The sequence below is a fragment of the Nonomuraea sp. NPDC005501 genome, from assembly GCF_040605905.1.
Lineage (GTDB): Bacteria > Actinomycetota > Actinomycetes > Streptosporangiales > Streptosporangiaceae > Nonomuraea.
Window position 1 is genome coordinate 1 of record NZ_JBEXDT010000003.1, and the last position, 114481, is coordinate 114481.

At 72.6% G+C, this 114481-nt stretch carries 97 protein-coding genes and 1 pseudogene (1 of these 98 cut by a window edge); 44 read left to right on the forward strand and 54 right to left on the reverse strand.

The annotated features are described in order from the left end of the window. Positions 1-1011, forward strand: a 1011-nt coding sequence (locus ABZS51_RS03005) for an FAD-dependent monooxygenase (RefSeq protein WP_355435402.1), incomplete at its 5' end; no start/stop codon positions are given. A gap of 27 nt (positions 1012-1038) precedes the next feature. On the opposite strand, the gene ABZS51_RS03010 is transcribed toward ABZS51_RS03005, so the two are convergent. From ABZS51_RS03010 to ABZS51_RS03045, 8 genes are all read right to left on the reverse strand, one after another. Beyond that, complete coding sequence (locus ABZS51_RS03010; RefSeq protein ID WP_355435405.1) at positions 1039-1623, reverse strand: hypothetical protein; 585 nt, start codon at positions 1621-1623, stop codon at positions 1039-1041. 26 nt (positions 1624-1649) lie between these two features. After that, the gene (locus ABZS51_RS03015) at positions 1650-3101 is read right to left on the reverse strand and encodes an alpha/beta fold hydrolase (RefSeq protein ID WP_355435408.1); all 1452 of its coding nucleotides are present in this window, start codon (positions 3099-3101) and stop codon (positions 1650-1652) included. 11 nt (positions 3102-3112) lie between these two features. Beyond that, positions 3113-4546: an alpha/beta fold hydrolase gene (locus tag ABZS51_RS03020; RefSeq protein ID WP_355435411.1), complete on the reverse strand. Its 1434-nt coding sequence runs from the start codon at positions 4544-4546 to the stop codon at positions 3113-3115. Beyond that, complete coding sequence (locus ABZS51_RS03025) at positions 4543-5634, reverse strand: class I SAM-dependent methyltransferase (protein WP_355435414.1); 1092 nt, start codon at positions 5632-5634, stop codon at positions 4543-4545. Before ABZS51_RS03025 ends, ABZS51_RS03020 begins: the two co-directional genes overlap by 4 nt. 162 nt (positions 5635-5796) lie before the next feature. Continuing rightward, entirely contained in the window at positions 5797-7065 is a 1269-nt protein-coding gene (locus ABZS51_RS03030) for a cytochrome P450 (RefSeq protein WP_355435416.1), read from the reverse strand. A 51-nt stretch (positions 7066-7116) separates the two neighbouring features. Continuing rightward, positions 7117-8130 (reverse strand): SRPBCC domain-containing protein, encoded by a 1014-nt coding sequence (locus tag ABZS51_RS03035; RefSeq protein ID WP_355435419.1) that lies wholly within the window; start codon positions 8128-8130, stop codon positions 7117-7119. A 47-nt stretch (positions 8131-8177) separates the two neighbouring features. After that, complete coding sequence (locus ABZS51_RS03040) at positions 8178-8819, reverse strand: DUF6073 family protein (RefSeq protein WP_310713562.1); 642 nt, start codon at positions 8817-8819, stop codon at positions 8178-8180. Positions 8820-8869: 50 nt separating this feature from the next. Then, complete coding sequence (locus ABZS51_RS03045; protein WP_355435423.1) at positions 8870-10141, reverse strand: HEAT repeat domain-containing protein; 1272 nt, start codon at positions 10139-10141, stop codon at positions 8870-8872. 352 nt (positions 10142-10493) lie between these two features. Between ABZS51_RS03045 and ABZS51_RS03050 the strand changes: the two genes are divergently transcribed. Both ABZS51_RS03050 and ABZS51_RS03055 read left to right on the forward strand, forming a co-directional pair. Beyond that, positions 10494-11657 (forward strand): KR domain-containing protein, encoded by a 1164-nt coding sequence (locus tag ABZS51_RS03050; RefSeq protein WP_355435426.1) that lies wholly within the window; start codon positions 10494-10496, stop codon positions 11655-11657. Beyond that, entirely contained in the window at positions 11654-12487 is an 834-nt protein-coding gene (locus ABZS51_RS03055) for a hypothetical protein (RefSeq protein WP_355435429.1), read from the forward strand. Before ABZS51_RS03050 ends, ABZS51_RS03055 begins: the two co-directional genes overlap by 4 nt. Before the next feature lie 6 nt (positions 12488-12493). Here ABZS51_RS03055 and ABZS51_RS03060 read toward each other — a convergent pair whose 3' ends face one another. Next, complete coding sequence (locus ABZS51_RS03060) at positions 12494-14896, reverse strand: AarF/UbiB family protein (RefSeq protein WP_355435432.1); 2403 nt, start codon at positions 14894-14896, stop codon at positions 12494-12496. Positions 14897-15042: 146 nt separating this feature from the next. Between ABZS51_RS03060 and ABZS51_RS03065 the strand changes: the two genes are divergently transcribed. From ABZS51_RS03065 to ABZS51_RS03075, 3 genes are read left to right on the forward strand one after another with little or no spacing between them, the layout of a single operon-like run. Next, positions 15043-15528: a hypothetical protein gene (locus tag ABZS51_RS03065; protein WP_355435434.1), complete on the forward strand. Its 486-nt coding sequence runs from the start codon at positions 15043-15045 to the stop codon at positions 15526-15528. Further along, on the forward strand, positions 15525-16751 hold the full coding sequence (locus ABZS51_RS03070) for an AarF/UbiB family protein (RefSeq protein ID WP_355435437.1): 1227 nt from the start codon (positions 15525-15527) through the stop codon (positions 16749-16751). Before ABZS51_RS03065 ends, ABZS51_RS03070 begins: the two co-directional genes overlap by 4 nt. Before the next feature lie 58 nt (positions 16752-16809). Further along, the gene (locus tag ABZS51_RS03075; protein ID WP_355435441.1) at positions 16810-17532 is read left to right on the forward strand and encodes a winged helix-turn-helix transcriptional regulator; all 723 of its coding nucleotides are present in this window, start codon (positions 16810-16812) and stop codon (positions 17530-17532) included. Here ABZS51_RS03075 and ABZS51_RS03080 read toward each other — a convergent pair. Together ABZS51_RS03080 and ABZS51_RS03085 are read right to left on the reverse strand one after the other, a co-directional pair. Next, positions 17501-18433: a hypothetical protein gene (locus tag ABZS51_RS03080; protein ID WP_355435443.1), complete on the reverse strand. Its 933-nt coding sequence runs from the start codon at positions 18431-18433 to the stop codon at positions 17501-17503. The two genes, ABZS51_RS03075 and ABZS51_RS03080, sit on opposite strands and share 32 nt — an antisense overlap. A gap of 542 nt (positions 18434-18975) precedes the next feature. Beyond that, a complete protein-coding gene (locus tag ABZS51_RS03085; RefSeq protein ID WP_310713544.1) occupies positions 18976-19386 on the reverse strand; it encodes an SRPBCC domain-containing protein in 411 nt (136 codons plus the stop codon). 570 nt (positions 19387-19956) lie between these two features. Between ABZS51_RS03085 and ABZS51_RS03090 the strand changes: the two genes are divergently transcribed. The 9 genes from ABZS51_RS03090 (at position 19957) to ABZS51_RS03130 (ending at position 31641) form a co-directional block, all read left to right on the forward strand. Next, positions 19957-20859: a DUF1702 family protein gene (locus ABZS51_RS03090; protein WP_355435850.1), complete on the forward strand. Its 903-nt coding sequence runs from the start codon at positions 19957-19959 to the stop codon at positions 20857-20859. After that, on the forward strand, positions 20856-22760 hold the full coding sequence (locus tag ABZS51_RS03095) for a VCBS repeat-containing protein (RefSeq protein WP_355435446.1): 1905 nt from the start codon (positions 20856-20858) through the stop codon (positions 22758-22760). The genes ABZS51_RS03090 and ABZS51_RS03095 overlap by 4 nt, the downstream gene beginning before the upstream one ends. Further along, on the forward strand, positions 22757-23677 hold the full coding sequence (locus ABZS51_RS03100; protein WP_355435449.1) for an enediyne biosynthesis protein UnbU: 921 nt from the start codon (positions 22757-22759) through the stop codon (positions 23675-23677). Before ABZS51_RS03095 ends, ABZS51_RS03100 begins: the two co-directional genes overlap by 4 nt. Before the next feature lie 5 nt (positions 23678-23682). Continuing rightward, the gene (locus ABZS51_RS03105; RefSeq protein ID WP_355435452.1) at positions 23683-28944 is read left to right on the forward strand and encodes an SDR family NAD(P)-dependent oxidoreductase; all 5262 of its coding nucleotides are present in this window, start codon (positions 23683-23685) and stop codon (positions 28942-28944) included. Continuing rightward, entirely contained in the window at positions 28941-29381 is a 441-nt protein-coding gene (locus ABZS51_RS03110; protein WP_355435454.1) for an acyl-CoA thioesterase, read from the forward strand. The genes ABZS51_RS03105 and ABZS51_RS03110 overlap by 4 nt, the downstream gene beginning before the upstream one ends. Before the next feature lie 39 nt (positions 29382-29420). Beyond that, positions 29421-29963 (forward strand): hypothetical protein, encoded by a 543-nt coding sequence (locus tag ABZS51_RS03115; protein ID WP_355435457.1) that lies wholly within the window; start codon positions 29421-29423, stop codon positions 29961-29963. Beyond that, complete coding sequence (locus ABZS51_RS03120; protein WP_355435460.1) at positions 29960-30445, forward strand: hypothetical protein; 486 nt, start codon at positions 29960-29962, stop codon at positions 30443-30445. The genes ABZS51_RS03115 and ABZS51_RS03120 overlap by 4 nt, the downstream gene beginning before the upstream one ends. Then, positions 30442-31296, forward strand: coding sequence for a hypothetical protein (locus tag ABZS51_RS03125; RefSeq protein ID WP_355435463.1), 855 nt, complete (start codon positions 30442-30444; stop codon positions 31294-31296). The genes ABZS51_RS03120 and ABZS51_RS03125 overlap by 4 nt, the downstream gene beginning before the upstream one ends. Before the next feature lie 96 nt (positions 31297-31392). Continuing rightward, positions 31393-31641, forward strand: a complete 249-nt coding sequence (locus tag ABZS51_RS03130) for a type II toxin-antitoxin system CcdA family antitoxin (protein ID WP_355435465.1) — start codon at positions 31393-31395, stop codon at positions 31639-31641. Positions 31642-32370: 729 nt separating this feature from the next. On the opposite strand, the gene ABZS51_RS03135 is transcribed toward ABZS51_RS03130, so the two are convergent. After that, a complete protein-coding gene (locus ABZS51_RS03135; protein ID WP_355435468.1) occupies positions 32371-32955 on the reverse strand; it encodes a TetR/AcrR family transcriptional regulator in 585 nt (194 codons plus the stop codon). Positions 32956-33030: 75 nt separating this feature from the next. Between ABZS51_RS03135 and ABZS51_RS03140 the strand changes: the two genes are divergently transcribed. Next, positions 33031-33447 (forward strand): VOC family protein, encoded by a 417-nt coding sequence (locus ABZS51_RS03140; protein ID WP_355435471.1) that lies wholly within the window; start codon positions 33031-33033, stop codon positions 33445-33447. Here ABZS51_RS03140 and ABZS51_RS03145 read toward each other — a convergent pair. From ABZS51_RS03145 to ABZS51_RS03185, 9 genes are all read right to left on the reverse strand, one after another. Continuing rightward, positions 33444-35399 (reverse strand): ABC transporter ATP-binding protein, encoded by a 1956-nt coding sequence (locus ABZS51_RS03145; RefSeq protein ID WP_355435474.1) that lies wholly within the window; start codon positions 35397-35399, stop codon positions 33444-33446. The two genes, ABZS51_RS03140 and ABZS51_RS03145, sit on opposite strands and share 4 nt — an antisense overlap. Continuing rightward, positions 35396-37132 (reverse strand): ABC transporter ATP-binding protein, encoded by a 1737-nt coding sequence (locus ABZS51_RS03150; RefSeq protein ID WP_355435852.1) that lies wholly within the window; start codon positions 37130-37132, stop codon positions 35396-35398. Before ABZS51_RS03150 ends, ABZS51_RS03145 begins: the two co-directional genes overlap by 4 nt. After that, a complete protein-coding gene (locus tag ABZS51_RS03155) occupies positions 37132-37728 on the reverse strand; it encodes a helix-turn-helix domain-containing protein (protein ID WP_355435477.1) in 597 nt (198 codons plus the stop codon). Before ABZS51_RS03155 ends, ABZS51_RS03150 begins: the two co-directional genes overlap by 1 nt. A gap of 143 nt (positions 37729-37871) precedes the next feature. Further along, positions 37872-38036, reverse strand: coding sequence for a hypothetical protein (locus tag ABZS51_RS03160; protein WP_355435480.1), 165 nt, complete (start codon positions 38034-38036; stop codon positions 37872-37874). 48 nt (positions 38037-38084) lie between these two features. Continuing rightward, positions 38085-38276 carry a hypothetical protein gene (locus tag ABZS51_RS03165; protein ID WP_355435483.1) on the reverse strand — a complete coding sequence of 64 codons (192 nt, stop codon included), beginning with the start codon at positions 38274-38276 and terminating at the stop codon, positions 38085-38087. A 125-nt stretch (positions 38277-38401) separates the two neighbouring features. Then, on the reverse strand, positions 38402-39601 hold the full coding sequence (locus tag ABZS51_RS03170; RefSeq protein ID WP_355435855.1) for a transposase: 1200 nt from the start codon (positions 39599-39601) through the stop codon (positions 38402-38404). 109 nt (positions 39602-39710) lie between these two features. Beyond that, complete coding sequence (locus ABZS51_RS03175; RefSeq protein ID WP_355435486.1) at positions 39711-40592, reverse strand: hypothetical protein; 882 nt, start codon at positions 40590-40592, stop codon at positions 39711-39713. A 118-nt stretch (positions 40593-40710) separates the two neighbouring features. Beyond that, positions 40711-41475, reverse strand: coding sequence for an SDR family NAD(P)-dependent oxidoreductase (locus ABZS51_RS03180; RefSeq protein ID WP_355435489.1), 765 nt, complete (start codon positions 41473-41475; stop codon positions 40711-40713). Positions 41476-41499: 24 nt separating this feature from the next. Then, positions 41500-42582, reverse strand: coding sequence for an alanine racemase (locus ABZS51_RS03185; protein WP_355435493.1), 1083 nt, complete (start codon positions 42580-42582; stop codon positions 41500-41502). 269 nt (positions 42583-42851) lie between these two features. On the opposite strand from ABZS51_RS03185, the gene ABZS51_RS03190 reads away from it, so the two are divergent. After that, on the forward strand, positions 42852-43793 hold the full coding sequence (locus ABZS51_RS03190; protein WP_355435496.1) for an alcohol dehydrogenase catalytic domain-containing protein: 942 nt from the start codon (positions 42852-42854) through the stop codon (positions 43791-43793). Positions 43794-43856: 63 nt separating this feature from the next. On the opposite strand, the gene ABZS51_RS03195 is transcribed toward ABZS51_RS03190, so the two are convergent. The 7 genes from ABZS51_RS03195 to ABZS51_RS03225 all read right to left on the reverse strand — a co-directional run bounded on the left by ABZS51_RS03195 (position 43857) and on the right by ABZS51_RS03225 (position 52620). Next, positions 43857-44696 carry an SMP-30/gluconolactonase/LRE family protein gene (locus tag ABZS51_RS03195; RefSeq protein WP_355435499.1) on the reverse strand — a complete coding sequence of 280 codons (840 nt, stop codon included), beginning with the start codon at positions 44694-44696 and terminating at the stop codon, positions 43857-43859. Positions 44697-44736: 40 nt separating this feature from the next. After that, positions 44737-45495, reverse strand: coding sequence for an IclR family transcriptional regulator (locus tag ABZS51_RS03200; RefSeq protein WP_355435501.1), 759 nt, complete (start codon positions 45493-45495; stop codon positions 44737-44739). A 115-nt stretch (positions 45496-45610) separates the two neighbouring features. After that, positions 45611-47188 carry a glycoside hydrolase family 43 protein gene (locus ABZS51_RS03205; protein ID WP_355435504.1) on the reverse strand — a complete coding sequence of 526 codons (1578 nt, stop codon included), beginning with the start codon at positions 47186-47188 and terminating at the stop codon, positions 45611-45613. Then, entirely contained in the window at positions 47185-49512 is a 2328-nt protein-coding gene (locus tag ABZS51_RS03210) for a glycoside hydrolase family 3 N-terminal domain-containing protein (protein ID WP_355435506.1), read from the reverse strand. Before ABZS51_RS03210 ends, ABZS51_RS03205 begins: the two co-directional genes overlap by 4 nt. 21 nt (positions 49513-49533) lie before the next feature. Next, complete coding sequence (locus ABZS51_RS03215) at positions 49534-50376, reverse strand: carbohydrate ABC transporter permease (RefSeq protein WP_355435509.1); 843 nt, start codon at positions 50374-50376, stop codon at positions 49534-49536. After that, positions 50376-51338, reverse strand: coding sequence for a sugar ABC transporter permease (locus ABZS51_RS03220; protein ID WP_355435512.1), 963 nt, complete (start codon positions 51336-51338; stop codon positions 50376-50378). Before ABZS51_RS03220 ends, ABZS51_RS03215 begins: the two co-directional genes overlap by 1 nt. Positions 51339-51345: 7 nt before the next feature. Continuing rightward, on the reverse strand, positions 51346-52620 hold the full coding sequence (locus ABZS51_RS03225; protein WP_355435515.1) for an extracellular solute-binding protein: 1275 nt from the start codon (positions 52618-52620) through the stop codon (positions 51346-51348). 269 nt (positions 52621-52889) lie between these two features. Between ABZS51_RS03225 and ABZS51_RS03230 the strand changes: the two genes are divergently transcribed. Together ABZS51_RS03230 and ABZS51_RS03235 are read left to right on the forward strand one after the other, a co-directional pair. Beyond that, a complete protein-coding gene (locus ABZS51_RS03230) occupies positions 52890-53927 on the forward strand; it encodes a LacI family DNA-binding transcriptional regulator (RefSeq protein ID WP_355435517.1) in 1038 nt (345 codons plus the stop codon). A gap of 201 nt (positions 53928-54128) precedes the next feature. After that, on the forward strand, positions 54129-55403 hold the full coding sequence (locus ABZS51_RS03235; RefSeq protein WP_355435520.1) for a hypothetical protein: 1275 nt from the start codon (positions 54129-54131) through the stop codon (positions 55401-55403). 114 nt (positions 55404-55517) lie between these two features. On the opposite strand, the gene ABZS51_RS03240 is transcribed toward ABZS51_RS03235, so the two are convergent. After that, the gene (locus tag ABZS51_RS03240; protein ID WP_355435523.1) at positions 55518-56792 is read right to left on the reverse strand and encodes a phytase; all 1275 of its coding nucleotides are present in this window, start codon (positions 56790-56792) and stop codon (positions 55518-55520) included. A 123-nt stretch (positions 56793-56915) separates the two neighbouring features. Beyond that, positions 56916-58082, reverse strand: coding sequence for an ABC transporter substrate-binding protein (locus ABZS51_RS03245; protein ID WP_355435526.1), 1167 nt, complete (start codon positions 58080-58082; stop codon positions 56916-56918). A gap of 305 nt (positions 58083-58387) precedes the next feature. On the opposite strand from ABZS51_RS03245, the gene ABZS51_RS03250 reads away from it, so the two are divergent. From ABZS51_RS03250 to ABZS51_RS03280, 7 genes are read left to right on the forward strand one after another with little or no spacing between them, the layout of a single operon-like run. Beyond that, on the forward strand, positions 58388-59368 hold the full coding sequence (locus ABZS51_RS03250) for an inorganic phosphate transporter (RefSeq protein ID WP_355435529.1): 981 nt from the start codon (positions 58388-58390) through the stop codon (positions 59366-59368). Continuing rightward, complete coding sequence (locus ABZS51_RS03255; protein WP_355435532.1) at positions 59365-60024, forward strand: DUF47 family protein; 660 nt, start codon at positions 59365-59367, stop codon at positions 60022-60024. Before ABZS51_RS03250 ends, ABZS51_RS03255 begins: the two co-directional genes overlap by 4 nt. Positions 60025-60053: 29 nt before the next feature. Next, entirely contained in the window at positions 60054-61880 is a 1827-nt protein-coding gene (locus ABZS51_RS03260) for an iron ABC transporter permease (protein WP_355435535.1), read from the forward strand. Next, entirely contained in the window at positions 61881-62981 is a 1101-nt protein-coding gene (locus tag ABZS51_RS03265) for an ABC transporter ATP-binding protein (protein WP_310713470.1), read from the forward strand. Further along, positions 62978-63742, forward strand: coding sequence for an HAD-IA family hydrolase (locus tag ABZS51_RS03270; protein WP_355435538.1), 765 nt, complete (start codon positions 62978-62980; stop codon positions 63740-63742). Before ABZS51_RS03265 ends, ABZS51_RS03270 begins: the two co-directional genes overlap by 4 nt. Further along, positions 63733-64536: an inositol monophosphatase family protein gene (locus ABZS51_RS03275; protein ID WP_310713467.1), complete on the forward strand. Its 804-nt coding sequence runs from the start codon at positions 63733-63735 to the stop codon at positions 64534-64536. The genes ABZS51_RS03270 and ABZS51_RS03275 overlap by 10 nt, the downstream gene beginning before the upstream one ends. Further along, positions 64533-65309, forward strand: coding sequence for a Cof-type HAD-IIB family hydrolase (locus ABZS51_RS03280; protein ID WP_355435541.1), 777 nt, complete (start codon positions 64533-64535; stop codon positions 65307-65309). Before ABZS51_RS03275 ends, ABZS51_RS03280 begins: the two co-directional genes overlap by 4 nt. 23 nt (positions 65310-65332) lie before the next feature. Here the strand turns inward: ABZS51_RS03280 and ABZS51_RS03285 are convergent, their stop codons facing one another. From ABZS51_RS03285 to ABZS51_RS03295, 3 genes are all read right to left on the reverse strand, one after another. Beyond that, a complete protein-coding gene (locus ABZS51_RS03285; protein WP_355435544.1) occupies positions 65333-67165 on the reverse strand; it encodes a sigma-70 family RNA polymerase sigma factor in 1833 nt (610 codons plus the stop codon). A 139-nt stretch (positions 67166-67304) separates the two neighbouring features. Beyond that, positions 67305-68468 (reverse strand): FAD-binding oxidoreductase, encoded by a 1164-nt coding sequence (locus ABZS51_RS03290; protein ID WP_355435547.1) that lies wholly within the window; start codon positions 68466-68468, stop codon positions 67305-67307. Between the two features lie 109 nt (positions 68469-68577). Next, positions 68578-69540: a LysR family transcriptional regulator gene (locus ABZS51_RS03295; RefSeq protein ID WP_355435550.1), complete on the reverse strand. Its 963-nt coding sequence runs from the start codon at positions 69538-69540 to the stop codon at positions 68578-68580. Between the two features lie 135 nt (positions 69541-69675). Between ABZS51_RS03295 and ABZS51_RS03300 the strand changes: the two genes are divergently transcribed. After that, complete coding sequence (locus ABZS51_RS03300) at positions 69676-71043, forward strand: SWIM zinc finger family protein (protein ID WP_355435552.1); 1368 nt, start codon at positions 69676-69678, stop codon at positions 71041-71043. Between the two features lie 66 nt (positions 71044-71109). Continuing rightward, the gene (locus tag ABZS51_RS03305) at positions 71110-72798 is read left to right on the forward strand and encodes an acyltransferase (RefSeq protein WP_355435555.1); all 1689 of its coding nucleotides are present in this window, start codon (positions 71110-71112) and stop codon (positions 72796-72798) included. Between the two features lie 7 nt (positions 72799-72805). On the opposite strand, the gene ABZS51_RS03310 is transcribed toward ABZS51_RS03305, so the two are convergent. The 5 genes from ABZS51_RS03310 to ABZS51_RS03330 form a co-directional block, all read right to left on the reverse strand. Continuing rightward, positions 72806-73723, reverse strand: coding sequence for a DUF72 domain-containing protein (locus ABZS51_RS03310; protein ID WP_355435558.1), 918 nt, complete (start codon positions 73721-73723; stop codon positions 72806-72808). 809 nt (positions 73724-74532) lie between these two features. Further along, positions 74533-75582, reverse strand: coding sequence for a LacI family DNA-binding transcriptional regulator (locus ABZS51_RS03315; RefSeq protein ID WP_355435561.1), 1050 nt, complete (start codon positions 75580-75582; stop codon positions 74533-74535). Between the two features lie 22 nt (positions 75583-75604). Continuing rightward, complete coding sequence (locus ABZS51_RS03320; RefSeq protein ID WP_355435564.1) at positions 75605-79627, reverse strand: carboxypeptidase regulatory-like domain-containing protein; 4023 nt, start codon at positions 79625-79627, stop codon at positions 75605-75607. A 66-nt stretch (positions 79628-79693) separates the two neighbouring features. Beyond that, positions 79694-80437: a cupin domain-containing protein gene (locus tag ABZS51_RS03325; protein WP_355435567.1), complete on the reverse strand. Its 744-nt coding sequence runs from the start codon at positions 80435-80437 to the stop codon at positions 79694-79696. Further along, entirely contained in the window at positions 80425-81435 is a 1011-nt protein-coding gene (locus ABZS51_RS03330; RefSeq protein WP_355435569.1) for a LacI family DNA-binding transcriptional regulator, read from the reverse strand. The genes ABZS51_RS03325 and ABZS51_RS03330 overlap by 13 nt, the downstream gene beginning before the upstream one ends. A gap of 329 nt (positions 81436-81764) precedes the next feature. Between ABZS51_RS03330 and ABZS51_RS03335 the strand changes: the two are divergent. From ABZS51_RS03335 to ABZS51_RS03355, 5 genes and pseudogenes are all read left to right on the forward strand, one after another. Continuing rightward, positions 81765-82703, forward strand: a pseudogene (locus ABZS51_RS03335) (glycoside hydrolase family 3 N-terminal domain-containing protein); the annotation flags it as partial. Positions 82704-83089: 386 nt separating this feature from the next. Beyond that, the gene (locus ABZS51_RS03340; RefSeq protein WP_355435858.1) at positions 83090-84049 is read left to right on the forward strand and encodes a glycoside hydrolase family 3 C-terminal domain-containing protein; all 960 of its coding nucleotides are present in this window, start codon (positions 83090-83092) and stop codon (positions 84047-84049) included. Continuing rightward, positions 84046-85167 (forward strand): Gfo/Idh/MocA family oxidoreductase, encoded by a 1122-nt coding sequence (locus ABZS51_RS03345; protein ID WP_355435572.1) that lies wholly within the window; start codon positions 84046-84048, stop codon positions 85165-85167. Before ABZS51_RS03340 ends, ABZS51_RS03345 begins: the two co-directional genes overlap by 4 nt. After that, the gene (locus tag ABZS51_RS03350) at positions 85164-86123 is read left to right on the forward strand and encodes a PmoA family protein (RefSeq protein ID WP_355435575.1); all 960 of its coding nucleotides are present in this window, start codon (positions 85164-85166) and stop codon (positions 86121-86123) included. The genes ABZS51_RS03345 and ABZS51_RS03350 overlap by 4 nt, the downstream gene beginning before the upstream one ends. A 125-nt stretch (positions 86124-86248) precedes the next feature. Further along, positions 86249-88258, forward strand: a complete 2010-nt coding sequence (locus tag ABZS51_RS03355; protein ID WP_355435578.1) for a beta-galactosidase — start codon at positions 86249-86251, stop codon at positions 88256-88258. Between the two features lie 11 nt (positions 88259-88269). On the opposite strand, the gene ABZS51_RS03360 is transcribed toward ABZS51_RS03355, so the two are convergent. Continuing rightward, entirely contained in the window at positions 88270-89268 is a 999-nt protein-coding gene (locus tag ABZS51_RS03360) for a zinc-dependent alcohol dehydrogenase family protein (protein WP_355435581.1), read from the reverse strand. A 93-nt stretch (positions 89269-89361) separates the two neighbouring features. Here ABZS51_RS03360 and ABZS51_RS03365 point away from each other — a divergent pair, with 93 nt between their 5' ends. After that, positions 89362-89679 carry a helix-turn-helix transcriptional regulator gene (locus ABZS51_RS03365; RefSeq protein ID WP_355435584.1) on the forward strand — a complete coding sequence of 106 codons (318 nt, stop codon included), beginning with the start codon at positions 89362-89364 and terminating at the stop codon, positions 89677-89679. Positions 89680-89783: 104 nt separating this feature from the next. Beyond that, positions 89784-90608: a PIG-L family deacetylase gene (locus ABZS51_RS03370; RefSeq protein ID WP_310712120.1), complete on the forward strand. Its 825-nt coding sequence runs from the start codon at positions 89784-89786 to the stop codon at positions 90606-90608. Positions 90609-90673: 65 nt separating this feature from the next. Here ABZS51_RS03370 and ABZS51_RS03375 read toward each other — a convergent pair whose 3' ends face one another. From ABZS51_RS03375 to ABZS51_RS03395, 5 genes are read right to left on the reverse strand one after another with little or no spacing between them, the layout of a single operon-like run. Continuing rightward, positions 90674-91189, reverse strand: a complete 516-nt coding sequence (locus ABZS51_RS03375; RefSeq protein ID WP_310712116.1) for a hypothetical protein — start codon at positions 91187-91189, stop codon at positions 90674-90676. A gap of 1 nt (position 91190) precedes the next feature. Further along, on the reverse strand, positions 91191-92204 hold the full coding sequence (locus ABZS51_RS03380) for a LacI family DNA-binding transcriptional regulator (protein WP_355435589.1): 1014 nt from the start codon (positions 92202-92204) through the stop codon (positions 91191-91193). Positions 92205-92223: 19 nt separating this feature from the next. Beyond that, on the reverse strand, positions 92224-93033 hold the full coding sequence (locus tag ABZS51_RS03385; protein WP_355435592.1) for an ATP-binding cassette domain-containing protein: 810 nt from the start codon (positions 93031-93033) through the stop codon (positions 92224-92226). Next, complete coding sequence (locus tag ABZS51_RS03390) at positions 93030-93992, reverse strand: ABC transporter permease (protein ID WP_355435595.1); 963 nt, start codon at positions 93990-93992, stop codon at positions 93030-93032. Before ABZS51_RS03390 ends, ABZS51_RS03385 begins: the two co-directional genes overlap by 4 nt. Positions 93993-94002: 10 nt before the next feature. Next, positions 94003-94992, reverse strand: coding sequence for a sugar ABC transporter substrate-binding protein (locus ABZS51_RS03395; RefSeq protein ID WP_355435598.1), 990 nt, complete (start codon positions 94990-94992; stop codon positions 94003-94005). Between the two features lie 203 nt (positions 94993-95195). Between ABZS51_RS03395 and ABZS51_RS03400 the strand changes: the two genes are divergently transcribed. Next, on the forward strand, positions 95196-96176 hold the full coding sequence (locus ABZS51_RS03400) for a carbohydrate kinase (protein WP_355435602.1): 981 nt from the start codon (positions 95196-95198) through the stop codon (positions 96174-96176). Between the two features lie 68 nt (positions 96177-96244). Continuing rightward, on the forward strand, positions 96245-96661 hold the full coding sequence (locus ABZS51_RS03405) for an SRPBCC family protein (RefSeq protein ID WP_310712110.1): 417 nt from the start codon (positions 96245-96247) through the stop codon (positions 96659-96661). A gap of 65 nt (positions 96662-96726) precedes the next feature. Here ABZS51_RS03405 and ABZS51_RS03410 read toward each other — a convergent pair whose 3' ends face one another. From ABZS51_RS03410 to ABZS51_RS03430, 5 genes are all read right to left on the reverse strand, one after another. Beyond that, positions 96727-97095: a hypothetical protein gene (locus ABZS51_RS03410; RefSeq protein ID WP_310712109.1), complete on the reverse strand. Its 369-nt coding sequence runs from the start codon at positions 97093-97095 to the stop codon at positions 96727-96729. Between the two features lie 251 nt (positions 97096-97346). Beyond that, complete coding sequence (locus ABZS51_RS03415; RefSeq protein WP_355435605.1) at positions 97347-97868, reverse strand: DUF6328 family protein; 522 nt, start codon at positions 97866-97868, stop codon at positions 97347-97349. 151 nt (positions 97869-98019) lie between these two features. Continuing rightward, positions 98020-98625: a hypothetical protein gene (locus ABZS51_RS03420; RefSeq protein ID WP_310712107.1), complete on the reverse strand. Its 606-nt coding sequence runs from the start codon at positions 98623-98625 to the stop codon at positions 98020-98022. A gap of 44 nt (positions 98626-98669) precedes the next feature. Next, positions 98670-99104, reverse strand: a complete 435-nt coding sequence (locus ABZS51_RS03425) for a hypothetical protein (RefSeq protein ID WP_355435609.1) — start codon at positions 99102-99104, stop codon at positions 98670-98672. Between the two features lie 45 nt (positions 99105-99149). Further along, entirely contained in the window at positions 99150-99974 is an 825-nt protein-coding gene (locus ABZS51_RS03430) for an oxidoreductase (protein WP_355435612.1), read from the reverse strand. Positions 99975-100073: 99 nt separating this feature from the next. Between ABZS51_RS03430 and ABZS51_RS03435 the strand changes: the two genes are divergently transcribed. The 5 genes from ABZS51_RS03435 to ABZS51_RS03455 all read left to right on the forward strand — a co-directional run bounded on the left by ABZS51_RS03435 (position 100074) and on the right by ABZS51_RS03455 (position 106154). Beyond that, positions 100074-100973, forward strand: a complete 900-nt coding sequence (locus tag ABZS51_RS03435) for a LysR family transcriptional regulator (protein WP_355435615.1) — start codon at positions 100074-100076, stop codon at positions 100971-100973. Between the two features lie 139 nt (positions 100974-101112). After that, the gene (locus ABZS51_RS03440) at positions 101113-102309 is read left to right on the forward strand and encodes a sialidase family protein (RefSeq protein WP_355435618.1); all 1197 of its coding nucleotides are present in this window, start codon (positions 101113-101115) and stop codon (positions 102307-102309) included. Positions 102310-102346: 37 nt separating this feature from the next. Beyond that, positions 102347-103480: a mandelate racemase/muconate lactonizing enzyme family protein gene (locus tag ABZS51_RS03445; protein ID WP_355435621.1), complete on the forward strand. Its 1134-nt coding sequence runs from the start codon at positions 102347-102349 to the stop codon at positions 103478-103480. Between the two features lie 4 nt (positions 103481-103484). After that, positions 103485-104174: a FadR/GntR family transcriptional regulator gene (locus ABZS51_RS03450; protein ID WP_355435624.1), complete on the forward strand. Its 690-nt coding sequence runs from the start codon at positions 103485-103487 to the stop codon at positions 104172-104174. 171 nt (positions 104175-104345) lie between these two features. Further along, on the forward strand, positions 104346-106154 hold the full coding sequence (locus ABZS51_RS03455) for a hypothetical protein (RefSeq protein WP_355435627.1): 1809 nt from the start codon (positions 104346-104348) through the stop codon (positions 106152-106154). 63 nt (positions 106155-106217) lie between these two features. Here the strand turns inward: ABZS51_RS03455 and ABZS51_RS03460 are convergent, their stop codons facing one another. After that, entirely contained in the window at positions 106218-109097 is a 2880-nt protein-coding gene (locus tag ABZS51_RS03460; RefSeq protein ID WP_355435630.1) for an AAA family ATPase, read from the reverse strand. Between the two features lie 119 nt (positions 109098-109216). Then, entirely contained in the window at positions 109217-109591 is a 375-nt protein-coding gene (locus ABZS51_RS03465) for a VOC family protein (RefSeq protein ID WP_310712098.1), read from the reverse strand. Positions 109592-109685: 94 nt separating this feature from the next. On the opposite strand from ABZS51_RS03465, the gene ABZS51_RS03470 reads away from it, so the two are divergent. After that, positions 109686-110675: a YafY family protein gene (locus ABZS51_RS03470; protein WP_355435634.1), complete on the forward strand. Its 990-nt coding sequence runs from the start codon at positions 109686-109688 to the stop codon at positions 110673-110675. A 365-nt stretch (positions 110676-111040) separates the two neighbouring features. Here ABZS51_RS03470 and ABZS51_RS03475 read toward each other — a convergent pair whose 3' ends face one another. After that, positions 111041-111826: a DUF6461 domain-containing protein gene (locus ABZS51_RS03475; RefSeq protein ID WP_355435637.1), complete on the reverse strand. Its 786-nt coding sequence runs from the start codon at positions 111824-111826 to the stop codon at positions 111041-111043. 98 nt (positions 111827-111924) lie between these two features. On the opposite strand from ABZS51_RS03475, the gene ABZS51_RS03480 reads away from it, so the two are divergent. Beyond that, the gene (locus ABZS51_RS03480; RefSeq protein ID WP_355435640.1) at positions 111925-112458 is read left to right on the forward strand and encodes a DUF3224 domain-containing protein; all 534 of its coding nucleotides are present in this window, start codon (positions 111925-111927) and stop codon (positions 112456-112458) included. Between the two features lie 72 nt (positions 112459-112530). On the opposite strand, the gene ABZS51_RS03485 is transcribed toward ABZS51_RS03480, so the two are convergent. Both ABZS51_RS03485 and ABZS51_RS03490 read right to left on the reverse strand, forming a co-directional pair. Further along, the gene (locus ABZS51_RS03485; protein WP_355435643.1) at positions 112531-113631 is read right to left on the reverse strand and encodes a Gfo/Idh/MocA family oxidoreductase; all 1101 of its coding nucleotides are present in this window, start codon (positions 113629-113631) and stop codon (positions 112531-112533) included. After that, positions 113628-114481 carry the 3' portion of an MFS transporter gene (locus ABZS51_RS03490; RefSeq protein WP_355435646.1) on the reverse strand. The gene runs 583 nt beyond the window's last position, so 854 of the gene's 1437 nt are visible here — the last part of the coding sequence; its start codon lies off the right edge, out of view; the stop codon is at positions 113628-113630. Before ABZS51_RS03490 ends, ABZS51_RS03485 begins: the two co-directional genes overlap by 4 nt.

Genomic DNA, 114481 nt, shown 5'->3' on the forward strand with positions numbered 1-114481 from the left:
GGCCGCGGCGCGCCGCCGCATCGCAGCGCGTTCCTGGACGAGCGCGGCCGGCTGCTCGGGTCGGTGTCGTTCGACGGGTACGAGGACCGCTACGGCATGCCGGCGGTCACCATCCTGCGCGCCGGCCTCCACGCGCTGCTCTGGGAGGCGGCGGCCGACGCCGGGGTGGAGCTGGCCGGCGGACGCGCCGCCGCCCGGTACCTCGACCACGGCTCGCACGTCGAGCTGGTCACCGACGCCGGCGAGGTGCTGCGCGGCGACCTGCTGGTCGGGGCCGACGGCGTCAACTCGGCCGTACGCGCGCGACTGCTGGGCGACGGCGAGCCGCGCTACCGGGGATTCACCGCGGTGCGCGGGATCGGGCCCGCCCCCGCGGCCCACCCCGACGGGTTCATCGCCTACGGGCGGGGCCTGGTGCTCTTCGCCGCCGCGCTCGGCGGAGGGGACCTGTACTGGGTGGCGTCGATGACCGCGCCGCGCGGCGTCTGGCCGCGCCGGCCGGTCGCCGAGGCGCTGGCCCACGTGATCGAGCGCACCAGCTCCTGGCATCCGGACCTGCGCAAGGTGCCGGCCTCGGCCGATCCGGCCGGCTGTGTCGTCCACGACGTCTTCGACCGGCCGCCGCCGCGCACGTGGAGCCGGGGCCGCGTCGTGCTCGCCGGCGACGCCGCGCACCCGATGGTGTACACCCTCGGGCAGGGGGCCGGGATGGCCCTGGAGGACGCGGCCGTCCTCGCCGCCGCGCTCACCGCGACCGGCACCGCCACGCCGGACGGGACCGACGGCGCCGGGGTGGAGCGGGCGTTGCGGCGTTACGCGGCCGAGCGGGGCCCGCGCGTGCGCCGGATCGTCCGCCAGTCGCGGCTGCTGGGCCGGGTCGGTCACGTGCGCTCGCCGTTGCTGGTCGCGATCCGCAGGGCGATTCTGATCGCCACGACCCGTGGGGACGGCGCCGGCGAGCAGAGCGCGGACGTGTTCGGCTGGACTCCCCCCGAGGAGGCCCCGCGCTGAGCGGCCGCCGGCCGCGGGGCCTCACCGCTAGCGTGCCCGGCCCGCCAGGTAGGCCGCGCCCCGCGCGGAGATCCGGTAGCCGGTGCCGAGGCTGACGGTCAGCCCGAGGTTCTTGAGCTTGCGCACGTCCAGCTTGAACTGCGCGGCGTCACGTCCCAGCTCGTCGGCCAGGTCGCCGGCCCGGACCTCCGGCCGGCGGCTGATGATCTCCAGCGTCGCCTCGGTCCACGGGCCGGTCCTGCTCCCCCGGTCCAGCCGGGCGAGCCTGGCCGCGATGGTCTCCCGCTCCTCCGCCGACAGGTCGCCGGAGGCCGCCGCCTCGTCGCGCGGGTCGGGCTCGTCGACGAACCGGACGCGGAGCCGGTAGACGGGGTCGCCGGGATGCCCGCGAAGATCCTCGACCACGGCGGCGGCCGACGGATAGCCGGCGGCCTCCGCGTCGGCGTCGGTGATCCGCCCGGCCTCCACGACGTCGATCGCGTCGACCGCCACCCGGCCCAGCGCGGTGCGGTACACGTTGCCCGCGGTCGCCTGCCGCTGCCGCCAGCGGCGGAACAACACGGTGATGGCGCCGCTGCGAATGCCGTCATGCCGTTCTTTCTCGATCAGCATGAGGGGAGGCTACCGCCCGCGGCCCGTCATTCCCGGCCGGACGCGGGCGGCTCCAGCATCCTGTCGGGGTTGGGGCAGACGTGGTCGGGGCCCGGCGTCCTGCCGGTCAGCAGGAAGTCGCTGACCAGCTCGTTCAGGCCGGCGTTCCCGTAGAAGGGGAAGACGCGATGATGCGCCGTGTCCGCGACGGTCACGAAGCTCGACCGGTCCCCCAGCACCTCGTGCATGCGGCGGGCGGCCACCCACGGGGTGGACATGTCCTCGTCGGCGGCCACCAGCAGGTACCGTCCGCCCCCTGCCTCCGTGCCGAGCCGGGTGGCGGGCTCCGCCGGCGGGACGGGCCAGAACGCCGGCGCCTTGATCCCGTTGAGCGCCGCGCCGGTCCAGGGGAACTCCTCGGCCGCCTTGAGCATGTCCTGCTCGTAGAGGGCGGGGCTGCGGGGCCATGACGCGTCGCCGGCCAGGATCGCGAGCTGGGCGACCGTGCCGCTCTCCTCCTTCGGCTGCCCGAACATCCGGGTGAGGAAGTCGACGCTGTCCGCGTCGAGGTCCGCTCCGGTGAGCAGGTGCCGGACGATGCCGGCGAGGACCGGGTACGCCTTCTCGCTGTTGAGCATCCCCACGGGGATCAGCCTGGCCAGGGTGCGATCGAGGGGGAACCCCATCAGCGTGACCTGGTCCCCCCGGTCGACCGCGGCGAGCACGCCGTCGTAGGCGGCCCGCACGTCGGGGCCGGTGGAGCCGAGCCGGTACGTGGCGTGCCGGGTGGCGGCCCAGCGGCACCACCGGTTCAGCGCGCGCTCCCCGTTCTCGGGGAAGTCGGTGAACAGCCCGCGCCACACCCAGTCCGGGCTGCAGATCGCGTCCAGCACCGCGCGGTTCAGGCGGTCGCCGAACATCTCGCCGTAGACGGCGCCCAGATAGGTCCCGTACGAGTACCCCAGGTAGTCGATCCGGTCGGCGGCGAGCACGCCGCGGATCACGTCCATGTCCCGGCAGATGTTGCGGGAGTTGGCGTGGGCGAGCAGGTCGAGCGAGCCGGCCGAGCACTTGGCGGCCACCGTGGCCTGGTAGCGGATCTCGGCGTCGAACGACTCGGGGTAGTGGAAGACCCAGAAGCGCTCGGACGGTTCGAGGTCGCAGTAGATCGGTGTGCTCGCCCCCATGAACCGGTGGTCGAAGCCGACGACGTCGAACGCCTCGATCAGCGCATCGGGCAGGCTGCCGAGCAGCGCGGCCAGCAGGTTCAGGCCGCTGTTGCCCAGGTCGTCGCCCGGGCCGATCATCAGCACGCCCCGGCGGCGGCCGGTCGCCTCGTGCCTGGCGACGCCGATCTCGATGTCGCGGTCACCCGGGCGCCGGTAGTCGAGGGGAACCCGCAGCGCCGCGCGGCGGGCGCCGCCCAGCGCGGGGTCCGGGGCGCTCCATTCGACCTGCTGGTCGTAGTAGGCGGCCAGGTCGGTGTTCGGCTGGTTCATCGTCGGCCCCCTCAGAGCTCTCGCGTCCGGTCGCCGTCCAGGACGACGTCGGCGTCCGGCAGCCGTCCCGTCGTCAGGAACTCCCCGGCCAGCGCGTCGACCCGGGCGTCGCCGGCGAAGGGGAAGACGCGGTGCTCCGTCATGCCGCGCACCATGACCAGCCGGGCCCGCTCGCCCAGCAGGCCCCGCAGCTGCGTCGCGCCGACGGAGGAGGTGAACATGTCCTGCTCGGCCTGGACGAGCAGCACCCCGTCCGCGGCGGCGGGGCCGAACTCCGTCGGCGGTTCGAGCGGCTGGACCGGCCAGAACGCGCCCGCCTTGACCCCGAGCAGCGCCCGGTCCATGAACCCCTGCCCCTCCTCGCTCGCCGCCTCGTACTCCTCCAGCTCCCGCGGCCAGGCCGCGTCCCCGCACAGGATCGCCATCTGCGCGGCGGAGGTGGCGGCGTCGCGCGGGACGGCGAACATCGAGCCGATGAGCTGCTGCGTCTCCGCCCGCAGGGCCGCGCCGGTCCTGGCCGACCGCACCACGTCCGCCAGGGCGGGGTGCGAGCGTTGCGAGCTCAGCATCATCATCGCCAGCACCCGCAGGAACTGGTCGTCCAACGGCACCGGCACGCCGGGGAGCATGATCCCGCCGGCGCCCGCCTTGCGCAGCACCTCGTCGAAGGCGTCGCGCACCCGCTGCGGGGTGTCGCCGAGCGGTCCTCCGGGTCGGGCGGTCCGCGCGCACCACTGCCGCAGGGTGGCCTCGCAGTTGCGCGCGAAGTTGCCGAACAGGCCGCGCCACACCCAGTCGGGGCTGAGCACGCTGTCGAGGATCACCCGGTCGGCGCGGTCGCCGAACAGCCGGCAGTACACGGCGGCGACGTAGGAGCCGTAGTTGTGCCCGATCAGGCAGATGCGCTCCTCACCGAGGCCGCGCCGGATGACGTCGATGTCCCGGGCGATGTTGCGGGTGGTGATGTGCGGCAGGACGGCCAGGGAGCGGTCGGCCGCCTTGGCCGCGATCTCGGCCTGGAAGCGCACCTCGGCGGCGAACGACTCGGACTGGTGGAACACCCAGAAGATCTCCCGCTGGTCCAGCCCCCACTGCAGCGGCGCGCTCTCACCGCTGAAGCGATGGTCGAACCCGATCACGTCGAAGACGTCGGTGACTGACGGGGGCAGCGCCTTCCTCAGCTCGCCGGCCAGCGCGATGCCGGAGCTGCCGGGATCGTCGGGCGTGACGACCAGCACGCCCTGCCGGGTGCCGCGCCCGCCCGCCGGGTGACGGACCACGGCGAGGTCGATCGCCGGCCCGTCCGGGTCGCGGTGGTCCACGGGTACGGGCACCCGCGCCCGCTGCGAGCCGTCGCCGGCCTGGGGCGCCGCCTCCGTCCAGCGGATCGGCGCGGCCGGTGACGGGGCGCCGGTGACCGGACGGGCACTGGGGGCGGGGCTCATGACGCCCTCCTGATCTGGTAGAGGACGTTGAAGGGGGTGGGGGCGGCGACCTGCTGGGGAGCCGTCAACCCGGCGTCGGCGCACATGGCCGCGAGCACCGGGTGAGGGAGCCCCATCATGCCCGCCACCGTCTCTCCCGTCCGGGACAGCGGAACCGAGTACAGGGTGCTGGTGCCGTAGAGGAAGGCGGGGACCTCCCCCACGTTCTCGTGCGGGTCGGTCGAGCAGTGGGTCTCCAGCAGGAGGAGGACGCCGGTCGTCGTCAGCGCCCCGGCGACCCTGCGCAGGACCTCGCCGGGGTCCGTGGCCAGGTGCAGCGCGTCGAACGTCATGATCAGGTCGAAGGAGCCGGACAGGCCGTCCGCGAACTCCGCCACCCTGGTGAGCGTCACGCGGTCGGTGACGCCGAGCTCGGCGATCTCCCGGCGGGCCCGCTCGACGTTGAGGTCGTGCCGGTCGACCCCGACGAACCGCGACGCCGGGAACCGCTGGGCGAGCAGGGCGAGGGCGGTGCCCGAGCCGCAGGCCAGATGGGCGACCCGCGCGCCGGCCGTCAGCTTCTCCTCCAGGCCGGGGACGAGCGGCAGCCACTGGTCGAGCAGCATCGCCCTGAGCCACTTGGCGCTCATCCGCCAGGTGGCCTCGTACATCGCGGGCGGATAGTCGGCCGGGGTCAGGCCGGCGCCGCTGCGGAAGCAGCCCGCCACCTGCTCGACCATCGCGGCCAGCGGCGGGACCAGCCGGGCGATGCCGCCGACGTAGAAGGGCGATTCGGGGTCGGCCAGCAGGGCGGCGTGGGCCGGCGACAGCCGGAACTCCTGCCCGGAGGGGTCCATCTCCAGGTAGCCGCCCGCGACCATCGTCCGCGCCCATTCACTCACGTAGCGGGCGTCGACGCCGGCCTTGCCGGCGATGGCGTCGGCGCCGCGGGGGGCGCCGTCGGCCAGCACCTGGAACAGCCCGAGCTGGTCCCCGAGGGCGCACGACAGGGTCACCATGGCGCGGCTCAGGTCCGCCATGAACTGTGCCCCGGCCGCGAGCGTCTGCTCGATGTCGGCTCCACGGTCGGAAACGATGGGGTTGCCCATGTGCGCCGCCTGTCATCGGTTGCCTGTCCGGTTCCGCCAGCGTAGGCATCGCCTCGGCCGGGCGGCTTCTTCGAGATTGCGCCCGCGCACGATCGCGGGCAGAGCGAAACCGGCACGCCGGACCGCGTCGCTGCGCGGGGGTCGGCGTGCCGGTCCCGGCCGCTAACGCGCGGCGCCGTCGCCCGTCCGGGTGAACCAGACCGGCAGCTCGCCGAGTCCGCGGAGGACGCCCGTCTCGCGATACTCCAGCTTCTCGACCGGCAGGGCCAGCGTCATCTCGGAGAACTCGTTGAGCAGCGAGGTGAACGCGATCTCCGTCTCCAGGCGGGACAGGGGCGCCCCGATGCAGTAGTGGATGCCGTAGCCGAACGCCAGGTGGTTGCGGTCGCCGCGGCTCACGTCGAGCCGCTCGCCCTCGTCGAACCTGCGCTCGTCGCGGTTGGCCGACGCGTTGGCGATCGTCACCAGCGCTCCGGCCGGGATCGTCACCTCGCCGATCGTGATGGGCTCGGTGGCCACCCGCAGCATCGCCCGCTCCACGGGGCCGTCGTAACGGGCCAGCTCCTCCACGGCCGACGGCATCAGCGACATGTCGGCGCGCAGCCGGTCGATCTCGCCGGGGTTCTGCAGCAGCGCCAGCATGCCGTTGCCGATGAGGTTCACGGTCGTCTTGTAGCCCGCGATGAGCAGCAGGTTGGCCGTGGAGACGACCTCCTTCTCGGTGAACGTGCTGCCCGAGTCGGACGCCACGATCAGGGCGCTGAGCAGGTCGGGCTGCTCCTCCTCGTGCCCGGAGCCGGGCTTGAGCTCGGCGCGCTTACGGGCGACCAGGTCGACGAAGTAGTCCCGCAGCAGCCGGTTGGCCTCGTACGGGCGGATCCGCTCGCCCTTGACGTAGGTCGGGGTCAGGGCCGCCAGCACCCAGTTGGTGAAGCTCACGGCGTCCTGGAACGGGACGCCCAGCAGCTCGCAGATGACTTTGATCGGCATCGGCGCGGCGAACGAGCTCATGAAGTCGAACTGCCTGGAGGTGTCGATCTCGGCGAGCAGCTCGTCGGTGATCTGCTGGATGCGCGGGCGGAGCCGCTGCACCCGCTCGGCGCTGAACGCCTTGTTCGCCAGCTGCCGGAGCCGGGTGTGCTCGGGCGGGTCGGCGTTGAGCATGTGCGGCTCGGAGTCCTCCTCGCCCTCGTCGTACAGCTCGGTCTGCCGCATGACGTCCCACATGTTCCGGGGGTCGCGGGAGAGCCGGCGGTCAGCGAGCGCGGCCCGCGCCTCGTCGTACCGGGTGATCACCCAGTGTTCGATGCCGCGCGGCTCCTTGACGAGCTGGACCGGTCCCTCCTCCCGCATCTGCGCGTAGACGGGGAAGGGGTCGTGGCGGAGGTGCGGTTGATACAGCGGGTGAAGCTCGTCCTCGGCGTGTGCCATATCGCCGGTCCTTCCGTGGTGGATGGGTGGGGAACTTGCGCGAGGTGACCGTCATCCGGGCATGCCGTCCGGCATGTCCGGCGGGGACATCCGCCGGACGAGATTGCCGAGACGGTCGAAGGCGGCGGCCCAGAACTGGGTGAGCAGGGTGCGGTCGTGCGGGGCGGTCTCCGTCGAGCCGAACATCTCCCACCCGTAGTGGAAGACCTGGAGCAGGCTGCCGCCGAGGTGCGTGGGCTCGATCCACAGGTGGCCGGACAGCTGGTCCGGCCATCCGCCCCGGTCGAGCCGGAAGTGCAGGCTCGGCAGGTACGACGGGAACCGCTGGCCGGCCTCGATGTGCTCGGTGACCGTCAGGACGCAGCTTCCGCTGGCGTCGCCGATCACGAACGTCATCGGGTCGTCGACGTTCAGCGAGCCCGACGTGCGGCCCGTCCAGTACTGCAACGCCGGGACGGCGGTCAGCGCCGCCCACGCCTCGTAGGCCGGGACGGGCAGCTCGGTCTGCACGTAGGGCCCCATGCGCCGCCAGGTCCAGCGCACGTCACGTCCGGTCTGGACGTGGTCGGACAGCTGGTCGAGGATGCCCGGCCAGCCCGTGCCGTTCCAGCTCCGCCAGTCCGACGGCCCGTTCGAGCTGATCTCCGTGACGGTCACCGTGGTGGCGGCGCCCATGGCGGTGAGCTGCCACGTCACGCGCGTGGCCGGGCCCACGCCCACCCACCGCCATCGATAGCCCAGCCTGGCCGAGTGACCGTCCGCGCCGGGCGGCTCGACGACGTCGGTGTGACACCAGAAGAACTCGCCGTCACGGAAGTCGAGCATGCTCCGCTCGCCCTCGCGGGCCCAGGTCGCCCCGGTCCTCGCGAGCCACTTTCCGACCCGGTCGGGGTCGGTCAGCGCCGTCCACGCGGCGTCCAGGTCGGCCGGGACGGTCACCGACGCGACCACCCGTTCCCACCGGTCGTGCGCGACCGGCTGGGCCGACGACCGGAAGGGCGGGAAGGGCGACGGCTCCATGAGCGGGACGGTGAGATCGTCGGGCAGTGATTCGACAGCGGTCATGGCTCCTCGGCTCGATCAGCAGGGGCTGGGGACTGGTCTCGCCCTGGTCAGGCGAACCGCTCCGGGGCCAGGTAGCCGCCCATGTTGAACCGCAGGCTGGTCAGGTAGCCGACCGGCATGCCGTCGGGGTCCGTGAGGTCCATCAGCGGCAGCATCCGGTAGATCTGCCCCTTGCCGGGGGCCCCCGCCGGCGGGATCGAGCGGACGTCGTCGATGGTGAGGATGACCGGCTCCTTGTTGAAGAGCGTCTTGCCCAGCTTGGGCATGTCGAACAGGCAGCCGACCGCCATCCGGCACGCCTTGGCCGCGGGACCCTCACCGGCGTACGGGTCGAAGGGGGTGCGGATCTGGCCGGCGGACAGGCAGGTCGGGTTGAGGCTGACGGTGATGGTCCCCAGCTCTTCCGACTCCCCGGTCATCTTCATCTCGATGAGGTTGGTGTAGACCTCGGCGTCGGCCCATTCGTTGTCGGTGGGCTGGGACCGGACCACCCGGACGTAACCATCGAACTCGACGTCGAACTCGCCGACCCCGGGAATGGCGAACGTGTCCCAGCTGTGGAGCCCGAGATTGTCGATCCCGGCCTCGGGCGTCGCCCACCTGACGACCGGCGTGCCCTCGTACAGGTTGGGCACCCCGTCGGTCGTGACCGGCCGGCCGAAGACGGTGGTCTTTGCGGGAGTGGTCATTATGGTTGTTCCTTTCGGGGAGTGTGAGATCGGCCTGTGGTGACGGCGGGCTAGAGGCCCACGGCGCGGTGGTCGCAGCAGGTACGCCCCGGCTCGTCGGCGATGCCGTCCTGGTCGCTGTCGACCTCGCCGTCGACCGTGCTGTAGACGTCGCGGGAGTTGAGGTCGATCCGGCCGTCGCCGTCCCAGTCGTTCAGCTTCCCCTTGAAGGTGCCAAGGATGAAGACGTTGGTCAGGTCCCTGACCTCGGGGTCGTGCATGGTCGACAGGATCCCGTTGCCGGGCTGCAGGATCTCCTCGAGGGACTTGCCGGCGACGCCGGCGACGTTGGTGTAGCCCCAGCCCTGGAAGCGGCCGCGCACGTACCTGATGGCGTCCTCGCCGCGGACCTTCAGCGTCGGGTCCAGGTGCCAGGTGCCGTAGCGGGCGAAGCCGATCCGCGTGTCGTGGGTGCCCATCGAGTCGTCGTCGGCCCGGCCGGACTTGAAGAACGTCCGCGGGACCTGCGACTCGAAGAAGAAGTTGCCGCGGTCGCGCCTGGACCGGTCGGTGAAGCCGCGGAACAGGTAGTTGTCCATGTGCGGCGAGCCGTCGGCGTGCAGGCCCCTGATGGTCTTGGCCATGAGCAGCTGCTTCTCGCGGGTGGCCACGTTCGGGCACGCGTGCGCCTGCCCGTAGATCCGGGCCAGGCCGAGGGGGCCGAGCGAGACCTTGCCCCAGTGCCGGTTGGTGTCGTCCAGCCGGACGTACAGGTCGCAGTGGATGAGCAGGTAGATGGTCTCGTCGAAGGTCCGGCCCTCGGTGAAGACGCCGCTGCGGCCGTCGAAGGCGGGGTCACCGGTGGTGAGCTCGCTGGCGAACAGCTTGGACCACTCGGCGATCTCGGGGTCGGAGTCCGAGGCGAAGCGGCGCAGCGCCGCGATCGCGTGCGGGCCGCCGAGCTTCTCCATGGCCCAGAGCGTGTCCCAGCGGACCTCGCGGTGCTTCTCGTGCCTGATGACCTCGGTGAGCAGCTCGAACGCGTCGGGCAGGTCGCGGTCGGCGTACTCGAAGACGGCCTGCTCGCGCATGACCGGGTCGGGGTGGTGCAGCGCGTCGTGCTGCAGCTCCTCGTCGGTGCGGTTGTCGACGCGGACGGCGGCCCGGTTCAGGGCGTAGCCGAAGTCGCTGCACCAGGCGGCGGGGTCGCCGGCCACGAAGCGCGGGTCCATGCTGAGCGTCGTGCGGTACGCGAAGTTGAGCGCGTCGCGCTGCTCGTCGCGCAGCGACTCAAGCGGCGGAGCCTCGACCGGAAGCGATGACTGAGGATCGGGATTGCCCACCGATTCCGGGGACTTATTGCATAGATCAATTGCCATCTGTTGCCTCCGAAGGGCGAAGTTGTGGCTACGGAATTCACGTTAGGAGCGGCCGGGTGACAAAACTTCTCCCACCTTGCCCACCCCTGTGATCGGCGGTATCGGAGCTGGCGGACGCTCTGGTGATCGGATACCGTCGGCATGACTCGGGAAAGCCGATTCGCCGATCATGGGAGTCCACGGAAGGGCCGCGATGGGCAACCTAATCGCACCGAGCACGGATTTGACATTCGTTCCCAGACCCTGCCCGCCGCTCCGTTGCGCCCCGGTGGCGACGGCGAATTCTGATTCAAGAATTCACTCGGGTGACGACGGGGTGGTCGTCGAGCTGGGGAGCCGCTGGCGTCCCGGCGACGCCACGCTCCTCCTCGACGGGATCAGGCGGGCGGTGGCCCGCGACGTCCCGCTCACCCTCGCCCACCGCGGCGCCGGCGGCGGCAGCCTGCTCCAGGCGGCGTCGGGCGAATGGCCCCGGCTGCGCTGCCGCGAGGTCGTGCAGGGCCGCCACGCGTCCTTCCGTCCGCGCCCGCCGCGCTGGATGCAGTACCGGCTCCCCGGCGCCGCCCCGGACCGCGAGCCGGCCGGGGTGGCGATCAGCGGCGGGCTCGGCGGGATCGGCCTGGTGCTGGCCTCGCGGCTGGCCGCCGCCGGGCACCCGCTGTGGCTGCTGGACAGGCGCCCCGCCGAAAGCCTGCCGCCGGCGGCCCGGCGACGGCTGGCCGCCCTCGTCACGCGCACCCGCGTGATCGTCGACCGGACGGATGTCACCGCGGACGTTCCGGCGGCCCCGTTCCCGATCACGCGGCTCGTGCACGCCGCGGGCGAGCTGCACCTGAGCCCGCTGGCCGAGCTGGCCGGCGACGAGCTGGAACGGCTGGCCGACGGCAAGGCGAGAGCGCTGCGGAGCCTGGTGGGCGCGCTGGCCCCGGCCGGACTGCGCTCGGTGGTGGCGTTCGGCTCGACCGAGTCCCGCCGGCCGCACCGGCTGTTCGGCGCGTACGCGCTGGCCAACGAGCTCCTGCGGCGCGAGGCGGCCCGGCTGCGCCAGGAGCATCCCGGGATGCGCGTCGTCACCGCCGAGTGGTCCCTCTGGGCGGCGGTCGGGATGGGCGCGGCCGCCGCGGCCATGGCGGGCCGGGCCGGGTTCGCGATCGTGCCGCCGGCCTGGGGCGTCCAGATCACCGAGCACCTCCTGGACGAACGGTGCCCGGCTCCCGACGAGATAGCGCTCGGCGGGCCCCAGCCGATGCCCGATCGCCCGGTGGCGGCGATCGGCGGGATCGGCGGCAGCTCCCTGGCCCTGGACGACGCGTCCGTGCGGCGTCTGGTGGAGCTCTGCCGGCCTGGCCGGGCCGCGCGGCATCAGCCGGTCGGCCGGCGGGACCGCGTCGTCCGCGCCCAGGTGGCCGACCACACCGTCTACACCTGGGGTTCCGGCTGTCAGGACTGGACCACACGGACACCGCGGAGGCAGGGGTGAGGGGTTTCACCGTCGAGCACTCGGTAGAGCTGCCGTCCGACGCCGCGACCGTCTGGCGGATGCTGGTGGACGCCGGGCGCGCCCAGGCGTGGTGGGGGCGGCTGGAGAGGGACATCACCCACATCGCCCAGGAGCTGACCGTCTCCACGGGCTCGTCGTCGGTGTACCGCGTCTGGATCGAGTCGATCGTCCCGGGCCGGGCCCTCGAGTTCACCTCCGCGTACCTCGGGGTGAGTCCCCTCAGCGCCGTCCGGCTGGAGGTGCTCGGCTCCGGGCCGGTGCGGCTGCGCGTCACCGAGGCCCTGGACGCGGCGGACCCGGCGACCGTCTACCAGGTCAGGCTGCTGTGGCAGCATCGGTTCGACCGCCTGGCGGCGGCCCTGCCGGTCGCGCCGGCGGGGCCGGGGGCCGAGGTCGCGGGAGCCGCGGGCGGCGGCCCGATCCCCGACATCAGCGTGCGCTGCACGCTCGACAGGCCGGGATGGCGGCCGCTGCACCGGGCCGTGCTGGGCGAGTGGCTGCCGCTGTCCGGTCCCGCATGGCCGCCGCGCTGGTTCTACGTCGTCGACTCCGAGGGGCCGCGGCCGTTCCCCATCCTCCGCTGGCGCGTGCACTTCGACGACCTGATCGCCCTCGGCATCGAGGCCGTCCGCGGGTCCCCGCCCACCGAGGCCGAGGTCGCCGTCACGGCGAACGCGTCGTCGCTGGAGCTTCGGGTGCGGCACACGGGGTGGTCGGCGCTGGACCTGGACACGGAGACGCGCGAGGTGCTCCGCGACCGGTTCCTGGCCACCTGGCAGCACACGCTCCAGCGGGCCGCCCACGTCTGACGGCGCTCACCCCACTCCCGCGGCGGCGGGGATCTGCAGGTCGGGCCACCATCGCCGGAGCGTCCCCTCCACGATCATCAAGGACATCAGCGGGAAGGCGAAGTCGGCCGGCGGGTGCACGCCGAACCTGTTCTGCGACTCGAAGACGCGGGGGCCGAAGTCCGTCATGTCGAACCGTCCGCCCGGCTCCGTCGCCGTCCGGACCAGCTCGGCGATCTCGCCCGCGAACGCGCGCCGATCGGCCGCGGTGTGCCGGGCGGGAGGCCCGCCGGGGAACGCCGAGTCGTACATGATCTCTCCGCACCGGACGCCGTTGCGCAGGGCCAGGTTGATGAAGAAGTCCCGCAGGGCGTGCTGGACCGCCTCGGGCATCTCCACGCAGTAGCCGGCGTCCAGGATGACGACCGTGCCGTCGGAGCGGATGTAGATGTTGCCCGGGTGCAGGTCGCAGTGGACGAAACCGTCCTTGAAGATCATCGAGCCGACGGCGTCGAGCACCCGCGCGGCGACCCGGTCGCCCGTCGCGGGGTCCACACCGGCCGGGACGCCGTCGGACAGGCCCGGGACCAGGTCGGTCACCAGGGCCGTGGCGCAGGTGTACTCCTCGTGCAGCCGCGGCACGATGATCTCGTCGTACCGGGCGAGGTTGGTGGCCAGGCGGCGCAGGTACGCCGCCTCGCGGAAGAAGTCGATCTGCCCGTAGAGGGCCCGCGACATGTAGCCGACGAGGTCGGCCATGGGCGCGCCGCCCGCGGCGGGCAGGCGCTCGGCGACCCGGGTGAGCGCGGTCAGCAGCGTGAGGTCGATCGACATCGACTCGGCCACGCCTTCGCGCTGCAGCTTCACGGCCAGCGGACGGCCGTCCGCGTCCAGGGCCTCGTACACGCAGGCGATGCTGCCGCTGCCGATGCAGCGATCCATCACCTTGAGCCGGCTCAGGCGCGGCTCCTGCCGCACCGCGCGGGCGAGCTGCCGGGCGAACTCCCCGGCGCCCATCGGGGTGACGTCGTCGTGCAGGGCGGCCAGCCGCGCGGTGACGTGGGCGGGGAACAGGTCGGCGCGGCTGGCCAGCATCTGACCGAACTTCACGTAGGTCGGCCCCATGCGTTCCAGGTGCAGGACGAGACGCCGGGTCCCGCGCGCCTGCGCCTTCACCTTCCCCGAGACGAGCCGGTCGAGGACCCACATCGAGACGATGTGCAGTGACGCGGCGGCCACCCGCGCGGCGAGCCCGGCGGCCCGGCCGGCCAGGCGGAGCCGGCCGACGCGCGGGAGGTGGTCCGGGACGGCCTGCTCCTCCCGCGCCGCCTCCCCCGGCTCCGCGTCGCCCGGCGGCCGCGCTCCCGCCTTGCCGAACGCGTACGCCGACACGAGCGGGTGCACGGCGGGAAGGGTCGTGACCGGCGCCAGACCCGCGTCGGCGGCCATGGGCACCAGCACGTCGGGGGTGAGCCCCATGGTGCCCAGCGCCTGGCCGCCCCGGGCGGCGGTGGCGGGGACGCAGTACAGCACGCTGGTCGCCAGCAGCATCGCCGCCGCCGGGCCCGTCAGCGGCGGGGACTCCACCACCAGCAGGGTGCCGCCGGGGCGCAGCGCGGACGCCGCCGCGCGCAGCAGCCGCGGCAGGTCGCTCACGTCGTGCAGCACGCTGAGGGCGACGATCAGGTCGTACTCGCCGTTCAGGGCCGTCGTCGCGTCCAGGGGGCTGAGCGTGACCCGGCCGGCCAGGCCCCTGTCGGCCAGCCGGGCGTTGCCGGCGCTGGTCAGCCGCTCGTCGAGGTCGAATCCGTCCGCCGTGATCCGGGGGAACGCCGCCGCCAGCGTCTCCAGCGTCTCCCCGGACGCGCAGCCGATCTCGGCCACCCGTCCGCCGCCCCGCAGGGTGTCGGTAAGCCCCGGAACGGCGGGCAGCCAGACGTCCGGCAGGATGACCTTGGTCCACTGGGCGCTCATCCGCTGCATGGCGTCGGCGAGCTCGCGCGGGTACCACACGTCCGCGAAGGCTCCCCCGGCGCGGTACGCCTCCGCGACCTGGGGGACGGATCGGGTCAGGGCGCCGAACAGCGCCACCCCCGGCCCGACGTCCATCATGCCGCCGATGTACGGCCGGACCTCCGGCAGCCAGGTGTAGTGGGAGCCGTCATGGGCGGCCAGTCCGGCGGCGACCATGCCGCGCAGCCACTCCTCCGCCAGCCGCGCGTCGCCGCCGGTGGCCTCGGCGAGCTCGGCCGCCTGTGACGGGCCCTCGGCCAGTGCCGCGCTCAGTCCCGTTCGCGAGCCGAATTCCAGCATGGCGGCGACCATCGCGGTGGCCACGACGGCCATCGGCCGCGGCAATTCGAGGCCGCCGTCGCGGCCGTCGCCGTCGTCGCGGGCCGTCCCGGCGGATGGCGCGGATTTCCTGCTCATTCGGACGCCCCCGTATTCCGGCAGCAAATGACCAGATTCTAGCCGCGCCCGTCCCGCCGCACTTCTCCGAAATTGCTGCCCTGTACGCTTTATATGCCGGGGCCGACGCCGTTCCGTCGCCGATATCGCCGTGTTACCGTGACCCCATGCCCGCGGACAGAGATTCGGGAGCCGATTCCGCCACCGTATCCCTCCGTCGCCATTTCGACTGCGATTTCGCCGATCTGTGGGAGGCCGTGTCCTCACCCGGGTCCGTCTCCGTCTGGTTCACGCCGTGTCGTCTGGAACCGGACCGGCGCTATTCCCTGCGATTCACCGAGGATTCCGGGGAGACGCATGTGAAATACGCGACGGTGCTCGATTGCCGCCGGCGCGGGAGCGTCGGCGAATACCGTCTTCTTCTGCAGGACGAGGGATATTCGGACAGCACGGTCGAGGTGCGGGTCGGCGCGGCCGCGCGGACAGGGTCCACTCTGGAGCTGCGGCACCTGCATCCACCGCCGGAGCTGGCCGACGGGTACGCGCGCGGCTGGGCCGACTACCTGGACTGTCTGCGGCGGCACCTGGCCGCCTCTCTCCCGGTCCCCGCGGACGCCGCTGCCGCGACCCGGCGGGCGGGGGGCCCGAAGTGAGTGCGGCGGACCGGCACCCGCTGCGCGACCTCGCCTGGCCGGTGGTCCGGACCGCTCAGATCGCCGTCGTTCTGTGCGGGGTGGCGGCGTCGATGGCCGGGTCCCTGGTGCGGCACGCCGGGCGTGGCCGCCGTGAGCGGATCCTCCGGGACGCGGGCGCCGTCGTGAGCGCGGCCCTGTGGCGGCTGGGCCCGGCGTTCATCAAGGTCGGTCAGATGCTGTCCAGCCGCAGGGACCTCTTCGCGGCCGCGTTCTGCGAGGAGCTGGAGTCGGGCCTGGCCCGCGGCCGGGCCGGCGGCGCCGAGGAGGGCGTGGAGATCGGGTCGGTCGCCTCGGTGGAGCGACGCCTCGTCGGCGGCGTCGACGCCGCCGTGAAGACGATCCACCCCACCGCCGCCGAGCGGCTGCGGGTCGACCTCGGCCTCATCACGGCGATGACCGGGATCGCCGGCGCGCTGCTTCGGCGCTCGGGGCCGACGCTGCGGCATGTGGTGCACGAGATGTGCGCGTCGGTGCGCCGGCAGACCGACCTGGTCGCCGAGGCCGCGGCCCTGCGCCGGCTCGAGGACCTCGAACTGGTCCTGCCCGTCGTCTTCCCCCGGGTCCTGGACGACGCGAGCGGGCCCGACGTGCTGACGATGACCTGGCTCCCCGGGCAGGCCGGCGGCCGGCGGTTCGCCGATCCCCGGCGGACCGCCAAGCGGCTGGTCCTGACCCTGTACGAGATGCTCTTCGTCAACGGCGTCGTCCACTGCGACCTCCACCCGGGCAACTGGTGGGAGCTGCCCGACGGGCGGCTGGCGATCGTCGACGCCGGGTTCACCTATGAGCTGGACGACGAGATGCGGACGCACTTCGCCGAGTTCTTCCTCGGGATGTCCAGCGGCAACGCCGAGGTCTGCGCCACCCACGCCCTGGCCGCGGCCGCCCAGCCTGTTTCGCCGGAGCACGAGAAGGCGTTCCGCCGCGACATGGAGCACCTGATCGGCTCCATCACGGGGCTGACCGCGGGGAGCTTCTCCCTGACCGGGTTCGCCGCCCGCTTCTTCGCCGTCCAGCGGCGGCACCGGGCCTTCTCCCGCGCCGAGTTCATCTTCCCGCTCATGGCGCTGCTGGCCATCGAAGGGCAGGTCAAGCAGCTCGACCCGGGGATCAACTTCCAGTCGCTGGCGGGCCCTGTGGTCCTTCGCTCCATCGTCGCCCGCGCCCGCGCCGGGCGCTGAGCCCTTCCGTCACATCCGTCACCGGGAGAACCGGCTCGTCGCTATAGAGTTTATTAGTATGGCAAACGAGCCGGCGGTCCGCGCCGGCGAACGCAGACGCTACGGCCAGTACTGCGGCCTCGCCGCGGGCCTGGACGTGATCGGCGAGCGATGGACACTCCTGATCGTCCGGGAGCTGCTCATCGGCCCGCAGCGCTACAACGAGCTGCTGCACAATCTTCCCGGCATCGGCACCAACCTGCTCGCCGAACGGCTCCGCTGGCTCACCCGTCAGGGCGTGATCCGGCAGCATCCCCGCTCCAACGGCAAGGGCCACTCCTACGAGCTGACCCGTTTCGGCGAAGGACTGCGTGAGCCGATTCTCGGCCTGGCCCGCTGGGGCCTGAACGTCCCGCACCCGTTCGACGCCGAGGACGAGGTGCGGCCCCAGTGGGGGGTGCTGGCCGTCGAAGCGCTGATCAGGAGGGACCAGATCCCCGAGGTGGACGAGTCCTACGAGTTCCTCGTCGACGACCAGGTCTTCCACATCGCCGTGAAGGACCGGCGGATCTCGGTCCACCAGGAGGGCGCCGAACGGGCGGCCCTGCGGGTGTCCACCGACGCCAAGACGTTCGTGGACATCGGCTCGGGCCGGATCTCGCCGTTCGAGGCGGTGGCGACCAGGCGGCTGACCCTGGAGGGGGAGCAGGAGGCCCTGACCCGCTGCTCCCGCCTGCTGGGGTTGCTGCCCGGCGACGGCCCCGCCGGGGCTACCAGGGAATCATCGGGTACCAGGGGATGATCTCGCGCCGGGCGAGCACCCGGACGTCCCAGTAGAGGAAGGTGAAGACGCCGACGACGATGAGGGCCGCTCCGGTGATCAGGGCCAGGCGGCCGGGGCGGGCGGCGAGCCAGCGCTGCACCCGGCTGCCCATGACCACGGCCAGCAGCACGAAGAGCACCGCGAGGATCACGATGTTGCCGACGGACTGCAGCATGAAGGCCAGCGCCCCGTACACCGGGTTGTGGCTCTCGGCCGCGTCCCGGAAGAGCTGCCGGAACAGCCCGTACGGCCGGCCGATGAGGAAGCCGCCGATCAGCGCCCCCATGACGACCAGCGGCGCGTTGGGGAAGCGCCGGGTGAGCCGGGCGAGCGGGTCGGGCACGACGCCGAGCGAGGCGAGCCCGAGCCAGAGGAAGGCCAGCCCGATCAGCCCGAAGGCCACCATGGACTGCACGCTCCTGGCCGACAGCTCCCCGGGGGCGGAGGGCTCGGTGGAGAACTGCGGCATGGCGGTCCCGACGAGTCCGACGACGATCCCGTACAGGCCGGAGACGGTGAGCATGCCCGCCGCCAGCCAGCCGAGCGGTTTGAAGACGGCCCCGACCCGGGTGGCGAGCGAGCGAGGCTGCCCGACGACCGGGCAGAGCGCGCCGAGGACGGCGATGTTGCAGGCGGTGAAGGTGCCGCCCAGCCCGGTGGCGAAGGCGTAGACGATGCCGGGCAGGACGCCGCCGATGACCGTGCCCTCGGCCTCGCGGCCGAGCAGGGCGCTGGCGACGTTCTCCCCGATGACCTGGTCGACGAACTCGGCCGACCAGACGACGGTGAGCAGGAACCCGATCAGCACGCTGACGACGACGGCCGGCCAGGGGCGGCTGACCCCGGTCCGTTCAGCGGACTGTTGCTGGGTGAGCGTCACGTGAGTCTCCCTTGCGCGCGAGCTGAACGGACAGGGCGGAGCGGGTGAGATCAGGGGCGGGCCCGGAGGCCCAGGTGGTCGCCTTCCGGATCGCGGTGGATCGCGCATCGGCCGTGGCCGATGTTCACTCTCGGCCGGTCCACCTTGCCGCCGGCTCCGGGGGCGGCGTCGGGGGTCTGCTACTTGAAACACCTATATCAATCGTCCCGGTACAGGTCTAGGTCTCCCTATTTTCGGGCGCGCTGACTATGGGTTAGTGAAGTGGATGCGGAAGCGAGGTGGCGTGCGACGTCCATCGACGCCCGGCTGCCCGCGATCGAGCACGCCGACCCGGGGCATGGGCGTGGACCGGCCGGCGTGGGGCTGCGAGCGGAAGGCCGGGGCGGTGCGGCGGCGGTTGCGGCGGTTGCGGGACATTCTTCGCGACCAGCCGGCCGTGCGGGTTCCGGGCGCGCTGGAGGAGTTCAGCCGGCCGGACGTGCCGGTGATGGAGTACAGGCCGGGCCTGAAAGGCTCAGGTCAGGGACCGGGCCGGCGCCCGTTCAGGACGGCTCGGCGACGAGCTCCACGAGCCGGGGCAGGACCGAGCTCTCCCAGCCGCGGCCCATGCGCTCGAAGGCGGCGCGGTCGCGCTTGTCGTCCAGGTCGAAGCCCGAGTGTTCGAGCAGCAGCCGGGTGCCCTTGCCCTCGGCGACCAGCCGCCAGGTCAGGACCCAGGTGGTGTTGAAGGTGTAGACGAGCCGCTCGTACGGCTCGACCTCCAGCACCTCGCACGGCACCGAGTCGCGGCCGGGCATCTGCAGATGGAACCGGTGACCGACGACCGCGCTGATGTCACCGGGAACCCACCAGCGGGCGAGCAGTTCGGGTTCGGTCAGGGAGCTCCACACCTTCGCCGGCGGCGCGGGGATGTACTGGTCGACCGAGATGGCGGCGGGACTGGCGTCGTGCACGGTGCTCCTTGTTCAGCGGAGAGCGACCCACCAGATCCTAGGACATCGACCGGGCCGGCCAGGGGAGGCGGGCGTGACGGCGCGGACGAATTTACGATCATGGCGCCGGATGGTCTCCACATGACCTACCGCCATGAATATGCCGTCAAGATCTGCCATTGCGGCGCCTCCCGACGATCGCGCCCGCCCCGACGGCCCGCGCCCAGGCGTGCTAACGCATGGGAGACAATCCTCGACCCTTTCTGTCGGACGAATGTAAACCCCGGGTCACTTGAGGTGGCCGGCGATATTCGAAGGGCGTCGGCGATCGTCTCCGCTCCGTAACCATTGCGGATGTCTGATTATCCCGCCGAAAAGTGCTCTTATTCGGATCGGGCCCGTGCGCACTCCGTCACGGCGCCGCGGAAAACAGCCGCCGACCTCGCTGGTCAAACATTCAAATTCCGCCCGGCCGGGGTCGCCGAATTCGCATTCGCCGCTCCGGTCCGGCCGATCCGAGCCGCCTTGACCCTTGCTTGAAAAATGCTTAGTTTCACCGTGAAGGTCGCCCAGATCAGAACGGGAACAGCCATGGAGCCTACCCGGCTATTTCGCCTGCCCGAAAATCGGCTGACAGGCTTCGTGCCAAAATCAAGCCCGGTCGGAGAAAAACTGCTGGAGGTTGTCGCCGCATTTGGAAAAGGTTATAACAGCGCCCTGACCGGGGATCCGGACGTCGGCGACCTGCCGCACCGCCTGCATGGCTTCGCCTTCGAGGGCGCCGCCATGAGCTGCACCCTGCTGGACACGATCACCCTGAGCGGGAACCGGCGGCTGCGTGCCCTGGAGGAGGGCACGGGAGGGGCGTACACCCACCTGATCCACGTCGGCGCCGGCTGGACGCTGGCCCGGCTGCGCCGTACCCGCTGGCGCGGCATCGGCCATCCCATGCTCACCTGGCTGGCCTGGGACGGCTGGGGATTCCACCAGGCGTACTTCAACGCCCGCAAGGTCTTCCACGATCACTGGGTCGAGCGCGGCGCCCGCGGCGCCACCCGGTCCATCAGGGACCAGGGAACCGGCCGTGCCCTGTGGTTCTACACCGGCGCCGACCCGGCCCTGATCGCCCGGCTCATCGGCGCGTACCCGCGGCACCGCCAAGGCGATCTGTGGGCCGGCATCGGCCTGGCCGCGGCCTACACCGGAGTGGTCCACGAGCTGGACGACCTGCTCGCCGCCGGCGCCGGCCACCGCGCGGACCTCGCCCAGGGCGCCGCCTTCGCGGCCAAGGCGCACGTGCTCGGCGGCCATGTCCCGTCAGGGTCGGCCCGCGCCGTCGGCCTGCTGACCGGGGTCAGCCCGCACCAGGCCGCCGAGTGGACCGACCAGGCCCTCGCCCGGATCCCCCGGCCGGCCTCACCCCGCGACTACGAACGCTGGCGTGCCGAGATCCGAGGAGCCTACGAACGACACGCGGAGGACGTTCTCCGATGAGCAGATGGCCGGCCCCCGCGGTCAAGTTCGGCGCCCTCCTCACGATCCTCGTCACCGGCTGGGCGGCCGCCCTGCCCGCCATCCCCCCTGCCGAGGCACAACGGGTCGCCGCGTCGTTCTCCTTCACCCAGCAGCCGCTCAACGCGCCGACCGGCGGGCGCACCGTCCGCCAGGTCGCCCCCGCCTACCAGGGCATCCGGCACTGGATCTCCTCGGTCGGGGCCGCGGTCGGGCTCGCCGACCTGGACGGCAACTCCCGTCCGGACGACGTGTGCCTGGTCGATCCGCGAGCCGACACCGTGACCCTCCAGCCGGCCCCCCAGACGCAGAACCGGTACCAGCCGATCCCGCTGACCCCCGCCGGGCTGCCGTACGACACGACGATGGCGCCGATGGGCTGCGTGCCCGGCGACTACGACGACAACGGCTCCATCGACGTCCTGGTCTACTACTGGGGACGCTCACCCGTGCTGTTCCTCCGCGGCACCGGGCCGCTCTCCGGCCCGGCGGCCTTCACCGCGCGGGAGCTGGTCCAGCCCTACCAGCTGTGGAACACCGAGGCGCTGGCGCTGGCCGACGTGGACGGCGACGGCCGCACCGATGTGGTCGTCGGCAACTACTTCCCGGACGGCGCCCGGGTCCTGGACCCGAAGGCCCCGGCGCGGCCCGAGCTGCGGATGCAGGCGTCCATGTCGAACGCCGCCAACGGCGGCACGAACCGCGTCCTGCTGTCCCGGGGCGGCGGGACGTTCGCCGAGGCCGCCGGCGCCTTCGGCAAGGAGGTCGCGGACGGCTGGACCCTGGCCATCGGCGCCCAGGACCTCGACGGCGACGGGCTTCCCGAGCTGTACCTGGCCAACGACTTCGCCCCGGACCACCTGCTGCGCAACCGGTCCCGTCCCGGCAAGGTCGCCTTCGAGGAGGTGCTCGGCCCGCGCCACCTCACCACCCCCAAGTCCAAGGTGCTGGGCAAGGACTCCTTCAAGGGCATGGGCGTCGCGTTCACCGATCTGAACGGCGACGACGTCTCCGACATCGTGGTCAGCAACATCACCCAGCAGTACGGGCTGCTGGAGAGCAACTTCGCGTGGATCAGCGGCCAGAAGCGGATCTTCGACGGCGACGGCACCGCCCTCTACACCGACGAGAGCGAGAGCCTCGGCCTGTCGCGCAGCGGATGGGGCTGGGACATCAAGGCCGGTGACTTCAACGGCGACGGCGTCTCGGAGATCATCCAGGCGACCGGGTTCCTGCGCGGCGACGTCAACCGGTGGGCCGACCTGCAGGAGCTCGCCATGACCAACGACGATCTCCTCGACGACCCCGCGATGTGGCCGCGCTTCCAGCCGGACGCCGACATCTCCGGGGAGAACACCAACGCGTTCTTCGCCCGCGTCCCCGACGGCCGGTTCGCCGACATCGCCGGCGACCTCGGCGTGGCCGATCCGGGGCCGTCCCGCGGCATCGCCACGGCCGACGTCGACCACGACGGCCGGCTGGACTTCGCGGTCGCCAACCAGTGGCGGCAGAGCTACTTCTACCGCAACACCGCGCCGGCACGCGCGCCGTTCCTGGGGTTGCAGCTGATGCGCCCGGCGGGTGGCTGCTCCGCCGGCGCCGGCGCCCTCTCCCCCGCCATCGGCGCGACCGTACGGCTGAAGGCCGGCGCCCAGGGCCTGCGGACCGGTCAGCTCTACCCCGCCAACGGGCACGCCGGCGTCACCGCCGCGGAGCTGATGTTCGCCCTTCGCCCGAACACGCCGTCCGTGCCCGTCGAGGTGAGCTGGCGTGACACCTGCGGCCGGCCGCGCACCGCCGCCGCCGACCTCGCGCCCGGCTGGCAACGCCTCCGCCTCGGAGACGACGGTTCGATCACATCCCTCACGGAGGAGACGCCATGACCTCTGCTCAGCGCAACCCGAGAACGGCCGCGCTCCGCAGATTCGCTCTCTCGATCACCGTGTTCACGGTGCTCGGACACGCCTGGCTCGGGTTCGAGCAGGCGTTCGTCACCCCCGTCGCCGCCGTGGCGTTCGCCTACCTGCTCGACCTCGCGCTGGAGACGGCGGAGGCGTGGGCCGAGCGGCGAGAGCCGAAGTACCGGACCGAGAAGATGTTCGACTTCCTCCTGCCCGCCCACATCACGGGCCTGGCCTGCGCGATGCTCCTGTACGCCAACGACCGCCTCCTGCCGGTGCTGTTCGCCGTCGCGGTCGCGATCGGCACCAAGTACCTCATCCGCGTGCGGGTCGCCGGCAGAAGGCGTCACGTCCTCAACCCGTCCAACGCCGGCATCGCGATCACGCTGCTGGTGTTCCCGTGGGTCGGCATCGCGCCGCCCTACCACTTCACCGAGTGGGTCACCAGCCCGATCGACTGGCTGATCCCCGGCTTCATCCTCGTCGCCGGCACCCTGCTCAACGCCGGGCTCACCAAGAAGATGCCACTCATCCTCGGCTGGGTCGGCGCGTTCTTCGCCCAGGCCCTCATCCGTACCTGGATCGACGGCACGGCGACGACGAGCGCGCTGGTGGTCATGACGGGCGTCGCCTTCGTCCTGTTCACCAACTACATGATCACCGATCCAGGCACGACGCCGACGCGGCCCCGCAACCAGGTCGTGTTCGGAGTCGCCACCGCGGCGGTCTACAGCCTGCTCGTCCACCTGCACATCGTGTACGGCCTGTTCTTCGCGCTGGTCATCGTGTGCGCCGCCCGCGGAGTGCTGCTCGCGGCGCTGGCCGCCCGCGCGGCCGCCGCGCAGCACGGCGACGTGTCGGCCCCCGCCACCTCGGTGGCCGTCCCCACCTCCAGGTGATCGCCATGGCAGACGGCATCGCCATCGTCGGCATGGGCTGCCGCTATCCCGACGCCTCCGGTCCGGACCGGCTGTGGGAGCTGGTCATGGCCCGCAGGCGGGCGTTCCGGCCGCTCCCCGCGGCTCGGCTGAACCCCGCCGACTACGACACCGACGACCTGGACTCGACCTACGTCCGCTACGCGGCGGTCCTGGAGGGCTGGTCGTTCGACCGGACCCGCCACCGCGTCCCCGGCGCCACCTACCGCGTCACCGACCCGGCACACTGGCTGGCCCTGGACGTGGCCGCGGACACCCTGGCCATGGCGGGCTTCGCCGACGCCGGCGGGATGAACCGCGACAAGGCCGGGGTCATCATGGGCAACACGCTGACCGGCGACTACACCAGGGCCACCGCGATGCGGCTGCGGTGGCCGTACGTCCGTCGCGTCCTGCAGGAGACCCTGGCCCGCGAGGACCTCCCCGAGGACGTCCGCGACCGGCTGCTCCAGCGGTCCGAGGAGCTCTACAAGGCGCCGTTCCCGGAGCCCACCGACGAGACCCTCGCCGGAGCGCTGGCCAACACCATCGCCGGGCGGATCTGCAACCACTTCGACCTGCACGGCGGCGGTTTCACCGTCGACGGCGCGTGCGCCTCGTCGCTGCTCGCGGTCGCGCACGCCTGCGCGGCGCTGACCGCCGGGGACCTGGACTTCGCCCTCGCCGGAGGCGTCGACCTCAGCCTCGACCCCTTCGAGCTGGTCGGGTTCGCCCGGACCGGCGCGCTCGCCCGCGGCGACATGCGGATCTACGACGCCTCCCCCACCGGCTTCTGGCCGGGCGAGGGATGCGGCATGGTCGCGCTGATGCGCCTCGGCGACGCGCTGGCCACGGGACGGCGGCCCATCGCGGTCATCCGCGGCTGGGGGGTCTCGTCCGACGGCCGCGGCGGCATCAGCAGGCCCGAGGCCGGCGGGCAGCTGCTGGCCCTGCGGCGCGCGTACGAGCGAGCCGGGTTCGGCCCGGAGACGGTCGGCTACTTCGAGGGGCACGGCACCGGGACCGCGGTGGGCGACCACGCCGAGCTGGAGGCCATGCGGGCCGTCCGGGGGCCGCACCGGAGCCCCGCGTTCGTGGGGTCCGTCAAGGCCAACATCGGGCACACCAAGGCGGCGGCCGGCGCGGCCGGCCTGATCAAGGCGGCGCTGGCCGTGCACCACCAGATCATCCCGCCCACCACCGGCTCGCACACGCCGCACGAACTTCTCGGAGACGGCCTGGCGACCGCGGAGCGGCCCGTCCCCTGGCCTGCCGCCCCGGTGCGGGCCGCGGTCAGCGCGATGGGCTTCGGCGGCATCAACACCCATCTGGTGATCGAGGCCGCCGGACCGGCGCGGCGCAGCCGGTTGTCCGCCGTACAGGAGCGGATGGCGCGGGCGCCGCTGGAGGCGGAGGTGTTCGCCGTGACGGCCGGCACCCCCGACGAGCTCACCGGGAAGCTGCGGCGGATCGCCCGCCGCGCGGAGTCCATCTCCTTCGCCGAGCTCACCGACCTGGCCGCCCGGCTGGCCGACGAGCCGCCCGGCGCCTGCCGGGTGGCCTTCACCGCTCACGACCCGGCCCAGCTGGCCCGCCGGGCCGGACAGGCCGTGGCCATGTCCGGCCGCGACGCCGCCGAGTCCGGGATCTACAGCGGGACCGGACCGGCCCGCAGGATCGGCCTGATGTTCACCGGCCAGGGCGTCCCGGCGCGCGGCGGCGCCGGCGCTCTGGGCCGGCTGTTCGAGGAGGCACGGCCCTACTTCACCGGGCAGGAAGGCGTCGACACCGGCATCGTCCAGCCGGCCGTCTTCCGGGCCTCGATGGCCGCCCTGAAGTGGCTGGACAGCCTCGGCGTGACGGCCGTCGCGGCACTGGGCCACAGCGTCGGCGAGATCGCCGCGCTCACCTGGGCCGGAGCCGTGGACGAGGAGGACGCGCTCGACCTGGTCGCCGAGCGCGGCCGGATCATGAGCGAGGTGGGAGCCGCCGGCACCGGCATGGCGTCCATCGCCGCCCCGGCGGACCGCGCCGCCGCCCTGATCGAGGGCCTGGACCTGGTCGTCGCCGCCGACAACGGCGCCTCCACGGTCGTCGCCGGACCGCTGACCGCGATCGCGGCCGCGCTGGGCCGGGCCGGCTCGGCGGGCCTCACGGCCAAGGAGCTGGAGGTCAGTCACGCCTTCCACTCACCCGCCGTGGGTGAGGCCACCTCGCCGTTCGCCGCCTGCCTGGACAAGGTGCCGTTCACCGCGCCGGTGGGACGGGTCTTCTCGACGGTGACCGGTGCGGAGCTGGGCGCGGCCACCGACCTGCGGCAGCACCTGGCCGCGCAGATCACCGACCCGGTGCGGTTCCGCCAGGCCCTGGAGCTGCTGGCCGCCGAGTGCGACCTGCTCGTCGAGGTGGGACCCGGCCGGACGCTGACGGCCCTGGCCACCGCCCACCTCGGCGCCTCGCCGTCCGCCGTGTCCGTCGACGCCGGCGAGCGCAGCGGACAGGGCCTGCTGGAGAGCGCCGCCGCCCTGTTCGCGGCGGGTGCGACGGACTCGTTGCTGCCCCTGTTCAGCCATCGCTTCCATCGGCCGTACGACCTGGACCGGGAGCCGGTGTTCCTCACCAACCCGTGCGAGCTGGCGCCGTCCCACGAACCGGCGCGGCGGGAGACGCCGGAACCGGCGCGGGCGGGCACCCCCGAGCCGGCCCGGCCGAGCGGCGGGAGCGTGGCCGGGACCGTCCGCGCCCTGGTCGCGGCCGCCCTGGAGCTGGAGCCGGACGCGATCGGCGACGACGACCACCTCCTGGCCGACCTGCACCTGAACTCCCTGCGCGTCATACAGCTCGCCGTCGAGTGCGCATCGGCGTGCGGGAGGGCGCTTCCGGCCGAGCTGCCCCGGATCGCCGAGGCCACGGTCGGCGACCTGATCGCCGCCGTCGAGACGTTCCCCCCGGCCGGCGAGCGCCGGCCCGACGCGCCGGAATGGTTCCGGCTGTTCGCCGAGCACCCCGTGCCGGTCCAGCCTCCAGAACCGGACGGCGCGCTGCGGGTGCGCGTCCCCGCCGGACCCGCCGACGCGGACGTGGGCCGCCTGCTCGCCGCGGCCCGGCAGGCGATCGCCGAAGGGCGGCCCCTGGTCGTCGCCGACGAGGCCGACTGCGCGTCCGGGTTCGTCGCCGCGCTGCGTCAGGAGCACCCGGAGCTCGACGCCCACTGGCACGGCGTGGACCCCGCCGGGCAGGCGTACGCCGTCCGGCACCTGCCGTTGCCCCCAGGGGACGGCGCGGCTCCCCTCCACCGGGACGAGGTGGTCCTCGTCACCGGAGGGGGCAAGGGGATCGGGCTGCACGCCGGGCTCACCCTGGCCGGGGCGTACGGGGTGCGGCTGGCGTTGATCGGCCGGTCCGATCCCGCGGCCGACCCCGAGCTGGCCGAAGGGCTGGAGCGGCTGCGCGCCGCCGGGGTCGTCGCGGCCTACCGCAGCGCCGACGTCACCGACGCGAGCGCCGTCGGGCGGGCCGTGGCCGAGCTGTCCGGGCTCGGCCCGATCACCGGCGTCGTGCACGCCGGCGGGGTCAACCGGCCGGCCCGCTTCGGCGAGCTCACCGAGGAGGACTTCGCCGAGCACGCCCGTACCAAGTGCGAGGGCCTGGCCAACGTGCTGGCGGCCCTGGACACCGACCGGCTGCGTCTCGTGCTGGCCTACGGCTCGGTCATCGGGCGGTTCGGGCTGGCCGGCGAGACCCACTACGCGCTGGCCAACGGGCGGCTGCAGGCCATGGTCCGCGCCCTGACCGGCGAGCTGCCCCCCGGCTGCGTCACCGCGACGCTCGCCTGGACCGCCTGGGCCGGGGCCGGGATGGCCGAACGGCTCGGCGTGGTCCAGCAGCTCACCGGCGCCGGCATCGGCACGCTGCCCGTGGAGCGGGGGGCGGAGCTGCTGCTGGAGGCGATCGCGGCGCGCCCGGCCGGCGAGACCATCGTCATCAGCGGCCGGCTGCCCCAGCTCGACCGCGCGGAGGACACCCCGTCACGGCATTCGCTGCTGCACCGGGTCCGCAGCTTCGTCCCCGGGGTCGAGCTGGCGGCCGAGTGCGAGCTCGACCCGGCGAGCAGGTACCTCGCCGACCACCGGCTCGACGGGGTGCGGCTGCTGCCCGCGGTCTGCGCCCTGGAGGCCATGGCCCAGGCCGCGGAGCTGCTCGGCACCCCCGCTCGTACGATCACGGACGCGCGGTTCGAGCGGCCTGTCATCGTGCCCGACGACGGCACCCGTACACTGCGGATCCACGCCCTCCGCCACCCCGGCGGCGACGTGGAGGTCACCATCCGCAGCGCGGAGACCGACTTCTCCGCCGTGCACTTCGCCGGCCGGATCGCCGCCACGTCCGCCGACCCTCCGGACGTCGCCGTCCCGGCCGATGATCCCCCCGCCCACGATCCGGCCGACCTGTACGGGCCGCTGTTCTTCCACGGGCCCGCGTTCCGGCGGCTGGCCCGCTTCGAGTCCCTCTTCCCCACCGGCTGCCGCGCCGTCCTGTCGGCCACCGGCGACGACCTCGACATGGGGTCACCGGTCCTGGGGGAGGCGGCCCTGCACGACGCGGCCATCCACGTGCTCCAGGCGTGCGTGCCGCACCGGCGGCTCCTGCCGGTCGGCTGCGACCGGTTCCAGGCGCACGGCCGCGCGGCCCCGCCCGCGGAGGTGGTCGTCGAGGCGGTCGAACGGTCGCATCACGGCGCCGACTACGTCTACGACGTCGTGGCGCGGTCGGCGGACGGGCGGCCGGTGTTCAGCTGGACGGGGCTGCGGCTCCTCGACACCGGGCCGCTGCGCATGGACGCCATGCCTGCGCTGCTGACCGGCCCGTACCTGGAGCGGATGGTCGGAGACCTGTGCCCGGGGGCGTCGGCCGTGACCGACGAGTGGCTGGAGCTCGGCGAGCCGCCGCTCCGGCCCGAGCCGCCGTTCCAGCCCGAGCCGGGGTGGACCCGGCAGGCCGAGCAGCTCGCGCGGTTGACGGGCGAGTCCCGGCTCACCCTCGACTCCCGGCTGAGAACGGCTCACAAGTGCCTGCCCGAGGCCGGCCAGGCGGAGGCGCTGCAGGTCGAGGCGGCCTACGAGCACGGCTGGATCAAGCTGACCGGCCCGTCCGGGCTGGCGGTCCTGTCCGGACTGCTCACGTTGGACAGCTCCGACGGCCCACCGCGATCCATGGTCGTCGCCGTGCTCACCCAGGAGACGCGATGACTCCCTTCTACGAACACCGCCAGGTCGTCACCTTCGCCGACACCAACGTCGTCGGGAACGTGTACTTCTCCCACTATTTCGAGTGGCAGGGCCGCTGCCGGGAACGCTTCCTCGCCGACCAGGCGCCGGAGGTACTCCAGGCGCTCGCCGGCGACCTCGTCCTGGTCACAGCCGACTGCTCGTGCGAGTTCTTCGCCGAGCTGTACGCCCTCGACGAGGTGTCGATCCGCATGTCCCTGGGCGGCATCGAGGCGAACCGGGTGACCATGGACTTCCGCTACTACCGGCTGGGCGCCGGCCCGGCCCGGCTCGTCGCCGGCGGACGGCAGACGATCGCGTGCATGCGCCGCGACCCCGCAGGCGCCCTCACCCCGGCCGAGATCCCCGCCTCGCTCAGACGAGCCCTCGACCGCTACTCCCCCGTCACGACGCCCTGAGCATCCACCACCGGAAAGTCCGACGTCAGGAGCTCGACCATGTCCACCCCCGTCACCACTCGGCGGCAGCTCAACGAGCGACACCACAAGGCCGCCCTCGGCGTCTTCCTGGTGATCGTCCTCGCCCACTGGGCGGAACACATCGTGCAGGCGATCCAGATCTACGCGCTCGGATGGCCGGTCCCGGAGGCGCGCGGAGTGCTCGGACTGCCGTTCCCCTGGCTCGTCACCTCCGAATGGATGCACTACGGCTACGCCCTGGTCATGCTCGTCGGGCTGATCCTGCTGCGGCCCGGCTTCACCGGCCGCTCCCGGACGTGGTGGACAATCGCGCTCGCCATCCAGTTCTGGCACCACATCGAGCACCTGCTCCTGCTGCTCCAGGCGATCACCGGCACGCACCTGGCCGGACGGCCCGTTCCGACCAGCATCATCCAGCTCGTGATCCCCCGCGTGGAGCTGCACCTGTTCTACAACGCCGTGGTCTTCGTCCCGATGGTGGTCGCGATGCTGCTGCACCGCCGGCCGCGCGAGGCCGAGCGCAGCGTCATGCGCTGTGGCTGCGCGCTCGGAGCGGCATGAGACGAAGGCGCCCGTCCCCGCCGCTGACCGTGGCCCTCCTGCTCGTCACCGCCCTCCTGCTGTCCTGGACGGTCCCCGGGATCGGCCCGGCGCTGCGGCTCGCCGCCGGGGCCGGCCGGTCCGGGACCTTCACCGCGCAACGCCTGGACTGCGTGCGGCACCCCGGCCACGAGAGCTGCGCGTGGACCGGCGACTTCCGCTCCCACGACGGCGTCGTCCGCCGCACGGGAGTCACCCTCGCCGGCAGCGACCGGGACACCGACCAGGCGGGCCGGCAGAGCGAGGCGGTCGACGTCGGGCTGCCCAACCGGGTCTACGATCCGCACGGGTCCAACGAATGGATCTTCACCGTCTTCCTGTTCCTGGCCGAGCTCGCTCTGCTGGCCTTCGCCCTCGCGCCGGTCGTGGGAGCGGTACGCCGGGCACTGGCCTCCCGCCGGGGCTCCGGCCGGAGCGTGGAGCTGGAGAGTGAACGAACATGATCGTCGCGATCACGGACGACGCGTGGCGGACGACGCGCGCCGCACTGGCGACAACAGGTGATCGTTTCGCCGACCTGCTCTCGGCGGCCGCCACCGCCGCCCGCTCCGCTCCGGCGACCCGGCACTGGTCGGTGGCCGACACCGCCGCGCACGTGGCCACCCTCACCCAGGCGTGCGCCTCCATGCTCGGAGTCGCCCCGCCACCGGTCCACGGCCTCGGCGAGCTGATGAGGGAGACCACCATCGACACCGTCGCCGACCTCAACGAGGTCGTCCTGGGACGGTTCACGGAGCGGGACCCGGAGGCGCTGGCCGGTCAGATCCGCTCGGACATCAAGCTGCTCCTCGACGCGACGGACGGCGAGGACCCGGCCGCCGCCGTGCCGTGGCTCGGCGGCTCCGCGGTCCCCCTGGCCGGGCTGCTCGCCCACCTGCTCAACGAGCTGCAGATCCACGGCCGGGACATCGCCCGGCCGGTGGGCGCGCGGTGGTGGGTGCCCCGGCAGGAGGCCGCCCTGTTCTTCGAGCTGTTCCTCGTCGGCGTCATCCACCACGGCTACGGCCGGCTGCTCGACGGTCACGGCCCCTGGCCGAGACGGCGGGTCGCGGTGGAGTTCGCCTCCCCGTACACGACCACCCGGTCCATCGTGATCGACGACGGCCGGGTGACCGTCGAACCGCCGGGCGGGCCGACGGATGTCCGCCTCGCCTTCGACCCGGTGGCGCTCAACCTGATGCTGTTCGGTCGGGTCAGCAGGGCACGGACGGTGCTCGCCGGCGACGTCGTCGTCCGGGGCAGGCGGCCGTGGCTCCTGCCCGCCTTCCTCCGGATCATGCGGCTGCCGTCCTGACAGTCCCGTTCCGACCTCTGTTCGCCGCGGCCCCGGGTGCGTGCGAACCCGCTCCGAACTCGACTCCGGGCGCGCATACCGCGGCATGCTTGCTTCATGGCTGATACGACACGCATCACGGTGACGCTGCCGAGTGACCAGGTCGCCGAGCTCAGGAAGCTCACCGACAACGTCTCCGGCTATGTCGCCGAGGCGGTGGCACGCCAGCTACGGCACCAGCTCCTCGGCGCCGACCTGCGGCATCACCAGGAGGAGCACGGGGAGTTCACCGAGGAAGAACTGGCTCAGGCTCGCTCCAGGATCTTCGGGGCGGCCGATCCGGGGGGTTCGGCGAGCGCGGTGTGATCGAGCACGTCGAAACCTTCGTCCTGGACTTCCAGGGACTCTCCGCCTGGATGGTCAGCCAAACGCGGGTGAACCTGCCCCGGCTGCAGTGGGTGCTCTCCCGCGTCAAGGTCGAACCGGTGACCGGGGGGCGGCGAAGGCGTCCGCGAAACTGCTCAAGACAGCGGGTCTGCACGGCCACAAGTACGCGATCGACGCGACGGTCGCCGAAGTGGCACCGCGCCAGCCGCGTCCGGTGGCCATGCTGACCTCCGATGTCGACGACATGGCCCGACTGTGCGGCGACCGTGTCCGGCTCATCGGCATCTGAGCAGCTCCCGCCCGGCCCGGCGTCCCACATCCTGCTCCACAGCGACGGGTACGCCGGTCCGGGCGGGGCCGGCTGGTACTCCACTGACACATCGCGATCATGGTTGGGATCTGCGCTGGCAGTGGCAGTGTCGGGCGGTTGCCTGATGGCGACGCCGCCATTCTGACCAGCGCAGGATGTCCGTGATCGTGTGGGTCGCGGTCAGGATGAGCGCGGCCAGTGACCGCCGGATCTCGGGGGACGTCAGCGGGACGCGGTCATCAGTACTGGGTGGCTGGGCACCGGCGACCTTGACAGGGCCATCAAGGGCTGCCGGGCTCCTCTCGAAGTTGCTGGCCCCCGGCTCGGCCCGCTCCTCGACGTTGTGGTGAGAAGGCTTCTCCGGGCGGGCTCGTACGTGGCCTGTGCGCCCACCTCGCTCACGTGGTGCGGAGGGACTCCAGGATCTGGGTCAGGGCGGCCATGGTGTCGGGGAGGTCCTGGGGGTCGCTCGATCCGGCCAGGAAGAGCGCGGCCTCGTTCATCGCTCCCGACAACAGATGAGTCAACGGCCTCACGGGCTGGCGCGCGATGACGCCCTCGTCCATCAGGCTCGTGAGTGCCTCCGTCAGGTGGCGGGCGGAGGCGGCCTCGTCCATGGCTCTCCACTCGTTCCAGCCCAGGACTGCCGGGCCGTCGATGAGCATGATCCGCTGAACGTCCGGATGGGTGCTGGCGGACAGGAAGCACCGGCAGCCGGCCGTGAACCGCGTCCACGGATCGTCGTGCGCGTCGGCGGCGGCCGCCACCTTCCTGCCCACCTCGTCCTGGACCTCCTGGAGGACGGCTCGGAAGAGGTCTGCCTTGCTGTCGAAGTGGTGGTACAGCGCGCCCTTGGTGACTTCGGCGGCACGGACGATCTCCGACAGGCCCACCGCGCCGTAGCCCTTGGTCGCGAAGAGCCTCCGTCCGGCCGCCACGAGGGTTCGCCGGGTCTGCTCGCGCTGCTCCGCTCTGCTGGTCATCCGCGCTCCGTTGACATACCGATGGTACGTCAATAGCGTATCCGACATACCATCGGTATGTGAATGGGGATTCTGATGAGGTTGACCAGCTTCTATCCCGTCATCGGTGTCACGCGTCTGCGGGAGTCACGCGACTTCTACACCCGGCTGTTCGAGTTCGAGGTGACGTTCGAGGCGGACTGGTACGTCAGCCTGCGACGGCGGGGCGACCAGTGGTACGAGCTCGCCCTGCTCGACCACGGTCACCCCACCGTGCCCCACGCCTACCGCAGGCCGGTCCAGGGCCTGCTGCTCAACTTCGAGGTCGAGGACGTCGACGCCGAGTGGGAGCGCCTCGTCCTCGGCGAGGGCCTGAAGCCCGAGCTGGATCTGCGGACCGAGGAGTTCGGCCAGCGACACTTCATCGTGGCCGACCCCAACGGCGTCCTCATCGATGTGATCGAAGAGGTCCCACCGTCCGCCGCCTACGCGGACAACTATGTCGGGCCCTAGTCCACCTCCACGACGGCCTGGGCGAACTGGGCGGAGTACAGCCGGGCGTAGGCGCCGTCCGCGCCCAGGAGCGACTCGTGCGTGCCCTGCTCGACGATCCGCCCGTTCTCCATGACCAGGATCAGGCTGGCGTCGCGGATCGTGGACAGCCGGTGGGCGATCACGAAGCTGGTGCGGCCCTCGCGCAGCGAGCTCATCGCCCGCTGGATGAGCACCTCGGTGCGGGTGTCGACCGAGCTGGTGGCCTCGTCCAGGATGAGGATCGCCGGCTCCGACAGGAACGCCCGGGCGATCGTGATCAGCTGCTTCTCCCCCGCGCTGACCGTGGCGCCCTCCTCGTCGATCACCGTGTCGTAGCCGTCGGGCAGCGTGTGCGCGATGCGGTCCACGTGGGCGGCCTCCGCGGCGGCCTCGACGCGCTCCCGTGTGGCGCCTTCGGCGCCGTAGCCGATGTTCTCCGCGATCGTCCCGCCGAACAGCCACGTGTCCTGCAGCACCATGCCGATGCCGGCGCGCAGCTCCTCCCGGGACATCTCGGCGATGTCGACGCCGTCGAGCGTGATCCGGCCGCCGGTCACCTCGTAGAAGCGCATGATGAGGTTGACCAGCGTCGTCTTGCCCGCTCCGGTCGGGCCGACGATGGCCACGGTCTGGCCGGGCTCGACGGTCAGCGACAGGTTCTCGATCAGCGGCCGGTCCGGCGCGTAGCGGAAGGACACGTTCTCGAACGCCACCCGGCCCCTGACCTGTGCCGGTCGGGCGGGCCGGTCCGGCTCCGGGGACTGCTCCGGGGCCTCCAGCAGCTCGAAGACCCGCTCGGCGGAGGCGACGCCCGACTGCACCAGGTTCGCCATGCCGGCCACCTGGGTCAGCGGCTGGCTGAACTGCCGCGAGTACTGGATGAACGCCTGCACGTCGCCCAGCGAGATCGAGCCCGAGGCCACCTTGAACCCGCCCACCACGGCGACCAGCACGTAGTTGAGGTTGCCGATGAACATCATCGCCGGCTGGATCATCCCGGAGATGAACTGGGCGCGGAAGCTGGAGGTGAACAGGGCCTCGTTGTGCCGGTCGAAGGTCTCGGCGGCCTCCTTCTGCCGGCCGAACACCTTGACCAGCGTGTGCCCGCCGTACATCTCCTCGATGTGGCCGTTGAGCTTGCCGGTCGAGGACCACTGCTTGATGAACTGCGGCTGCGACCGCTTGCCGACGACCGTGGTGACGTAGACCGACACCGGCACCGTGACCAGCGCGATGAGCGCCAGGATCGGCGAGATCCAGAACATCATCACCAGCACCGCCACGACCGTCAGCGCCGACGAGATGAGCTGGCTCATCGTCTGCTGGAGCGTCTGGGCGACGTTGTCGGTGTCGTTGGTGGCGCGGCTGAGGATCTCACCGCGCGGCTGGCCGTCGAAGTAGCTCAGCGGCAGCCGGGCCAGCTTGGCCTCGATCCGCCCGCGCAGCCGGGACGCCGCGCGCTGCACGACGATCGTGGTCAGCCGGAACTGCACGATCCCGAGCAGCGCCGCCATCACGTAGATGGCCAGCACCCAGCCCAGCACCTGGGCCAGCGCGGTGAAGTCGATGCCGTGGCCGGGCACCACGTTCATCGACGACACCATGTCGGCGAACGTGCCCTGGCCCCGGGCGCGCAGCCCCGCCACGGCCTGCTCCTTGGTGCTCCCCGCGGGGAGCTGGGCTCCGATGATGCCGGAGAAGATCAGGTCCGTGGCGTGGCCGAGGATCTTGGGGCCCGTCACGGTCAGCGCGACGCTGGCCGTGCCGAGGGCCAGGACGACGACGAGCATCGCGCGCTCGGGCCGCAGCAGGTGCAGCAGCCGGCGGAGCGAGCCGCCGAAGTCGAGGGCCTTCTCGGCGGGCCCGGACATCATCCGGCCGGGGCCGAAGGCGGGCTGAGGGCGCCGCGGGGGCGCTTGGGGGGTGCTCATGCGGCCGCCTCCTGTTCGGTGAGCTGGGACAGCACGATCTCCCGGTACGTCGGGCAGGTGGTCATGAGCTCGGCGTGGTCGCCGCTGCCGACCACGCGGCCCTCTTCCAGGACGAGGATGCGGTCGGCGTCGCGGATCGTGTTGACGCGCTGGGCCACGATGACGATCGTGGCGTCGGTGATCTCCTCGGCCAGCGCGGCCCGCAGCCGGGCGTCGGTGGCGAAGTCGAGGGCGGAGAAGGAGTCGTCGAACAGGTAGATCTCGGGCCGGTGCACCAGTGTCCTGGCGATGGCCAGGCGCTGGCGCTGCCCGCCGGAGACGTTCGTGCCGCCCTGGGAGATCGGCTCCTCCAGGCCGCCGGGCATCGCCTCGACGAACTCGCGGGCCTGGGCCACCTCCAGGGCCCGCCACAGCTCCTCGTCGGTGGCGTCCGGCCTGCCGTATCTCAGGTTGGAGGCGACGGTGCCGGAGAAGAGGTAGGGCGACTGCGGGACCAGGCCGACCGCCCGGGAGAGCACGGCGGGGTCGAGGTCGCGGACGCCGACGCCGTCGACCAGCACCTCGCCGGCGGTCGCGTCGAACAGGCGCGGGATGAGGTTGAGCAGCGTGGTCTTGCCGCTGCCCGTGCTGCCGATGATCGCGGTGGTACGGCCCGGCCGCGCCGTGAAGCTCACGTCGCACAGCACCGGCTGCTCGGCGCCCGGGTACCGGAAGTCCACGGAGCGCAGCTCCAGCTCGCCGATGCGTCGCTCGGGGGTGACGGGGTCGGCCGGCGGGTGGACGGTCGGCTCGGTGTCGAGCACCTCCTCGATGCGCTCGGCGCAGACCTCGGCCCGCGGGATCATCATGAACATGAACATGGCCATCATCACCGACATGAGGATCTGCATCAGGTAGGAGATGACCGCGGTCAGCGCGCCCACCTGCATGGCCCCGTCGGCGATGCGGTGGCCGCCGAACCACACCACGGCGACGCTGGACAGGTTCACCACCAGCATGACCGTGGGGAACATCAGCGCCATCAGCCGCCCGACCCGCAGCGACACGTCGGTCAGCTGGTCGTTGGCCACGCCGAAGCGCTCGCGCTCGTGCCGGTCGCGGACGAAGGCCCTGATGACCCGGATGCCGGTGATCTGCTCGCGCAGCACCTGGTTGATCCGGTCGATGCGCTCCTGCATGGTGCGGAAGTGCGGGCGCATCCGCATGACGATCACGCCCACGACGACGATCATCACGGGCAGCGCGACGAGCAGCAGCGACGACAGCGCCGCGTCCTGGCGCAGCGCCAGGACGATGCCGCCGACGCACATGATCGGCGCGGCCACCACCATCGTGAACGTCATCAGCACGAGCAGCTGCACCTGCTGCACGTCGTTGGTGGTCCGGGTGATGAGGGACGGCGGGCCGAACCTGTTGACCTCCTGGGCGGAGAAGTTCTGCACCCGGTGGAAGATCGCGGCCCGCAGGTCCCGGCCCAGCGCCATCGAGGTCCGGGCGCCGTAGTACACGGCCACGACGGAGCAGACGATCTGGACGAGCGTCACACCGAGCATCACCAGCCCGATGCGGGCGATGTAGCCGGTGTCGCCCTTGACGACGCCGTCGTCGATGATGTCGGCGTTCAGTGTGGGGAGATAGAGCGTGGCCAGCGTCTGCACGAACTGGAAGAGGACGACGAGCGTGATCTCTTTCCCGTACGGCCTGAGCTGGACCCGCAGCAGACGGAGCAGCATCAAGAAGGGCTTTCTGTCGAAGGGTCGGGGGAAGGCCGCACGAGCAGCCCGTCGAGCAGCACGGAGACGATCTCCGCGTCGTCCATGTCTCCGAGGTCGCCGCCCTGACCGAAGCCGCGGTGCACCCGCACCGCGATCAGCATGAGCAGCAGGTGTGCCGTGGCCTCGGGAGAGCGGCGCAGCCGGTCGCGATCGGGCTCCATCAGGGCGGCCAGTGCGGCCGCTATCCGCTGCCGGCCGCCGAACATCCGCTCGCGGAACTCGGCGTCGTCGCTCATCAGCTCCTTGGGAGCGGCGATGAGGTTGGCGTTGGCGCTCATCCCGGTCCGCAGCTTCGTGACGGCGGCGAGCAGCCGCGCGCGCAGCTCGACCTGGGTGCCGATGGCCGCCAGGGCGTCCACGGCCGGCTGCGGGTCGAACGCGCTCATCAGCGCGGCCCGCAGCAGCGAGGCCTTGTCGGGGAAGACGCCGAAGATCGTGCCCTCGGCCACTCCCGCGGCCTCGGCGATCTGACGGGTGCTGACGGCGGTGCCGTACTCGCGCAGCAGGGGAAGCGTGGCGGCGATGAGCGCGGCACGGCGATCTTCTGGTGCCATGGCCGGCACCCTTCTCCTTCTGGCCATGGCGCAGAGCATAATGAGCGAGTACTCACTCGTTCAAATGGTTTTGTCCCGAAGGTCCGCGAACGGGCGTGAGCCCGCCCCCAAGGGGGGACGAGCTCAGGCACTGCGGGGCGGGGTCAGTCGTGGGTCAGCGTGACCAGGTTCGAGTAGTCGTTCCGCGTCCCGTCCGTGCCGTGGAACAGGATGGTGTGGGTGGTGCCGGTGCCGCTGAGCGACGACAGCGGGACCGACCACTTGTAGAGCCCGCCGGCGCTGGACACCAGCGGGTTCACGCCGGCCACGGCGGTCCAGGTGAACTCGCCGCCGAAACCGGGCTCGGCCGTCCGCGATCAGTCGACGCGGCAGAACGTGGCGAATCTGCCGGGGTGGGCGGCGTCGTAGCGCTCGATTCGACGGTGGCCTCGCGGGGCAGGTTGGATCAGGCCATCGTTGCGGACGTTGTGGTGGATCATGCGGCGGGTGCCGGTCTCCATCGAATGGACGGCCAACGTGGCCAACTCCTCGCCGCGGTGAATCGGCACGCCCCGGGCCGCCTTCAGCGAGCGCCTGTGCGACTCGTACTCCTCTGTGCTGCAGCTGCTGCTGGACTCGGTGGGGAATTGACGCGCTCTCCGGCCTGAAGGCCGGGGGTTCAGCCCGTACCGCGTCATGCGGCGGCACCTCTGAGGCTTCCTGCTTCGCCGACCCGCGCCACCGCATGCGGTGGTCTTACCGGGTCTCCACAGGCGTTTAGCCTGTCCGCCCGTCCGGCGGCCAGGATGTTGATCGCCGCATTGACGTCCCGGTCGTGGGCCGCGCCGCAGGCACAGATCCACGACCGGACGGAAAGCGGCATCGACGCGGCGATGGTTCCGCACGCCGAGCATAGTTTCGAGCTGGGGAACCAGCGGTCGATCCTGGCGAAGGTCCGCCCGTACCGGGCGGCCTTGTACTCCAGCATCGCGACGAAGGCCGACCAGCCCGCGTCGTGCACACTCTTGGCCAGCTTCGTGCGCGCCAGACCCGACACCGACAGGTTCTCCACGTACACCGCTTGGTTGTCGCGAATGATGCTGGTGGAGAGCTTGTGGGCGAAGTCCCGGCGCGCGTCGGCCACCCGGGCGTGGGCCTTGGCGACCTTGACGACGGCCTTGTTCCGGTTCGCTGAGCCCTTCACCTTCCGGCCGAGGGCCTTCTGCGCCCTGCGGAGCTTCTTGGCCGCCCGGCGCAGAAAACGCGGATTGTCGACCTTCCGGCCGTCCGACAGTACCGCGACATGCGCCAGCCCCAGGTCGATGCCCACCTCGGAGGCGACCTCGGGCAGGAGCTCGTCGCCGGTGGCGACCACGAAGGAAGCGAAGTACCGGCCCGCCGCGTCTTTGATCACCGTCACCGACGACGGCTCCGACGGCAGGTTGCGCGACCACCGCACCGGCACGTCCCCGATCTTCGGCAGGCGCAGCCTCCCGCCTGCCGTGATCGAGAACCGGGCGTTACGGGCGAAGCGGATGGCCTGCCGGTTGTCCTTCTTGGAGCGGAACCGGGGTGCGGCCATCTTCGGCCCCTTGCGTTTACCGGTGATCGAGGCGAAGAAGCTGCGGTAGGCGGTGTTCAGGTCCGCCAGCGCCTGCTGGAGCACCACGGCGGAGACCTCTGCCAGCCAGGAGCGTTGCGGAGTCTTCTTCGCCTCGGTGATCACGAGCTTGGACAGGTCCCCGTCGCAGATGTAGGGCAGCCCGGCCGCGTGGGCGTCCTGCCGTGCGCGCAGCCCGTCGTTGAACACCACTCGGGCGCACCCGAACGCCTGGGCCAGCGCCTGGCGCTGGGCAGCGTCCGGGTAGAGCCGGTACTGGTAACGAACCTGCATGGTGCTCATTGGACCATTCGATCATGACTGAACGTATGGGAATCAGCGCGATCCGTGAGCACATCGGCGACCGCGCCAACGCGGCCCACTACCTCGGGCGAGCACACCATCATCGAACGCAACGGCACACCCTTCGCCGTCCTGGCGTCCTACCACTGGTGGATCGAGCATAAAGACCAGAAAGGCCAGGGCACCCCGCGCCCTGACGGCCACCCCCGCCCGGGCCTTCAACCCCGACCTGAAGGCCGGAGCACTGGCCCGCATTCCGGTAGCCGAAGTTCCGGTAGACCTCCACGCGGACGCGGCGCGCCAGCTCCGGCTCTCGCTCGATGAGGGCGTCCAGGCGGCGGTAGAGGTTCTCGCCGTCACGCTCGAAGCGCAGCACGAACGCCTGGTGGTTGACGCCCGCGGTGAGGAAGGAGATCTCCTCCTCGGGTACGCCGACCATCCGGGCCAGGGTCCTCTGCGTGTCGCGGGCCGCGTGGCAGACGCCGACGACGTTGCGGAAGGGGGTGCCCGCGTAGACCGCCCAGGGGATCATCGACATGGGGTTGGTGTAGGTGAACAGGGTGGAGTCCGGGGCCAGCTCGGCCAGGTCCTCGCCGAGTCCGACCATCACCGGGATCGTGCGCAGGGCGCGGAAGATGCCGCCGATGCCGAGGGTGTCGGCGATGGTCTGGCGGACGCCGTACGCGGCGGGGATGTCGAAGTCGCGGCGCACGGCGTCCATGCCGCCCACGGCGATCTCGTTGATCACGTAGTCGGCGCCGTCCACCGCGGCCCTGCGGTCGGCGTGGGCCTCGACCTTCGCGCCGATCCCGAGCTCCGTCACCATCCACCGGGTCATCGCCTCGGCGGTGTCCAGCCGGTCCTGGTCGATGTCGTGCAGCACGATCGTCGACTCGGTCAGCTCGGGGAAGGTCAGGAGGTCGGAGAGCAGGTTCTTCGCGAAGGTGATGCTGCCTGCGCCGACCAGGACGATGCGGGCCATCTATCTACCTCAACTTCATGGGCGTGAGGCAATGAACGTGTTCCGTATGACAGAATGTCATTCCGAATAAGGGACAGACAGGACACCACCCGAGCGGAGAGCGTGTCAAGGGGTGGATCTACATGACGGCCAGCTGACCACCGTCGATGACCAGCTCGGTGCCGTGGATGAAGGCCGCGTCGTCACTGGCGAGGAAGGCGTAGCCGGCGGCCACCTCCTCGGCCAGACCGGCCCGGCCGAGCGGGATCAGCTCGCTCTCGTACGACGAGACGAAGTCGTCGGCCAGCCCGGCCGAGATCGAGGCGTTGAGCGGGGTCTTGATGTAGCCGGGACAGAGCGCGTTGACCCGGATGCCGTGCCTGCCGAGCTCCACGGCCATGGTCCTGGTGAGCAGCAGCACCCCGCCCTTGGAGGCGTTGTAGTGGGCGTAGTCCGCCTCGCCGCCCAGGCCGTTGGTGGAGGACATGTTGAGGATCACCCCGCCCGCGCCCTGGTCCACCAGCCGCCTGGCCACGGCCTGGGCGACCAGGAACATGCCGCGCAGGTTCACGGCCATGATCCGGTCCCAGTGCTCCGGCGAGATCTCCAGGAACGGCTCGCGCCAGGCCGTTCCGGCGTTGTTGATCAGGACGTCCAGCCCGCCGAGCGCCGCGATCGCGCCCTCGACCAGCCGGGAGACGTCCGCCTCCGCCGACACGTCGGCCGCCAGGCCGCTCACCTCGCCCAGCGCCGACAGCTCTGACGCGGTCGCCGCCACCTCGGCCGGGTCCAGCCCGCCGATGACGACCCTGGCGCCCTCCTCCAGGAACCTGCGTGCCGTGGCGGCGCCGATCCCGCTGCTGCCGCCGCTGATCAGCACCCTCTTGCCGGCCAGTCCCCTCATGCGCCCTCCCCCTTCGTCAGCATGTCAGCGCACGGCGCCGCGGGCCGCGACGCGCAGTTCGGTGGTGACCCGGCCGCCCTCGACCCCGTACGCGGAGTCGAACATGTTCACGGCCGAGCAGGCGTGACCGGGGATGAGCTGGACCCGCGTGCCGACCGGCAGCGCGCCGTGGTGGCCCGGCTCCAGCAGCGCCACGCCGTGCTCCTCGTTGAGGAAGTCCATGTGCGCGTACGGATGCCCGACCACCCTGATCCAGTCGGGCGTGCCGGTGCCGTCGGAGGTGAGGCACTTGGTGCCGGCGTCGAACACGACCCTTTCGGGCGTCGGCCGGGCGATGACCGTGGACAGCACGCGGGCGCCGGCGGTCCGCTCGGTGGCGACCCCCAGCCGGATCATCGCGGTGTCGTTGAAGACATAGGTGCCCGGCCTGATCTCGGTCACCCCGGCCACCCCCGCGACGTGCCTGGCGGTGGGCGTGGAGCCCACGCTGATCTCGCGCAGGGCGATGCCCTCGCGGGCGCACAGCTCGGCGGTGGCCACCAGGTCGGCGCCCTCGCGGCGGGAGGTCTCGGCCAGCTCCTCCGCGGTGCGGGAGTGGTAGGCGTGCCCGGCCAGCGTGAGGAGGCCGACGACCTCGACGCCGGGGATCGCGGCGATCTCGGCCACCAGGTCGGCGGTGGGCCGCCCCGGCGGGCGTCCGAGCCGGTGCTGGCCGGTGTCCACCTCGACCAGGACCTCCGCCGGGGGCCCGCCCAGCCGGCCGAGCCCCTCCGCCACCTCGGGCGAGTCGAGGCTGACGCGGACCCTGGCCCGCTCGCGCAGCGCCGCCAGCCGGCGCAGCTTGGGCTCGCCCCAGATCGGGAAGGCGAGCAGGATGTCGTCGATCCCGGCGTCGGCCATCACCTCGGCCTCGCCGAGCTTGGCGCAGGTGATGCCGCTCGCCCCGGCGTCGAGCTGCATGCGCGCCAGCTCGGGCATCTTGTGGGTCTTGATGTGCGGGCGCAGGCGGACGCCGTTGCTCGCCGCCGCCTTCGCCATCTCGCTCACGTTGCCTCTGACCACGTCCAGGTCGATGACGAGAGCCGGCGTGTCGATCTCGGGGTACATGCGTGGGACCGCCCCTCTGGTAGTTCCCGGCGAAAATAGCACCAATTCCGTATGGCGCACTAGCGTTCCGTTTCGCGGAACTCTTGACATCGTTGTGTGGTGCTGATGTTCTGTCGTGGTTTCGGAACTACATTCTGAATAGCGGAATCGGGAGCACATATGAGGCTTGGCACCGTACGCGCCGGCACCGGCGATCCCCCGCCGGCCGCCGTCCAGGTGGACGTCTCCGGCATCGGCACCCTGACCAACCCTGTGATCGGAGCGACGCCGTGAAGGCACTGGTGTTCACCGGACCCGCGACGGTGGAGCTGCGGGAGGTCGACGAGCCCGTGGTCGGCCGGGACGAGGTGCTGGTCCACGTGGTCGCCTCCGGCATCTGCGGGAGCGAGCTGCACGGCGTCAAGTCGCCCGGCTTCCGGGTGCCGCCGCTGGTGATGGGGCACGAGTTCGCGGGCCGCACCGACGACGGGCGGCCGGTGCTGGTCAACCCGATCCTGTCGTGCGGGTCGTGCGACGTGTGCGCGCTCGGGCTGCGGAACGTGTGCCGGAACCGGCGGATCGTCGGGGTGCACCGGCCCGGCGGGTTCGCCGAGCGCGTGTCCGTGCCCGCCGCCGCGCTGGTCGCCCTGCCCGAGGGACTCGGCTGGACGGCCGCGGGCGTCGTGGAGCCCGTGGCGAACGCCGTGCACGCCTGGGAGCTGGCCGGAGCCCCGGCCGGGGCGCGGGTGGGTGTCATCGGCGCGGGCGCGATCGGGCTGGCGTGTCTGCAGGTCGCCCGTACGGGCGGGGCCGCCGGAGTGGACGTCGCCGACCGGTCGGAGAGCCGCCTGGCCCTCGCCGGCCGCCTCGGGGCGGACGCCGCGACCGGCGAGCTGACCGGCGAGTACGACGTGATCTTCGACGCGGTGGGCGCGGCGGCCACCCGTCGCGCGTCGGCCGCCCTGCTGCGGCCGGGCGGGACGGCGGTCTGGCTGGGGCTGGCCGACACCGAGCCCGGCTTCGACGCGGCCGGGCTGGTACGCGGGGAGCAGCGGGTGCTGGGCTCGTTCGCCTACTCCGGCGCCGACTTCGCCGCCGCCGCCGCGATGGTCGGGAGCTGGGACCTGAGCTGGGTGGACACGTTCCCGCTGAGCGAGGGGGCGGAGGTCTTCACCAGGCTCATGAACGGCGACCCGAACCCCGTCAAGGCCCTCCTGTCCCCCGGCGCCTGACCTTCTCGGTCTTCCACGGGCGCCCGAACTCTTCGGGCGCCCGTTCTCCGTGCGTGCCGGCCGTCAGGGGCGGGGCAGGTCGCGGTAGGGGTTGGCGGGCAGGCCCGTGTACGGGGTGGGGCAGCGCCACAGCTCCCCGCCGCCGCTGCCGTCCCAGGCGGTGGTCACGTAGAGCACGTCCAGATCGGGCCCGCCGAACGCGCAGCTCGTCACGTTGGCGGCGGGGACGGGGACGGTCAGGTCCGTCGAGCCGTCGGGCCGCAGCCGCACGACCGACGCGCCGCCCCACAGCGCGACCCACACGTGCCCGGCGGCGTCCACGGTGATGCCGTCGGGCTGCGGGAGCCCGGCGAAGCGCCGCCGATTCGCCATCTCGCCGCTCGCCGGGTCGTAGTCGAAGACGTCCACCTGGTCGGTGGCCGTGTCCACGTAGTACAGCAGCCGCTCGTCCGGGCTCCACGCGATGCCGTTCGAGATCGTCACCCCGGCCAGCACCCGCGCGCAGCTCCGGTCGGTGTCCAGCCGGTAGAGCGAGCCCGCGCCCGGGGTGTCGTCCTCGGCCTTGGTGCCGGCGAAGAACCGTCCGGCGCGGTCGCAGGCGCCGTCGTTCATCCGGTTGCCGGGCGGCTCGGCGGCGGTCACGGGGGCGACCACCTCCAGCCGGCCCCCCTCGTGGACGGCGAAGCCGTCCCTGACCGCGAGCGCCAGGCCGCCCGAGGCCCGGGGCAGCGCCACGCCGACCGGCCGGCCCACGTCGATGGACTCCAGGGCGTCGTCGGCGGGGTCCAGCCGGTGCACCAGGCCGGCCGGGATGTCCACCCACAGCAGCGTCTCCGTGCCGTCGTCCCAGCGTGGCCCCTCGCCGAGCCGGGCCGCGGGAACCGGTACCGGTTTCAGGTCCATCCCAAACCCCTTCAATCCACGATGCAGAATGGCATTCCGGTCAGAGCTGCTCGGAGATCGCGCGACGGAGGCCCGCCCCGACCTCTTCCAGCCGGGCCGGCGACATCCGGTCCTTGATCGCGGTCACGCTCACCGCGGCGACCGGCACGGTCCTGCCCAGGAAGATCGGCGCCGCGACGCAACGCACGCCCGGCTCGTTCTCCTCCAGGTCGAGCGCGTAGCCGCGGTCCCGCACCTGCTCCATGTGGGCGGCGAGCTTGGCCGGGGCGGTGATGGTGTTCCTGGTCCGCACAACGAGGGGGCCGTACCTCTCGGCCCACGCCTTGACGGCCTCGTCGGTCGGGTACGTCCAGGCCAGCAGCGCCTTGCCGACACCCGTGCAGTGCGCGGCGTTGCGCCCGCCCACCACCGAGCTCATCGTGATCGATCGCACGGCCTCGACCTTGTCGAGGTAGACGATCTCTCCGCCGTCGAGCACGGCCACGTGCACGGTCTCGTCGAACTCCTCGCGCAGCCGCAGCAACAGCGGACGCACGAGGGTGCGCAGGTCCATGGACTCGTAGTATCGGAACGCCGTGGCCAGCAGCTCGGTGCCCAGGAAGTAGGGGCCGCCCGGCTCGGGCTGCGCGGCGAAGCCGCGGTGCTTCAGCGCGCCGAGCAGGCGGTGCAGCGAGCTCTTGGGCAGGGCGAGCCGGGTGGCGAGCTCGTCGAGCGTAACGCCGCGGCTGTGCTTGCCGATCTCCTGCAGGATCAGCAGGGCGCGGTCGACGCTCCCCACCGGGGACTGGGCCTCACCCACGGGGCTCTCCTCCAGAAGATTCCATGCAATGGAATGCTAGCGCGTCATCCGGAATCTCGCCTCACATTGCCCTCCAGAACGGGTACTTGTCGGAAGTAGCCGTGCCCCTGATGCCCTAGCCGGTCGCCTGGTAGTCGAACCAGTCGAAGCACGCGCTGCCCTCGGTGGCGTACATGCCGATGACCCGGCCGGTGAAGCCGGTGGCGACCTCGGTGGACAGGTAGCGGCCGTCCAGCTCGGCCAGCAGCGTGTCCCCCGCGGAGAAGGAGATGGTGTCCGGGCCCCTGGCCGCCACGCCGGTCGGCTGCGTGGGCGGCCCGGCAACCGGCCCGATGACGGACGGCGGCAGGATGTCGCGGGTACGGACGTCGATGGTGAGAGTGAGCGGACCGGGCGGCACCGGCCGATCGGCCACGCACTGGCGCAGCGGCCCGATCCGGGCGATCACCCGGGCCCGCCCGCCGCTCACCTCCAGGTCGTAGTGGTGGGCCTCGTCCATCCGGATGGACAGCCCCGCCGTGCCCGGCTCCGATCCGGGCGGTTCCGATCCGGGCGGTTCCGATCCGGGCGGTTCCGATCCGGGCGGGGCCGGTTCGAGCCGGGCGGTGACGCGGCAGTCGTGGTGCTGCTGGCGGCGGCCGACGAAGGTATGGCCGGGCCGGTCGAGGGTCGGGCCGGTGGCGTGCAGGGTGAGCCGGCCGGGGCGCTCGGTCAGCGACCACGAGCCGTCCGGGCGGTCGCGCGGGGAGATCCAGTACGGGGCCAGGGCGTCACCGTCGAAGTCGTCGCGGGACGGCTCCGGCGCGAGCGGGTGCCAGGCGGCGGGCGCGGGGTGGCGCTCCTCGACGGGCCCCACGACCGGCCAGCCGTCCTCCCAACGCACCGGGGTGAGGAAGGTCTCCCGGCCCAGGACCTGGAACTCCGGGGTGTAGCCGCGCGGGCGGGTGCCGAGCAGCACCATCCACCAGGAGCCGTCGGCGGCCTGGACGAGGTCGGCGTGGCCGGTGCTCTGGATCGGCCGGTCGGTGCCGCGGTGGGTGAGGATCGGGTTGGCCGGGCCGGGCTCGAACGGGCCGCGCGGCGAGCGGGCGCGGGCGATCGACACGGCGTGGCCGCGCTCGGTGCCGCCCTCCGACATCAGCAGGTACCACCGGCCGTCCACCTGGAACAGGTGCGGCGCCTCCGGGTACTTCCCGCCGGTGCCGGACCAGACCTGGTACGGGCCCTCCAGCACCTGGCCCGCCGCGGGGTCGATCCGCGCGACCTGGGTGCCGGAGAAGGCGCACCAGCAGGAGCCGTCCTCGTCCCAGGTCAGGTCGGGGTCGATGCCGGGCAGGTCGATCCAGACCGGGTCCGACCACGGCCCCTCGGGGCGCTCGGCGGTGACGATGAAGTTGCCCCGCCCTCCCACGTTCGTGGTGATCAGGTAGAACGTGCCGGCGTGGTGGCGGATCGTCGGCGCGTAGATCCCGCCGGAGGCGGGGATGTCCGGGGGCAGGTGGAGTTGCGAGGGCCGGTCCAGGACGTTGCCGATCTGCCGCCAGTGCACCAGGTCACGGCTGTGGAAGATCGGCACGCCGGGGAAGTACTCGAAGCTGGAGCACACCAGGTAGTAGTCGTCGCCGGCCCGGCACACGCTCGGGTCGGGGTGGAACCCGGCCACCACCGGGTTGTCGTAGGTCCGCGTGTTCACTGGTTCCTCTCCTGGACACGGGCACGGGTGGTGAGCCGGCGCGCGGCACCGAGCACGTCCGGGGCTCCGTTGAGGCGGATCCGGGCGCTCAGCGGCAGGTCGCCCGCCGACGGCCCGGACGACAGCACGATCTCCCCCGGCTCCACGAGCCGGCGGCCGTCGACGCCGGTGAACGAGAACGCGGCGGCGGGCACGTCGAAGGCGACCTCGCGGGACTCCCCCGGCTCCAGCGGCACCCGGGCGAAGCCGACCAGCCAGACCACGGGCCGGGTGACCTGCGCCACCGGGTCGGAGGCGTACAGCTGCACGACCTCCTCCACGGGACGCTCGCCCGCGTTGCGGACCGTCACCCGCGCCTCGATCTCTCCGTCCGTACGACATTCCGGCTGCGACGTGCCCATGGCCTCGTACGCGACCGGCGCGTACGACAGCCCGTGGCCGAACGGGAAGGCGGGAGTGGGGTCCAGCACCGTGATCCCGTCGGCCCTGCCGCCGAGCGGCGGTTGCAGGTAGGTGGACGGGTTGATGGACGGCGAGCGCGGGATCTGCACGGGCAGCCGCCCGGACGGGTTCACCCGGCCGCTCAGCACCCCGGCGAGCGCCGCTCCTCCCTCCACCCCGGGGAAGAACGCCTGGATCGCGGCGGCCACCCGGTCCTCGTACGCGCCGAGGGCGTAGGGACGCCCGGACACCACGACGAGCACGACGGGTGTCCCCGTCTCCAGCACCGCCTCCACCAGCTCCGCCTGCACGCCGGGCAGCCGCAGGTCGGCCGCGTCGCAGCCCTCGCCCGAGGTGCCGCCGCCGAACATCCCGGCCCGGTCGCCGACGAACACCAGCGCGACATCCGAGCCCGCGGCCAGGTCGGCCGCCGCGGCGAAGCCCGACGTGTCCCCGCCGGAGACGTCCGCTCCGGGGGCGTGCCGCACGGCGGCGCCGGGGAACTCCGCCTCGACGCGGCTCAGGACGGTCTCGACCGGCAGGCCCATGCCGCGGGAGGGATACCGGTCGAGCACGTGGTTGGGGAAGGAGTAGCAGCCCATCAGGGTGCGCGGGTCGTCGGCGCAGGGCCCGATGACGGCGATCCTGGCGGTCGTCCGCGGGTCGAGGGGCAGCAGCCGGCCGGCGTTGCGCAGCAGCACGATGGACCGTTCCGCGACGGCGGCGGCCAGCTCGCGGTTGGCCGCGCTGTCCGGGTCGGCGTCCGCCGCGCCCTCCGGGACGAGCAGGCCGCCGTCCAGCAGGCCCAGCTCGGCCTTCTGCCGCAGCACCCGGCGCACCGCCTCGTCCACGACCGACTCCTCCACCCGGCCGGCCTTCACCTGCTCGACCAGGTTGCGGCCGTAGCTCCGGGTCTCGGGCAGCTCCACGTCGATGCCGGCGCGCAGCGCGAGCGCGCCCGCGGCGGCGTCGTCCTCGGCGACGCGGTGCATCGTGGCCAGGAACGGGATCGACCAGTAGTCGGACACCACGGTCCCGTCGAACCCCCACTCCTCGCGCAGCAGCCGCCGCAGCAGGTCGGCGCTCGCCGCGACCGGCACGCCGTCGACGTCGGTGTAGGAGTTCATGACCGAGCGCGCCCCGCCCTCCCGCAGCGCCGTCTCGAACGGCGGCAGGATCACGTCGGCGAACTCGCGCGGGCCCATGCCGACCGGCGCGTGGTTGCGCGCCGCGCGGGAGGCGGCGTACCCGGCGAAGTGCTTCAACGTGGCGATGATCCCGGTCTGCTCCAGACCGCGCACATAGGCGGCGCCGAGCTGCCCGACCAGGTACGGGTCCTCGCCGAGGGTCTCCTCGACGCGCCCCCAGCGGTAGTCGCGCACCACGTCGAGCACCGGCGACAGTCCCTGGTGCACGCCGGCGGCGCGCAGGTCGCGGCCGATCGCGGCGGCCATGCGCTCCACCAGGGCGGGGTCGAAGGTCGCGGCCCAGGCCAGTGGCGTGGGGTACGCGGTCGCGCCGAAGGCGGCGAACCCGGTCAGGCACTCCTCGTGCGCGATCGCCGGGATGCCGAGCCGGCTGGCCGCCACCACCCGCTCCTGGAGCAGCCGCAGGCGTTCGGCCCCCTCGGCGGGGCTCAGCGGCTCGGTGCCGTGGACGCGGGTGAGGTGGCCGATGCCGTCGCGCAGCCGATCGTCCAGGCCGGTGCCGGGCACGGCGAAGAAGTCCTGCATGGGCGCGACCTCGCCGCCGTCGTCCACGCGGATCCACACCGAGCCGAGCTGAGCGACCTTTTCCTCCAGGGTCAGCTCCGCCAGCAGGGATTCCGCCCGCTCGGCGGGGGTGCGGCCCTGGTCCCGCCACGGGACGTTCACATATGTCATGACTTCCTCAGAGTGAGTGCTTCAGCCCTTGAAGGCGCCGTCCATGATCCCGGCCACCATGCGCCGGCCCACGAAGACGAACAGCACGAGCAGCGGGAGCGTGGTCAGGAACGAGCCCGCCATGGCCAGGCCGAGGTCGACGGTGTAGCTGTTCTGCAGAGCCTTGATGGCGATCTGCGCGGTGTACATCTCGGGCGACTTCAGCACGATGAACGGCCACAGGAAGTCGTTCCACGCGGTGACGAAGCCGAGCAGCCCGAGCACGAACGCGGCCGGGCGCACCAGCGGGAAGGCGATGCGCCAGAAGATCTGCCAGGTCGTCGCACCGTCGATGCGGGCGGCCTGCAGGATCTCGTCGCTGATCGTGGTGGACAGGTGCTGGCGCATCCAGAAGATGCCGAACGCGCTGGCCAGTCCTGGCACGATCAGCGCCTGCAGGGTGTCCACCCAGCCCAGCGACGAAATGATCATGTACTGCGGGATGACGGCGAGCTGCGTCGGCACGGTCATGGTCAGCACGACCACCAGGAACAGCGCGTTGCGGCCGGGGAAGCGCAGCTTGGCGAAGGCGAAGCCGGCCAGCGAGCACAGCACGGCGTGCCCGACGCCGATCGTCCCGGCCACGATCAGGCTGTTGACGATCGAGCGGACGAACGGCACGGTCGTGAACACCAGCCCGGCCAGGTGGAAGAAGTTGCCGCCGGGCACGATCTCGGGCGGCAGCCGGGTGGCGGTCGCGGTGTCGGTGGTGGCCACCACGAACATCCAGTACAGCGGGAACACGCAGCCCAGCACCGCCAGGGCCAGCAGGAGGTAGGTCCACCAGCGCACGCGCTCGGCGGAACGCCGCTTCGGCTCGGTCATCATCGCTCCGGACGGATGCGGGTGGACAGGACGTAGTTGAGCGATGCCACGGCGACGACCAGCACGAACAGGGCCACGCCGATGGCCGCGCCGTAGCCGAACTGAAACTGGCCGAAGCCCTGCTCGTACAGGAAGAGCGTGAGCGTCTGGCACTGCCGGATCGGCCCGCAGGTGAGCGGCGCGCTGCGGGAGACCAGCAGCGGCTCGGTGAAGATCTGCAGGCCCCCGATCGTCGAGGTCACGATCGTGAACACGATGACGGGCCGCAGCGACGGTACGGAGATGTGGCGGAACTGCTTCCAGCCGCCGGCGCCGTCCACCGCGGCCGCCTCGTAGACCGCGCGCGGGATCGCCTGCAGGGAGGCCAGGTACAGCAGCGTCGTGTAGCCGAACCAGCGCCAGGTCACCATGACCGCGATCAGCACGTGGCTGCCCCACACCGACTGGACGAAGTCGATCGGCTCGACGCCGAACCATCCGAGCACCCAGTTGAGCAGGCCGTAGTCGCGGTCGAACATCTGGGCGAACACGATCGTGGTGGCGGCGACCGAGGTGATGTACGGGACCAGCATCGACATGCGGAAGAACACCGCCATCCGCAGCCGCGCGTGGTTGAGCAGGTGCGCCAGCCCGAGGGCCAGCACCAGCTGCGGCACGGTGGACAGCAGCCAGATGCTGATGGTGTTCCAGGCGGCGTTCCAGAACCGGGTGTCGGCGAGCAGGCGGCTGAAGTTGTCGAAGCCGATGAAGACGTGCTCACCGATCGGGTTCCAGTCGAACAGCGCCACATAGAACGTGAAAAGGAGCGGCAGCAGCCCGAACACCCCGAAGATCAGGAAGAACGGTGCGATGTAGGCGTAGGGGGCGATCCGCTCGCTGATGCGCTGCCGCGCGCTTGTGGGGGGCGCGGGCGCGGCGGGCGGCCTGCCGGCCGCCCGCCGCGTGCCGATGCTCGTCGTCACGCTCGTCCTACTTGCCGATGGCGGTCTTGATGTTGCCCAGCGCTGCGTCCCACGCCTTGGCCGGGTCGCCCTTGCCCTGCTCGACGTTGGTGATGGCGTTCTGGAACTCCTGGCCGATGGCGGAGCTGTCGGGGCCGATGTGGAACGGCTTCAGCCCGAGCAGCGACGTGGTGTAGATGGTGCCGGTCGGCGCGTCGGAGAAGAACGGATCCTTCAGCCCGGTCAGCTTCGGGTCCTTGTAGACCGACGGGGTGGTGGGCAGCGCGCCCGAGTCCACGAAGTGGTCCAGCTGGCCCTGCGGCGACTGCGTCTTGGCGATGTAGTCCCAGGCGGCCTTGGGGTTCTTGGCGTTCTTGGGGATGGCCAGATAGCTGCCGCCCCAGTTGCCCGCCCCACCGGGGATGACGGCGACGTCCCACTTGCCCTTGGTGCCGGGGGCGTTGGTGCGGATGCCGTTCAGCATCCAGGACGGCGCGGAGATCACGGCGAACTGGTCCTTGCCCATGCCCGCGCTCCAGCCGTCGGTGAACGAGCTCTGCTTGGCCGTGATCCCGGCCTGCGCCGCCTTGATGGCCAGGTCGAAGGCGGCCTTGACCTGCGGGCTGGTGCTGTAGACGACGTTGCCGGAGGGGTCGTAGTACTTCTGCGGGCCCTGGTTGACCGCCTGGTAGAACACGCTGGTGGCGGCGTTGTCCACGAACGCCTTGCCGGTCGCCGCCGTGTACTTCTTGCCCGTCTCGATGAAGGCGTCCCAGGTGGGCCAGAGCTTGCCGACCTCCTCCCGGTCCGTGGGCAGCCCGGCCTTCTTGAACAGGTCGGTGCGGTAGGCGACGGCCATGCCGCCCACGTCGGTGGGGATGCCGATGATCTCGCCGCCCTTGGCGGTGCTCTGGCTCATCACCCAGTCGAGGTAGTCGCCCTTGACCTTGTCCGCGCCGTACTGGCGCAGGTCCTGGAAGTTCTGCGGCTGCTGCACGAACTTGGGCAGGTCGTCGCCTTGGATGAGCACCAGGTCGGGCACCTTGCCCCCGGCCAGCGCGGTGGTGAGCGCCTGCGCCGTCTCCACCGAGTTGCCCACCTCGGTGAGCTTCACCTGCACACCCGGATTCTGCTTCTGGTAGCCCTCGACGGAGACCTTCTGGTTGATCCCGGTGAACGACCAGAACTCGAAGGACTTGCCGTCGCCGGCCGGCTGGGACGACGTGCTCCCGCCTCCGCAGGCGGCCGTGGCCAGGGCGAGTGCCGCGGTGAGCGCGGCCGAGGGGATGATGCGAGACTTCACGGCGATCTCTTCCGATGGTGGTTTCAGTGCTGGCACGGGCCGCCGGGCGCGGCGGCGGTGGAGTCGAAGGGGGTTGGCACGGGAGTTCTCGTCGACCGGCAGCGCGGCGCCCTCGCCGGGAAGGACGCCGGGTCCTGAAAGTTTCGGCAATATGGCCGATCGTTAAGCCGGGACTTTAGGCGGATGTCTCGAAACCCGTCAAGAACCTGCCCGTAAGATCGCCGAAACAGTCGGGTCAACGCCCGAAACGCTCTGGTTAGACTGCCGCCATGACCGCGACCAGGGAGCCGTACGGCTCCGCGCCCGCCCAGCCGCTGACCATCGCGCAGCTCGCCGAGCTGGCCGGGGTGTCCACGGCGACGGTCTCCAAGGTGGTCAACGGCCGCTCGGAGGTCGCGCCCGAGACCCGCGCCCTGGTCGAGGGCCTCATCCGCGAGCACGGCTACCGCAGGCAGCGGCGGCGCGTCAGCCAGGCCCCCCTGGTGGAGCTGGTCTTCCACGCGCTGGAGGGCGACTACGCGATAGAGATCATCAAAGGCGTCCAGCAGGTGGCCCGCGAGCACCACCTGGCCGTGGTCGTCTCGGAGCTGCGGCACCGGCACGTCGCCGGCCGCGACTGGATCGACGACGTGCTGACCCGCCGCCCGACCGGGGTGATCCCGGTGTTCTCCGGCCTGACCGACGACCAGTGCGCCCAGCTCGCGGCCCGCGACATCCCCCTCGTCCTCCTGGACCCGACCGGCGACGCGGGGAGCGGACTCCCCTCGGTGGGCGCGGGCAACTGGAGCGGGGGCCTCGCGGCCACCCGCCACCTCCTGGAGCTCGGGCACCGGCGCATCGCGATCATCACCGGCCCCGGCTACGCCCTGTGCAACCGGGCCCGACTCGACGGCTACCGCGCCGCCCTGGACATGGCCGGTGTGCCCGTCGACCCGGACCTGATCCGCCAGGGCGACTTCCTCGTCGAGGGCGGCCTCGCCCAGGCCGGCGCGCTGCTGCGGCTGCCCGACCCGCCGACCGCGATCTTCGCCGGCAACGACGGCCAGGCCATCGGCGTCTACCAGGCGGCCCACGCGATGGGGCTGCGGGTCCCGGACGACCTGAGCGTGGTCGGTTTCGACGACCTGCCGTCGATGCGCTGGGCACTGCCGCCGCTGACCACGATCCGCCAGCCGCTGACCGAGATGGCCGCAGCGGCGACCACCATGCTGGTGACGCTCGCCCGGGGCGGCCCGGTACCCCAGGGCCGGGTCGAGCTGGGCACCGAGCTCGTCGTCCGGGGCAGCACCGCTCCGCCCGCTCGCTGATCTGACCGAAACTTTCTGTGATTTCTCCGTACGTATGGCTTCGGCGAACCCTTGACAGTGCGTCATGGGCCCGCCTAACGTGACGCGGACCACAGGCGTGAGCACCCAGCGTCAGCTGTTAGCGCTATCACAGGAACGCACGCCTCCCCCACGGCTCCCGGCCGACGACCGCGCGGCACGCGCCCTGACCACGGAGGCGACATGATCGTCGACCGCATCGTCATCGACATGGCGACCCGCGGCGGAGCTCCCACGTATCGGGCGTCCGGCTTCCTCTACGGCCTCTCCCCTGACGCCTCCCAGCCCCCGCCGCCCATGACGGACGAGATCAAGGTCAGGCAGCTCCGGGCGGGCGGCTCGCAGCTCCCCGCTCCCGACGGCGGCTGGGTCACCGGCGGGTACGCCGCACGGTGGGACCTCGTGAAGGCGTACCGCGCGCGGGCCGGGCGGACCGGCGCCCACCTCGAGGTTCTGCTCTCCGATCTGTGGGGCGCCGACGGGGCCGACATCCCGCGTTATCCGGGGGACGACGGCGACTGGAGCGGCTACACCGCCTTCCTCGACCAGATCGTCGGCGACGCCAAGGCCGACGGGATCACCGGAGAGGACATCCGCTGGGACGTGTGGAACGAGGCCGACTACGACGCCTTCTGGCGCGGTCGCGGCCAGGACCAGTACCTGGAGATGTTCCGCCGCGGCACCCTCGCCATCAGGGCCGCCCTCCCGGGCGCCGTGATCGTGGGCCCGAGCTCGGCGTGCTCGCCCGGGGACCCCTGGTTCGCCGCCTACCTCGACTACGTGAAGGCGAACGACGTCGTCCCCGACGTGCTGAGCTGGCACACCCTGCCCGGCGACCCGGCCGCCGAGGCCGCCGAGGCGCGCGCCCAGCTGGCCGCTCGTGACATGAGCGTCTCCGGGTTCTCGGTCAACGAGTACGGGGCCGCCGGGGACGACCAGCAGCCGGGTCCCTCCGCGTGGTACGTCGCGCGGCTGGAGCGGGGCGGCTGCGACGGGTCGCGGGCGAACTGGGGCATGGCCGGCCGGACGCCGTCGCTGCACGACACGCTGGGCGAGCTCACCACCGCGGGAACCGGGCTGCCCATGGGCCAGTGGTGGGTGTACAAGCGCTACGCCGAGCAGAGCGGCGTGCGTGCCGGCCTCACGCCCGGGGCGGCCGAGGCCCGCGACGGCGTGGTCTTCCAGGATCCCGCCGCCCGCAGGTCGATCGCCGTGCTGGGAGCCACGCCGGCGGCCGAGGCGGGCCACGTGGCCGTCCGGTACGACGACGTCCCGCCCTACCTGCTGAGCGGCGGATCGACGAACATCCGGGTGGAGCGCCTTCCCGCGACCGGCTCCCACGTCGCCGCGCCGGTGACGGTCTCCGACAGCCGGGCCGAGGTGGGCGGCGGCTCCGTCACGGTGACCATCGACTGGGCGGACCCTCTCGACGCGTACGCCGTCACGCTCACACCGTGAGGCCCCCGCGTGACCGGTGATCCCCGCGAGGAGGCGCACGGTGGCCTCCCCCGCGTCGAGAGGGGCACCACCGCCTGAAGCGGTGGTGCCCCGGGGCGCGTCACGGCAGGTGCGTCAGCCGCGCGGGTTCCAGCCGTCGGTGTCCACGTCCAGGTCCAGCTCGTCGGCGATGTCGTCCCAGCCGGTGAACTTGAAGTTCGTGTTCTCCCGGCCGGCCTCGGCAGGGGTGTTGAGGCCGTCGTGGGAGACGAACAGGCCCTCGTCGAAGTCGCCCAGCGGGGTGTTCAGCACGGTCGAGCCGTCGCTGTTCTCGACGCCGTCGATGCCGTCGTGCCGGCCGATCCGGAACTGGCCCAGGTAGGCGTTGGTCCCTTCCCTGCGGTAGACGGCGAAGGTGCTGTCGCCCTGGCTGGAGGCCAGCAGGTAGCCCTTGCCGTTGTCCCGGTAGTAGATGGTCAGACCCTCGGCGTCCGCGGTCAGGTGCCGGCCGCCGTAGCCGGGGTCCGCGCCGGGGGTGCACTCCTCGGTCGCCGGGTCGTAGGTGCCCGGGACGCCGTACTCGCGGACCTTGTCCACCAGGACGGGGGTTCCGGTGAGGTCGGCCCGCACCCGCCAGATGCCGACGTCCTCCTGGGCGGCGTAGAGGACGTCCTTGTCCTGGTCCACGACCATGCCCTCGACCTGGGCCTGCTCGCCGGGCTCCAGGCAGGGCGCCCAGGTCCGTCCGTTCGGCAGCGTGAATGACGCGGGCAGGTCCAGCGTCCTGACGACCTGGTAGCCGACCGTGCCGCCCGGCTTGGCGAGCAGCTTGACCAGGCCGACGGAGGTCCTGTGCCGGCGGCTGACCAGCGCGTAGGTGCCGGTGGAGTCCTTCCAGGCGGCCAGGCCGTACGCCGTCTCGGCGTCGTTGACCTGCTGCTGGGTGGTGTTGAAGACGAACGGCGCGGCCGGGTCGGTCACGTCGGTGAGGTGTCCGCCGGAGACGGCGTAGACGCGCAGGGTGTCACGGCCGCGGTCGGAGACGATCGCGAGGTCCCTGCCGCCGAAGCCGTAGGTGACGTCCACGTTGTTGAACCGGCCGGCCTCGTCGTCGGGGCCGGGGGCGGCGGGTGCCGGGAGGTGCTGGAGCTGCCGTCCGCGGAGGTCGTAGACGTAGAGCCCGCCCTCCTTGGCGGTGGTGATCACGACGCTCGCGTCCGAGTCGGACGGGTGGACCCAGATCGCCGGGTCGTCGCCGTTGGCGTTGCCGCCGGCCTCGTCGTCGAACAGGGCGGGGGTCTCGACGTCCGGGTCGATCGACGCCACTCCGGAGCCGGCCGCGGGCACGGCCGGCCCTCCTATCAGGGTGAACGTCAGGGCTGCCAGGAGAAGCCTGGGCAGGGGACGCATCGCGCCTCCTCTTCTCTTTCGGGGGTGATGGAGCCATGGAGCTACGGGAGCCGGCACAGGGACACGGGCGAGTGTCGCCGGGCCGGGTGACGGGGCGGTGAACGCCGGGAGACCCTCCACGGGTCAGCCGTGGTTGACCCGCCAGAAGTCGGAGACGGTCTGGCGGTCGCGCAGGTCCCCGAGGAGGCCCTTGGGGTCGGTGTGGAAGAGCTGGCCCTGCCAGTCCGACAGGCCGGGCGCGGTGACGAGCGGCTTGACGGTGGTGTTGCCGGACACGCCGCCCTCGCCGATCTCGTGCTTGACGCCTTCCTCCGTCATGATGAAGCGGACGTACAGCTTGGCCGCGTTGGGGTGCCTGCTCTTGGCGGCGACCGCGACGTACTTGGGGTAGCTGAAGCCGGCGAACGGCGTCATCCCCTCACAGGTCGCCTGCTTGTACCCCTTGTCCTCGTTGTTGCGGAACTTGGAGATCGACATGAAGCCGATCTTCTTGTCGGTGGCGTTCGGCGCGCCGACCGCGGCGGAGATGTCCTCGTCGGAGCCGGTCAGCACCGGCCTGTTGCGGGATATCCGCTTGATCCACTCGTAGGCGGCGCTCTTCTCCTCGGTCTTCAGCGCCTTGCCGTACTTCGCCTGGTACGCCTGCTCCAGGGCCTGGTTGCCATGTGCGTCGAGCTGGGTGAAGAACGACAGCACGGTGGGCTTGCCGAGGGGGTCCTGCATCACGAGCTTGCCGGCCCACTCCGGCTCGGTCAGGTCCCAGACGTTCTTGACCGGGCATCCGCCGGGAGAGAGCCCGCCGTTGTAGGCGAAGACCGTGGCCTTCGACAGGGCGAGCAGGGGGTTCCGGTTCTCGGCGGGGATCTGGTCCGTCAGGTCGGAGGGGATCCACGTCCGCGCCACGCCCTGCGGCATGAGCTGGCCGACCAACACGCCGCCGTCCTCGTACATGGCCGCGTCGATGGTGACGTTGTCCGCGGCGTGCTCTCTGATCATCTTCTCCGCGGTCTGCGGAGTGTCGGACTTCACCCCTTCCATGGCGATGCCGTACTTGGCGGTGAACGCCTTCGCCACCTCCTCGATGTCGCCGCTGGAGTCGTAGACCAGCAGGCTGCCCTCCTTCTTCGCGGCGGCGACCAGGGCGTCCAGGTCAAGGCCGGCGTCGAGGGACGGGGCGGGCAACGCCCCGGCGGTCGCCGCCGGGGACGGAGCGCCGCTGGTGGACGGCGCGCATGCGGCCGCCGCGACCGCCAGCAGAGCCACAGAAATGATCTTCCCGGTACGCCTCATGGGTGGCGTCACTCCTTGCCTCTCGGGTCACCGGCGCCCGCAGAGCCCCGAGCCGTCGCCGGTGGGGTTAACGATGAACATCAGGTGAATAATTTGTCAAGACATACTTACGTAGAAGTGAACAAGCCTCACCGGATCCCTTCACCCGGCAAGACGACAGGTAGTGAGAATGTCAAGACAAAGTATTGACTGTTCATCTCGTGTTCATCTAATACTGAAGGCCCCTGACGAGGAGCCGACATGCGTGTGAGTCCTCCGGACATCGGTCGAGCAGGCGCCACCGGCACCGCCGCTGACACCACGTGATGGGCTGGACGGCGGCGTTCGCCGTGGTCGCGGTCCTCTTCGTCCTCATCAGCGGCGCCAACGACGGAGCCACCCTGATCGGGCTGGGGCTGCGCTTCCCCCGGACACCGGGGTGGGCCGCCGCGGCGCTGCTCACGGTGGTCCTGTTCGCCGGGCCGTACGTGCTGGGGCTCGCCGTCGCGCGCACGTTCACCGAGGGCCTGTCGGGGCTGGGCACCCACGGCGGCGCGGCGGTGTTCCTGGCCGGAGTGGTCACCGCGGTGGCCGTGGTCGCCGCCCTCACCGGCAAAGGGCTGCCGACCAGCCTGACGCTGGCCGTCATCGGCGGCATCGCCGGCGCCGGGCTGGGCGCCGGGCTTCCGGTGTCGTGGCACGGCGTGGCCGTCGTCCTCGGGGTCGGCGCCTGCGCGCCGCTGGCCGGTCTGGTCCTGGGCTACCTGCTGGGGGCCCTCTCGCGCCGCGTGCCGTCCTGCCGCCGGATGCCCCGGCTGGTGCTGGCCGCCCACCTGCTGGCCTACGCCGCCCAGTGCACGGCGTACGCGGTCAACGACGGCCAGAAGATGGTGGCGGTGGTGAGCGTCGCGGTGGACGTGGGCCGGGACGGTCTCGGCGGGGTCGGTCCCGTCGGCCTCTCCCCCGGCTGGATGGCCTGCCTCGCCCTGCTGTTCCTCGCCGGCGCCCTGGCCGGCCTGACCCGCGTGGGCGAGCGCCTCGGCCGCGGCCTGGTCATCGCCCGGCCCCTGCACGTCCTCTCGGCCGAGACGGCCGCCACCGGCGCCGTCCTCGGCAGCTCGGCCCTGGGCAGCCCGGTCAGCATGACCCAGTCCGTGCTCGCCGGTGTCGTCGGCGTGGTGGCGAGCGAGGGTTCCCGGCGGGTGCGCTGGCAGGCGGTGGCCAACGTGGGCACGGCCTGGCTGGTCACCCTGCCGTCGTCCCTGGCGCTCGGCTGCGTGGCCGGCCTCGCGTTGAGGCTGCTGTGAGCGGCGGTACCGGCCGCGGGTGGCGCTTCGGGCGGGCCTGGGACGAGCTGCGCGGCCGGTCGGGACGGCGGGTCGTCGATCTCGTCCGCGGCCAGGTCGCCGTGGCTCGGGCCGGGGCCGTCCTGGCCTGCTCGGCCGCCTCCGGCGCGATCGAGCGCCCGGCCGCGCGGACCCGGATGACCGAGGTCGAGCACGAGGGCGACGCGGCGCGGGCCGAGCTCGTCCGCGCCCTGCGGCGGATCCTGGCCACCCCGCTCGACCGGGAGGACCTGTTCCGGCTCTCCCGCTCCATCGACGACGTCCTCGACCACCTGCGCGACTTCGTGCGCGAGGCGGACCTGTTCGGGCCGGCCGGCCTGGACTTCGCCGTCGAGCCGCTGCGGGCCGTGGTCGACGGCCTCGACGAGCTGGAGGAGGCCCTGCTCAAGGTCTTCGACGACCCCGGCTCGGTCACCGTGGCCGTGCTGGCCACCCGCAAGTGCTGCAGCCGGGTCCGTCAGCTCCACCAGGCACGGCTCACCGAGCTGTTCGCCGGGTCGCTGAGGATGGACACCCTGCGTGAGCGCGAGCTGCTGGGCCGCCTGGACGCGGTGGGCCGCCGGCTCGGGGAGTCCGCCGACGCGCTCGCCGACGCGATGCTCAAACGAAGCCACTGAACGTCCCTCATCCCCCCGGAGGAGAACCCATGGCCGTAACGACCAGGACGCAGCCGCCGCGCCGGCCGCCCCGGCGGCGCCGGCTGCTGTACCGGCTGCGCGTGCTGCGCCACGACCCGACGGCCCTGCTCGGCCTCGTCCTCGTCGTCCTGCTCGCCTACCTCGTCGTCGCTCCGCTGGTCGCCGTGCTGTCGGACGCCTTCCGCCTGCAGTACGGCGACGAGGTCCACGCCGGGCAGCAGCCGGGCGAATGGACCGGCTACTACCTGTGGCGGGTCTTCCGCTCCCCGATCAGCGGCCTGCTGTTCTGGGAGCCGCTGGTCAACACGATCGTGGTGGCGGTCGGCACCACGCTGTTCGCGCTGCTGCTCGGAGGCGGGACGGCCTGGCTGCTGACCCGGACCAACGTCCCGGGGCGCGGCTGGCTGGCGGGCGCGCTCGTCATCCCGTACATGCTGCCCTCGTGGACGTTCTCGCTGGCGTGGCTCACGCTGTTCAAGAACGAGCGCTCCGGCGGGCAGCCCGGTTTCCTGCAGGCGCAGGGCGTCCGCACGCCGGACTGGCTGGCCTACGGCGCCCTGCCGATCATCGTCACGCTGGGGCTGCACTACTACCCGTTCGTCCTGCTGCTCGTCGGGAACGCGCTGCGCCGCATCGACACCCAGCTGGAGGACTCCGCCAGGGTCCTCGGCGCCCCACGGCGGACCGTCTTGCGGCGGATCGTGGCGCCGTTGATGCTGCCGGCGCTGTCCTCGGCCGTCCTGCTCGTGGTCGGCCGGGTGCTGGGCACGTTCGGCACGCCGTACGTGCTGGGCCTGCCCGCGGACTACCGGGTGCTGTCCACCGGCCTCTTCCAGTCGATCCGCGACCGCGGCACCGGGGTGGCCTCCGTCCTCGCCACCGTCATCGTGGTCATCGGCGTGCTCATCGTCTTCACCGACATGCGGCTCGTGCGCGAGCACCGCCGGTTCGTCACCGTGGGCGGCAAGGGGGCGATGGACCGGCTGGGCGACCTGCGCCGCCGCCGCTGGCCCGCCTTCGCGCTCGGCCTGCTGGTCTTCGCGGTGAGCGTGCTCGTCCCGGTGCTCACGCTGCTGCTGTCCACGCTCACCCGCACGCCTCTCGACCTGTCCACCCTCACCCTCGACTACTGGCTCGCCGAGCGGCTGCCCGGGGCCGTCGGGTTCCCCCACGGCGTCCTGCGCGGCGCGGAGCTGTGGGAGGCGGCGTGGAACTCGCTGCGCGTCGTCGGCGTGGCCGCGCTGATCTGCGCCGTCGTCGGCCTGCTCATCGGATACGTCGTGGTCCGGGGGACGGCGCCGCGCATCGGCGGCTTCCTCCGGCAGGTGTCCTTCCTGCCCTACCTCGTCCCCGGCATCGCGTTCGCGGCGGCCTCGCTGTCGCTGTTCGCCGTCGCCAGGGGCCCCGTCCCCGCGCTGTACGGCACCACGTTCCTGCTCATCCTCGTGATGGCCGTGACCCACCTGCCCTACAGCTCCCGCTCGGGCATCGCGGCGATGACGCAGCTCGGCCGGGAGCCGGAGGAGGCCGCGCAGATCGCCGGCGCCTCCTGGTGGCAGCGGATGCGGCGGATCGTCTTCCCCATCCAGAAGGGCGCCCTCGTCACCGGGATCACGCTGCCGTTCGTGTCCGGGCTCAAGGAGCTCAGCATCGTCATCATGCTGACCACCACCGGCACCGAGCTCCTCACCACCCTGTCCATCGGCCTCGTCGACTACGGATACACCCAGCTCGCCAACGCGGTCGTCCTCGTGATCGCCCTGCTCTCCTTCACCATGACGTCCCTGACCCAGCGCCTGACCAAGAGCGGCCTGGCGTCCGGCCTAGGAGGATAGATGCCGACCATCACCCTGAGCGGAGTCGCCAAGAGCTACGGCGGCGGCGACCGCGCGGTGAACAACCTCGACCTCGTCGTCCCCGACGGCGCGTTCATGTGCCTGCTCGGCCCCTCCGGCTGCGGCAAGACCACCACCCTGCGGATGATCGCCGGTCTCGAACAGCCGACCGCGGGCACCATCGCCGTCGGCGACCGGGTCCTCGACTCCGTGGAGCAGGGCCTGTACGTGCCGCCGGAGAAGCGCGGCATGGGGCTGGTCTTCCAGAACTACGCGCTCTGGCCGCACATGTCCGTGCGCGAGAACGTCGAGTTCGGCCTGCGCATGCGCAAGGTCCCCGGCCCGGAGCGGCGGGCCCGCGCCGAGACGGCGCTCAAGATGGTCCACGTCGACGCCGCCATGGACCGCTACCCGTCGCAGCTCTCCGGCGGGCAGCAGCAGCGCGTCGCCCTGGCCAGGATGCTCGCCGTCAACCCGTCCGTGCTGCTGCTGGACGAGCCGCTGTCCAACCTCGACGCCCGGCTGCGCCTGGAGATGCGCGCCGAGCTCAAGCGCATCCACGAGGAGTCGGGAGCCACGATCGTCTTCGTCACCCACGACCAGCTGGAGGCCCTGACCATGGCCACCGACATCGCGGTCATGAACGAGGGCGAGCTGCAGCAGCTCGCCGCGCCCATGGAGATGTACGCCAGGCCCGCCAACCGCTTCGTCGCCGAGTTCGTCGGCAGCCCGCCCATGGCCATCGTGGACGTCGGCCCCTCACCCGCCGGCCTGGCCGCGTCCCTGTTGCGCCACGTCGAGCAGCGCATGCCGCGCCCGGAGCCGCCCGCCGCCGTCGGCGTCCGCCCCGAGGCGCTGCGGCTGGACCCGCCGCCCGGCTCCGCCTGGCGCGAGGAGGCGGTCGTCGAGGCCGTCCTGCCGGCGGGCTCCTCCTGGACCGTACGGCTGCGCGTCCTCGACGCCGAGCTGTACGCCGTGTCCTACACGCCGGTCCTGGCCGAGCCCGGCGACGTGCTGACCGTCTGGACCGAGCGGCTGCACCTGTTCGGCGCGGACGGGACCCGGATCTCCTCCTGGGACGCCGAGGGGGTGGGCGCGTGATCCGTCCCAGGGCGCTGCTGCTGGACTTCGGCGGCGTGATCGTGCAGACGGGCAAGCGCCCGTCATGGGCGGCCGAGCTGGCCGCCGAGGTGCACGGCCTGCTGGCCGGGGCCGGCTTCGACGCTCTCACGGCCGAGGAGGTCGAGGGCGACATCCGGGCCGGGGCGCGGGCCGACTCGTCCTGGAAGAACGCCGCCTCGCGGCGGATCGCGCCCGAGGAGCTCACCCACCGTCGCTTCTGGGCGGAGTTCGTCGCGGCCGACTGGCCGGACCAGGCGCGAACGCTGGTGACCGTCGAGGCGACGGCCCTGTGCAAGCGCATGGGCGAGCTGCGCAGCGACCGGAAGATCCGCCCGGGGACGGAGGAGCTGCTGGCCGCCTGCCGCGAGCACGCCGTCACGCCCGCGGTCGTCAGCAACGCGCTGTGCGGCGCCGTGCACCGCGACTTCCTGGCCCGCACCGGCCTCGACCGCCAGGTGGCGGCGCAGGTCTACAGCGACGAGGTCGGCGTCCGCAAGCCGAACCCCGAGATGATCCTGCTCGCCTGCCGCGCCCTCGGAGTCGATCCGGCCGACGTCTGGTACGTCGGCGACACCCACGACCGGGACGTGGTGTGCGGCGCGCGAGCCGGGGTGGGGGCCACCGTCCTCATGGTCTCCCCCAGCACGGACAAGATGCCGTACCCCGTGCGGCAGAGCCCGCAGGCCACCGTCGAGGACCCGCGCGGCCTGCTGAACCTTCTGGAGGCGACATGGACGTGAACACCTCACGCGAGCTGGCGGCCATCGCGGCCGAGGCGGCGAGGGCGGTCGGCGACCGGCTCAGGAACGCCTTCCGCTCCAGGCCCGAGGTGCGCACCAAGCGCGACTTCCACGACCCGGTCACCGAGCACGACAAGGCGGCCGAGGACCACATCAGGCAGGTCCTGGCGCGGCGCTCCCCCGGCAGCGTCGTGGTGGGCGAGGAGGGCGGCACCCACGGCGAGGGCGCCGTCCACTGGTACGTCGACCCCATCGACGGCACCGCCAACTTCGCCGCCGGCCTGCCGTTCTTCTGCACCTCGATCGGGGCGGCCGTGGACGGCGAGGTGGTGGCCGGCGTGGTCTACGACCCCGTCCGCGACGACGAGTTCACCGCCTGGCTCGGCGGCGCCGCGTACAACGGGGAGCCGATCCGCAGCTCCGGCGCCCGCACGGACCGGGACGCGGTGCTGCTGTCCAGCTATCCCAGCCCCCGCGACCTGGAGGCGGAGGGCGAGGAGGCGCTGCACCGCTTCGCCCGCATGGTCAACGCCTTCGCCTCCACCCGGCGGCCGGGCAGCGCCGCGCTGAAGCTCGCGCACGTGGCCGCGGGATGGTCGGACGTCGCCTACGGCACCCACGTCAACGCCTGGGACGTGGCGGCCGGGTCGCTGCTGGTCCGGCAGGCCGGGGGCGTCTACATCCCGCTGTCCGGCGACGTCCTCGCCCCCGGCGGCTATCTCGCCTGCGTGGGCGGGTACGACCTGGCCGGCTCCGTCATGGCCGAGGTCGCCGGGCCGGGGATGACCGCGTGATCCGCTGGATCGTCACCGACCTGGACGGCACGCTCGTGGGACGTGACCTGGCCATGGTGCCCGCCAGCCGCGACGCGCTGCGCCGCTTCCGCGAGGCGGGCGGGGAGGTCGTCATCGCGACCGGGCGGATGGAGGCGTCGGCCCGCCGCTACTACGACGAGCTGGGCCTGGACGGGCCGGCGATCCTCTACAACGGCGCCCGGACCGTCAACCTGGCCACCGGAGCGGTCCTGCGCTCCCGCCACCTGCCGGCGCCGGCGTGGAAGACGCTGCTCGGCTGGTTCGACGAGCTGGCCCGGCGGGGCGTCCACCCGGTCGCCTTCTGCGGTGAGGAGGCGCTGGCGGTGCACGACGTGCCCGAGCTGCGGGACTTCGCGCGACGCGACGGGATCGAGCTGCGCGACCCGGGCGACTGGACGGCGCTGCCGCCCGGCGGCATCACCAAGTGCATGCTGATCGGCGACCGGCTGCCGCACCTGGACATCCCCGGGACGGTCACGGTCCGGTCGGAGGCGACCTACCTGGAGGTGCTGCCCGCGGGGGCGACCAAGGGCAGCGCGCTGCGCGAGCTGGCCGCGTCCCGGGGCGTGCCCCTGGAACAGGTCGCGGCCGTCGGCGACAACCCCAACGACCTCGACATGATCACGGCGGCCGGGGTGGGCGTCGCGGTCGGCGACGGTCACCCCGAGGTCCGCGCGGCCGCCGACGTCGTCGCCGGGGCCTGCGCGGACGGCGCGGTCGCCGAGGTGGTGGAGCTCGCGCTCCGGTCCTGACGGCCGGCCTGAGGTCGAGGGTGTCAGGCGGAGGCGACCCGGCTGCGCTGCGGGACCCGTGCGGGGTCGGCGGGCCGGGAACGGGTGAGGTACTGCGGGACGGGGGCGCGGTCGTCGCCGGTGTCGCGGGTCAGCCCGTACCGCAGGATCCCCTTGCCCGGGTCCGGCCTGGCGGAGATGTCGGTCCAGACCTCACGCCAGGTCCTGGGCGCGACGGTGAGGTCGATGTCCGTGCCGGACTCGTTGTTGTGGAGGGTGACGCTGCCGTCGAGGTAGTAGAACTCGTTCTGCCACATCTGCTGCTGGCCGGCGGGCAGCCGCACGAAGCCGGTCTCGGGCGAGCCCATCCAGGTGACGCCCGGCGCCTGCTCGTCGTCCATCCGCCGCCCGCCGCCGGAGGCGACGTGGAACAGCCTTCCCCGCAGGCCGGTCCAGGTGGCGGGCTGGAAGGGGCCGATCCGGTTGCGGTACAGGATGCCCCAGCGGACCTGGACGTAGCCCCGGCCGGTGATCGTGACATAGTCGCCGCGGTGCGTCATCGACGGGGCTCCGCCGTATCGGGAGTAACCGTGTCTCCCGCCGATGGTCACCGCGCCGGAGGGGCGGCGGGGCAGCGGGGCCGGGAGCCGGTTCTCGGGCGGGGCCTGATCCGCCCGGTCCACGGTGCGCCCGTACGGGCGGATCCGCGGGGGTGAGGGGGTGCCCCGGGAGGACGTGGGGGTGGCCGGAACGCGCCTGGAGGTGGTGGGCCCGGGCGTGGGGCGAGCCGAGGAGGTGGGCACGGGGACGGGCGCGGACGTGGCGGTCACCGGGGCGGCGCGCCGGGGCGCGGGCTCCGGCCGCATGCCGTGGACGACCACCGCTCCCCCGCCTATCAGCGTGGCGGTGACGGCGGCGACCGCGACGGGCTTGGCGGCCAGCGAGGAGCCCACCGCGCCGCCCGCCGCCTTGCCCTTCGCCAGCAGGCCGCCCTTCACCGCGGAGCCCTTCGCGACCAGGCCGCCCTTCACCGCCGGCCCTCCGGCCGGCAGGCCGCCCTTCAGTGCGGGGACGACGGCCGTACGGGCCAGCTCCAGCGTGCCGGCCGCGATGCCCGCCGGGACGGCGACCAGGCCCAGCCCGGCCAGCAGCCGCTCGGCCGGGACCAGGTCGGACAGTCGGCCGGTGCAGGCCGGGCAGTCGCGCACGTGCCGGGCCAGCCGTTTGCGCCACAGGCCGGACGGCGTGCCGTCCCACGACCCCGCCGCGACGGCCAGCCCGCCGCAGCGGGGCCGGGCCGAGAGCGCGCGTACCACCGCGCGGGCCGTCTCCAGGCGGCGCCTGGTGCGCTGGACGCGGACCGCGGCGTGCTCCTCGCCCGTGCCCAGCCCGGCGGCCAGCTCGGCCCTGGACAGCTCGCCGGCCACCTCCATCCACCACAGCGCGAGCACCTCGTGGTCGCCGGCGTCGAGCCAGCGGGCGGCCTCGGCGGCCTCCCTGCGCTGCCCGGACAGGCCGAGCCGGACGACGGTGAGCGCGGCGAAGTCGGACCCCGGGTCGGCCATGCCGAGCGCCTCGTCCAGGGCGGAGCCGGGAGGAGCGGCGGTGGCGCGCCGCCACTCCCTCACCTCGTTGAGAGTGATCGCGACCAGCCAGGACCGGAAGCTCTCCGGGTCGCGCAGCCGGGACACGCCGGTCACGACCCCGGCCATCGTCTCCTGAACGACGTCGTCCACGTCCGGGTGGCCGTTCATGGCCCGGCCGGCGATGTTGTAGACGAGCGGGAGGTGGCTCCTGACCAGCTCGTCGATCGCGCCGCGGTCGCCGGCGCGGGCGGCGAGCACCGTCTCGACCTCGTACGTGGGCCGCGCGTACATCCATCACCTCGATCCGGAGCCTCCGCAGCTCCGGTCAGGAGAGGGGAGTGTGACCGTACGGATAACACAAACCCGGAGATTGTCGCACTTGTGTCCCGGCGCGCTTCAGCGAGTGGGACAGCGCCGGCGCCGCGCCCCGCTAGACGATGTTCAGCTCGGGGCGCGCCCCCGCGCGGGCGAAGCGGCGGGCGTCCAGGCCGCTGACGTCCACGAACGGCTCCCGGCCCAGGTACAGGTCGCGGACCACCTCACCGACGGCCGGGCTCATCAGGAAGCCGTGACCGGAGAAGCCGGTGGCGTAGATGAACCGGTCCACGTCCGGGGCCACCCCGATGAGGGCGTTGTGGTCGGGCGTCACCTCGTACAGGCCGGCCCAGCCGGTGGCGATGCCGGTCTCCATGAGCGCCGGGACGCGGCGGGCCATGGCCTCGCCCAGCCTCGGCAGCCACGCGTCGGACCGGTCGAGCTTGAAGCCGGGGGTCTCGTCGGGGTCGGACATGCCGAGCAGCAGGCCGGGCCCCTCCCGGTGGAAGTAGAACGTGGTGGCGAAGTCGATGGTGAACGCCGTCGGCGGCAGGTCCGGCATCGGCTCGGTGACCAGGACCTGCCTGCGCAGCGGGGTGACCGGGAGATCGACGCCCACCCAGCCGCCGACCGGGGCCGACCAGGCACCGGCCGCGCAGACCACGGTGTCGGTCTCGATGCGCCCGCCCTCGGTGAGGACGGCGACGATGCGGCCGTCCACGGTCTCGATGCCGGTCGCGGCGCAGTTCGGCAGCAGCCGCGCGCCGCGCCGCCGGGCCGCGCCCGCGTACCCGAGGACCACCGACTCGGGCGTGCAGTGGCCGTCGGTCGGCGAGTAGGCGGCGGCGAGCAGCCCTTCGGTGTCGATGAGCGGCGACAGTTCGGCGGCCTCGCGCAGCGAGATCATCCGGCTGGGCACGCCGAGGTCGTTCTGGACGGCGACGTTCTTCTCGAACTCGGCGACGGCCGCCGGCGAGTCCAGCAGGAACAGGTAGCCGGGCTTGTGCAGGTCGATCTCCTGCCCGAAGCGCTCGGCGAAGGCGTCGAACGTCTCCAGGCTGCGGACGGCGAGCTCGATGTTGACCCGGTCGGAGAACTGCGCGCGCACTCCCCCGGCGGCCTTCGAGGTCGAGCCGGAGCCCAGCGGCCCCTTGTCGAGCAGGACCACGTCGGGGACCCCCGCCGCGGCCAGCGCGTGGGCCGAGCTGACGCCCATGGCGCCGCCCCCGATGATCACGGCCGAGGCCCGCGCGGGCAGTTCGCGCCCGGACTCCTGCATCAGACGACTCCTTTCGGCGACGGTAGGTCCAGCATCGCGGAGCGGGTGACGCGGGAGGAAGCGGGCGAGCGCGGCCATCTGCGGGCGTGGCGGAAGAACTTCTTATGCTTCATCGCCGCTCGTCTTGTGCTGCGTCGCCGCCGGCCCCGTACGAGAGGCCGGGATGCCCGCCCTCGCCCAGCCTGGCCGCGGCCTGGCGCAGGGCGCGCACCGCGCCGCCGACCGTCGGGTTCGTCGTCCGGGAACGGTACACGGCGCCGATGCGGCGGCGCGCCGCGACCCCGTCGAGCCCGGTCGCGACCACGCCCTCACTGGGCTGGTGGGCGAGCGCCGGGACGAGGGCCACACCGAGGCCGGAGCGCACGAAGCCGCGGATGACGCCGTAGTCGCTGCTGCGGTGGTCGACCTGCGGCTGGTAGCCCGCCTGGGCGCACAGGCCGCGCAGGAACGCGGCTCCGGCGGTGCCCTCCCGGGTGGCCACCCACGTCTCGTGCTTGAGGTCGTCGAGCCCGATCCTCTCGGCGCCGGCCAGCGAGTGCCGCTCGGGCAGCAGCACCAGCAGCTCCTCCTCCAGCAGCCTCACGTGGTGCAGGTCCCGCGGCCAGGTCCTCGGGACCAGGTCGTACCGGTAGACCAGCGCCAGGTCGAGCTCCCCGGCGCGTACCAGGGGGACGAGCTCGTCGGGCTCGCCCTCGTCGAGGTGGGTCTCGACGGACGGGTGCGTCCGGGCGTACGCGGCCAGGGCGATGGGCAGGAGCCGCCGGCTGGCCGTGGGGAAGCTGCCCACCCGGAGGCGGCCGATCGTGCCCTCGCACAGCCCGCGGACGTCCTCCTCCAGGGCGTCCAGCGCGGACAGCACGTCCACGGAGCGCAGGACGAGGTAGCGGGCCGCCGAGGTCGGCGTGATCGTGTGGGCGCCGCGCTCGAACAGCGGCACCCTGACCACCCGTTCCAGCGCCGCGATCTGCTGCGAGACTGCCGAGCCGGTGTAGCCGAGGCTCCGCGCGGCGCCGGCGAACGATCCGGCGTTCAGCACGGCGGCGAGCGTCCGGAGGTGAACCGGATTCAGCATCAGCAGATCTGTCCTTACATGTACCAATTCCACCCATTCTCTCGCAGCAGCACGCCCGCGAACAGCCGCCACCCACATGCCGGACAGGCCGCGCCCCCCGCTCTTTTGTCAGTGATGATCTCTACTGTCCCGCCCATGACCCAAGCGACGCAGACCTACAGCTACGCCGCGCCCTCCGCGATGGTGGACGGGCGTCTGGGACTGTCCACCTCCGGTGGCCGGGCCCTCAGCGGTCCCTCCCTGGCGCCCCGGTTCTTCAGCGGCGTGGTGACCCAGGCCGCGCCCGCAGCCGCGGCGCTGCTGGGCGTGGCCGACGTGGCCCTCACCCGCTACCACCAGCCGCGTCCCGGCTGGACGCGCGACCCGGTCGTCACCTGCGGCGGCGACCGGCTGCGCTTCGAGTCGTTCTCCGCCTGCGGCGGCGTCTACTCCCGGCTCGACCTGCTGGGCGGCGCCCTGGACGGCGAGGTGTTCGACCGGGGCACCACCAACGTCGACGTCAACGGCCCCCTGCGCGAGGCGCTGGCCAGGGTGGGCGGACGCGACCCGCTCCACCTGGGCGTCGGCGCCGACGAGCTGACCGTGACGACACTCGACGGCGCGGTCGTGGAGAAGAAGGTGCCGCTGCCGGAGCGGTGGCTGCGGGGCTTCGCCGAGGTCCAGGTCATCGCGGCGGGCATGGACCTGCGGGCCGAGCTGCCCGGCATGAGCGCCGTGCGCTTCCTGCGGTCCCTGCCCAAGCGGGCGACGGCCGACCTCTGGGTCGCCCCCGCGGGCCGCGACCTGCGCGTCACGGACCGGCCCGCCGCGGGCGCGGTGTGCCTGTCCGGCGTGGGCCGCCTGGCCACGCTGCTCCCCCTGCTCCGCTTCGCCAAGAGCCTCAAGGTGTACGGCCCGGCCGGGACCGGCGGCCCGGCGTCCAGCGCCTGGGAGCTGGAGCTGCCCGGCATGCGGTACACGCTGGTCCTGTCGCCGGAGCGCTGGCGTGGCTTCTCCGGTGAGGGCGCGGTGCTGGCCGACCTCGCCACCGACGAGGCCGAGGCCGACGCCGACGTGGTGGGCATGCTGCTCAACTTCGAGCCGGAGGTGGAGATCGGCCTGCTCGCCGACCGCGCGGGCCTGCCCACCGACCGGGTCCGGGCCGCCCTCACCCAGCTCGGCACGGCCGGCCGCGTCGGCTACGACCTGTCCGAGGCCGCGCACTTCCACCGCGAGCTGCCGTACGACCGCGAGCACGTCCAGCACCTCAACCCGCGCCTGGCCTCGGCGAAGGCGCTGGTCGAGGCCGGGGCCGTGCGGCTCGACGGCGACACGGCGCGCGTGCGCACCGACGGCGGTGTGCGCGAGGTCGGGCTGGCCGACGGCTCCTGCACGTGCCCGTGGTGGTGGGACCACCGTGGGTCGCGCGGCCCGTGCAAGCACGTGCTGGCCGCCCGCATCGCCGCCCGCGCCACCGCGGACGAGCTCGCGGACGCGTCACCTCTTCCCGGCGGTCCGGCGTAGACGTCGTACACTCTTGGACGCTCATGTCCGATCTGCCCGATCCTGGCAGCGACCGCGAGGAGCCGCATGGAGCACGACGCCAAACTGCTGGACTACAACGCCTGGCTGTTCTGGCAGGAGGCGGACGAGGACCAGCGGAAGGCGCAGCTCGACCGGCAGCGCCGGCTGGTCGAGCTGACCGGTGGCTCCATCGGGGAGCGGACGTTCGTCTCCGAGCTGGCCATGGTGCACCCGGCCGACCTGCGCATGGGCGACGACTGCTACATCGCCGCCCACGCCTACGTCACCGGCAGCCTGCGCACCGGTGACGACTGCACCGTCAACCCGTTCACCGTCGTACGCGGCAGGGTCACCCTCGGCGACGGCGTCCGGATCGGCGCGCACACGTCCATCCTGGGCTTCAACCACTCCATGGAGCCCGACCGCCCCGTCCACCGGCAGCCGCACAGCGAGCGCGGCATCACCGTCGGCGACGACGTGTGGATCGGCTCGAACGCGGTGATCGTGGACGGGGTGACCATCGGCTCCCACGCCGTCGTCGGCGCCGGCTCGGTCGTCACCAAGGACGTGCCCGAGTGGGCCGTCGTGGCGGGCAACCCGGCCCGGTTCATCCGGGACCGGCGCCACCGCAAGGCGTCTCGCCACGCCGACGCCGCGCACGCCCTGGCCGAGCTGGCGGACCGTGCGCGGGAGCAGTGCGCGCGGATCGTCGGGCGGAGCTGGGAGGACGGCGCCGACGCGCCCGACGGCACCCCGTCCGGCCGCTACGTCAACGCCCCTGGCGACGCCCCGACCCTGCGCGCGCACGCCGACGCCGTCGAGCTGTCCTTCCTGCTGACCGGCGAGCCACCGCGCCGGCTTCCGCGCGAGGAGCACATCCGCAGGCTGCGGCAGAACCAGGACCCCGTCTCGGGCCTGACCCCGCTGCTCGGCCCCGACGGCCGGCACGCCCCGCCGCCCGCCGGGTACGAGGACGGCACCGCGCACTACCACGTCCTCAGCCTCGGCTACGCCCTGGACCTGCTCGGATCCCGGTTCGAGCACCCGATCCGCGCGGTGGAGCGCATGACCCCGGCGGACATCTCGGCCGCGCTCGACGGGCAGCCGTGGCGCGACGCCGGCTGGCAGGCCGGGGCAGGCGTCGACACGCTGGGCACGGCCCTGATGTGGAACCTCCGCCACGGCGAGGTCTCCCCCGCCCAGCTCGACGCCTTCTTCGGCGGCCTGCTCACCCGCTGCCGCCCCGACAACGGCATGTGGAGCCGCGAACGCCCCAGCGACGGGCTGCTCCAGCCGGTCAACGGCTTCTACCGGGCGACGCGGGGATCGTTCGCCCAGTTCGGGCTGCCGGTGCCGTACCCCGGACGCGCCGTCGACACCGTGCTCACGCACGCCGCCGACACCCGGCACTTCGGCCCGGGACGCACCACCGCCTGCAACGGGCTCGACGTGGCGCACCCCCTCTGGCTGGCCCGGCGGCAGAGCGCGCACCGCGCCGACGAGATCACCGCGTGGGCGTCCGCCCAGGTCGCGCTCATCGCCGCACAGTGGGTGGACGGCCAGGGCTTCCCCTTCGCGCACCCGCCGCTGAGCGGCCCGAACCACCGCGACCACCGCCCGGGACTCCAGGGCACGGAGATGTGGCTGGCCGCGCTCTGGTACGTCGCCGACCTGCTCGGCCTGGCCGAGTCCCTCGGCTACCGCCCCCGGGGCGTCCACCGCCCGGAACCGGCCGTCGACCTCCCCGCCCGGTAGGGCTCGTTCACGATGCGGCCGGGCCGGCGGGGTGGACGACGTCGGCGCCGTGTTCCGCCAGCAGGTCGGCCAGGCGGGCGGCGTTGCGCTGGGAGTTGTCGGCGCAGCAGTTGTTCGTGAGCACGTGCGTGGTGGCGGCCTCGCCGGACAGCTTCGCGATCCGGCCGGCCCAGTCCCGCAGCTCCTCCTCCGCGTACAGGTAGCCGAACCGCTCCTCGATGACCCGGCTCGTCCACTTGTCCGAGTGGCCGTGCAGGCGTACCACGGCCAGGTCGGAGGTGGCGGCCAGCACGGGCGGGACCGACGACGGGTGCCCCTGCGGCATGTCCACCCCCACGTACGGCAGGTCGTGGGCCTCCAGGAAGGCGAGCGTCTCGCGGCGGTGCCGCTCGTCCAGCCAGGCGGCGTTGCGGAACTCGACGCAGACGCGCGCCGGCCGGCAGCGGTCGCGGCACTCCAGGATGTGGCGGCGGCTCGCGGCGCCGGGGGTGAACCACTGCGGGAACTGGAACAGCAGCGCCCCCAGCTTGCCCGCCTCGCGTAACGGCCGCAGCGCGCTCAGGAACCGCGCCCACACCTGCTCGGCCACCTCCGGCGGCACGTCACGCAGGTACAGCGTGCGCCCGGGCTCGCCGAGCGCGGCCCGTAAGTCCTTGTACAGCGCCGCCGGGCGGGTCGGGTGATGGGTCAGCAGCGAGAACGCCTTGACGTTGAACGTGAAGCCCGGCGGGGTGCGGTCCCGCCACAGCTCGGCGGTGCGCTCGGCGGGCGGGTGGTAGTAGGTGGCGTCCACCTCCACCAGGGGGAACCGGCTCGCGTAGTACCCCGGCCTGGCCTCCGGCGTGGCGGCATCCGGGGGATACCAGCCGGAGGCGAGAAGCGACTTGTCCGTCCAGGAGGCCGTACCGACAAGGATCTTCCCCATGCCTTCACCGTACGCTCCGCGTGGTCAGCCCGTGGCCGGGGATTCGTCCGGCCGGGGCGCGATGAGCCGCTGGAGCCTGCGCGCCTCCTGGAGCAGCCGGCTGGAGCCCCTTCGGGATGCCAGCTCCGCGAGCCCCGGCAGGTCGGCGCGGGCGGCCGTGAGGCGGGCGGCCGCGGCGGCGACGGCCAGCAGGTCGGCGAGTCCGGCGCGGGGCCTGTCGCCGTCTGCCGGGAGGAGCCCGGGAACGAGTTCCGGAAGGAGACGGCCGAAGCGGGGGTGAGGGCACGCAGCCAGCCGATCGTGAACGCCGCGCCGTCCGGCGGCTCGACGCCGGTCTCGCGGACGAGGGCGGCGGTCAGCTCCCAGTGCTGCAGGTCGGGGAGGCGCAGCCGCGCGGCGAGGCGGCGGGCCAGGTCGGCGCGCCACGGCTCGGGCCGGTCGCGCAGCAGGCCGAGGAGGCGTTCCACGTCACGGGGGTCCTGCCTGCGCCACCGGAAGTCGCGCCGGAACAGCCACGAGGCCACGGCCGCCGAGCCGCCGAGGCAGCCTGCGCCCGCCAGCATCAGGGGCCGTACCTCGTGCCGCCACCTCCCTTCCCATCTGGGGCGCCGGCGGACGTGCTCGGCCGGCTCGGCCGCAACAGTCCTGCGGTCGGCGGCGCCGAGCCCGGCGACGTAGGCGACCGTGCCGGCGACGTCGCCGCCGATGATGAGCTTGTGCAGGTCGTGCCAGGCGGCCGTGTGGGCCCCTTCCAGGACGGCGTCACTGGATCCGGGACACTAGCGGCGGCTTACGACAATCTTGATCGCCTACCGGGGCGGGGTGCTGTCGCGCAGGACGACCGTGGCGGGGACGATGGTGACGGCCGGTCCCGGGTCGCCGGACAGGGCGAGGCGCATCGCGGTCAGGCCGGCCTCCTCCAGCGGCACCGACACCGAGGTGAGGGCGGGCGCCACGTCGAGGGCCGGCGCGATGTCGTCGAAGCCGGCGATCGCGATGTCCCGGCCGGGCACGAGCCCCTCGTCGCGCAGGGCCGTCATGGCGCCGATGGCCATCACGTCGTTGACGGCGAAGACCAGCTCGACGCCGCGCAGGCCGCGCCGGGCGAGGCGGCGGGCCGCGTCGTAGCCGCCCGCGCGGGTGAACTCGGTCTCGAACACGTCACCCTGGTCCAGGGCGACGCCCGCCTCGGCGAGGCCGGCCGCGAACCCGGCGCAGCGGTCGTGGGAGGTGCGGACCCGGTCGGGGGCGCGCAGGACGGCGAAGCGCCGGTAGCCGGCCCCGGTGAGGGCGCGGGCGAGCCGGTGGGCGCCGCCCGCGTTGTCGACGGTGACGGTCGGGAAGGGCAGGTCGTGCTGGCTGACCAGCACCACCCGTCCCCCGGCCGTGCGGTACGCCTCCAGCTCCTCGATCAGCGCCTCGCGCGTGGCGGCGCCGGCGATGCGGGTGCCGGCGACGATGACGGCGCGGGGCCGCTGGCCGCGCAGCGTCCTGACGATCTCCAGCTCGCGCGCCGGCGAGCGGTCGGCGACGGCCACCGTGACGATGAGCCCGGCGGCGTCGGCCGCCAGCGTGACGCCGGCGGCGATCGAGGAGAAGTACGGGTCGGCGATGTCGCTGACGACCAGGGCGGCCGTCCTGGTCGAGCCCCGGGCGATGGCCTGCGCCGACAGGTGCGGCTCGTAGTTGAGCTTGGCCGCGGCGGCCCGCACCCGGGAGACGTTCTCGGCGCGGACGTTGCGCGCGCTGCCGTTGAGCGCGCGCGACGCCGTGGCGATCGAGACGCCCGCCTCCCGGGCGACGTCGTGCAGGGTCGGCGCCGCGGCGGGCGTGCCCCGCCCCTGCCCGTCGTCGGTCATGGCGGTCATTGTGCCATCAGGGTCACCGGGTCACCCTGACGGTCAGCGGGCCGCTCCTGGTGACCCCGGCGGCGTTCTCCAGCTCCGCCACGTACGTGTGCGTGCCGGCCGCCCGCCCGGTGAGGACGGTCGCGGCGCTCTGGGCGGCGGGGGTGGCCGCGTCGAGGCGCTGCGTGTCGACGAGGACGCCGTCCTCGTAGAGCCGGTACGCGGTGGCGTTCGTGCCCCACCACAGGTTCGTCCGGACGGTGTAGGAGCCGTCGCCGTCCCAGTTGTCCGAGCTGAGCACGGGCTCGCCGGGGGCGGCGTCGGTCACCACGGCCTTGACGGAGGTGGTGGCGGTGCGGCCGGCCTGGTTCAGCAGCTCGCCGGTGTAGACGTAGCCGCCGTTGGGGCGGCCGGTGACGGACACCGTGGCCCGCTGGGCCGAGGGCGTCTTCGGCGTGAGGTCGCGGCGGGCGATCTCCTTGCCGTTCTCGTACAGGACGAAGACGCTGCCGTTGACGCCCCACCACAGGTTCACGGTGACGTCGTAGGTGCCGTCGCGCAGGCCGTTCGCCTGGCCGAGGGTGGTCGACAGCTCGGCGCGGGCGGGCGGCTCGGTGGCGCCGTCCTGCGGGAGCTCGGGTGCCGGACGAGTGACCTCGACCGTGTACGTGCCGTCGGCCGTGCCGTCCTCCGACACCACCTTGACGACGACGTCGGTGTCGCCCACGGCGACGGGAACGGCGGGTGACGTGGCGCCGCTGGTGACCTGCCGGTCAGCGACCGTGATGCCGGCCTTGGGGTTGAGCGCGGTGGGCGTGAACGCGACCGAGGCGCGGGAGGACGGCACGGTCAGCGTGTACGCGTGGACGTCGGGGTCGAAGGCCGGGTCGAGCGTCCCGGCGTCGGGGACCAGGGCGGTCAGGGTGGTGTCCTGGGCGAGCGGCCCGCGCCTGATCCTCAGGATGCGCGTCGCGTCGGTGCCGTCCTCGGCGGTGACGGTGACGCGCACGTCGGCGCCGGTGCCGCCGAGCGTGATCCGGCGCGTGGCCTGCGCCCCGGCGGTCGGCTCGCCGTCGATGGCGACCGAGCGGGCGAACGGGCTGCGCGCCACGGCGGTCACGTCCACCTGGGCGACGCGCGCCGGCACGTCCAGCACGTACGTGCCGTCGTCGCCGGGCCCGGGGGTGCCCTGGCCGGTCTCGACGCTGAGCAGGCCGGCGTCGTCGCGGGCCGGGCCGACGCCCTGGGCGACGCGGAGGTCGTCGAGGTTCAGGGTGCCGTAGTTGGTGCTGTTGGCGTAGTAGTCGATCTGGGCGACGCCGTCGAGGGCGGTCCTGAACGTGGCTCCCTCCAGCACCCGCCTGCCGTCGATCAGCAGGTCGAAGCGCTGGTTGACCGTGTCGATCACGGCCGCGACGTGGTACCAGCGGCCGGGCTCGTACGTGCCGACGGTGCGGGTGGTGGTGCCCTGGTAGGCGACGATCGTGTTCTTGGTGAAGGCGAGGCTGACGGCGTTCTGCCCGGTCGAGCCGCGCACGTACGGCACGGAGAACCAGTGGTTGCCGGAGGAGTACGCCGCCTCGCTCATGACCCGCGCCTCCACGGTGACGACGCCCTTGAGCGGCGGCGAGAACGAGCGGGACAGGCTGGTGCTGCCGCTGCTGGTCGTCCGGGTGAGCTTGACGCTCTTGTCGGTGGCGCCGGGCGTCTCGACGACGTCCACGCGCCCGCCCGCGCTGCTCACCACGAGCCCGTCGCCGCTGGTCAGCGGCCCGGCGGGGAGGGCGTCGAAGTCGTGCACGGCCAGGTAGCCGGGGATCGGGCGGGTGAGGAGCAGCGCGCCGGCGTCGGTGGCCGTCGCCGCGTCGACCTTCACGCCCGTCCGGGTGGCGGCGGTGTGGCCGCCGAGCTCGGCGCGGACGGTGTACCCGTCGCCCGCCGGCACGTCCTCGACCGTGAAGGCGCCGTCGTCGCCGCTCGTGGCGGTGCCGAGGGCCTGGTCGCCGTCCTTGACGGTGACGGTGGCGCCGGCCAGTGGCTGGGCGGCCTGGTCGAGCACCCGGCCGGTGACGGTGCCGACCACGCTGGTCGGGGCCATGGTGAGGTCGGCGACGGTGACGTTGCCGGGCCGGACGTTCACGGCGCGGGTGGCCTGCCGGTAGCCGTTGCGGGTGGCGGTGACCGTGACGCCGTCGGCGAAGGGCACCCTGCCGACCGCGTACCGCCCGTCGGCGCCGGTCGTCGCGCCGGCGGGCGCGCCCTGGACGGTCACGGCCGCTCCGGACACGGGCGCGCCGGCCGGGGTGCGGACGACACCGGTGACGGACTCGGTCGTGGCGCCGTCCGCGGTGGCGTACTCGAACGCGCCGCGGTCGGGGGCGCCGTTGTAGAGGGCGGCGCCGGCGTAGTCGCGGCCGCCGTTGTCCTCGGCCGCGACGCCGGTGTCGACGGCCGGCGAGCCGGAGACGACGCGCAGGCCGTGGGCGGTGTCGAGGCGCGGGCCGCTCTCGGGCGTGCCGTACGGGCCGGTGACCGGGACGGCGGCGAAGCGCGGGTCGCCGACGATCGCGTGCTCGTCGGTCGCGGGCACCGCGAGGTCGGCGCCGCCGTACAGGTTGTGGCTGTAGGTGATGGTCGGGCTGGTCGTCAGCGCCGCGCCGGCCCTCGTGGAGTAGAGGATGTTGTCGCGGATGTCGTACGTCGCCTCCAGGGAGGTGCCGTACCCGTAGACGAGGTACGCGCTGCGGTCGTTGTAGATCGTGTTGTTGTGCACCTTCGCGGTGGCGGCGCGGTCGGAGTGCAGGTAGACCTGGTACCTGGTGTTGCCCGCGATCACGTTGTAGCGCACGACCGCGTCGCCGAAGGCGAACTGGCAGAGCAGGATGCCGTCGCCGTTGCCGTGCAGGTAGTTGTACTGGACGACCTGCCGGGTGGTGCCCTTGTCCGGGTCGATGCCGTTGGAGTCGGCGCCGCCGGCCTTCTGCTGGGTCTCGTACACCTCGTTGAACTGGAGCGTCACGTCGTCGGCGTAGTACGTCTCGATGCCGGAGGTGCCGGCGCGGTGTACGACGTTGTGCTCGATGAGCGCGCCGCGGACGTTGGTGATGTACATGCCGTTGCAGCCGTAGGCGGTGCCGCCCTGCGTGACGTGGTTGTTCCGGATGACGATCTTCGTGTGCGGGGTGAACCTGGGGTCGTTCGCGCTGGTGCGGGTGCCCCAGCCGGTGGCGGTGGCGATGGTCTCGCCCGCGTCGTCCTTGCCGTCGCCGGTGTACTGCTTGACGACGATGCCGGCGAACGACGTGTCGCGGACGGTGGAGTTCTGGACGACCACGTCGTTGAGCACGGTGGCCCGCTCCGGCGGGGCCTTGATGTCGGGCACCGTCGTGTCGAACACGATGCCGCCGGTCCTCTTCGAGCCGTCCCAGCCGGTCTTGAACCGCACGCCGGGCGCGTTGTTCTCGATGCTGCCGCTGATCCAGTTCACCTGGCCGGTGACGTCGTGGACGTCCACGGCGTCGATGACGAACCCGTCGAGGGTCCGGCTGTCGTCGCCGGAGACGTGGACGCCGCGCAGGTCCCGCAGGTTCTCGCCCGGGGTTCCGGTGGCGGGGACCTCGTTGGTGACCTCCAGGTTCCGGATCGTCCAGTGCTCCTGGTTGAACAGCCGGACCGCGTCGTCCACCTGGCCGGCGCCGTCGACGCGCGGCTTGGCGCCGTCGCCGTACCGGTCGACGGTGATGGGCGCGCCGCTCTCACCGGAGCCCTTGGGCCAGAGCTGCCCGGTCCAGCGTCCGCCGGCGCGCAGCAGGAGGCGGTCCCCGGGGTGGAACGTGGTGGCGTTGACCTTGTCCAGGCTCTTCCAGGGGTGCGCCTCGTCCAGGCCGGACGCGGCGTCGTCGCCGCCGGCGGAGTCGACGTAGTAGGCCTGCCCGGCGCTCTCCACCGTGGCCGCGGCGGTGGCGGGGGTGGCGTGCAGGGTCAGGGCCGCGGCCAGGGCGGCGGCCGTCAGGATCCGGAGGGCTCTCGATCGGGCGGGGGCGGCATCGGGTGACATCGCCGTGCTCCTCAGCAGGGGGGTGGGCCGGCGCGCCCCTCGCGGAGGGGCGCGCCGGTGGACGGATCAACCGGAGAGAGAGGTGGGGTGGGTGACGTCGTGGGTGACGAGGTTGCCGCACATGCCCCAGCGGTCCTGGGGCGGGCTCTCCATGAGGGCCGCGTCCAGCAGGTGGGCGCCGTCGCCGGCTTGCAGGGCGTCGAGGACGGCGGCGGTGTGGCGGGTCTGGGCGGCGACGTCACGCTCCCACAGCTCACGCCAGCGGGCCACGTTCGGCCGGACCAGGGCGACGGCGGCGGCGTAGAGGCGGCGCAGCGGCTCGGGGTCGCCGTCGCGGGCGGCGGCGGCCAGGCGCAGGAAGCCGTCCACGGCCAGGTCGCGGCGGCGGGCCACGGCGTGCTCGATCTCCTCGGTGGACGCCGCGGCGGGCAGGGCGGCGGCCTCGCGGTAGCGGCCGGGGTCGGCCACGACGTCCGGGGGGAAGGTCATGACGGCGTCGCCGGCCTCGGGCAGTCCGGCGTTCTGCATGACCACCACCACCCGCAGGCCGCCGTGGTTGACGGCGCGGTGGATGGTGCCGGGGGTGAACCAGACCGTGGAGCCGGGCCGCAGCTCGGTCTCGCGCAGCCCGCGCGCGTCCAGCGTCTGCAGCGCGCCGCTGCCGCCGATCACCACATACGCCTCGGCGGAGGCGGTGTGCAGGTGCGGCGTGCCGCCCGCCAGGCCGTCGGCCGCGCACACGCCGGAGTAGACCGACAACCGGCTGACCGACGTGCCGCCGGGAAAGCTCCCCTGGTTCAGCTCACGCATCGTGTGGTGCTCCCTCGGACGACCAGACTGGTGGCGAGCTCGATCCGGGTGCCGGTGGACTCGCCGGGATGGGACAGCTCGTCCGCCACGAGCCGGATGGCCTCGTTGGCCATGTCGCCGAGCGGCTGGCGGACGGTGGTGAGCGCGGGCGACATGGTCTCGCAGAGCGGGGCGTCGTCGAAGCCCACGACCGACAGGTCGCCGGGCACCCGGATGCCGCGCTCGGCCGCCGCCTGGTAGACGCCGGCGGCCTGCAGGTCGGAGCCGGCGAAGACGGCGGTGGGCGGGTCGGGCAGGTCGAGCAGCTCGCCCCCGCGTTCCTTGCCGCCGCCGATGAGGAAGTCCCCGAAGCGGGTCAGCGCGGGGTCGGGCTCGATGCCGAACGTGCGGTGCGCGGCCAGGTAGCCCTCATGCCGGTCGAGCGTGCACTGCGTGTCGCGCGGGCCGCCGATGAAGCCGATGCGGGTGTGCCCCAGCTCCAGCAGGTGGGTGGCCGCCATGACGCCGCCGGACCAGTTGGTGGCGCCGACCGTCGAGAGCCGGGGGTCGCGCCGGCCGACGGGGTCGAGCAGCACCAGGGGCACGTGCAGCAGCTCCTGGATGGCCGCGACCTCCTCCTGGCCGGCCCGCCACAGCACGAGAACGATCCCGTCGGTGCCGCGTTTGCGCAGTACGCCGAGCCACTGGCGCAGGTCGAAGTCGGGCCGGCCGGAGGAGGTGATGACCAGGGAGAACCCCCAGCGCGCCGCGGCCCGCTCGGCGCCGCTGATCAGAACCTGCGCCCACGGCGAGCCGAGGCCGTCGATGAGCAGGTCCACGAGGCCCACGCGGGGCGCGCCGGCCGGGCGGAGCGCCTCGTACCCGAGGGTCCGTACGGCTTCGAGGACCTTCTCGCGCGTGGCGGCCGAGACGTGCTTCTTGCCGCTGAGCACCTTGGAGACGGTCGGCACCGAGACGTCGGCGGCGGCGGCGACGTCGGCGAGCGTGGCTCGTGGCACGGGACCTCCTGTGACCGTGGCGCGCTCTCCGGCGGTCGCCGTCGATACGCAACTTTCCGGAAAATCCGTCGAGCGAGGTCGCCCCGCTGATCGCGGCTGATCAGGCAGGACTGCGAGAGATCGGGCTATTGACATGCTTACAGGCCGGAGCCTAGCGTAACGATACGGCAATGTCACGGTAATTTTTTCCGAAAACTAACCAGCAAATTTCCGATCTCCCCCTTTCTCTCCGCGCCTGATCGGAGATGCCGACCACATGAGGATGGACGCCGGTGAAAGCTGAGCCGCACAGCCCGGAGAGCCGCCGGGCGCGGCGGGTCGACGACCTGGTGGCCGGTCTGTCGCTGGACGAGAAGCTCGCGCAGCTCGTCGGCGTATGGCTGAACGTCGACCGCGAGGAGGGGGCCGTCGCCCCGCTCCAGGACGCGATGCGGGGAGAGGACGTCGAGTTCGAGACGTTCGCGCGCCACGGCCTCGGGCACGTCACCCGCCACTACGGCACCCGGCCCGTCGATCCGCAGTGGGCGAGCACGCTGCTGGCCGAGCGGCAGCGCTGGCTGATGGACCACACCCGGCCGGGCATCCCCGCCCTGGCCCACGAGGAGTGCCTGACCGGCCTGGCCGCCTGGCGGGCCACCACCTATCCGGCGCCGCCCGCGTGGGGGGCGTCGTTCGACCCCGTCCTGGTGGAGCGGATGGCCCGGCGGATCGGCGAGGGCATGGCGGCGCTGGGCGTCCACCAGGGCCTCGCCCCGGTCCTCGACGTCATCCGCGACCAGCGGTGGGGGCGGGTCGAGGAGTGCGTGTCCGAGGACCCGTACGAGGTGGCGGTCGTCGGCGCGGCGTACGTGCGGGGGCTCCAGTCGGCCGGGGTGATCGCGACGCTCAAGCACTTCGTCGGCTACAGCAACTCGCGCGCCGGCCGCAACCTCGCGCCGGTCCACGCGGGCCCGCGCGAGGTGGCGGACACGCTGCTGTTCCCGTTCGAGGTGGCGGTGCGTGACGCGGGCGCCGGCTCGGTCATGCACTCGTACGCGGAGATCGACGGAGTGCCGGTCGCCGCCGATCCCACCTACCTGACGGACCTGCTGCGCGGCGCGTGGGGGTTCGAGGGCACGGTCGTCGCGGACTACTTCGGGGTGGCGTTCCTGCACACCCTGCACGCCGTGGCGGAGGACGCCGGGGACGCGGCCGGGCAGGCGCTCACCGCCGGGGTCGACGTGGAGCTGCCCACCGGCGCGGCCTACCTGGAGCCGCTGAAGGAGGCCGTGCGGTCCGGGCGGGTCTCCGAGGACCTGGTGGACCGGGCGCTGCGCCGCGTGCTCACCCAGAAGGCCGCGCTCGGGCTGCTGGACGAGGACTACGAGCCCGTCCCGTCCGGCCCCGTGGACCTCGACCCGCCCGAGTCGCGGGAGGTGGCGCGCCGGCTCGCCGAGGAGTCGGTCGTGCTGCTCGCCAACGACGGCGTGCTGCCGCTCGGCGACGCCGCGGGCAGGCGGGTGGCGGTCCTCGGGCCGAACGCGGACAGCGTCGCGGCGCTGTTCGGCTGCTACGCGTTCGTCAACCACGTGCTGCCCCACTCCCCGAGGCGGAGGCCGGCATCGAGGCGCCCACGCTGCTCGCCGCGCTGCGCGCCGAGCTGCCGGACGCCGAGCTGGCCCACGAGCGGGGCACGGGCGTGGACGACGGCGACCGCGCCGGCATCCCCGCCGCCGCCCGGCTGGCCGCCTCCTCCGACGTGGCGGTCCTCGTGCTGGGCGACCGGTCGGGGCTGTTCGGCCGGGGCACCTCCGGCGAGGGCTGCGACGTGGAGTCGCTGGACCTGCCGGGCGCCCAGGCGGAGCTGGCGCGGGCCGTGCTCGCGACCGGGACGCCGACGGTGGTGGTGCTCCTGACCGGCCGGGCGTACGCGGTGCCGGACGTGCTGAAGCGGGCCGCCGCCGTGGTGCAGGCGTTCTTCCCCGGCGAGGAGGGCGCGGGGGCCGTCGCCCGCGTGATCAGCGGCGCGGTCAACCCCTCCGGCCGGCTCCCGATGAGCATGCCGCGCTCGCCGTCGGGCCAGCCGTACAGCTACCTGCACCCGCGGCTCGGCGCGGCAAGCTCGGTCAGCAACATCGACCCCGCGCCCGCGCTGCCCTTCGGCCACGGCCTGAGCTACACGCGCTTCGCCTACGCGGACCCGTCCGCCGACGAGACGGTGCCGGCCGGCGGGTCCATCCGCTGCGCGGTGACCGTCCGCAACGCGGGCGAGCGGCCGGGCGCGGAGGTCGTGCAGGTGTACGCCTCCGACACGATCGCCTCGGTCACCCGGCCGCTCGCCCAGCTCGTCGGGTTCGCCCGGGTCGAGCTGGCGCCGGGCCAGGCCGCGCGGGTGGCCTTCGACGTGCCGCCGCGGCTGCTCGCGTTCACCGGCCGGGACGGGCGGCGGGTCGTCGAGCCCGGCGAGGTGGTGCTGTCGGTCCGCCGCTCGGCCGCCGACGTGGTCGCGGAGCTGCCGGTGACGATCACGGGCCCCGTGTACGAGGTCACCGGCGCCGAGCGGCGGCTCACCGAGGTGAGCGTGCACGTCGAGCCCGTCCCCACCCGGCAAGGCCAGGAAGAGGAGCATTCATGACCCCGCACTCCCGCCCGGTCCGGATCGCCATCGTCGGCAGCGGCGGCATCGCCGGCGTCCAGGCCGACAACCTCGCCCGCATGGACGGCGCCGCCGAGCTGGTCGCGGCGGTGGACGTGGACGCCGACCGCGTCGCCGCGTTCGCCCGCGCGTGGGACATCCCCCGCGCGTACACGCGGCTGGAGGACCTGCTGCAGGACGCCGAGTGCGACGTCGTCCACCTGTGCTCCCCGCCCGCGCTGCACCGCGAGCAGGCGATCGCCGTCCTGGAGCGCGGCTGGTCGGTGCTGTCGGAGAAGCCGCCGGCGCTGTCGCTGCGCGAGTTCGACGAGATCACGGCGGCCGAGGCCCGCAGCCCCGGCTTCTTCGCCACCGTCTCGCAGCACCGCTTCGGCGGGCGGGCCGTGGCCGTGCGCGAGGCGATCGCCCGCGGCGAGTACGGCCCGCTGCGCCTGGCGCTGTGCGACACGCTCTGGTTCCGCCCGGACTCCTACTTCGAGGTGCCGTGGCGCGGCACCTGGGAATCGGAGGGCGGCGGCCCGACGCTCGGGCACGGCATCCACCAGATGGACCTCCTGCTGTCGCTGGCCGGCCCCTGGGCCTCGGTCCGCGCCGTCGCCGAGCGCAAGGCGCGCGCCACGGACACCGAGGACCTGTCGGTGGCGACGGTGACGCTGGAGAGCGGCGCGACCGTGGTGGCCGTCAACAGCCTGCTGTCCGCGCGGGAGACCAGCCACCTGCGCTTCGACTTCGAGCGGGCCACGGTCGAGCTGGAGCACCTGTACGGCTACGGCGACGACGCGTGGCGCCTCACCCCCGCCCCCGACGCGGACCCCGAGGTGGCCGCCCGCTGGAAGGCGCTGCCGGAGGGCCGGCCCTCCGGGCACTCCGCCCAGTTCGAGGCCGTGATCGACGCGCTGCGCACCGGCGCGGCGCCGCCGGTCGCCGCCGCCGACGCCCGGCAGACCCTGGAGCTCATCGCCGCGATCTACGCCTCCGCCTTCACCGGCGAGGAGGTCGCCCGCGGCCAGATCACCGAGGACTCGCCGTTCCACGCCTCGATGGGCGGCGGCCGAGTCCCCTGGCTCACCCGACCCGACGAAAGGCAAGGACGTTGACCGTCACCGAGCCCGCGAACCGGCTCCAGATCACCGACGAGCACGACCGCTCCCTGCGGCTGACCGCGGGAGGCGTCGAGCTGTTCCGGTACGTCTACGGACCGTGGGACGCCCGGCTGGAGTCGCCCCGGCCGTACTTCCACCCGCTGCGCACGCTGTCCGGCCGGACCGTGTCGCTCTACCGGCCGTGGGACCACGTCTGGCACAAGGGCATCGCCTGGTCGCTGCCGAACGTGGGCGCGCAGAACTTCTGGGGCGGCCCCACCTACTACCGCGACCGCGGCTACGCCCAGGAGGACAACAACGGCTCCACCGTCCACACCGGTTTCACCTCGATCGAAACGGCCGTCGAGACGGGCCAGGACCGCGTCGCCGTCGGCGAGACGCTGGACTGGGTGGCGAGCACCGGCGACACGTGGTTCACCGAGCGGCGCGCGTTCGCCGCGACCGTGGACGAGGCGCAGGGCACCTGGACGCTCGCCTACGCCACCGCGTTCACCAACGTCTCCGGCGCGACCGTGCCGATCGGCAGCCCCACGACCGAGGGGCGGCCCAACGCGGGCTACGGCGGTCTGTTCTGGCGGGGACCGCGCTCGTTCAGCGGCGGCCGCGTCTACATGGACGGCCGCACGGGCGGCGACGAGATGATGGGCGAGCGCGGTGGATGGCTCGCCTACGCGGGCGACCACGACGAGACGGGCGGCAGCTCGACGCTCGTCTTCACCGACGACACGCCCGGGACCGGTGAGGAGCCGGTGCGGTGGTTCGTGCGCACCGGCGTCTTCGCCTGCGTCTGCCCCGCCCCGTTCTTCGACACCGTCCGGCCGGTCGAGCCCGGCCAGTCCCTGAGCTTCCGCTACACGGTCACCTTCGCGGACGGCGACACCGGCCCCGGCGGCGCCGAACGCCTGGCCAAGGCCGCCGCCGGCGCCGCCGCCACGCTTCCCCTCCCCTGACCGGCCCCCTCTCGTGACCTGTCCCCTCTCCTGACCGGCCGTTCTCCTGACCGGCCGTTCTCCGGCTCGCCGGAGTACTGGCGCAGCGGCATCACCACTGGAGCACCCAAGCAATGAACCCCCGTATGGACGCCTTCCGGAGCCGGATGGGCGGCCTCGCCTTCGGCGGCGACTACAACCCCGAGCAGTGGGAGCCCGCCGTGTGGCGCGAGGACGTCCGGCTCATGCGCGAGGCAGGCGTCAACATCGTCTCCCTCGGCGTGTTCGCGTGGGCCTCGATCGAGCCCGAGCCCGGGACGTACGAATGGGGCTGGCTCGACCAGGTCATGGACCTCCTGCACGACAACAGCGTCAGCGTCAACCTGGCCACTCCCACGGCCGCGCCGCCCGTCTGGGTCACCCACCTGCACCCCGAGGTCTTCCCGATCATGGCCGACGGGCAGCCGTTCGGCTTCGGCAACCGGCTGCACTACGACCCGTCCTCGCCGATCTGCCGCGAGTACGCGGCGAACATCACCACCCGGCTGGCCGAGCGCTACTCCCTCCACCCGGCGCTGGCGATGTGGCACATCAGCAACGAGTACGGCCCGACCGCCTACAACGAGGCCGCCTCGGTCAACTTCCGGCGCTGGCTGCTGCGCAGGTACGGCGACCTCGACACGCTCAACGAGGCGTGGACCACCCGCTTCTGGAGCCAGGTCTACACCGACTGGGAGCAGATCCAGGTGCCCAACATCCCGCGAACCAGGATGAACCCGGCGTGCCGCCTCGACTTCAAGCGCTTCTCCTCGGACGCGCTGCTGGAGTGCTTCGTCGCCGAGCGCGACATCGTCCGCTCCTTCCGCGACGACATCCCGGTCCTGACGAACTTCATGCGCTTCTTCAAGCACGCCGACTACTGGCGGTGGGCTCCGGAGGAGGACGCGGTCGCGCTCGACATCTACCCGAACCCGGCCGACGCCGACTCGCACGTGTCGGCGGCCTTCCAGTACGACCTGTTCCGCTCGCTCAAGGGCGGGCAGCCGTGGCTGCTCCTGGAGCAGGCCGCGAGCGCGGTCAGCCAGTGGCCGCTCAACATCGTCAAGGAGCCGGGGCGGATGCGGCTGGGCTCGCTCCAGGCGGTCGCGCGGGCGGCCGACTCGGTGATGTTCTTCCAGTGGCGGGCCGGCCGCGGCGGCCAGGAGCGCTTCCACTCGGCGATGCTGCCCCACTCCGGCCCCGGGTCGCGCACGTTCCGAGAGGTCGTGGACCTCGGCCGCGAGGTGGGGCTGCTCGCCCCCGTCGCGGGCGCCACGTCCCGCTCCGAGGTCGCGGTGCTGTTCGACTGGGACGGCTGGTGGGGGCTGGAGGAGACGGCGGGGCTGCCGCGCGACGACCTGTCCTACGCCGACACGGTCATGCGGCACTACACGCCGCTGTGGGAGCACCACTACCCGGTGGACGTGGTGTCGCCCGGCTCCGAGCTGGGGTCGTACAAGGTGCTGGTGGTGCCGAACGCGTACCTCGTCGGGGACGAGGGCGTGGAGCGGATCAAGGAGTTCGCGCGCGACGGCGGGACCGTGGTCATGTCGTTCTTCTCCGGGGTCGTGAACGACTGCAACCGGGTCCGGCCGGACGGCTACCCGGGCGCCTTCCGCGACCTCATCGGCGCGAAGATCGACGAGTACTGGCCGGCGCGCCCCCACGAGGTCTTCGGCGTCGCCTTCGCCGGCGGCCGCACCGCCACCTCCACGTGGTGGCGCGAGGACCTCCACCTGGAGGCGGGGACCGCCCTGGCCACCTACACCGACGGGCTGCTGGAGGGGCGGGCCGCGGTCGTGGCCAACGCCTACGGCGCCGGTCGGGTGGTGTACGTCGCGACACTGCTGGAGCGGGCGGCCTTCGACGCGGTGGTGCTCGACGCGGTGCGGCAGGCCGGCGTGGCGAACCGCTTCGAGGGCGTCCCCGCGTACGTGGAGTGCGCGGTGCGCGCGGACGGGGAGCACGAGTACGTGTTCCTCCTCAACCACGACGCCGAGCGCGGCGCGACCGTGCCCGTGGACGGGACGGACCTGCTCACGGGGGCGGCGGTGGGCGGCGAGGTCGAGCTGGCGCCGCTGGGCGCGGCCGTGGTCCGCCGTCCCCTGGCGGGCTAGCTCCCGCCCGGTCAGCGAGCCGTGGTCACCACGATCTTGCCGAACTGGGCGCCGGACTCCATGTGCCGGTGCGCCTCCACGATCTCCTCCAGCGGGAAGAGCCGGTCGACGACCGGGCGGAGGGTGCCGGCACGCAGGCCCGAGGTGATGAACGCCACCGCACGGCGCAGCCGCGCGGGGTCCCCGGTGATTTCGAGCATCGTGTACGTGCGCATGTTGAGGGCGGGCATGCCCAGGTCGAACCCGGGATACGGCGTCGGCTGCCCGCTCTGCGCGCCCCACAGGAACAGCGTCCCGCCGGGAGCCACGGCCCTGGCCAGCTCGGTCACGCCCGGCCCGGCGACGGCGTCGAAGACGTACTCGGCGCCCCGGCCGCCGGTCAGCTCCAGGACCCGTCCGGCGACGTCCTCCTCCTCGGCGACGATCACCTCGGCCGCGCCCTCGTCGAGCAGCCGCCGCTTCTTGGCGGAGGTGCGGGTGACGGCGACCGGCGTCGCGCCCAGGCGGCCGGCCGTGTGGATCGCGGCCACACCGACGCTGCTGGAGGCCGCGGTCAGGACGACCGTGTCGCCCGCCCGCACGCCGCCCACCTCGGCCATCGCCCCGTAGGCCGTGAGATGGGGCATCCACACCGCCGCGCCGGCCACCGCGTCCACGCCGTCGGGGCGGGGCACGAGCGCGCTCGCCGGCACGACGGCCCGCTCGGCGTACACGCCGTAGTCGTTGTGCGAGAAGGACGGCAGGACGCTGACCGCCTGCCCCTCCCCGAACCCGGTCACGTCCGGGCCGACCGCCTCGATCACCCCGGCCGCCTCGTTGCCGAGCCCGGAGGGGAGCCGCCTGACCGGCTGGATGTACCGGCCGCTCCGGAACAGCGCCTCGGCCCTGTTGAGCCCGATCGCCTCCACCCGGATCCGCACCTCGCCCGGCCCCGGCTCCCCCGGCTCAAGGTCCTCCAGCCGCAGCACCTCGGGCCCGCCGAGCTCGTGGAAGCGCACCGTCCTGGCCATGTCCTCGTCCTCTCGTCACTCGTGTACGGGAGTCACTGTGGGCCATAAGTACGATGGCTGTCAAACTTCGATGAGTGTCGTACCATGTGGTCCATGGGACGCACACCGCCGCATCCGGACGTGTCGCAGGTCGAGCTCCAGCAGGTGCTGGAGGCCCTCGTCGACCCGGTACGCCGCAGCATCGTCACGCAGCTCGACGCCGCCGGCCGGGACCTAGCCTGCGGCACCTTCGACATGGCGGTCAGCAAGTCCACCGCCACCCACCACTTCAAGGTGCTGCGCGAGGCGGGCCTCATCCGGCAGTACTACGTGGGGACGTCCCGGATGAACGCCCTGCGCCGCGCCGAGATGGACGAGGCGTTCCCCGGCCTGCTCGACGCCCTGATCGTGCGCCAGGCCGCCCGGCTCTGACGGAGGCCCGCACGGCCGGCGGGTCCGGCACCCCGCATCGCGCCGTCCGCCGGCCACAGGTTGCCCGCCACAGGTTGTCGGCGCCGGAGAGTAGGGTCGCTCCCATGGATCGGCAACTCACCCTCATGGCCGTGCACGCCCACCCCGACGACGAGTGCCTGAGCACCGGCGGCATCCTCGCCCGCTACACCGACGAGGGCATCCGCACCGTCCTGGTCACCTGTACCAACGGCGAGCAGGGCGACGGCCCGGGCGGCGTCAAGCCGGGCGACCCCGGCCACGACGACGCGGCGGTGGCCGAGCGGCGGCTGGCGGAGCTGCGCGAGTCCGTGGCCCACCTCGGCATCGACCATCTGGAGCTGCTCGGCTACCGCGACTCCGGCATGGAGGGCTGGGAGGCCAACCGGCACCCCGAGGCGTTCGCCAACGTCCCGGTCGAGGCCGCCGCGTCCCGACTGGCCGAGCTGATCGAGCGCTACCGGCCGCAGGTCGTCGTGACGTACGACGAGACGGGCGGCAGCGGCTACAACCACCCGGACCACGTGCAGACCCACCGCGTCGCCGTCGCGGCCGTCGAGGCGACGGGCATCCCCGACAAGCTCTACTACACGGCGATCCCCCGGGCCTCGATCCGGCGGATGTTCGAGATGATGGCCGAGAGCGGGCTCGACCTCGGCGACTTCCGGCCCTCCGACGACTTCGGCACCCCGGACGAGCTGGTGACGACCGTCGTCGAGGTCGCGCCGTACGTCGAGCGCAAGCTCAAGGCGCTGCGGGCGCACGAGAGCCAGGGCGACAACATCTTCCTGCTCAACATGCCGGAGCAGACGCAGCAGGAGGCGTTCTCGCACGAGGCGTTCACCCGCGTCCAGAGCCGGGTCGACGCCCCGGACCAGGAGGACGACCTCTTCGCCGGCCTCCGCCCGTAACACCTCTTCCGGGGGGAGGACGCTCCCCCCGGCGCGCCGTCCGACCCTGACCCACCCCGCGACCGCTAACGGAGCGAGCGGATGGCCGCCAGCACCTCGTCGCGGCGCTCCGCCGCCTTCATCCAGGCGGGCAGCCGCTCCAGCATCGTCTGCGACCCCGCCGTCACCGGCCGCTCCCGCAGCGGCGCGGCCACGTACGCCTCCAGCACGTCCAGGTGCGCGAGGTTGTACGCCCACAGCACCCGGCCGCCGCGGCAGGATCGCCGCAGCCACAGCGGCAGCCCGAAGTACGGATCTTCCGGGCCGCCCAGGCGCGGCACCACGTAGGGGCCGCCGGCGGTGAAGTACGCGTCGCCCCGGCCCGGCTCCCAGCGGCCCGGCGCCCAGTCGGCGACCCGCCCGCACCCGCCGCAGCTCAGCCGGTGCGGAGCCGTCAGCCATCCCACGGCGTGCGCGTGACGCTCACGGTGGCCGGGGTGGACCGCCACGCACGCGCGGCCGTCGCAGCGCGGGCAGCGCACGAGGATCTCGCGGGCGAAGTGCCACAGCCGCCACCCCTGGTCGCGGAACCGCCTGGACACGTCAGCGGGCCGGGGGCAGCTCGCCCGAGCCCCTGGCGATGAGCCGCGTCGGGATCAGCTCGCGGCGGGCCGCGCGCGAGGGCAGGCCGTCGAGGCGCGACAGCACCAGCTCCGCCGCCGCCGTGCCCAGCGCGGCCGGGTCCTGGGCGACGACCGTGAGCGGCGGCTCCAGCACCTCCGCCAGCGGCAGGTCGTCGAACCCGACCAGCGCCACGTCCCGCCGCCCCGCGCGGGCCAGGGCGACGACCGCCCCCATGGAGGCGAAGTTGTTGGCCGCGAACAGCGCCGTCGGCGGGGCGGGCAGCGCGAGCAGCCGCGCCACGGCCGCGCTGGCCGCCTCCTGGTCGTGGCCGCTCTCGACGAGCGCCCGGTCGAACGGCAGCCCCGCCGCCTCCAGCGCGTCGCGGTAGCCCTGGAAGCGCTCGCGCCGGGTGTAGAGGGCGGCGGGCAGGTCACCGACGAAGCCGATGCGGCGGTGCCCGTGGGCGACGAGGTGGGCGACCCCGTCCCGGGCGCCCTCGCGGTTGCCGCTGACCACGTGATCGGCGGCCATGCCGACGGCGGGCCGGTCGAGGAAGACGATGGGCAGCCCGGCGACCCGCTCGGCGCGCAGGTAGCGGTGGTCGCCGTCGGACGACGGCACCACCATGAGCCCGCTGACCCGCCGCGCCAGGAACGTGGCGATCAGGGACCGCTCCAGCTCGGCCGTCTCGCTGGAGGAGCCGACGATGAGGGTCAGGCCGCGCGGGCGGACGGCGCTCTCGACGCCGCCCGCGACGGTGCCGAAGAACGGGTTGCCCATCTCGGGGATGACCAGCCCGATCGCGGCGTCGCGCGCCCCGACCCGCATGTTGCGGGCCATGAGGTTGGGCTGGTAGCCGAGCTTGCGGACCGCCTCCATGACGCGCTCGCGCGTCTCGACCGCGACGGGCCCGTCGTCGTTGAGCACCCGCGACACGGTCTTGGCCGTGACACCCACCTCGCGGGCGACGTCTGCCATCGTGGGTCGCCGCATTCCGACCATGGTAGTGGCGTCAGGACAGGCCGATGGCCTCCGCGGCGTCCTGATCCGCGACCACCGCCTTGCCGTCGGAGACGGTCATCGCGCCGGTCATGATGGCCACGACCTCGGCCATGTTGTGGTCGCCCGGCTTGATCTCGGCGACCCGGCGGCCGAGCCGCTGGACGTGGATGCGGTCGGCGATCTCGAAGACGTGCGGCATGTTGTGGCTGATCAGGACGACCGGCGTGCCGCGGTCACGGACCCGCTTGATCATGTCGAGCACCTGGCCCGACTCCTTGACGCCGAGCGCGGCGGTGGGCTCGTCCATGACGACGACGTGCGAGGCCCAGGCCACCGCGCGGGCGACGGCCACGCCCTGCCGCTGCCCGCCGGACAGCGACTCGACGGGCTGGGTCAGGGAGCGCAGCCCGATCTTGAGGTTGGCCATGTGCTCGGCCGACTCCTCCCGCATGCGCTTCTTGTCGAGCATCCGGAACACCGTGCCGAGCGGCCCGCGCTTGCGCACCTCGCGGCCGAGGAACATGTTGGTGGCGATGTCGAGCGAGGCGGCGACCGCGAGGTCCTGGTAGACGGTCTCGATGCCGTGCCTGCGCGCTTCCAGGGGGTCGCGGAAGCGCACCGGCTCGCCGTCGAGAAGGATCTCCCCCTCGTCCGGCTGGAGGGCGCCGGTCAGCGCCTTGATGAGGCTGGTCTTGCCGGCGCCGTTGTCGCCGATGACCGCGAGCACCTCGCCGGGCATGAGGTCGAAGTCGGCGCCGTCCAGCGCCGTCACGTGGCCGTAGCGCTTGACCAGGCCGCGGGCCTGGAGCACGGGTGTCATCGGGTCCTCCTGCGGGAGAGCTGGTCGACGGTGACGGCGAGGATCACCAGGATGCCGGTGATGAGGGTCTGATAGATCGACGGTACGCCCATGAGCTGGAGGCCGTTGCGGAAGACGCCCACGATGAGGGCGCCGATCAGGGTGCCCAGCACGGTCCCGCGCCCGCCGAACAGGCTCGTGCCGCCGAGGACGACCGCGGTGATGCTGTCGAGGTTGTCGGTCTGGCCGGCCTGCGGGTCGCCGACCCCCGTACGGGACACCAGCAGCAGCGCCGCGATGCCGTACACGAGACCGGCCACCGTGTAGACGCCGACGAGGAGCCGGTTGGTGCGGATGCCGGTGAGGCGGGCCACCTCGGCGCTGTTGCCGAGCGCGTACACGTGGCGGCCCCAGGCGGTCTGGCCGAGCAGGTAGGCGAACAGCAGGAACAGCACGATGGTGAGCAGCGACCCGTAGGTGACGTTGGTGCCGCCGATCCGGAAGGTCTGCCCGAGGTACGTCATCGCGGGCGGCAGGTTCGTGACCGTCTGGTCCTGCGAGTAGATGTGGGTCAGCGCGAACACCACGTTCAGCATGCCCAGCGTGACGATGAACGGCGGCAGGTTGATCTTCATCACCAGCAGGCCGTTGAGCAGGCCGAAAGCCGCGCACACGACCAGCCCGGCCGCGATCGCGAGCAGCGGCGGCAGCCCGCTGTCCACGGCCAGCTTGGTCATCACGATCCCGCCGAACGCCATGATGGCGCCGTTCGACAGGTCGATGCCCGCGGTCAGGATGATGAGGGTCTGGCCGATGGCCAGCGTGCCCACGACCATCACCTGCTGGATGATCAGCGAGAAGTTGCCGCCGGTCAGGAACTGGTCGCTCTTGAGGGAGAAGAACACGCACGCCAGCACGAGCGCCGCCAGGGGCCCCGCGGTGGGCGTGGACACGATGCGGCGCGTCAGCGTCGCCTGCATGACGGCCATGTCAGCCCCAGCAGTTCGCCAGGCCGAAGGCGGTGTCCTTGGCGTCGACGCCGGGGACCGCCTTGTCGGTGATCAGCGTGACGCCGGTGTCGGTGTAGCCGGAGGGCTTCTTGCCGCTCTTGGCGAACGCGGAGACGGCGTTGACGCCCTGCTCGGCCATCTTCAGCGGGTACTGCTGCGACGTCGCGGCGATCTGCCCGGCCTGGACGGCCTTGACGCCCGTGCAGCCGCCGTCGACGGAGACGACGAGCACGTCCTTGTCGCGGCCCTCGGCCTTGAGCGCGGTGTGGGCGCCGAGCGCGGCGGGCTCGTTGATGGTGTAGACGAGGTTGATGTCGGGCGCCTTCTGCAGGCAGTTCTCCATCGCGGTCTGACCCTTGGCCTGGTCACCGCGGGTGTCCTGCGAGCAGACGATCCGCGGGTCGCCCTGGGCGATGCCGAAGCCCTTCAGGAAGCCGTCGTGGCGGAGCTGGCCCACGGTGATGCCGGGCGCCAGGTCCAGGGTGGCGATCTTGACCGGCTTGCCGGCCATCGCCGCCTTGGCGTACTGGCCGATCAGCTCGCCGGCCTTGAGGTTGTCGGTGGCGAACAGCGCGTCCGTGGCGCTCTGCGGCTCGGTCGGCGTGTCGAGCGCGATCACGACGACACCGGCGTCCCTGGCCTTCTTGATGGCGGGGACGATGGCCTTGGTGTCGCTCGGGGTGATGAGGATGCCCTTGACGCCGGCGGCCACCATGTTCTCGATCGCGGTGATCTGGGAGGCGTTGTCCCCGTCGAACTTGCCGGCCGCCGTCATGAGCTCCATGCCGTCGGCCTTGGCGGCCTTCTCGGCGCCCTCCTTCATCTTCACGAAGAACGGGTTGGTCTCCGTCTTCGTGATGAGTCCGACCTTCGCGGCGCCGGCCTCCTGGCCGCCGCCCCCACTGTTGCCGCCGCATCCGGCTGCCAGCAGTGCGGCAGCCAGGAGACCGGCCGAGAGCCTTGCTTTCATGGTGGCTTCCTAACAGAGTGGTCTCGGTTTTAATCGTACTATCAGGGCTAACGCAATGTCATCGTTGACACATGTCAACGTTGACATTGGCTGTGTTGCGATGATGAACTCCGAGCCTGGAAACGTCAATGCTTTCGCCCCGTAACGAATCGGCAACACTGGGAGACGTGGCCGGTCGGCAACGTGGCGGAAAGGAAGATCCGATGATCGCTGTCCTCGGCGAGTGCGTGGCCGACGCCTTCGCCGAACACGGGCCCGGCCCCGAACGGCCGCAAGGGCCGGGGAGCCGGCCCGACGCTCCGGCCGGTGAGCTGACGCTGCGGGTGCACGCGGGCGGCGGCCCCGCCAACACGGCCGTGGCCCTGGCGCGGCTCGGCACGCCCACGAAGTTCCTGGGCCGGCTGTCGGGCGACGTGTTCGGGCGGCTGTTCCGCGACCGGCTCGCCTCCTCGGGCGTCGACCTGACGGCGTGCGTGGACGCCGCCGAGCCGAGCACGCTCGCGGTCGCCTCGCTCGACGAGCGCGGCCAGGCCGCCTACGGCTTCCACGCCGAGGGCGCCGCCGACTGGGCGTGGACGTCCGCCGAGCTGGCCTCCCGTGACCTGGGCGGGGCGTCGTGCCTGCACACCGGCTCGCTGGCCCTGGTCAGGCAGCCGGGCCGCGACGCGGTCGAGGCGTTCGCGGCGGGGGCGGCGGGCCGCGGCGCGACCGTGTCGATCGACCCCAACGTCAGGCCGAGCCTGGCGCCGCGCGAGGCGTACGACGTGCCGCGCTGGTGCGCGTTCGCGGACATCCTCAAGCTGAGCGACGACGACCTCGCCTTCCTCGCCCCGGACGAGCCGGTGGAGCGGGTCTGCGACACCTGGCACGCCGCCGGGGCGCCGCTGGTCATCGTCACCCGGGGCGGCGCCGGGGCGCTTGTCTCGCTGAACGGCGCGCGGACGGAGGTCGCGGCGCCGCGGGTCACGGTCGTGGACACGGTCGGCGCGGGCGACGCGTTCACCGCCGGGCTGCTGCACCGGCTCGGCGACCGGGGCCTGCTGGGCGGCCGGCTGGACGGGCTGGACCTGGAGACGGCCGCCGACGCCGCCGCGTTCGCCGCCCGGGTGGCGGCCCTGACGTGCGCGGTCGCGGGCGCCGACCCGCCGTGGGCACGCGACCTGGACGACCGGGCGACCGCCTGAGGCCGCCCGGCCCGCGTAGATCGTTTGCCCCCGCGGGCGGCGGGTAGGGCCGGGGCGGGGGTGTCGAGATGGCAGAGTACGAAGCGACGCGAGAGATGCCCGCGACCAGTGCGACGGTCTTCGAGGTGGCCTCCGACGTGGGGCTCGTCAACCAGTGGCTGCCCCATGGGCTGATCGTGCGCGACAGCGGCGCGGGCACCGTGGAGGCGGCCGGCGACGTGGTGCCGGGCGACGGCGAGCACGAGGGCCTGTTCGGCGCCTCGAAGGACCAGCTGCGCGTGGAGTGGGGCGGGCGCGACCACCCCGGCTACGCGGGCTGGCTGCAGGTCTCCGACCGGGGCGACGGCGCCAGCGAGGTCACCGTGCACATCTCGCTGCTCGACGAGCCCGAGGAGGAGACGTCGCAGGAGCGGCGCTCGGAGGTGCGGGGCATGCTGGACGAGTCACTCGACCGGCTGGCCGGCGAGGTCGCCCGGCGCGCCTGAGCGCACCGGGCCGGCCCCGCCGTGGACCGCCGTTCACCGCCGTTCACCGCCACGAGGCCCTGTCGTCAGGCGTCCTCGCGGTCCGGGTTCTCCAGGCGGAAGAAGTTGCTCTCCTTGCCGTCCTTCGTGTGCTCCTGGTAGATGAAGTTCAGCTTCCGCTCGTCGAACGTCCTGAACCAGTCGTCCCAGGAGATCTCCTGGAGGTCGCCGCCGCCGTAGCCGGGGAAGTCGAACCTGAGCACGCCGGGGTGTCCCTCGTGCTCCGTGCCCGGCACCGTGGAGGGACGGGCCTTGCGGTGCTCGGCCCACTGGCGGATCACGTCGTGGTCGGTGGTGACGAGGCTGCGGCCGGGCCGCTCCTCGTGCTCCTCCGTCGAGTCGATGTGCTGCTGGTACTTGTGCTCGCCCTCGACGGGCCGGTTCTGCTCTGCCACGATTCCCCCCGGTGTGTTTCCCTGGTGACAGGTGCTTCCGGGTCCGTTACCCCGCATCCCGTACGGCATGCGTCACGGGCCGGGAGCCCCGGTGGCGACCCGGGAGCCTCGGGGGAAGGCGTGGGGGGCCGCCGCCGCGCCGGCCCGGGGCACGGCGGCTGGGCCACCCTCGGCTCGTCTCGCCGCCGGCCGCGGTGAGCGGGGGCGCGCAAGACGCGTCCTCCCCCTTATACGGTGCCGCGGGCCGTTCGTCATCCCCCGGTGCGCCTGCGCGAGGGCGTGTCGCCGGGACTGCCGGCGTCGGTGGCGTCCTCCGCCGCCCGGGACCGGTCGAGCGCCGGCTGCCCGAACCACGCCCACACCGCCAGCAGCGCGACGGCCCCGGCCGTGACCATCCCGAGCGCGCTGTGGAACAGGAAGTCCACCACCAGCATGGTCGCCGCGGTCATCGACACGGCCAGCGCCAGCGCACCGGCGATCCCGTACGCGTTGGAGCGCCGTACGAGCGTCTCCTTCAGCCCCTGCCGGAACAGCACCCGGTGCTGCGTCGCCGGCGCGATGTAACAGATGGACGCGACGGCCGCGCTGACCAGCGCCACGTAGAACAGCCGCCGGTCGCCCTCCCCGAGCCGGACGAACCCCGGCGAGAACGGCACCGTGAGCAGGAAGGCGAACAGCACCTGGACCCCGGTCACCGCCACGCGAGCGCCTTGCAGCAACTCGACGAAGTTGCGGTCGGCGCGCTCCTTCCCGGACTCCAACTCCTGATCCACCTGGGCCGCCCTTCCACCTCTTGCCGTCACGCGGACGTTCTTCACTGACCTCGCGCCTCGTCTTTCCGGGCGCGGGGCGGCGAAACCTCCTCCGCGGGCGGCGGAGACGGCGCGGCGGGCGAAGCCGCTGATCAAGGACCGGACGGCGGGGTCAGGGCGAGTAGAACCAGGGCTCGCGCAGGTCGTGGTAGACCGGCGCGCCCTCGAACTGCCCCATCAGCTCCTCGAACGCCTCGCGCAGCCGCGCCGGCGGCTCCTTGCTCTCCCCCTGCCGCGCCTCCTCCTCGGAGCTGAAGTACGCGGTCTCGACGTACCCGCCGTCGGCGGACACGGCCGCCAGCCCGCCGATGAGGTCGGGCCGGCACCCGTCGAGGTCCGGCTCGCTGCGGCGCAGCACCTCCCGCACGCGCTCCGGCTCGCGGACCCGCCCCTCGATCACCTGGACGAACCCGGCCGAGTCGGACCCTCCGCGCAGGTACACGTCCACCTGGTCACAGTCGTGGAAGGCCACCTCGCCGGAGAACAGCTTGGCGGTCTCCATCCACCACTGGGTCTGCTCGGGCCGGTCGGAGTTGCGCCGCGCCTCCTCCCGCGACTCGAACCGGGCCACGGCCACCAACGTGCCGTCGGCGGTCACGCCGGCGGTGGTGCCGAGCCAGCCGTGCGAGCCGGGCGCCAGATCGCGGGCCCACCGGTCCAGCGCCTGGCGGGCCTCCGTCACGTCGGCCACCCGCCCCTGGAAGACCTGGACGAACATCGCCGCCTCCCCTCTCCAGACTCCCTCGCCTGTCCCCCACCACGCTAGGAGCGCCCGCCTGGCGGGTCGACCGGCCGGGTCCCTCGTGGACCCCAAGAGTTGGTGACGCTACCGCCGCCGGGGGTCGGGCTCGTAGAGGTCGCTGAGCGGGGCCAGCCGCGCGGCGGGCACGTCGAGCCGGAACGCGGGCTTCCCGGACTCGGGCCCGCGTCCACCTGGTCCTGGGCCTGCTGGAGCTGCTCCAGCGTGCGGTCGCGCACCTCGTCGGAGGCGTCGGAGGACGGCTGCACGCCCCCGAACTGCTGGGCGAGGGTGCCGAGGTCCGTCGCCGCCTCGGTCAGCACCACCTTGAGGTACGGCCGGTGGAGCTCGCCGGAGTGCTGGACGGCCAGCCGGACGACCTCGACGGTCGACACCACGGACTGGGTCGTCTGCTGGGCCGTGAGCGCGTAGTCGTGGTCGTCCCAGGCCGGGCTCACGCACCCGCCGCTTCCCTCAGGCGGCGATCATGGTCACCCGGGTCCTCAGCCGAGACGGGTGTCGCGGGCGATCTTCTCCCAGGCGGTGATCTCGGCGCGGACGGCGTCGAGGTGGCCGACGATCGCGTCCACGGCGTCGTCTCCGAGAGGCAGCCGCAACGGGGTGTCCTCGGCCTCCAGGGCGGTGATGATGGCCGCCGCGGCCTTGGCCGGGTCGCCCGGCTGCGTGCCGTCGCCGGTCTCGGCCATCCGCCGCGTCGGGCCGACCGTGTCGTCGTAGTCGTCGATCGGGTCGCTGGCCGTGATGTTGGCGAACAGGGAGGTGCGGAAGGCGCCGGGCTCCACGATCAGCACCTTGATGCCCAGCGGGCGGACCTCGGCCGCGAGCGCCTCCGACATGCCCTCCAGCGCGAACTTCGTGGCGCTGTAGGCGGCGAAGCCCGCGAAGGACATCTGCCCGCCCATGCTGCTGAGCTGCACGATCGCGCCGGAGCGGCGGCAGCGCATGTGCGGCAGCACCGCCCGCGCCAGCGCGGCGGGGCCGAACACGTGCAGGTCGAACAGCGCGCGCAGCTCGGCGTCCGTGGTCTCCTCGGCGGCGCCGACGTGGCTGCGGCCCGCGTTGTTGACCAGCACGTCGATCCGCCCGTGGCGCTCCGCCACCTGCCGCACCGTGGCCTCGACACCGGCGGCGTCGGTGACGTCCAGCGGCAGCGTCTCCACCTGGTCGGGATGCGCCGCCACCAGGTCGTTCAGGGTCGCCACCCGGCGGGCGGTGGCCACGACCACGTCGCCGGCGGCGACGGCCGCCTCGGTGATGGCCCGGCCGAAGCCGCTGTTCGCGCCGGTGACCAGCCAGACCTTGTTCATCAGGGTTCCTCTCACAGGAAGTGCTCCGTACGTGACCCACCCTGCCGGGGGGCCGGGGTCCGCGTCCAAGAGCAAGCGTGATAACTGATGGTTATGGACGTGCACGGGCGGGATCTGCGGTACTTCATGACGGCGGCCGAGGAGTTGCACTTCACGCGCGCGGCCGAGCGGCTGTTCGTTTCACAGCCGGCGCTGAGCAAGCAGATCAGGATGCTGGAGCGGCAGCTCGGCGCGCCGCTGTTCGAACGCGCCGCCCAGGGCGTGCGGCTCACCCCGGTGGGGGCGGCGCTGCTGCCGCACGCCCGGCGGGTGCTCGCCGAGTGGGACGCCGCCTGGGAGACCGTGGCCCGGGTCAGCGGCGAGCAGCGCGCCACCCTGGTCGTGGGCATGAGCACCAGCCCGGGGCGGGGCGGCATGCTGCCGGCGATCAGGTCCCGCTTCACCGCCCTGCACCCGCAGGCCACGGTCAGGCTGCGGCAGGTCGGCTGGGAGGACTCCACCGCCGGGCTGGCGGACGGCTCGGCCGACGTGGCGTTCGTCTGGCTGCCGATCCCGGACGCCCAGAGGTACACCTGGACGGTGGTGGCCGAGGAGCCGCGGGTGGTGGCCATGCCCGAGACCCACCGGCTGGCCGGGCACGAGGTCGTCGACTTCGCCGAGCTGCTGGACGAGCCGTTCCTGGCCCTGCCGGAGACGGCCGGCCCGCTGCGTGACTACTGGCTGGCCACGGAGGCCCGCGGCGGCAGGCCCGTGCGCGTCGGCGCGGAGATCGCCGGAACGGCCGAGACCTACGAGGCGCTGGTGGACGGCCGGGGCGTCTGCCTGCTGGCCGGCGGCAACGCGCCCCTCCTGACGCTGGGCGGCGTGGTGACCCGCCCGGTGCGCGGCATCTCGCCGTCCCGGCTGGCACTGGCCTGGCGCGCCGGCGACCGCCGCCCGCTGGTCGTGGACTACGTGCGCGCCTGCCGCCAGGCCACGCCCGTACGGCCCGCCGGGTAGGGGCCCGGGAGCCCCTTCCCCCGGGTGTTCACGCGCGCGTCCCCCCGCGTCCACCCGGCGGCCTCGCCCGGCGGCGATCATGCTGCGTCCACGCAGCCGACACCGCCTGCGCCAGCAGCCACCCCTGAGAGGGACGCCCATGGACGCCCACCCCGCCTCCGTGCCGCACCGCGCCGGCACCTCCACCTCCGTGCCGCACCGCGCCGGCACCTCCACCTCCGTGCCGCACCGCGCCGGCACCTCCACCTCCACCTCCGTGCCGTACCGGGCCGGCACCGAGGGCTACCACACCTTCCGCATCCCCGCCGTCGTGGTCACCGCCGCGGGCACCGTCCTGGCCTTCGCCGAGGGGCGGCGCGACGCCGCCGGGGACGCCGGCCGTATCGACCTGGTCCTGAAGCACTCCGCGGACGGCGGCGCGACGTGGGGCCCGCTCCAGGTGGTGGCGCGCGAGCCGCGCGGCGGGACAGCCGGCAACCCGGCCCCGGTCGTCACCCGCGACGGCCGCGTCGTGCTCGTCCACGTGCGCAACGCCGCCGACGCCACGGAGGACAAGATCCGGCGCGGCCAGGTCCCGGCCGCGAACGGCCGGCGCGTGTACGTCCAGACGAGCGACGACGACGGGGCGACGTGGTCGGAGGCCCGCGAGATCACCGCCGGCGTCAAGCGCCCCGAGTGGCGGTGGTACGCCACGGGCCCCGGCCACGCCGTCGAGCTGCGGCACGGGCCGCACGCGGGCCGGATCGCGGTGCCCGGCAACCACTCGCTCCCGCCCACCGGCGCCGACAACGGCACCGAGGGCAGGTACAACGGCGGGCACGCCCTGCTCAGCGACGACGGCGGCGCGACCTGGCGCATCGGCTACACCGACGACAACCCCGACGGGTACGTCAACGTCAACGAGACCACGGCCGCCGAGCTGCCCGGCGGCCGCCTCTACCTCAACTGCCGCACCGACTCCGCCGCGCCGGGCACCCGCGCCGACGCGTACTCGGCCGACGGCGGGCAGACGCTGAAGCTGCCGTTCCGCCCTCAGGCCGGCGTGGTGTGCCCGGTCGTGGAGTGCAGCGTCCTGGCCTGGGACGACCCGGGCGTGCTCCTCCTGTCCGGCCCCGCCGCCCCGGACGCGCGGGCCGTGATGACCGTCCGCGTGAGCGGCGACGACGGCGTCACCTGGCGTCCCGCGTACACGGTGTCGGGTCTGCCCGCCGCCTACTCGGACCTGGCGCGGGTGGACGCGGACACGGTCGGGCTGCTGTTCGAGACGGGCGACTTCTCCGCGTACGAGACCATCACCTTCCTCCGCCTCCCCCTCGCCGAACTCGTGAGGACGTAAGTTGTCCGACAACATGGCGAGTCGTATGATGACTGGCATGATGTCTGCCTCCGACCGCATCACGTGGGTGCGGCTGTCCTCCGCCTACCTCCCCCTCGACACCCCCGTCAGCGACGCCAAGGTGCTCACCGGGCGGCAGCGGCCGATGACCGAGATCGCGTTCCTGTTCGCCGAGATCGGCACGGAGAGCGGCCACGAGGGCGTCGGGTTCGGCTACTCCAAGCGCGCCGGCGGCCCCGGGCAGTACGCCCACGCCCGCGAGATCGCCCCCGAGCTGCTCGGCGAGGACCCCAGCGACATCGCCCGCCTGTGGGACAAGCTGGTCTGGGCCGGTGCGTCCGTCGGGCGCAGCGGCCTGGCCACGCAGGCCATCGCCGCCATCGACGTGGCGCTGTGGGACCTCAAGGCCAAGCGCGCCGGCCTCCCCCTGGCCAAGCTCATCGGCGCCCACCGCGACTCCGTCCGCTGCTACAACACCTCGGGCGGTTTCCTGCACGCCCCGGTCGAGCAGGTCCTGGACAACGCCACCGCCGCCCTGGAGCGCGGCATCGGCGGCATCAAGATCAAGGTCGGTCACCCCGACTCGCGGGTGGACCTGGCCCGCGTCACCGCGGTCCGCGAGCACCTCGGCGACGCCGTGCCCCTCATGGTGGACGCCAACCAGCAGTGGGACCGCCCCACCGCCCAGCGGCTCGGCCGGGCGCTGGAGCCGTACGGGCTGGTGTGGATCGAGGAGCCGCTCGACGCCTACGACAGCGCCGGCCACGCGGCGCTCGCCGCCTCCCTCGACACGCCGATCGCGACGGGCGAGATGCTGACCAGCGTCGCCGAGCACGCCGAGCTCATCCGCGCGGGCGCCGCCGACGTCATCCAGCCCGACGCGCCCCGCATCGGCGGCATCACCCCGTTCCTGCGCCTGGCCGCCCTCGCCGAGCACCAGCGGCTGCAGCTCGCGCCGCACTTCGCCATGGAGATCCACGTGCACCTCGCCGCGGCGTACGCGCTGGAGCCGTGGGTGGAGCACTTCGAGTGGCTGGAGCCGCTGTTCGAGGAGCGCCTGGAGATCCGCGACGGCCGCATGCTGGTGCCCTCGCGGCCCGGCCTCGGCGTCACCCTGAGCGAGCAGGCCCGCACGTGGACCGCCGACCAGTGCGAGTTCGGCGGCCGGTAACCCGATGACCAACCGCACGCAGCGCCTCGTCGACACCCTGACGGCCCGCATCAGGGAGGGCGTGGTCCGGCCCGGCGAGCGCCTGCCGACCGAGAGCAGCCTGGTCGAGACGTACGGCGTGAGCAGGACCGTCGTGCGCGAGGCCATCTCCCGGCTGCAGGCGGCCGGGCTGGTCGAGACGCACCACGGCCGGGGCAGCTTCGTCCTCGCCCGTCCCTCCACGAACCGCTTCCCGACCGGCCCCGGCGGGGAGGCGACGCTGGAGGACGTGGCGGGGCTGCTGGAGTTCCGGACCGCGTTCGAGGTGGAGGCGGCCGCCCTGGCCGCCCGCCGCCGCACGGACGCGCAGCTGGCGGACCTGCGCGAGGCCCTGGACGCGTTCGCCGGGGCGGCGGACCACCCGAGCACGGCGGTCAACGCCGACTACCGCTTCCACCTGCGCATCGCCCTGGCGACGGGCAACCATCACTTCGCCGACCTGGTCTCGTCGCTCGGCCCGTCCATGATCGTCGTTCCCCGGGACCGCCTCGACCCGGGCGGCCGCTTCGCCGGGATCGTGGCGGAGCACGAGAACATCTACGGGGCGATCGCCCGGCAGGACGCGGACGCGGCGCGGGCGGCGGCCCGCGTCCACCTCTCCAACAGCCACACCCGCCTCCTCCAGGACCGACCGGCCCCGGACACCGGCGGCTGACCCCGCGCACGAGCTCCTGGCCGGCGAGGACGCCGAGCTCCGTAGGACCCATCGGCAGATGTCGGGGTGGTCGGGTGGACGACACCTGATGTTAGCGATCCCACCGGCGGCGGATGATGCGGGCAGCACATGCGCGCCCCCTTTCCATCGCAGCAACAGGAAGGCTCGTCCATGCGACTTCCCCGCCGGTTCCGGAGATGGCGCACCCTCGGGCGGCTGGGCCTGATCGGGCTCGTGACCGCCCTCTCCGCGGCCGTGCTGGTCAGCGCTCCGGCAAGCGCCGGGCCGCCGGTCCCCGTGCCGACCACGCCCCCGACCAGACCGACGTTCAAGCCGGTCCCCCCGACGCTCTCCCCGCCCACCGTGCAGCCGACGCCGCCACCGACGCCCCCTCCGACGACGCTGGAGGCGTACACGATCGCCGGGGTCGGCGACAGTTACACGGGTGGCGAGGGCGCGAGCAGGAACAGCATCTACTGGAAGGCGAAGCCGGACGGCGTCGACGACTGGCGGCACATATCCGGCCTGGCGCCCCTTCACGCGGCATGGGCCTTCCTGGAATCGGGCCGCTATCCGGTCGGGACGTACACGCTCGACCCCACCCAGATACGCACCACGTGGGGCGGCGACACGTTCGTCTTCAACGCCTCGTCGGGAGCCAAGACCAAGCACCTCACCCAGCCGCAGTACGAGAACGACGACAAACCCGACCCGGCGCAGCTACGGAACGCGCCCCAGCTCCAGGGCATCCCGGCGGACACCAAGATCGTCTACTTCGGGCTCGGCGGCAACGACGCCGGCTTCGGTTCGCTGCTGGAGACCGCGGTGAAGGTGTACTACGAGGACGGGATCCTGAGGCCGTCGAGCTGGGTGCACAACCAGATGACCGCCGTCCGGCTGGAGGTGGGCCGGCTGCTGAAGCGGATGCCGCAGGTCTCGGCGAACGTCGAACAGGGCCTGGTGGAGACGCATAACGTGGCGCAGCAGGCCGATCTCGTCGTGGCTCTCTACCCGCTGGCCATCAAGCAGTCCGGCAACGGCGACATCAAGCAGATCGCCGGGCCGACCCTGGACCTGATGTATCCGTTCGCCACCGAGGTGAACAAGGCCATCAAGGAGGCGGTCGATCGGTTCCGCGCCAGGTACCCGAACGTCAACGTCCATGTGTTCGACCCGAACACGGCGGGACCGAACGGCAGCAGCGTGGTGGCCGGCCACGAGCTCGGCCAGGTGGAGCCGTACTTCACCGGACTGAGGCCCCGCTACCGGCTGCTGGGGCAGTTCAAGCTCTTCAAGATCAACCAGGAGAGCTTCCACCCCAACGAGGTGGGGGCCGTCGCGATCGGCAGGGCGCTGGCCACCTGGATGGCCCACGAGTTCCCGGCGCTCTTCCCGAACGGGCCCGACTTCTCACGTGTCAACGTCGACGCGCAGGCCTCCGCCGACGACCCGGTCGCCGACCAGGCGCTGGAGGAATGGGTGAGCGCCCACCCCGAGGAGGCGTGCGACGGGAGCGACATCGACAGCATCTGCCACTTCATCGGCCCCGACGGTGAGGTGACGGTCCCGACCGAGGTGCTGGACAATCCGATCCCGCTGCTGCCGATGCCGGGAGCTCCCGTGGTCGGCGGCGGCGGGAGCGGTTCCGGCGGTGGCGGCGGGCCGGCGCCCTCGACCTGGATTCCCGCCACCTACAGCAGCGCGCCGTCCATCCCCGTAGGCGGCCCGATCGACAACACCCCCACGGGGGATCCCTGCGAGATCAAGGTCAAGGACCCGGGCGAGCCGGGCCTGCAGGTCTCGACGTCCACGCTGAGCGGTGGGGGGCTGCAGAAACCGATCGACCTCGTCTGGGTCACCTTCAACCCCAGGACCGTCAGGCAGGACCCGTGCCAGAAGGGGGAGAAGGTCGACCCGGACAAGATCCGGGACGCGGCGGAACAGTGGCTGAACACCGGCACCCTCCCCGACGACTTCTGACCGGCCTCGGACGACCCGCATGATCGGAGCCTCCGGGCGGCCGCCCGGAGGCTCCGATCGTCGTCATCCGGCTGCCGGGATGTCGCCCTGGCCGGCCATGCGCCTGGCCAGCGCCACCCGGGACCGCACGTCGAACTTGCTGAAGATGCGTGCCACATGCGTCTCGACCGTCTTCCGGCTGAGTTGGAGACGCTCGGCCACCTCCCGGTTGGTCAACCCCTGGCTGACGAGCTCCGCCACCTGGCGCTCGCGCGCGGTCAGCGCCGGCGGGCCGGCGGCTTTCCGCGCCGCGTGCCGGGGGCCGCGCGCGGCCAGCCGCCGCTCCGCCCGGGCCAGCTGACCGGCGAGCCAGTCGGCACCCGACTCCCGGTAGGCAGCCTTGGCCCGGCCGATCTCGGCACGGGACGACGCCACGTCTCCCATGCGGCCGTGGACGGTGGCGAGCAGCTGGTGGGCCAGGCCGCGCTCGCCGACGGCACCGCTCTCGGCGAACCGCTCGGCGGCGATCCGGGCGGCAGCCGCGGCGCCGGCCAGGTCGTCGTGGCCGCACAACGCGCGGGCGCGGGCGTCGTACGCGATCCCGGCGCGGTAGGCGCCACCACCTTCGGCGGCGGCGACCGCGGCCGCCGACCGGCGGAGCGCGGCGCCGACGTCGCCCTCGGCCCCGGCCTGGAGCGACTGCACGGCCAGCCGCTCCACCTCGGTGTCACGGGTGAGAACCGATGGCAGCGGCGGCGCGTGCCCCGGCTGCGCACGGCCGGCGGCCAGGCGGACCCGGGCCGCGGAGAGATGCGCCATGGCCTGCCACCAGGCCGAACCTGGAGCCGCCTCGGCGAGCCGGCCGGCGAGCTTCATGGCGGGACCTGTGCCGTGCCGCCACAGCACCGGTAACAGCATGACGCAGCGGGCCATCGCCAGGGTCTCGCTGCTCTGGATGTACTCCGACGCCGTGGCGGCGTGGTTCGCGGTCTCGATGGCCTCCGCCAGGCGGCCGGCCCGCGCCTGCTGGTGGGCCTGGGCGATGAGCAGGTAGGGCATCGCGTAGCTGCCGCCGGACATCGTCGCGAGGTCCACCCCACGGGCGAGGTGGCGCTCGGCGTCGCCGGGCCGCTGCAGCAGGGTCTCGGCCCACGAGAGCGGCGCGACGAGCTCCACGTGCGACACCAGGGCGTTGTCCGACGCGCTGTCCATCAGCCAGCCGGCTCGCCCGCTGTGCGCCCGGCCCGCGGAGATGTCGCCGTCCTGCAGGCACGCCAGGGCCAGCACCGCGTACGTCGCGGCGCTGAGCACCGGATCGGCGGTCTCGGACAGGAGCGCGACGGCTTCGCGCGCGTGCCGGCGGGCCTCACCCGGGTCCGCCCGAAGCACCGCCACGCAGGCCCGCTCCAGCAGGAGCTGGGCGCGTAGCCGCCGGTCCTGCCCGGCCCGTCCGGTGTGCGCGCTCAGCAGGGCGCGTGCCTCGTCCAGCCGGCCGAGCAGCCGGGAGATCACGGAGGAGAAGGCCACCGCCGCCGCGGCCACCTCGTGCGGCAGGTGGATGACCTCGTGCAGGATGCGCCGGCTCTCGGTGAGCGAGCCCATCACGCCGGTCCCCTTCGCCAGGCAGGTGAGCAGGTGGCCGCGGTACGGCACGAGGTCGTCGCGTTCCGGCAGCACCCGCAGGGCGTCGCGGAGCAGCCGCACGGCGGTCGCCGGGGCGGAGTCCAGGTAGGCGATGCCGGCCTCTGCCAGCGTCCGGGCGGCCTGCTCGTCGCCGTGCTCGGCGTACCGCTCGGTGTGGTGGGCGAGCAGCGCCAGCGATCCGTCGTTGCCGCGCAGGTAGCCGGCGGCCCGCGCGTGCGCCGCGACGCGCCAGCCCGGGCCACAGGTGTCGTACGCGACGCCGCGCACCAGCGGATGGTGGAAGGCGAACCGCGCGCCCGCCAGCGTGCCGAGCCCCTGCCGGCACAGCTCGTCCACGGCGGCGGCAGCGGTCGCGGCGTCGAGCTCGGCGACGTGGGCGATCACGACCGGCGAGGCCAGCTCTCCGGCGACCGCCGCCGCGTGGGCCGCCCGGCGAGCCGCCGGCGTGAGCCGGTCCAACTCCCCGCGCAGCACCGCCAGCAGTTCCCGCTCCAGGGCGAGCGCCGCCCCGGGCCGGCCGTCGGCCAGCTCGGCCAGGGTGTGGTCGTCGGCGTCCAGCAACGCCCGCAGGAACAGCGGGTTGCCGCCACTGACCCGGTACATCAGCGTCCGCCGGCGCGGGCTCGTGTCGGACGGCATGAGCAGCGCGACCGCGTTCTCGTCGAGCGGGGCCAGGCTCAGCCGGGTGACGCGCCGATCCCGCCGGGCGACGGCCTCGGCCACCATCGGAGGGATCATGGACGACCGGCAGGCGACGGCCAGCAGGAATCCCGCGGCCGGCGGCCGGCGCAGGAGGAACTCGGTCAGCTCCAGCGACGGCCCGTCCGCCCAGTGCAGGTCGTCGAAGGCCAGCACCACACCACGGTCGGTGGCCAGATGGTTCAGGAGCGCTCGAATGCCTCGATAGGTGTGATAGCGATCCAACCGGCCGCGCTCGGTGTCGCTCGTCTCACCCGCCGACAGCAAGGTACGCAGCGCCGCCTCGGCGAGGTCACCGGGTCCGGCGCCGCCCGGCTCGTCGTGCTCGTCGGACATCCGGGTGAAGGCGTCCACGTACATGCCGAACGGGACGAGCCGCTCGAACTCGGTGGCGCTGCCGTCGAGCACGGTCCGCCCGGCCGCGTGCGCCCGCTCGATCAGGTACGCGAGCAGCCGGGTCTTGCCTACCCCCGGATCACCGTCGATGAGGAGCAGCCGGCATTCCCCGGCCGCCGCACCGGCGACGGCCTCCTCGATCCGTGCCGTCTCGCCGGCTCGCGCGACCAGCTCGGACCCCTGCTCCCGGACAGCTCCCGGCGAGGCCGACCTGTCATCGGTCATGGCATCCTCCGGTCCGTCCGGCGATCACGCCAGGACCCGTCGCACGGTCAGTGAAGGGTGCGAGACCGATGATCATATGGATCCGGGTCGATGTCCAGGGGCCCTCTGCCGCGATGCCGTCACGTGGTGACAGGGGTGAAGAAGTTGACGAGGTTGCCGTCAGGGTCGCGGAACAACAGCGATCGGTTGCCCCAGGGCATCGTGGTGGGCTCATTGACGAAGTCGGTGACGAAGCCGGCCAGGTTCTGGTGCACATGGTCCACGTCGTCCACCCGGAACTCGATGATCACGGTGTGGTTGTCGGCCGGGCGGGCGGAGCCTGGCGCGAAGAGCGGGACGGTGCGGGTGCCGGCGATGGCGAGGGTGGCGCTGGGTGTCCGGAGCTCGGCGAAGTCCTCGGTGGACCAGGCCGCCCGCAGCCCGGTGGCCCGCTCGTAGAACTCGACGAGGCGCGCGACGTCGCCGGTGATGATGCGGATCGAGACGAAGTCCATGGGTGTTCTCCTTGGGTCCGAGAAGCGGTGGTACGGCACACGTTAGAACAAATACTGGACAGAATCGGTCCAGTATTGTCGCTAGACTTTGAGCATGTCCCGTCCCACCGGCCGCGTGCTCACCCTCCTGGAGCTGCTGCAGTCGGGCGGCGTCCGCACGATGGCCGAGCTCGCCGATCGGCTCGGCGTCGACGGCCGCACCGTACGGCGGTACGTCGACCATCTGATCGACCTCGACATACCCGTCGAGGCGGTGCGCGGCCGCCACGGGGGTTACCGCCTCGCCCCGGGTTACCGCTTGCCTCCGCTCATGCTCAGTGACGACGAGGCGCTCGCCGTGCTGTTCGGCCTGATCGCCGGCCGCCGGACGGGATTGACGACCGCGGCCGACACCGCGAGTGAGACGGCCGCGGCCAAGATCCGGCGGGTGCTGCCCGAGCGCCTCGCCCGCCGACTCGACACGGTCCTCGAATCCCTCGCCTTCACCGAACCGCCCGGCGAGTTCACCACCCCGGATGCCGGGGTCCTGCTCACCATCGCCGACTCGGTACACCACCGCCGGCCGGTCTCGATCAGGTACACCGACCGCGACGACCGGCGCCGCGACCGCACGCTGCACCCGTACGGGATCGTCACGCACTCGGGCCGGTGGTACGTCATCGGCACCGATCCCGAGATCGGCGAAGACCGGACCTTCCGGCTCGATCGCGTCGCGCACGCCAGGACCCTGCCCGGATCGTTCGAGGCGCCCGCCGGACCGGACCCGGCGCAGCGCGTCCTGTCAGGGTTCGCCACCGCGGCGTACCGGCACGAGGTGACCTTGCGGATCCACGGGACGGTCGCGCAGATTCGCGCCCGGCTTCCCGGCAGCGTGGCGACCATAACGGAGCCCGCCTCCGCGGCAGGCTCGGATCCGGCGACCGAGCGCTGGCTGCACGTGGAGCTACGGGTGGAACGGCTCGACTGGCTGCCTCCGCTCCTCGCCTCCCTCGACCGGCCGTTCGTCATCGAGCGCCCTGACGAGCTGCGCGACCTCGTCGTCGCGCTCGCCGATCGCCTGGCGTCCAGCGCCCGCCAAGCCTGATCGGCGAGCCGGGCCGCCGGTCACCGGTGAGCCCTCGAGTCCGGACGGACAGTGATGTCCGGACCCAGCGAAGATGACAGCAGGACCTGCTCCCGACCTGGACACTGTCACTTCGATAGGCGTCGCACATGCACCGGAACCTGGAACGCCGGGTGTCCAGTGGGCGAGCTGATCCCAACCTGCTCTGCGAATGCTGCGCGCGAGATCGGCCCGCTGGCGGTTGCCGTTCACTGTCTCGACGCTGGCGCCGTTGTCCATAGACGCGTCGATGAGCCCCCAATGGCGGAGGGGCATCGTGATGATCAGGCCGACCCTCATGTCGGCATGGTGCTGCGATCATGAGGGGTGGTCAAGGCAGATCAAGATCAGGCATCGGGCACGGCCGCACCCAGGACGGGGCGGCGAAGGTGCTGCGGAGTGATCGTGACCTCTGTGATGCGGCCGGCGAGTGCCAGGGCCGCCGGGATGGGGTTGTCGATGCTGTCGTCGGCGGCCGGATCGATGCCCAGCTCACGGAGGTGACGGTTGAGCCGGTCGGGATCCGCGCCTTGCCTGTCGGTGGGAAACCCCGGGTTGATGTCGGTGATGATCTGGCCGTCGACGGCGTAGGCGACGTGGTGCTGGGCGTAGTCATGCCGGTGCACCGCCACGGCCTCTCCGCCGTCGCGCGACAGGACGCCCAAACCCTCCCGTTGCAGGCCGCGCCAGCCGCGGTCCTCGATCGCGACCGTCCAGTCCCCGATTCGCCTCACGGTGATGATCTCCGGCCCTTCCGGCTGGGAGTGGTCCTCGTCCATGATGAGCCGGATGTCCTCGTCCGCGGCCCCGAGCCGGCGCAGCATCTCGTGCTCGTCGAGCCCACGAACGAAGACGATCGTGTAGATGTCCCCGAGTGGGCTGTTCTCCTGCCACTCGTAATCCTCCGGCGACGCGCCGGGGGTTCTCGCGATGGCGCGGACCATCTCGAACGTGCTCGCCTGCTCGAGAATCTCGGGGTGGGCGGCGAAGAAGGCCTCGGTGATGTCTGGAGCTATCCGGCCACGCTCACCGACCAGGTAGCCGTTCGCTCTCGCCCAGTCCCGAATCTGAGTGCGGCCGAGCTTGGGCGCCCGGTAGGTGACGCGAAGGGGGGTGAAGTCGGCATCGGCCATGGTCAGAAACTACCGAACCCGGGACGTCAGCCCCGCACTGCACCAACAGGCGAGTGCCGCGCTTGTGCATTTGACCATTCGTGGGATGGATTCAGGCTGTGGCCAGATCTGGAGCAGATAGCGATCTTCCGCTTCCGACTCCTCGTCCATGGTCACCGCGTGATAGCACAGCCGATACCACCCCGGCCCCGAAGGCAACTCGGGGATCTCGTGGACGCGTTCGCCTCCCCACTCGCACAGCGAGAGCCGCCCGAAAACCGTACTGTCCCTCTCGGGGCGCCATCGACGGGACAAGCGTCGCCGAGGTGCTCACCGCGCAGGGTACGGCGGGCGGCGGCTACGTGGCCTCCGAACGGATCGAGGGCACGCCGGTCGGCCGGCACGGCACCTTTGTCATCCAGCACGGCGGCCTGGCCGACGGGCCTGACCAGTCCAGCTACGGGAGCATCGTCCCCAGCTCCGGGACCGAGGGCCTGGGGTTCCGCGTCCTCCAGTGGGAGCTCCTGGATCTTCACGTCGGTCATGACGCGGGCCAGCCTGTCGGCACCCCAGTCGGTGAGCCAGAGCGCGCCGCAGCTTCGCAGCCCTGGTTACACAGACCAGGGAACCGGACAAATCTCCTCTATGCCTAAGCCCTGCCCCGGATACTGAGCCACACCCGCTCAGCGCCGAAACAGCCGTCGGCCGTCTCGGCGCTGAGCGTTTCACGTCAGGCGCTGCCGTTCACCGGTTTCTGCGGCGCGCTTGATGGCGTCGAGAATCCGATGTGTGCCGGCCGCGGTGGCGAAGTCGGGCTCGATCGGGACGCCGCTGCGGATCGCGCGCGCCAGATCGGCGTAGACCTGGTGGACATTGCGTACGGCGGGCGGAGCGTCAGGCAGGACACGGGAATAGTGGTCCGGTACGGGCAACTCGACCGGGGCGCCGGTGCCGTCGGCGAAGTGCAGGGTGAACTCCGGGCCGACCAGCGAATCGTCCGCCGAGGACAGGACCAGCCGCCCGGCCCGCCCGTGCACCTCGATCCTGAAGCCTTCGCCGCTGGGGCCGCCGGTCATGAGGTGCACGGACACCGCAGCGCCGGACTCCAGGAGGCCGCTGACCGCGATCTGGTCGGGCGAGGTCACCTCGATTCGCTCGCCGGTCTCCTCCAGCGTGATGGAAGTGATGCGGGTCGCCAGCGTCGCCGACAGTTCGGTGATGTCGCCCACGGCGGATCGGAACATGTCGATGGAGTGCCCGCCTACCACAGCGAGATGGTTCACTCCCTTGGTGTGGTCGAACAGCGTCGCATACCGCTGCGACCACACCTCCGGCGCCGCTAGCGAGTAGGTGAGCGAGGCCGACAGCATCTCGCCTGCCTTGCCTTCCGCCAGCAGGTCGCCCAGATAGCGGATCGCGGGATGGTTCCTGGTCTGCAGGCCAACCGCGTGCCGTACACCTGCCTTGTCCGCAAGCGAGCGGAAGTCTTCGGCGATGGTGGCGGACAGGGCCAGCGGCCATTCGCTGTAGACGTGCTTGCCCGCCGCGATGGCGGCCTCCACGAGCCCGTCGCGCCTGGTCAGTTGCACCGCGATGGTGACCAGGTCGACCTCGTGGTGGGTCATGAGTGCGTACGGGTCGTCGAAGGCGTGGGAGGCGCCCCAGACCCCGGCCGCGGCGTCGGCGGACTCCATGCTGGTGCCGGCGATCGCGGTGATCTCGTAGTCGGGCAGCGCCGCGAGTGCGGGCAGGTGCACGGCTCGCGCCCAGCCGCGCGTCGCGTGCCCGCCGACCACTCCGACTCGGATGGGTCGGGAAGTGCTCATCGGGCTGCCACCAGAGGCGCCTCGGTGGCGGCTTCGCCGTACAGCTTCTTGGGGGTGTCCTTGAGGACGAACCAGGTCACGACCCAGCCGAGGAACACCAGGACGGCGGCGACCAGGAAGGCCAGGCTGTAGCCGTCGCGCAAAGCTGTCACGGTCTGCACGCCCTGGGCGGCCAGGGTGTTGCTGCGCCCGGTGGCCACTGTCGCCAGTACGGCGAGGCCGACCGCAGCCCCGGCCTGCTGGGCGGTGTTGTTCAGGCCAGAGGCGAGACCGGCGTCGGCGGGAGAGACGTTCGACATGGCGCGCATGATCACTGCCGGGACGGCGAGGCCCATGCCGAGCCCCTGGATGAACAGCGTCGGGGCGATGTCGATCCAGTAGTCGCCGTCCACCGGCGCCCGGCTGAGGAGCAGCAGACCGAGGCCGAGGGCGAGCAGGCCCGTCAGCAGCACGCGGCGGGTGCCGAAATGTGCGGTGAGCCGGGCCGAGAAGAACAGCGACACGGTGCCGATCACCAGCGGGGCGGGCAGAAAGGCCAGGCCGGTCTGCATGGAGTCGTACCCGAGCACCCGCTGCAGGTACAGGGCGTTGAGGAACTGGAAGCCGAATCCGGCGGCGAAGACCAGCACCACCACGATGTTGGCGCCGGTTGTCTCACGGTTGCGGAAGATCCGCAACGCCAGCAGGGGCCGGGCCGCCTTGGCCTGGCGCACGACGAACGCGGCCAGCAGGACGAGGGCCGTCACGCCGTACGCGATCAGCTCGCCGGCACTCCGATGCCCCTCGGAGATCTGCGAGATGGTGAAGACGCCTAGTGACAGGCCCGCGGTGACCAGGACTGCGCCGACGG

Excerpts from the sequence above, each read along its gene's own strand:
- ABZS51_RS03010 (WP_355435405.1), bottom strand. The coding sequence starts at position 1,623 with ATGCTGATCGAGAAAGAACGGCATGACGGCATTCGCAGCGGCGCCATC.
- ABZS51_RS03015 (WP_355435408.1), bottom strand. The coding sequence starts at position 3,101 with ATGAACCAGCCGAACACCGACCTGGCCGCCTACTACGACCAGCAGGTC.
- ABZS51_RS03020 (WP_355435411.1), bottom strand. The coding sequence starts at position 4,546 with ATGAGCCCCGCCCCCAGTGCCCGTCCGGTCACCGGCGCCCCGTCACCG.
- ABZS51_RS03025 (WP_355435414.1), bottom strand. The coding sequence starts at position 5,634 with ATGGGCAACCCCATCGTTTCCGACCGTGGAGCCGACATCGAGCAGACG.
- ABZS51_RS03030 (WP_355435416.1), bottom strand. The coding sequence starts at position 7,065 with ATGGCACACGCCGAGGACGAGCTTCACCCGCTGTATCAACCGCACCTC.
- ABZS51_RS03035 (WP_355435419.1), bottom strand. The coding sequence starts at position 8,130 with ATGACCGCTGTCGAATCACTGCCCGACGATCTCACCGTCCCGCTCATG.
- ABZS51_RS03040 (WP_310713562.1), bottom strand. The coding sequence starts at position 8,819 with ATGACCACTCCCGCAAAGACCACCGTCTTCGGCCGGCCGGTCACGACC.
- ABZS51_RS03060 (WP_355435432.1), bottom strand. The coding sequence starts at position 14,896 with ATGAGCAGGAAATCCGCGCCATCCGCCGGGACGGCCCGCGACGACGGC.
- ABZS51_RS03065 (WP_355435434.1), top strand. The coding sequence starts at position 15,043 with ATGCCCGCGGACAGAGATTCGGGAGCCGATTCCGCCACCGTATCCCTC.
- ABZS51_RS03075 (WP_355435441.1), top strand. The coding sequence starts at position 16,810 with ATGGCAAACGAGCCGGCGGTCCGCGCCGGCGAACGCAGACGCTACGGC.
- ABZS51_RS03090 (WP_355435850.1), top strand. The coding sequence starts at position 19,957 with ATGGAGCCTACCCGGCTATTTCGCCTGCCCGAAAATCGGCTGACAGGC.
- ABZS51_RS03095 (WP_355435446.1), top strand. The coding sequence starts at position 20,856 with ATGAGCAGATGGCCGGCCCCCGCGGTCAAGTTCGGCGCCCTCCTCACG.
- ABZS51_RS03100 (WP_355435449.1), top strand. The coding sequence starts at position 22,757 with ATGACCTCTGCTCAGCGCAACCCGAGAACGGCCGCGCTCCGCAGATTC.
- ABZS51_RS03105 (WP_355435452.1), top strand. The coding sequence starts at position 23,683 with ATGGCAGACGGCATCGCCATCGTCGGCATGGGCTGCCGCTATCCCGAC.
- ABZS51_RS03110 (WP_355435454.1), top strand. The coding sequence starts at position 28,941 with ATGACTCCCTTCTACGAACACCGCCAGGTCGTCACCTTCGCCGACACC.
- ABZS51_RS03115 (WP_355435457.1), top strand. The coding sequence starts at position 29,421 with ATGTCCACCCCCGTCACCACTCGGCGGCAGCTCAACGAGCGACACCAC.
- ABZS51_RS03120 (WP_355435460.1), top strand. The coding sequence starts at position 29,960 with ATGAGACGAAGGCGCCCGTCCCCGCCGCTGACCGTGGCCCTCCTGCTC.
- ABZS51_RS03125 (WP_355435463.1), top strand. The coding sequence starts at position 30,442 with ATGATCGTCGCGATCACGGACGACGCGTGGCGGACGACGCGCGCCGCA.
- ABZS51_RS03130 (WP_355435465.1), top strand. The coding sequence starts at position 31,393 with ATGGCTGATACGACACGCATCACGGTGACGCTGCCGAGTGACCAGGTC.
- ABZS51_RS03135 (WP_355435468.1), bottom strand. The coding sequence starts at position 32,955 with ATGACCAGCAGAGCGGAGCAGCGCGAGCAGACCCGGCGAACCCTCGTG.
- ABZS51_RS03140 (WP_355435471.1), top strand. The coding sequence starts at position 33,031 with ATGAGGTTGACCAGCTTCTATCCCGTCATCGGTGTCACGCGTCTGCGG.
- ABZS51_RS03145 (WP_355435474.1), bottom strand. The coding sequence starts at position 35,399 with ATGAGCACCCCCCAAGCGCCCCCGCGGCGCCCTCAGCCCGCCTTCGGC.
- ABZS51_RS03150 (WP_355435852.1), bottom strand. The coding sequence starts at position 37,132 with ATGCTGCTCCGTCTGCTGCGGGTCCAGCTCAGGCCGTACGGGAAAGAG.
- ABZS51_RS03155 (WP_355435477.1), bottom strand. The coding sequence starts at position 37,728 with ATGGCACCAGAAGATCGCCGTGCCGCGCTCATCGCCGCCACGCTTCCC.
- ABZS51_RS03170 (WP_355435855.1), bottom strand. The coding sequence starts at position 39,601 with ATGCAGGTTCGTTACCAGTACCGGCTCTACCCGGACGCTGCCCAGCGC.
- ABZS51_RS03175 (WP_355435486.1), bottom strand. The coding sequence starts at position 40,592 with ATGGCCCGCATCGTCCTGGTCGGCGCAGGCAGCATCACCTTCGCGAAG.
- ABZS51_RS03180 (WP_355435489.1), bottom strand. The coding sequence starts at position 41,475 with ATGAGGGGACTGGCCGGCAAGAGGGTGCTGATCAGCGGCGGCAGCAGC.
- ABZS51_RS03185 (WP_355435493.1), bottom strand. The coding sequence starts at position 42,582 with ATGTACCCCGAGATCGACACGCCGGCTCTCGTCATCGACCTGGACGTG.
- ABZS51_RS03195 (WP_355435499.1), bottom strand. The coding sequence starts at position 44,696 with ATGGACCTGAAACCGGTACCGGTTCCCGCGGCCCGGCTCGGCGAGGGG.
- ABZS51_RS03210 (WP_355435506.1), bottom strand. The coding sequence starts at position 49,512 with ATGACATATGTGAACGTCCCGTGGCGGGACCAGGGCCGCACCCCCGCC.
- ABZS51_RS03215 (WP_355435509.1), bottom strand. The coding sequence starts at position 50,376 with ATGACCGAGCCGAAGCGGCGTTCCGCCGAGCGCGTGCGCTGGTGGACC.
- ABZS51_RS03230 (WP_355435517.1), top strand. The coding sequence starts at position 52,890 with ATGACCGCGACCAGGGAGCCGTACGGCTCCGCGCCCGCCCAGCCGCTG.
- ABZS51_RS03235 (WP_355435520.1), top strand. The coding sequence starts at position 54,129 with ATGATCGTCGACCGCATCGTCATCGACATGGCGACCCGCGGCGGAGCT.
- ABZS51_RS03240 (WP_355435523.1), bottom strand. The coding sequence starts at position 56,792 with ATGCGTCCCCTGCCCAGGCTTCTCCTGGCAGCCCTGACGTTCACCCTG.
- ABZS51_RS03245 (WP_355435526.1), bottom strand. The coding sequence starts at position 58,082 with ATGAGGCGTACCGGGAAGATCATTTCTGTGGCTCTGCTGGCGGTCGCG.
- ABZS51_RS03250 (WP_355435529.1), top strand. The coding sequence starts at position 58,388 with ATGGGCTGGACGGCGGCGTTCGCCGTGGTCGCGGTCCTCTTCGTCCTC.
- ABZS51_RS03260 (WP_355435535.1), top strand. The coding sequence starts at position 60,054 with ATGGCCGTAACGACCAGGACGCAGCCGCCGCGCCGGCCGCCCCGGCGG.
- ABZS51_RS03265 (WP_310713470.1), top strand. The coding sequence starts at position 61,881 with ATGCCGACCATCACCCTGAGCGGAGTCGCCAAGAGCTACGGCGGCGGC.
- ABZS51_RS03275 (WP_310713467.1), top strand. The coding sequence starts at position 63,733 with ATGGACGTGAACACCTCACGCGAGCTGGCGGCCATCGCGGCCGAGGCG.
- ABZS51_RS03285 (WP_355435544.1), bottom strand. The coding sequence starts at position 67,165 with ATGTACGCGCGGCCCACGTACGAGGTCGAGACGGTGCTCGCCGCCCGC.
- ABZS51_RS03290 (WP_355435547.1), bottom strand. The coding sequence starts at position 68,468 with ATGCAGGAGTCCGGGCGCGAACTGCCCGCGCGGGCCTCGGCCGTGATC.
- ABZS51_RS03295 (WP_355435550.1), bottom strand. The coding sequence starts at position 69,540 with ATGCTGAATCCGGTTCACCTCCGGACGCTCGCCGCCGTGCTGAACGCC.
- ABZS51_RS03300 (WP_355435552.1), top strand. The coding sequence starts at position 69,676 with ATGACCCAAGCGACGCAGACCTACAGCTACGCCGCGCCCTCCGCGATG.
- ABZS51_RS03305 (WP_355435555.1), top strand. The coding sequence starts at position 71,110 with ATGGAGCACGACGCCAAACTGCTGGACTACAACGCCTGGCTGTTCTGG.
- ABZS51_RS03310 (WP_355435558.1), bottom strand. The coding sequence starts at position 73,723 with ATGGGGAAGATCCTTGTCGGTACGGCCTCCTGGACGGACAAGTCGCTT.
- ABZS51_RS03315 (WP_355435561.1), bottom strand. The coding sequence starts at position 75,582 with ATGACCGACGACGGGCAGGGGCGGGGCACGCCCGCCGCGGCGCCGACC.
- ABZS51_RS03320 (WP_355435564.1), bottom strand. The coding sequence starts at position 79,627 with ATGTCACCCGATGCCGCCCCCGCCCGATCGAGAGCCCTCCGGATCCTG.
- ABZS51_RS03325 (WP_355435567.1), bottom strand. The coding sequence starts at position 80,437 with ATGCGTGAGCTGAACCAGGGGAGCTTTCCCGGCGGCACGTCGGTCAGC.
- ABZS51_RS03345 (WP_355435572.1), top strand. The coding sequence starts at position 84,046 with ATGACCCCGCACTCCCGCCCGGTCCGGATCGCCATCGTCGGCAGCGGC.
- ABZS51_RS03355 (WP_355435578.1), top strand. The coding sequence starts at position 86,249 with ATGGACGCCTTCCGGAGCCGGATGGGCGGCCTCGCCTTCGGCGGCGAC.
- ABZS51_RS03360 (WP_355435581.1), bottom strand. The coding sequence starts at position 89,268 with ATGGCCAGGACGGTGCGCTTCCACGAGCTCGGCGGGCCCGAGGTGCTG.
- ABZS51_RS03365 (WP_355435584.1), top strand. The coding sequence starts at position 89,362 with ATGGGACGCACACCGCCGCATCCGGACGTGTCGCAGGTCGAGCTCCAG.
- ABZS51_RS03370 (WP_310712120.1), top strand. The coding sequence starts at position 89,784 with ATGGATCGGCAACTCACCCTCATGGCCGTGCACGCCCACCCCGACGAC.
- ABZS51_RS03380 (WP_355435589.1), bottom strand. The coding sequence starts at position 92,204 with ATGCGGCGACCCACGATGGCAGACGTCGCCCGCGAGGTGGGTGTCACG.
- ABZS51_RS03385 (WP_355435592.1), bottom strand. The coding sequence starts at position 93,033 with ATGACACCCGTGCTCCAGGCCCGCGGCCTGGTCAAGCGCTACGGCCAC.
- ABZS51_RS03390 (WP_355435595.1), bottom strand. The coding sequence starts at position 93,992 with ATGCAGGCGACGCTGACGCGCCGCATCGTGTCCACGCCCACCGCGGGG.
- ABZS51_RS03395 (WP_355435598.1), bottom strand. The coding sequence starts at position 94,992 with ATGAAAGCAAGGCTCTCGGCCGGTCTCCTGGCTGCCGCACTGCTGGCA.
- ABZS51_RS03400 (WP_355435602.1), top strand. The coding sequence starts at position 95,196 with ATGATCGCTGTCCTCGGCGAGTGCGTGGCCGACGCCTTCGCCGAACAC.
- ABZS51_RS03405 (WP_310712110.1), top strand. The coding sequence starts at position 96,245 with ATGGCAGAGTACGAAGCGACGCGAGAGATGCCCGCGACCAGTGCGACG.
- ABZS51_RS03420 (WP_310712107.1), bottom strand. The coding sequence starts at position 98,625 with ATGTTCGTCCAGGTCTTCCAGGGGCGGGTGGCCGACGTGACGGAGGCC.
- ABZS51_RS03430 (WP_355435612.1), bottom strand. The coding sequence starts at position 99,974 with ATGAACAAGGTCTGGCTGGTCACCGGCGCGAACAGCGGCTTCGGCCGG.
- ABZS51_RS03440 (WP_355435618.1), top strand. The coding sequence starts at position 101,113 with ATGGACGCCCACCCCGCCTCCGTGCCGCACCGCGCCGGCACCTCCACC.
- ABZS51_RS03445 (WP_355435621.1), top strand. The coding sequence starts at position 102,347 with ATGATGTCTGCCTCCGACCGCATCACGTGGGTGCGGCTGTCCTCCGCC.
- ABZS51_RS03450 (WP_355435624.1), top strand. The coding sequence starts at position 103,485 with ATGACCAACCGCACGCAGCGCCTCGTCGACACCCTGACGGCCCGCATC.
- ABZS51_RS03455 (WP_355435627.1), top strand. The coding sequence starts at position 104,346 with ATGCGACTTCCCCGCCGGTTCCGGAGATGGCGCACCCTCGGGCGGCTG.
- ABZS51_RS03460 (WP_355435630.1), bottom strand. The coding sequence starts at position 109,097 with ATGACCGATGACAGGTCGGCCTCGCCGGGAGCTGTCCGGGAGCAGGGG.
- ABZS51_RS03465 (WP_310712098.1), bottom strand. The coding sequence starts at position 109,591 with ATGGACTTCGTCTCGATCCGCATCATCACCGGCGACGTCGCGCGCCTC.
- ABZS51_RS03470 (WP_355435634.1), top strand. The coding sequence starts at position 109,686 with ATGTCCCGTCCCACCGGCCGCGTGCTCACCCTCCTGGAGCTGCTGCAG.
- ABZS51_RS03475 (WP_355435637.1), bottom strand. The coding sequence starts at position 111,826 with ATGGCCGATGCCGACTTCACCCCCCTTCGCGTCACCTACCGGGCGCCC.
- ABZS51_RS03485 (WP_355435643.1), bottom strand. The coding sequence starts at position 113,631 with ATGAGCACTTCCCGACCCATCCGAGTCGGAGTGGTCGGCGGGCACGCG.